The sequence below is a fragment of the Oenococcus kitaharae DSM 17330 genome (assembly GCF_000241055.1).
In the GTDB taxonomy this organism is placed as follows: domain Bacteria; phylum Bacillota; class Bacilli; order Lactobacillales; family Lactobacillaceae; genus Oenococcus; species Oenococcus kitaharae.
The window spans coordinates 576715-692057 of record NZ_CM001398.1; the positions used below are offsets into that span (position 1 = coordinate 576715).

A 115343-nucleotide genomic window follows, 5' to 3' on the forward strand; every position below is an offset into this window, starting at 1 on the left:
TTGGAGCGTTACCAGGAACTGACATTAAGTTTGGGGCACGAGAATCTTCTGGATGCCGACAAAGCAGCTGTTAATAAGACTGGCCAGGCCTTGACTGATGCTCTAGCGGCAGCAAACAACGAGATCAGCGATGCCGTGAAAAAAGAGACTGAAGATCTCTTGGATAAAGTGTTGTTCACTGTTTCGAATCTGATGACAAATAAATTTGCCCGCAGTGACAATTAAACTGCCGCATTTTATAGAATTCTTATTTCAGAGTAAAATTAAGTCGGAGCAATTTGCTTCGATTTTTTTGCCTAGGAGGTATTTTAATGAAACAAATAGAACTAGGACAATCCGCTTTAAAGGCCAGCCAGATCGCTTTAGGTGTAATGCGCATCAATGAGCGTGATGCCAAACAAGCCGTGGAAACAGTTTCGGCTGCGCTTGATGCAGGCATCAACTATTTTGATACAGCCGATATTTACGGTAACGGCCGATCATCAACAATTTTTGGTCAGGCACTCAAAGACGCTGGTGTTGACCGTGATAAGATCTTTATTCAGACCAAGGCCGGCATCATCTTAAAAGATGGTCAGATTAATGGTGATGGTTTTAAGGGCCTGCGTTATGACTTTTCTCGTGATCATTTGATTTCTGCTGTCGATATCGAATTACAGCGCCTTCAGACGGATCATGTCGATTTTCTGCTGCTGCATCGTCCAGATACATTAATGGAACCTAGTGAAATTGCCGAAGCTTTTAGTCAATTGGAAGCTTCTGGCAAAGTGCTGCATTTTGGTGTTTCCAACTTCACGCCTTACGATGTTGACCTGCTCCAGCAGGCATTGAGTCAACGCTTGGAGGTTAATCAATTGCAATTCGGCCTTGGCCATGCTGATATGATTGCTGAAAACATCCAGATGAATATCAATGGCAAAGCAGAATTTGATACGCACGTGCGCACTTTTGATGTGCTGACTTATTCGCGTCTGCACAAGATGACAATTCAGGCATGGTCGCCATTCCAGTATGGGATGTTTGCCGGTGTCTTTATTGATAATCCAAAATTCCAGCCTTTAAACGATGAACTTCAGACTTTGGCCGATAAATACGGTGTGACAAAAAATGGTATCGCAACTGCTTGGATTTTGAAGCACCCAGCCAGGATTCAAGCAATCCTCGGCAGTATGTCGCCTAATCACATTAAAGAGATGGCTGATGTTGACAAAGTGCATCTCACAAATCAGGAATGGTACGACTTGTATCAAACTGCTGGTTATCCGCTTCCATAATTTAAAAAAATATTTGAAAACTTCCTAGTTTCTGATTGGGAAGTTTTTTTATTAGTCTATTTTAGTTGGTATTATTACATAAAGATTACAAATGTCATATAAATGTAAATCTAAGCGCTTTACTAAACATTTAGTAAACAAATATTATGTAATTGCAGTTTTTAAAGGAGACACAGCATGATCACATTTGATGAGAGTACACAAGTTTTTCATTTACATAACCAGCAGATTTCCTATTTAATGTCGGTGGAAGAGGGCAATCTGTTAGCTCACCTTTACTTCGGGAAAGCCGTCAGCCATTACGCTGGGGAACGTGCTTATCCTCGCCGCGACCGAGGTTTTTCTGGCAACCTGCCCGATTCTTCAGAGCGGGATTATTCTAAAGATACGCTATTACAGGAATGGTCCGGCAACAATACGGGCGATTATCGCGTGCCGGCCGTGATTATCCGTGATGAAAATGGTGCACGCCAGACAGATTTCCGTTACCAATCCTATCGAATCGTCGCTGGAAAACCCGACCTGGAAAATTTGCCGCACAGTTATGTGGTTGACGATTCTGAGGCGCAGACCCTCATTATCACTTTGACTGATACAGCTTTGAATTGTGATCTGGCCTTAAGCTATACAATTTTTGATAATTGGGCCGTGATTGCGCGGGATGCCAAATTAATTAATCGCGGCAGCCATGTTCTACATATCGAAAAAATTGCCAGCATGCAGATAGATTTTCCCAAACAAGATTTTCAAGTGATTTCTCTACCAGGTGCTCACGCACGCGAACGACAAGTTGAGCGACAAGAAGTCGGCCACGGCGTCACACAGTTTGAAAGCCGCCGCGGTACTTCCAGCCATCATATGAATCCTTTTATTGCTTTGGTTCATCCGGACACGACTGAATTTGCTGGAGAAGCATTTGGCGTACAGCTTGTCTACTCCGGCAATCACCAAGAGACACTGGAGCGCGATTACATCGATCAGACGCGTGTGCTGGCTGGCATTAACGAGTACGATTTTGATTGGAAATTGTCGCCAAAAGATGTTTTTCAGACACCCGAAGCTTTACTGGTCTATTCTGACCAAGGCCTAAACGGCATGTCAAACACCTATCATCATCTTTTGCGCGAACGGGTGGCGCGCGGCAAGTATCAATATGCTAAACGCCCGATTGTGATTAACAACTGGGAAGCAACTTTCTTTGACTTTGATAGCAGCAAGATCCAGGAAATTTTGAATAACGCGGCTCCGTTGGGCATCGAAATGTTTGTCTTGGACGATGGCTGGTTTGGCCACCGTGATGATGATAATTCCAGTCTTGGTGATTGGTTTGAACATGCTCATAAATTGCAAGGCGGCTTAAAGGAAGTCAGCCGCCAGATTCACGACAAGAACATGCGCTTTGGTTTGTGGTTCGAGCCAGAAATGATCTCGACTGATTCGGATTTGTATCGTGCTCATCCAGACTACGCCTTGCAAGTGCCTGGACGCGGCAAGACTTTGTCACGAAATCAGTTAGTCTTGGATTTTTCGAGAAAAGAAGTTGTTGACAACATTTTTCATCAAATGGTCAAAATTCTAGATAATGTCAAAGTTGACTACATCAAGTGGGATATGAACCGTCATCTGACCGAAGTGTATTCGGCGGCTTTGCCAGCTGATCAGCAAGGTGAAGTCAGTCACCGTTATACGCTGGGTGTTTATGATTTGGCTGAAAGATTAATTGAAAGATATCCAGATATTCTTTTTGAAGGCTGTTCTGGCGGTGGCGGCCGTTTTGATGCCGGGATGCTGTACTATTTCCCTCAATCTTGGGCCTCTGACAACACGGATGCTGTCGCAAGATTAAAAATACAGACCGGTACTTCTCTGGCTTATCCGATGTCGAGTATGACCGCACATGTGTCCGTGTCGCCTAATCAGCAGACTGGACGTGCCACGAGTTTTGAGATGCGCGGGGATGTTGCTATGTCAGGCGTCTTTGGTTATGAATTGGATTTAGCCAAACTCACTGATGCTGAAAAAGAGATCGTTAAAAAACAGGTTGCTTTTTATAAAGAGCACCGTCAATTAATTCAATATGGCGACTTTATCCGGATTAAGTCGGCTTTTAAAGGCAATGATTTTGCCTGGGAATTTGTTTCCAAAGATAAATCCGAAGCGCTCCTATTCAGATTCAAGCTGATGTCTTTGGCTCAACCGGAATTTACACTGACAAAAATGGCTGGATTGGATCCGAAAATTGTTTATGAAGATGAAAAAGGTCATTCCTATGGCGGCGATGAGCTGATGTCGATTGGTTTTTACGATGTGCCGCTAGAAGCAGCTGATTGGACGAGCAAAGTGGATTACTTTGCAGCAAAGGAACGAGCATGAAAAATTTTAAATCTTCTTTCGCATATGGATTAGGTGCTTTTGGCCATGACGCTTTTTACGGCATGTTAAACGGCTACCTGATCATGTTTGTCACCAGTGTCTTATTTGCCGGCGGATCAAAAACCTATATGGCACAAATGATTGCCGCTGTGGCGCTGATTATTACCGTGGTGCGTATTGTGGAACTGTTCATGGATCCTCTGCTTGGCGGTATGATCGATTCCATCCATACCAAACACAGCAAATATGCGCCCTGGATCGCTGGTATGGCGACAATTTCAGCTGTCCTGTCCTTATTGGTTTTTTCAAACTTGTTTGGTCTGTCAACATCGAACGGACCGCTTTATCTGACAATTTTTGCGGTTATCTTCACGGTATTTTACATTTCGTATTCGATCAAAGACATTGCCTTTTGGGGGATGCTGCCAGCATTAAGTACCAGTTCCGATGGTCGCGGCGTGATTGCGACTTTCGCTAGAATTGGCTCAACTGTTGGTGGTAACGCTGTTGCTTTAATTTATGTTTACGTGCTCACGCTATTCTCAGGGTCATCGACATTTAATCAGCGAGGCTGGACTGGCTTTATCCTCTTAATTGCCGCAGTGCAATTAATTGGCGCATATGCAGCGGCCCTAATGACAAAAGAAGATAAAAGTGTTGTGAACCATCCTGCTGAACATATGAAAATCTCTGCGGTGTTCAAAACTTTGGCAAAAAATGACCAGCTTTTGTGGATGGCACTTTCATATTTGATCTTTGCCTTTGGCAACAATATTTTCAATAATTTAATGATTTACTTCTTCAGATACATCCTTAATGCACAGGATATGTGGAAATATGTTGGCCTGATTGGTATGGCCACAGGGTTTGTATCGATTGTGTCTTTCCCGTTAATTTCCAAGTTTTTAAAACGGCGTCAGATCATGATTACCGGTATTTTGGCGATTGCCTTATCTTTTATTGTCTTTCTCTTTGCAAGAAATTCACTTCTGGCGCTTGGCGCTTATGTGATCTTTGATCTCGCCAACCCTCTGGTCTTTATGATTGTTGTCCTCGTAATTTCCGATTCCGTTGAATATGGTCAGCTAAAGACTGGCAGCCGTTCAGAAGCAGCCACTTCCTCAATTCGTCCGATGGTTGATAAATTCGGCGGCGCTATTGGCGGTGTGGTAACTGGATTTGTGGCAACATCGTTAGGCATGACTGGTAATACAACAGCCAAAGACATCCCGGCTTCGGCTGATCTGACTTTTAGAGTGATTACCTTTGTTATTCCGGCTATCCTGGCAATTATTTTCTTGATTATTTACATGAGCAAGGTTAAATTAACCGAAGCCAAACACGATGAAATCGTCAAAGAATTGGCTGTCCAAGCTCAGCAAGGAGGCAAATAATGGATCGCGCGTTAGATAAAGATAATTTACAAATTAAGCCTGACTCTTTTGCTCAAGCAGCAGTGTCAGCTAATAAGCGTTTGAAAAAAGAAAACGATCTGCATTATTTAAAACATCAACTAAAACTGTATGTTGCCGCTGTTTATATGGCAGAGGACTTTAATCGGGCTGAAAGTGCCAGCAATAAAAAATTAAAACATGATCAAGTTAACCGCTTGCAGGAAAAACTGATTGAACGACGGCTGGATTGAAAATTCGGATTAGCAATACTTCTTTGATCGAGTAAAATTGGTGCAAGGAGATATATGGCCAGTATTCGTGATGTCGCTAAATTGGCCGGTTTTAGTCCGGCAACCGTTTCAAGAATTTTAAATCAAGATACAACATTATCTGTCAAACAATCGACCAAAGACAAAGTGCGTCTGTCGGCTAACCAGCTGGGATATATCGCTAAAGAAGCCGACCGTTCTCAGACCTATGAACGTTCTAAGCTGACAATCGCTGTTTTGGATACTGTCTCAGAGGCACAAGAGCTGGATGACCCTTATTTTGCCGATATTCGCCGTGGCATTGAGGAGCAGGCACAGCATGATTTATTTAAACTATCCCGCGTGATTTATAGTGGTGAAATCACACAAGATCTGCCTTCTTTTAAAAGTTTTGGCCGAGTTCTTGTAATCGGCACCTTTTCTGCGGACCTGCTAAAAAGAATTCAAACAGAAAATATCAACATGGTTGTTATTTCTGATGTTCCAACGGATCGCCAAATTGATACTATTCGACCGGATTTCGATATACAGACCGATGAGGTATTGGACCATCTGCATAAATTAGGGCATTCTAAAATTGCTTTCATTGGCGGCAGTGTCGATGCCGTGAATGCTGATGGCCAGGTACTGTACAAAAATGATGATCTGCGCTTGCTGGCGTATAAAAATTGGATGCAGCGTCATCATTTAGAGGATGATATGCAAATTTTGCTGACGGGCTGGAATACGATGAAAGCATATTTGGCAGTTAGTCAATTATTGAAAACATTCTCTTTGCCTGACCTGCCTACTGCTTTGGTAGCAGCTTCTGATCCAATTGCAGTTGGTACCTATCGGGCGATTTTAAATGCTGGCTATAAAATTCCGAAGGATTTTTCCGTGACTTCTTTTGATGATATTGAAGCCGCTCAATACCTAGTGCCTGCTTTATCAAGCGTGCATCCGGCGAGCAAAGAGATTGGGCGCGAGGCCGTGCGGCTGATTCGTCAGCGCATTTTTGAACAACGGACAGCCGCTTTGCAGGTGATTGTGCCATCGGAATTTATTGAACGCGAGTCGATTGACGGTGCGCGTCTGACAAATGTTTAATCGTTTAACAATTTTTCCTTTATAATAGTATGAGGGCCTGATTACGGGTACTATATCTAAAGTGGAGGGCTGATAATGCCTGTGCAAAACAAAGCAATGCTGATAACTTATGCCGATTCAATGGGTCGGAATATTAAAGAACTGCAAGAGGTACTGACAACTTATATCGGGGATGCCATCGGTGGTATCCATCTGCTGCCTTTCTTCCCTTCAACGGGTGACCGCGGCTTTGCGCCATCCGACTATACACGCGTTGATTCAGCCTTTGGCGACTGGCGAGATGTTCAGGCTTTGGGCAAAAAATACTATTTGATGTTTGATTTTATGATTAATCATATTTCGCGCGAATCAGTGATGTATCAGGATTTTAAAGCCAAAAAAGATGCTTCAGTGTATCGGGATTTCTTCATTCGCTGGGAAAAATTCTGGCCACAAGGACGCCCCACTCAAGCTGATATTGATTTAATTTATAAGCGTAAAGATCGGGCGCCGATTCAGGAAATCACTTTTGCAGACGGCAGCCAGGAACATCTTTGGAACACTTTTGGCGATGAGCAGATTGATATTAATGTTAATGCCGACAGCGCGAAAAAATTTATCAAAGAGACGTTGCTAGAGATGGTTCACCATGGCGCTGACTTGATTCGTTTGGATGCGTTTGCCTATGCAATCAAAAAAATCGATACGAATGATTTCTTTGTCGCACCGGAAATCTGGCAGCTGCTGGATTCAGTTCGTGACATTCTGACACCGCTGCAAGCTGAAATTCTGCCGGAAATTCATGAGCATTACACAATTCCGGCTAAGATTAACGCACACGGCTACTTTACGTATGACTTTGTTCTGCCTTTAGTCACACTTTATACGCTTTATTCCGGTAAGACAGCGCAATTGGCTAAATGGCTGAAGATGTCGCCCAAACGGCAATTTACGACTTTAGATACGCATGATGGTATCGGTGTCGTCGATGCTCGAGATATTTTGACTGATGACGAGATTGCATATACTTCTAGCGAACTTTACAAAGTCGGAGCCAACGTGAAAAAGACATATTCATCCGCGGTTTACAATAATTTGGATATTTACCAGATTAATTCCACCTATTATTCAGCCTTGGGCAATGATGACAAAGCTTATCTGTTGGCGAGGATTTTCCAGATTTTTGCCCCTGGTATCCCGCAGATTTATTATGTCGGCTTGCTGGCTGGTGCCAATGATTTGGATTTGTTAGAGAGGACTAAGGAAGGCCGCAATATTAACCGCCATTATTACAGTCAAGATGAAGTTGCCAAAGAGGTTCAGCGGCCGGTTGTTAAAAAACTGCTTGAGCTGCTCAGCTGGCGCAATCAATTCGCTGCTTTCGATTTAGACGGTGAGATCACAGTCCAGACTGAGGGCGAGCAGACAATTCGGGTCAAACGCACTTCTACTGACGGCCGAGATACGGCTATCTTGCAAGCTAATGCGGCTGACAAGACTTTCACGATTAAGGCTAATGACCAAATTATTTTTTCTGATGACGAAGCAGACAAAGTCCGATTGTAAAATAAAAAAAACAACCATTACAGGTTGTTTTTTTATGCTTTCGATTCATATTCAGCGATATATTCATCGACAAATTCATGCATGAAATGGTCACGCTTTTGGCCAATCTGTTTGGCAGCAGGGGTATTTAGCGAAGCCTGCAGCTTAAAAAGTTTTTCGTAGAAATGGTTAAGGGTTGTCTGCTTATCATTACGATATTCAGCTTTATTTTGTAAATCGCGCGGCAGAATGTTGGGGTCATAGTCGACCCGATTGTGTTTAAAACCGTATTTAAAAGCTCGAATCACTGCAACCGCGCCAATGGCATCCAAGCGATCGGCATCCTGAACAATCTGACCATTTAAATCAAGCGGTTTTGCTTGACCAAAAGTATTTGCCGACCAGGACATATTATCGATGATATAAAGAATCGGTTTCGGGTCAACTTGAATGCTGAGGAGAAAATCAGCTGTTCTTCGTTTGGCACTGGCTGGATTGGCAAACAATTTCTCATCGTAGGTATCGTGTAAAGTCGCGGCTGCCAAGACAACGAACTCATCAGCACCTTTTTCTTGTTTTAAAATTTTGCGGGCCATTGCGACAACGCGATCAATATGGCTGCTGTCATGACCTGATTGATCATGATCTAGCAGTGTTTTCATGAAGTTATGAATTTTGTCTAGTTGATTTAGCTGCAGTGGATTCAGTACCATATTTTCCATTCTACACCGAAGCCTTGGGAGCCTGACTTGAAGAAAGTGCTGGACTAAGATAACATAAAATACATACCGACCGTTCGGTATGTACCTCATGACGACCAAGGATAAAATTTTACAATCTGCGCTTAGGCTATTTTTGCTTCATGGTTATGAAGCGGTCTCAATTGCTGATATTGTCAAACAGGCAGCTGTGTCAAAGGGTGCTTTGTATAATTATTTTCCCAGCAAGGAAAACCTGTTCTTGCAAACGATGCAGCAGCTGTTTTCTGAGTTCGGGAAATCTATGCAAGCCGATTTTGGTCAGCAGGCTTTTGACAGTTTTCATGCTTTTTATCTGGCCTTTGCGGACCACTATGATCAAGTACTCAATGATCGCCAACCTAATCTGAGCGATCAATTGATCCTAATGACCAATGCTGCTAGGGCTTTCCCACAGTTAAAGCAGGTTGTGTCAGAGCAGGAAGCGGTTTTTGTCGCATTTTGGCGAAATAATATCCAGCGTGCAACGACCAGCGGTGAATTGCGAACAGGCCTGCCCGCAACGGAATTGAGTCATGTCTATCTTAATTTGGTACGCGGTGTTGTGATTGATCTCGTGATACAAGAACATAACAGTCGAATAACAAAAGGTCTTTTGAAAGAGAGATTTGATACCATATACATGCTGCTGAAAAAGGAGAACTAGATGGCATATCTGCAACTAAAAGACATTCATAAGTCTTATATATTGAATAAAAATGAAGAATTTCCCGTTTTGAAGGGCATTAGCCTAGATTTTGATAAGGGCGAATTTGTCAGTATTTTAGGTGAATCAGGCGGTGGCAAGTCGACTTTGATGAACATCATCGGCGGTCTTGATCACGATTATGAAGGGGATGTCATCTTGGATGGCCACTCTACTCGAGATTTTACGGAAAAACAAATGGATGCCTACCGTCGCCAGACAATCGGCTTTATTTTCCAAAGTTTTAACCTGATTTCGCATTTAACCGTTTTGGACAATGTTTTGGTCAGCTTGGACATGACAACTCTGAGTCATGCTGAAAAGGAACAGCGTGCTAAAGAATTGTTGGAGCAGGTTGGCCTGAGCCAGCATATTAAAAAACATCCTAATCAGCTTTCCGGTGGACAAAAACAGCGTGTCGCGATTGCGAGAGCTTTGGCCTCTGATCCGGATATCATTATTGCCGATGAGCCCACCGGCGCACTAGATTCCAAAAATACGGATGAAATTCTGGAAATCATGGAAGGCATCGCTAAATCCGGCAAGTTGGTCATTGCGGTCACGCATTCAGAAGAAGTCGCGCGTTTTGGCACGCGGATTGTTCACATGTCTGATGGCGTCATCGATAAAAATCGGCGAAACCGTGACAAATACGCACTGCCTGAGCCTGAATCAGATCAACGGCTCGTCTCAAAAAAACTGGGTGCTTTGGCTGCCTATAAGAATGCTTACAAACATACCATGTATTATTTCTGGCGTAATTTTTTGATCATGTTGGGAACCGGTATCGGTATCTTTGCCGTCCTGCTCTTTTCTGGTTTGGGAAACGGTATTTCAGCTTTCATCAGTGACCAGATTTCTTCGATGATTAATCCAACTTCGGTCTCTGTCATGAGAAATCCATCTGGTAAAAAAATGTCTCAAGCTGAATTCACGAGTTCATTACGACAATTTGCTTCTAACCCGTCTGCGCTGTTGATCAGTAAAGGTGATTTGAACAAGCTGCGATCTTTGAAAAATGTTAATGCTGTACAACCGGGTTATCAATTTGGTCAGTATACCTTGACCTTGCCTGGCCAAAAAACGCCGGTTTCAGCTAGTGGTTTACAAACTTGGACGCGCGCTTTTGCAAGCAGTACGGTTAAAAATGGCCGCAAACCTGGACAAAATGAGATTGTCATTGACCGAGCTCAGGCTCAGACTTTTCTTGGTACTAAAAAATATCGGCAGATGATCGGTAAGACAGTGACCTTAAGCTTTACTTGGATTAACCAAGCACAGCAGCCAGTGGTCGTGAGAAGAAATTTAAAGGTGTCCGGATTGGCTAATGGCGGCCAAGCAGGTGCTGTTACGGCAACGAATTACGGCACGATGCGTACAATGCTGAAGTCTGCCGGTGCCATAACAGATCCTAATTTTGTTTCAGTGAATGCCGACTCCATCGATGTGACGCGTTCTGTTGCCAAACAAGTCAATAATATTCGCAGCAAAGGTAAATACGCTTTTGGTGCAATCACGGTTGGTGATATCTTAAATACAGTCAGTTCATATGTTCGCTTAGCGACCAATGTTCTAGCAGCGATTGCAGCGATTTCGTTAGTTGTGTCGGCTTTAATGATTATTGTTTCGATGTATATGAGTGTTTCGGAAAGAACCAAAGAGATTGGTGTGTTACGGGCTCTAGGCGAAGGCAAACGCGATATCAGCCGTTTGTTCACAGGAGAATCAGTCTTAATCGGACTCTTTTCAGCGGTTCTGGCTTTGATTTTGGCCTTTGGTATCGGCGCGATTGCTAATAAAGCACTTTACGGCCTAGCTAAAGCCAACATGGTGATTATCACACCAGGAAATGTCATTTTTGCCTTTGTGATAGCGATTGTGATTTCGTTCTTGGCAGCACTTCTGCCAGCTAGGCGTGCGGCTAAACTTGATCCAATCGAGTCTTTGGCAGCCGAGTAATGGTCTAATAAAATATCAGATCATTTTAAGCAAACAAAAAAGCTCCCATCTGGGAGCTTTTATTTAGCGTTGGCAGTTTGTGTTGCGACTGTTTTTTTATTGTTGAAACGGCCCGCTGACAGCACCACAAAGGTGAATAACAGCATGCCGATAATGCCCATGGCCAGCCAAGCATAGACAGGCCGGGAAAAGTTTGCAATGCCTAGAAAGAGAAATTGTCCGACTGGTATGGATAGTGTGACGATAGAACTAAATAATCCGCTGATGGCAGCTAGCTGATGTTCTGGCACGACTCTCATCATCATTGCCCCAACTTTAGGATTAATCTTACCTAGCACATAAGAGGTGATAAACATGAGAATTAAAATCAGCCAGCGGTTTGGCATCAGGACAAAAGCAAACGAAGCCAAGGACAAACTTAGCGTCATCAAGGCCGCCAGATTTGTCAGCTTCATACGCCCAATAGCATCATTCATAAACAAAGAGCTGATGATGACGCCGACTGAGAAAACGGCACCGTAGATGGCAACTGTCTGTCCATAAGTTGGAAACCAAGGCGTGAAATAGAGGCCTTTAGCCGATAGGAGTGTCAAATTCAAGATGGCATCCGTCGATGATCCGATAAAGTTCACGGCAGTACCGAAGATAATCAGGAAGAGAATCATTGGCGAAGAAAAGATCAGATTGGCCAAGTTGCCAGAAACACTCTTCACTTTTTTATCATCTTTAATCTCAGCTGCCTTTTTAGATGCTTCAATGGCTAATTGTGATTCTTTTTCCGCCACGACCAGTTCTTTTCTAGAACTCAATAGAACGAAAAACGAAATGGCAAACATCAAAGCATTGATTAGGGCAAAGGCGTCGTATTGGTAATTCATGAAAACAATTAATGTGGCACCAACAATTTGTCCAATCACGCTGATCGTGCTGGAAATGGCTGTTTGTAATCCGTTGGCCACTTCTCGTTTTGCATCAGGGACGACGTGTTTGGTAATTGGCATCGAGACCATGTAAGAAAGGCCGCCAGTCAGATCGCTGAAGAAGTTGATCGCTAATAGAGGGACAAAGATTGCCCAGGATTTCAAATCGCCAAAGAAGAACAAACCGCCTTCTAAAATGTATAAGACCGTTTGAAACAAGCGCCGGTTCAGCATATAACGAATCGGTTTTTTAACACGTCCCGCGACGCTGCCTAACAGTGCCTGCAGCACGGTCGGAAAGATCGTGACTAGCGAAACAATCGAAATTGCCAAAGTCCGGTTGGGCAATTGAGCTGCGTAAATCAAAAAGACAATATTGAACAGGACGGCACCGATTGTCTCGAAAAGATTACTGATAGCCAAAGCTCGAAAAGCTTTGTTTTGAAATAAGAGTTCCCGCATGATGTATTTTCTCCTTTTGCTTGTCATTAATTTATAACACAATACTGTTTGTGTCAAGGTAATATGTGTTAAATAACAAATCGACCCTAAAATTAGTATGCAGCCAGTTGCCAAAAGCAGATCAAAGTGGGAATATATGACCATGAACAAAGCTAAAAGTGATTATGGTCCTTTATTTGGCAAAATTAGACAAGAAAAAAATCTGTCATTGACAGATTTGGAAGAAGAGGGGCTCTCGCGCTCTTTTATTGGCAAATTTGAAAAGGGCGAAACGAAAATCTCGGCTGATCGCTTTTTTCGCCTGCTGTCGAAAATTCAAGTCACGCCGGATGAATTTTTATCTCGACAGTATGGTGGTCAAACGCCTGATTATTTTAGCCGTTTGGCTGACCGAATCGAAAATAACGATGGCAAAGCTGGGCATATCCAAACAAACTTGCAACTGGAAAAAGAGATCAGCCAGGATTATGCGGCCGATCCCAGCAATCTGGCGGCCAAATATCTCGGTATCATGCTGCATTACATGAATGAAATCGCGATCTTGGTTCGGGACAATCGCATGGCAGACTATTACCGCGTGCGGGCTGCATTTGAAAAAGCCAGTGATGAGATATTGAATTATTTGTTCAATGTCGAGATTTGGGGAAAATTCGAGATTTATTTATATTCAAGTTTTTCAATGGCTTTTTCGCCTGAAACACGCATGCTCTTACTCAAATCAGCTTTGAAATCCAGTGATTACCTTCGTGACATTGCAAACGACGGAGATTTTGCCTTTGAAGATTACAAAATCCTGCTAACTGTTATGTCAAACCAAATTTACGATGATTTAACCAGTATGAAAAAGACTCTTGAGATGTTCAATGAGCGTTTGCAAGAAAGGCCGGATATCCGTTTTAAAGCTGAGTATTTATTTGAATTAGGTTTATACGAGATCGCGACCGGCAATCAAGCTAGAGGCGAGGCGCGAGCCAATAATGTGATTAAAGTCTTGACTTTGTTAGCGGATGAGGGAGAAGCAAAAGTCTTGGCTTATTTTTTGCAGCGTTTTAAAACTTATCTTAAAAAGAAAGAGGCTGGCAAAGACAAGCCTGATGACCGCACTATGCGTCTGTGGCTTTAATTGCGATGTTTAAGCCAGGAATAGCCGCCAAAAACGACTACCCAAATCGTAGTGCCGACAACGGCTGGCAAGGTATCGCTTTGAAAGCCCATCGAGACGAAAATAAATGCCATAAAGGCAATTGTCAGCGGATCTAAAATTTTAGGTTTCGGCATTAAAAAACCGTCCGGCAGATAATCGGATGATTGAATATATTTTCTGTGAGCGAGCAGAGTCAGAATATAAATCAAGAGATAGGCACCGGAACTGATGCTGGCGATGACCGAAAACGCATCATTAATTGTTGGGATCGAGTAGATAATCGGCGAAACGGCCACGACCAAAGCAGAAAACATAATGGCACGAGCCGGAACGCCTTTGTCACTGATGACTGCAAAAGTTTTCTTGAAATGACCCTTAGAATCTAAAGCCAGCTGGTACAGATGGCGTCCGGAAGAGTACAACACCGAATTTAGAGCACTGGCAGCTGCTGTTAGGACAACAAAATTAATCAAGCCGGCCGCCCAGCTAATGCCCAACAGCTTAAAGACCCAGACGAAGGGTGACTGTTTGGGATCCAAGGAACGCCAAGGATAGATGGCCATAATTGCCAGCAGGGCGCCGACGTAAAAAATCAAAATTCTGAAGATAATTTGATTGATAGCTCGCGGCAGTACTTGACGCGGGTTTTTCGTCTCACTGGTCGTGATACCGACGAATTCAATTCCTTGGTAGGCAAAGAAAACCATTGGAAACGCCATGACAAACTTCATCCAGCCATTAGGAAAAAGCTGAAAATGAGTCGTGATATTGACTAAACTGGCGTGGCCAACAGGCGTCTTGAAATTAACTGCAACCATAAAAATACCAGTCAGAATTAAAGCAACAATAGCCGAAATTTTGATCATGGCAAACCAGAATTCCGCCTCACCAAAGAATTTCACCGTGATTAAATTGATAGACATGATCATCAAAAGAAAAGCGATCTGTATCAGCCACATGGGAATTTTGGGAAACCAGAACTGGAAATAAATACCAACGGCCGTCAGCTCGCCCATCCCCATAAAAACAATTGACAGCCAATAGGTCCAGCCTGAGAAAAAACCAAAGGGTCGGCCTAGATACTTTGTAATAAAATTAATGAAAGTGTGCTGGCTGGGATCCATGTAAAGCATTTCACCCATGGCGCGCGTGAGCAGGAACATAAAAGTGCCGGCTAACAGATAGACCAGCATAATGGACGGCCCAGTAAAGGCAATCGAGCGCGAGGACCCTAAAAACAATCCTGTCCCAATCGTGCCGCCGATAGCAATGAGTTGTACGTGGCGGTTGGACAATTCGCGTTTCATGTGATTATGGCTGTCGTTAATTTTTTTCATTACTCTACATACTAAGGCATCCTTGCTTATAATAGAAACATGTATTTGAAAGGGGCTCATTTGCCATGACTGATAAAAAGAAATTTTACATAACCACACCGATCTACTATCCATCCGGGAAATTGCAATTAGGAAACACTTATACAACGGTGCTTGCCGATGCAACGGCACGTTTTCATCGTGCTTTAGGCGAGGATGTCTTTTTCCTGACCGGTACCGATGAACACGGCCTGAAGATTCAACAAAAGGCCGAAGCTTCCGGAAAAAGTGAAATGGCTTATCTGGATGAGATGGCTGCCGGCATTAAAAAATTGTGGAAACTGATGGACATTTCCTATGACAAATTCATTCGAACGACTGATGAGTATCATGAGAAGGCTGTTCAGCATATTTTCAAAAAATTTATGGATGAAGGCGATATCTATAAAGGCGAATATGTGGGTTGGTATTCTGTATCCGACGAAGAGTATTTTACCGAATCGCAGCTGGCTGAAGTTTACCGCGATGAGAATGGCAAAGTGACAGGCGGTAAAGCGCCATCCGGACACGAAGTGCAGCTGGTCAAAGAAGAGACTTATTTCTTCAAGATGAGCAAATATGCTGATTGGCTTTTGCAGTATTATTCTGATCACCCTGAATTTTTGCAGCCGGAAAGCCGCATGAATGAAATGATTACGAACTTCATTAAGCCCGGTCTTGAAGACTTGGCTGTGACACGCACCAGCTTCAATTGGGGCGTGCCGGTGCCTGGCGATGAAAGACATGTTATTTATGTCTGGATTGACGCCTTGTCCAACTATATTACGGCTTTAGGATATGATCCGGATTTGGGCGGCTTTGACCAGCAGCCGGACTTATTCAAAAAGTTCTGGCCGGCCGATGTCCAATTAGTTGGTAAAGAAATTGTCCGTTTTCACACCATTTACTGGCCGATTATGCTGCATGCTTTGGGATTGCCTTTGCCCGGCGAAGTCTTAGGCCACGGCTGGCTTGTCATGAAAAACGGGAAAATGTCTAAATCCAAGGGTAATGTTATTTATCCTGAGACACTAGAAAGCCGCTATGGTTTGGATGCGGTTCGTTACTACCTATTGCGCAGTATGCCATTTGGCAACGATGGTGTGTTCTCACCTGAAGATTTTGTTAACCGCGTCAATTTTGATCTTGCTAATGATTTGGGCAACTTGCTGAATCGTACGGTTTCGATGATTAACCGTTATGAAAATGGCCATATTCCAGCGCTGGGGCATGCAGCTGATTCGGACGCTGATTTAGAAGAAACAGCAGCACAAGCTATTGAAAACTTCAAAAGCGAGATGGCACAGATCCATACGGCGGATGCTTTGGAAGCTGTCTGGACGTTGATTCGCCGAACGAATAAATACATTGATGAGACGCAGCCCTGGGTGCTGGATAAAAATGGCGATCAAACAGCTTTGGATGACGTGATGGCCCATCTGGCTGCCTCGCTGCGTGTTGCCGGCAGCCTGCTGCAGCCGGTTCTGACACAATCGCCAGCTAAGATTTTCCAGCAATTAGGATTAAAGGACGTGCCTCCAATTGCCGGCCTGTCTCTTGCCGATCTGCCTGAAAATGCGACTGTTGCGGCCCAAGCGGTGCCTTTGTTTCCACGCTTGGATGTTAAAAAAGAAGTTGCCTTTATTTCTTCTCTTGTCCAAAAAGATACAAAGGGCAAAGGACGTGCCCATATGGAAGCAGCTAAAGAAAAGGCGCGTGAAGAAGAACAGCGGCCAGAAATTGTCTATGATGATTTTGCCAAACTGCGTTTGATCGCTGGGAAAATCAAATCGGGCGAGTTCTTAGCGAATTCCAAGAAATTGATTAAATGGCAAATTGATGATGGCAGCGAAAAGGGCCGTCAAATCTTATCGGGAATCCGTGAATGGTATCCGGATCCTTCTGTCCTAGTGGGCAAGACTGTTGTGATCGTTGCCAACTTGAAGGCAAGAAAAATGGCTGGTGAAATCAGCCAAGGTATGATTTTATGTGCGGAAAACAGTGATGGGAACGTGATGGTCACCCAGCTGCCTGATGAAATCGAAGCCGGAGCAGTGATTAATTAATCACTGTTTTTTATTTTTAAAGACAAAAAGTTTGGAAAAAACGTAATTTAAAATAATCGCTGCAACTTGAATGACCATCGACCAGATAAAAGTATTAGCGAGCACGGGCGACCCGATAAAGCTTTTGACCAGTGGCCAAGTTGTGATCCCGGATTGATAATTGAGGTGATTCAGCAAAAATAGTTTGATAAAGAAAGATCCGAATTTTTCGATGCACAGCCAGGTTACAAACAGATCTAAAAAGAACACGAAGAGACGGGCCGCGACGAATTTCATGAACTGACTGAGAAGAGAGCTCTTTTCGGCTTTCGTAAAGACCCATATTTTATTCGTAATAAAAGCGAATAGAATGGCTGAAACTTGTGCGATAATCACGGCCAAAAGTGCGTTTTGGCTAATATGCACAGTTAAAAAACGTGCAACGAAGTAGACGATGGTTGTTAAAACGCCAAAAATTAGATAGAGAATTAATTCCTTATGTTGTTCCCAAGAGCTTTTCATTGCTGACTTAACTATTTTAGCTTAATTTAGCGGAAAGCAAATTTTTGTTAATAATTATCAATTTCTAAAATTAGCTTTTGCCAAGTTCGTTATAATAAAGCAGAGAATGACGAAGTCGCAGAAACACTATTTACCCTTCAAAAGATTGATTGATATTGCCGGGAGTATTGTCGGCATTATTTTGTTGTCTTGGCTTTTTTTAATTCTGATTATTTTGCAAAAAATCAATGACCCTAAAGGCCCTGTCTTCTATCGGCATGACCGTGTCGGCAAACACCATAAGCATTTTAAGCTGATTAAATTCCGTTCCATGCGGACTGATGCTGACCAGTATTTTCAAAAACATCCTGATAGTTACCAGCTTTTTGTCGATAACGATTACAAATTCCCTGCTGGTGAAGATCCCCGTGTAACAAAATTTGGCCGGGTTTTAAGGCGGACTAGCCTAGATGAACTGCCGCAGCTCTTTAATATTTTGTTCGGTCAGATGTCGATTGTTGGGCCACGTCCCGTGACCGAGCCTGAATTGCGTTATTATGGCGATCACGTTGATCAATTCTTAAGTGTCCTTCCAGGTGCAATGGGCCTCTGGCAGGCAACAGGCCGTTCGGATATTAAGTATCCGGAACGTGCAGATCTTGATTTGGAATACGTCGATCATATTGGTTTTTGGTATGACTGGTATATTGTCTACCTGACGATGAAGGCTATTTTTAGCCGCGAAGGTGCCTATTGATGACAGCTAAGATTTACGTTGCTTCGCATAAAATTTATCCTATGCCAAAGGACCCGCTTTATCAGCCTATCTGGGTCGGGCATGCTGGATCGAAGAATCCGCTTGACATGCCGGCCGGATGGATCGGGGACGACACAGGCGACAATATCAGCGACAAAAATAGCTCTTTTAATGAGCTGACAGCCTTATATTGGGCCTGGAAGAATTCTGACGCTGATGTGATTGGCCTAGTTCATTATCGCCGCTATTTTTCCATGAATCACAAAAAAGGGCTGACCAATATTTTGACGCAAGCCCAATTAGATACACTGCTGAAGCAAGATCAAATTATTTTGCCCAAACAGCGCCATTACTACATAGAGACTAATTATTCCCACTATATCCATGCGCACCATGCTCAGCCGATTGATCTGGTTCGCACGCTTATTGGCAAGGACTTTCAGGCTAGTTATGATAAAATCATGCAGCGCCGCAGTCAACATTTATTCAATATGATGATCATGAGCCGTCAAGAGCTGAATGAGTATGCCGGCTGGCTGTTTCCGATTTTGTTCCAACTCGAGAAAGAAATTGACCGCAGCGATTATGATGCTTATGAAAAACGTGTTTTTGGTTTTGTTGGTGAGCGGCTGCTGGATATCTTTTTAGATGCCAAGGGCAAGAGTTTCACTGAAATACCGTTCGTTTTTGAAGAAAAACAGAACTGGATTAAAAAGGGCGGTCTTTTTCTAGCTAGAAAAGTCACAGGAGGAAGAAATGGCAAATAAATTCAACACGAAAAATTATGATTACTTGATTGTAGGTGCCGGTCCCTTTGGATCCATTTTTGCTTATAAGGCTGCTAAATTTGGTAAACGCTCATTGCTGATCGAAAAGCGTCCCTACATTGGCGGCAATATGCACACGCACACTGAGCATGGCATTACCGTCCATGATTTTGGTGCTCATATTTTCCATACTGATAACAAAGAGGTTTGGAACTTTGTTAACCATTTCGCTGATTTCAATAATTACCAGAATCAAGTCATCGCAAATTATAAGGGCGAACTCTATAACCTGCCATTTAATATGAATACTTTCTACGAGATGTGGGGCGTTAAGACGCCGGCCGAGGCCAAAGCCAAGATCGAAGAGCAGAAAAAGTCTGCTGGTATTGAAGGAGAGCCGCGTAATTTAGAGGAGCAGGCTATTTCTCTGATTGGCACGGACATCTACGAAAAATTGATTAAGGGCTATACGGAAAAACAGTGGGGAAGAAAAGCCACTGAATTACCAGCTTTTATCATCAAACGCTTGCCGGTCCGCTTCATTTTCGATAATAATTACTTCAACCATCGCTACCAAGGAATTCCGATCGGCGGTTATACCCAGCTTTTTGACAAGTGGCTGGCTTCTGATCTGATTGATGTGAAGATAGATGCGGATTTCTTTGCCCATAAGGAAGATTACATCCGCGAATTCCCACGGATTGTCTATACAGGGATGATTGACCGTTTCTTTGATTATCAGTTCGGCGAATTGGAATACCGCAGTTTGAAATTTGAATCCGAAACTTTGGACATGGATAACTATCAAGGAAATTCTGTGATTAATTATACGGATGCTCAGACGCCTTATACGCGTGTCATGGAGTGGCGTCACTTCGATGGTCTAGCTGACCCTGGCAAGACGATTGTCACACGGGAATACCCACAGAATTGGGATCGGACCAAGGAAGCTTATTATCCGGTCAATAACCAGAAGAACACTGAAATCTATAAAAAATACGCCAAATTAGCCCGCGAACATAAAAAGCAGTTCATCTTTGGCGGCCGTCTGGGCTTGTATCGTTATTTCGACATGGACCAAGTTATTAATGCGACCTTTAATACGGTCAAACAAGAATTTGGCCTTGCTGAAGATTATCGTTTTGACACAAATTATTAATGTTCACACAACCTCAGCATTAGTGTATTTTGCGGGGTTTTATTTTTCTGTATTTTAATTGAAATATTGTATAATGCATCGGTTGTGTAAAATGGAATGAAAGAGCTGAGCATTGGATTTACAGAAAAAATTTAAAAAAATAGTTAGCGGCATCAATGATTTTAAGTCTAAACAGAATCCCGCTATGTCAGCCAGTGCGCCTTTTCCGCGTTGGCTTTTTTATCCGCTCATTGTACTCATTTCATCGACCTTTGATATTTGGTTTGTTCAATTCCAAATTCAGGTCGGTATGAATCAAACACTTGTTGAGCGCGTCCAGGCAGCTACAAATTTTGTCGTCAATGCCTTCATTCCTGACAGCCAGAATCATCAATTTATTTTAAATCTGATTTTTGTGCTGGCTTTTTTTGGGTTAATTTTAGCGATTACGAACCGTTTTTGGCTAACCTTTATTTTAAATAATCTCATCTTTATTGTTTTTGCGATTGCAGATAATCAAAAGCTGATTTATCGAAATGAATCAATACTGCCTTCGGATCTGTCTCAATTGACTAATCCGCTTACGTTAGTAAATTTTATTGGTATTAGTGCAGGTAAGTTTGTGATGCTAGTGGTTCTTGCGATACTAGTCATTGTTATCTTATATTTTTTATTCCGTCGCTTTGATTCACGCATTAAATTTACTAAGTGGTTTGTCCGCGTACCTTTATTTGTCCTATCTGCGCTAATTATTTTTTCTGCACGCAATCTCTATACCAGTAACACACTGCCAGATAGGGTTGCTTCGCGGCTCAATGATTCGCCTATCCCTTGGGATGTTAATTATGATCAACGGTCTAATGGTGCCATATATTCATTCATGCGCTTTTTTGACAACAAGGTCATGAATATGCCACAAGGTTATTCACGTGCAGCTATGGCTAAAATTGATCGGAAATATAAAAAAGTTGCTAACCAAATCAATGCCAATCGGCCCAATTATTTAGATAAACAAACTGTTATTTATATCTTAAGTGAGAGTTTTTCTGACCCCTTGCGTGTGCCGGGTTTACATGTGAATCCAGATCCGATTCCAAAAATAAGAGCACTCAAGGATAGGACTACTTCAGGGTATATGCTAAGTTCAGGCTATGGTGGCGGAACAGCTAATTTGGAGTACCAGGCATTGACCGGTCTCTCGCTAACTAATTTTCTGCCCACAGTCACGTCACCGTATGTGCAGGTGGTTCCTTCATCCAATTATTTACCCAATATCAGTAATAACTGGGCTATTAAAAATGCCATTCATCCTTATTTACCTATGGTCTATGATAGATCCTCCGTTTATAAAAAATTTGGTTTTCAAAAATTTTATACGCTTTACAATCCAAAAATTAAATACCAAGATAGGATTGATAACAATCCTTACGTCAGTGACCGCGCTGCTTATCAAAATGTCTTATGGCAGTTGTCTAAAAATGCGAAACCCCAATTTATTCAGATGCCTACGATGCAGAATCACCTCGGCTATAGCAATTGGTACAAAAACTATACCTTTGATATCACTTCGACACTTCAACAGTCTAATTCTGAAGTTGATAATGTTAAGACCTATGTTCAAGGCGTCAACATGACAGATAATGCGACTGAATGGTTTTTGCAACAATTGGATCGGATTAATCGTCCCATTACCGTGGTCTGGTACGGCGACCATTTGCCGGGTATTTATGATAGTGAAATGAGCGATCCCAATAATTTGTTACCGCTCCATGAGACGGATTATTTTATTTACTCTAATAAAGCCAGTTCCTCGCATAATACTAAGTTGGAAGACCAAAATAATTTTACTTCACCCAATTATTTTCAGGCTCTGTCAGCTGAACACATGAATGTAAAAGTATCGCCATTTTTAGCTATGTTGACCGAGTTACGGCAGCAATTACCCGCGTCCTCCAATGCACTAGCAAAAAGTGGTTCTGATATATGGCAGACTGATAATCGAAAGAATATCTATTTAGATGATCAAGGTCAACAGCTTCAGAATAACCAATTTTCTCCTGCACAAAGATCTCTATTAAGGGATTACAGAATGATTCAATATGATATTGTTAAGGGCAGGCATTATATTAAAAATGATGGTTTTCTGAATAATCCCAAGTAAGGTCAGTGGTCTTGGATGTGTGGCATAAGTTGACCAAGCAACTTTTAAAAATAGGTTAAATTAAATATAGTATGAAGTGAGAGTTAATGGATAATTTAGCAATATTGATACCTGCATATAATGAAGCACAAACGATTGAGAAAGTTGTTTTAGATATCAAGGGCGTTATCGGTGAAATTCCGAAAGCTGTGGTATATGTATATGATAATAACTCTCAGGATAACACGGCTGAGCTCGCTCAAAATGCAGGTGCCGTTGTTAGACATGAGTATGTTCAAGGCAAAGGTGCCGTTATTCGGCGTATGTTTCGTGAGATTGATGCTCGAGCTTATATCATGATTGATGCCGATGATACCTATCCAGTGGAGGAGATTCCAGCAATGTATTGTAAAGTTCTGGAACGCAAAGTGGATATGGTGGTTGGAGACAGACTTTCTTCAACTTATTTTCAGGAAAATAAACGTCCTTTCCACAATGTGGGTAATGCTACTGTTAAATTTTTGATTAATCATCTTTTTGACACGAATATTAAAGACATTCTAACTGGTTATCGTGCGTTTTCGTACCGTTTTGTCAAAACCTTTCCTGTTCTTTCAAAGGGTTTTGAAATTGAGACAGAAATGAGCATTCATGCAGCTGAAAGCAATATGTTTGTCGAAAATCAAGTTGTAGAATATCGAGATCGCCCACAAGGCAGTGAGTCTAAGCTAAGCACTTACGGTGATGGGTTTAAAGTGATTCTGAAAATATGGAACTTATTTAGGATTTATCATCCCTTAGCTTTTTTTGGTTCTATATCGCTATTATTAGCTGCAATAAGTCTTCTAACATTTTGGTTCCGTGTCGTGGTACCGTATAGCCACACGGGAATCGTTGCTAACATGCCTACACTAGTTGTGACAATGATAGTGCTCCTAGCTGCGATTGTGTCATTATTTAGCGGTATGATTCTAGATGCGATCCAGTCACAGGAAAAAATGAATTTCGAATATAGGCTCATTGATGCGGAACGGCAAATTAACAATCAAATCAACTAAATTCAAACAAGTCGTTAGTAATAAATGGCTTTTAAGTCTGCTTGCAGCCACTGCTTTTTCTGTCAACTTTAATCCCGTTGATAATTTTTCGGCCTTCACAGTCATTCCTGAAAGATTTGCTGTTTCGAATTTGCCAATTGTGATGTTGGTATTCGCTTTTGTTTTCGTGTCTTTGTCTCAAGCGAAGAAAGAAAATCGTACAGTTGGGAATTCTTGGAAAATTATTGTTAGCTTATTACTCTCGTTACTTGCACTTTTAGGTGAGACGGTTTCCAAGACAACAACTTTAGATTTACTTTTTTCAAGCAAAATTACATTTTTGATTTCTTTGGTATATTGGGCTGGCTGTGCGGCTTTTATTTACTGTTTCATCAATTTTATAGTTTTCTTAGTTCATAAAATGCTGAGCACACAATTTGCGGTCAAAATTTCTAAATTACCCTTTCCAAACGCAGCATATCTTTTTCTTATACTGCTAATTTTGTGGATACCTCTAGGCGTTTACTTATTGCCTAGTACTATCGGATATGATGGTGCACGACAAATTAATGAGTTTTTTAATGTCTCAATCCCGGGATTGAATTTCACTTATTTCCCCACTAATCATCATCCTTGGTTTGCAACATTAGTCATGGGCGGCATTTTTAAACTAGGATTGTTTTTATTTCATAGCCACACCGCTGCTTTCTACACCCACAGCTTTTTTTTGGTTACTTTTTCTCTGTTTGCGTATTCGGGATTAATTTCTAGAATTAGAAGAATTGCTGGTTCGTATGTGGGCTGGCTCGTTCTGCTGTTTCTTGGCCTGGAGCCTCATTTTGTTGCTTATGCAGTCTGTTTTGATAAAACCGGATGGTTTCTAGCATCTAGTGCTTTATTTGTTACATATCTGTTGGACCTATTGATGCTGAGTGACAAAAAGGTCAGGAGTTCTGTCTTTCTTACTTTGGCAACACTACTGGTTTGCCTGTTCCGTAATAATGGTGTTTATGTTACCTTGGTTACTCTCTTGGTAGCCTTTATCTGCATGAAAGAAAGTCGGCGCTTTTTAGGCGCTGTGCTTATTGTATCTTTACTATTTTATGAAGGATGGACAAGGGTTTTTTTGACAGCTTTTAAGGTAATGCCTTCTTCTCCTGCTGAAATGCTGGTTGTTCCTATTCAACAAACTTCTTTTGTTGTAACGCGCTATCCAAATATTTTGACTAAGCAGGATAAAAAAGCGATAAATGATGTTATGTATTATCGTCAGATTCCTCGTACCTATCAACCGAGTTTTGGGGATTCTGCTAAGAATTTGTTTAGATATAATTCGTTTTTAATCACTGCCGAGAGTATTCAAGACTTTAAAAAAAATCCAAATTGGTGGAAAAATAATATATATAAACAACGCGTACATAAATATCTTCTTTCTTGGTTCGTTACTGGTTTGAAGCATCCTCTGTTATATTTGAATGCTACCTTAGATAATCAATTTTTATCTATTGATCCAATTCCGGTACGTTCTTTCAATACCGCGGATCCGTATGGATCGGCTTCAATTTATACTGGTATTCCATCTGATACGTACTTTGTAATTAATAGCAGCTATTTAGAGCATGTACAGCCGTTGGTGCCCAGCAAACAACGAATAGGATTAACGAACTATTTGAATATAATCATGTCAATTCCATTGCTTAATTTGTTTATGTCCACCGCTTTATGGAATTGGTTGGCAATCTCATTATTGATCTATTTCATTGCAACAAAAAATAAGATGGGCATCATATTCACAGTTCCCTCTTTGCTTACATTTTTGATCAACCTTGATGGTTCAGTTAATGGAGACCACCGATATGCAATACCGATAGAGATCATGCTTTTGGTCTCATTAGCCGTGATTAAAAGAAACGATCCAAAACAGTATCTTGAAAATGAATAAACTATCAATCATGCAAAAAACACAAAGAAAAAAAAGAATCACCTACATAGACGTTGCTCGCGGTATTGCCTTATTGCTGGTCATTGTCACTCACGCAGGTATTGGTTGGTGGGTAAATGATGGCTACGCACAGTGGATAACGAATTTCATTATGATTGGCAATTTGCCGATTTTCTTTTTTCTATCTGGTTTTTTGTTCCACGACTATAGCTGGAAAAAACGGATTATTAATACACTAAATAATCTGATTGTTCCTTACATATTTGGATCTTTGATGATTGTTGCCTTGGCCTGGTTATTGAATTGGCCAGTTAAAAGCACTTTAGCTGGTGCTATCTATGGTAATGGCGGACACGACCTTACTTTATTGGGCGATTTAGCACCAATTGGTGCCATTTGGTTTTTCTTAGCCATGGCAATCTCTGTTTTAACTTTTTCTTTGCTTGTGAAACTGGTTAATTTTACCAGGCTGCCAGAGTTTTCCAGACGCATCATTGTTCTCCTTACATCTCTGCTTATCTTTTTTATAATTGTACGGCACGAATTTGTGCCTTATCTATGGCCCTTTGACATACAGAGCGGCCTGTTGGGATCCACTTTTCTGGCTTTGGGCTACTTGTTCAAATATTTATTCGACGAGAGGACCCGACAATTTCATTTTATTCAGACGCCTTATTTTGCCCTCCTTTGTTTGGCTGTATGGGTATATATATCGAAGACAAATATCTTTTATTTTGTATCAGCTGTAATTAATGGAAATGCTTGGCAGACCCTGCTGGCGGCATTTGCATCGATTATTGTGATATTAGATTTGGCAATTTGGCTGGATAAAAAAATTCACGGCTGGATGGCTTGGATTGGACGGAATTCGGGAATGCTGATGGTGACGCACGACTGGGTCTTGATCTTCTTGCAAGTCCAATTGGTGAATAGATATCTTTACATACTGCACTTAAATAATTATTTAGGCTGGACCCTAGCGGCTTTGATCATTGCCTTTCTGACCTTTATAACTGCCTTTCTGATTAATCGCAGCCATTTCGTGCAAACGATCTTTTTTCAAAGAAACTGGCCGCTTAAAGTACAATAGCATTAGCTTCGTTATAATTAATTCTTGGATTGGAAAATATGAAAACATACTCTTTATTAGACTTATTAAAATTGCTCATTAAAAAATGGTGGATTTGGCTTTTAGCGGCGATTATTTTTGCCGGCTTTGGCTTTGCCTATTCTAGGATGGCTGCGTTTAGAACATACCACGCTAATGCGGTGCTGACAATTTCGCATAACTATAGCAATTTCGGTGATAACGACAAAAAGAATAGTGATGCCAATGCGCTTGATCTGACTCAGAGCGACATCCTTCTGCAGAATTCGATTCAAGCACTGATTAAGAATTCAGCGATTACAGATGACGCAAAAAAAACGGTTGCGTTTTCTTCGGGAGATGTGACAGTGACTTCGCCGGATAATAGCGTCTTAATGCATATCAGTGCGAGTGCTGCTAATAAGAGAAAAGCTGTCCGTATCGTGAACGCATTAGCTGCGTCGACAAAAAAAGTTCTTCCTCGGATCCTGCCCGCTGCCGGAAAAGTGATTGTTGCACAAAAGGCGACCAACACAGTCCGTGAGACAGGGCCTAGTACACGAAAGTTCACTTTGATAGGCGCTGCTTTGGGACTTGTTCTTTCTGGTGCTGTGCTTTTATGGAATGATATAAAGGATAAATTGAAGTAATGTCGGCTTGGCTGATATTTTTTTCTTTATTTGTAAAGCAATTTACAAATGTGATCCCGCAACCCTTCACGGTGTTGCCTTTTTTTGTTTTCTCGGCCTATCTCATTTTTAAGGTGACACTTCAACCAAAAGAATTGTTTCAGGAGAAAATCTTTCAAGGCAAGATTGTCCTATACTTTGTCCTGCTCACCGTCTCTGAAATTATTTTACTGATTTGGAATTATAGTAAGTTTGGGTCTGATTCCCAAGATTTCAATATTTTGGGCTCTTTTTTTGGCTTTCTCTCAACGATTCTATCTTTGTTGATTGTGTATCTGCTGTTATTTTGCAGTATTCGATTTGATGCAGATATGTACAGATATATCCGCGGTACGATTCTGACTTTAGCTGTTATGGGTATTTTAGTATTAGTTCCGCAATTGATCGTTGCTACTGGTAAGAATTGGACCTTGAGCTGGGTGAACTACATCGACCAATCAATTTTACCCAGATGGGGGATTGTTGGTGATTATGTGAAAGGTTCTTATGCGGCTACCATGCATCGCGCAAACGGACTAGAGATTGAACCGGCTTTTTTGGCCGGACAACTGGCAGTTGTATTTCTGCCATGGGTGCTATCAGCTGTCAAACACGGCTATTCCTTCATCAAAAATAAATTTGGTCAGTTTCCGACTGAAGCCTACGTACTACTATTCTTTATTGCCGCTGTCTTTGCATTGGCTAAGACCACGACCGGGTTGGTGGCAATTGGCTTGACAGGGCTGGTTTTGGTCTGGGATATGCGTGGCGGAACGCAAAAGTTTTTCATCACGATGGCAATACTAGGTCTTGCAGCAATCACGCTGGCCTATTTCACAATTAATTCAATTCACGGTTTTTTGGATGGCTATTTGTTTGCCAAAGGCGGCCAATCTGCCTCTAATCGAACAGGCGGCACAATAGGTTTGTTTCTGACTTTTTTGCACTATCCATTGTTCGGGGTTGGAAATGGTTATGTGAGTCATTACATTGTTCAGTTCGCACCACGAAACACAAAATTAAACGTTGAGTATCTTTGGGGATTCAGTCATCACTATGCGGTTTTGTCTGATTGGGGTGGTTTTCTGGCTCAGTATGGTTTGTTATTCTTCCTGCCGATCATACGTAAGGTAAGAGAACTATTCTATGATTTCCGCACCAAGATGCCGCAAGATAATTTAACAATTTTTGTCAAAGATGCCGCCAAATATACGATGATTATGTATGGCGTGTTAGCTCTATTCGACTTTAATTGGTTCAGCTATTATTCATTGATTTCTATTTTTGTTTTTGTCAGATTTGCTCAATATCGTATGAAGGAAACACAGGTGTTAAAATCATAAAGATGTCTAAATTATTTATTGAAAATACTGAGAACATAACCGTGAGCGCCGTGGTTGTTACGTATAATCGTTTGGATTTGCTAAAACAATCTATTGCCGCTTTGCAGAACCAGCATAGTGCGAGTCTGAAACACATTATTATTGTGAATGGCGCTTCAACAGACGGCACAAAAGATTGGGTCTTAGCAGAAGCAAAAAAAGACACCAAGATTTTTTTTGTTGATCTGCCAAAAAACGTGGGTGGCGCTGGCGGTTTTAATCAAGGCGTGCGTGCCTTTATTCAGCAGACCAATGATGATTTCGTCTGGCTGATGGATGATGACTCGCTGGTGACAGATGATGCCTTAGATCGGCTATTAGAAGTTTGGAAATTAGATCCCACAGCTGGTATGGCCGCCAGTCACGATATCTGGAAAGACGGGACTTGGGCTAATATGAACATGGCTGCACCCTTATTTTCCGATAAAATCAAGGTTTATTATGGGGATGCGCCTTTTGTCCGCATCAAACATTCGACTTTTGTCTCAACAATCATCTCTCGGATGGCGGTTCTCAAAGTTGGTTTGCCGCAAAAAGAATACTTTATTTGGGGGGATGACATTGAATATACCCAACGTGTAACGCACTTCTTCCCGGGTTTTTTTGTCCGCAATTCGATCGTGGTACATGCCAGCGGGAAGAATCCGTTGCCAGGAGATATTTCTGGTGAAAAGGTTAGAGCTCGTTTGCCTCGTTACCTGAATGAATTCAGAAATCGCCTTTGCACGTCCAAGCGCCGTCATTCACTACCGAAATACATAAAAACGCTGGGTCATAATGCCTATGATTTTGTCAAAGTGTTACTAACACCAGGCGTGAAGTTCCGTTTTGCGAAGTTGGGAATCATTATCAAAGGTACTTGGAATGGCTTCTTCTTTAATCCACCGATTGAGTATGGCGATCCTGAGTATGAGTATCGTGCCGAGGTGATGGAAAAAATATGGAAGTGAAATCCCACTGTTCCTTGGATCAACGTTAAGAAAATTAATGGATATTATAAAAAAACAATTACGTCACGGCATTTTTTTTACAGCTATTGGCCAATATGCCGGTGTTGTGTCCAATTTTTTTATCAGCATTGTTTTATCTAGGATTTTAGGACCCAGTGTCTATGGTGTGTTAAACATCATGCTGGTGCTGCTGCCATTTTTTCAGTTGATCACGAGTTTGGGAGTTGGACCAGCTATTGTCCAAAATAAAGAATTAAACGATCGAGATTATTCTTCTTTATTTAAGATTTTATTTGCGATTTCACTTGTGGCGTTTGTTCTTTTCGGGGCTTTAGGTATTCCCTTTGCTTTGATATATCGAAATCCGATCTATTATCAGCTGAGTTGGTTTTTGGCACCTTTAGTTTTGTTATCGATTGTTTCAATTGTGCCAGTGGCTATTCTGCAAAAAAGACAAGATTTTAAAAAACTGAATTTCACCGGTTTATTTGCCTATATCATTGGCGGTATTTTAGGAATTGCCGCTGCTTTTGGTGGATGGGGTATATATGCCTTGGTAATTTCTAACCTTTTGCCATCTTTGATCAATTTTATCTTTTATTTTTATTTTTCAGGTTTGAAATTGCTAAAGGGTTATGACAGGGGCTCCTTTACAAAAATCAGATCTTTTTCTGGATATCAGATGGTTTTTGGTATCTTTAATTATTTCGCCGGAAACATGGACAACTTGGTCATCGGTAAATTTTTTGGACAGAAAGATTTAGGAAATTATGGTAAATCCTTTCAACTCGTTGTTTATCCCAACAATATGTTTGCTGGGGTAATTGTGCCTGTCATGCAACCGGTTCTTAGCAATTTTGAGTCGGATATTGATACGATCAAGAAAATATACCATCGTGTCATTAACGTTCTAATGATTGCTGGAATCCCACTATCTGTGTATTTGTTTGCGAATGCCGATTTAATCATTGAGTTTTTATTCGGGCCGAAATGGTCTGGCGCTATTTTTCCATTCCGTATACTGGCTTTAACGACTTGGATACATATGACAACTTCCACTTTAGGAGCGATTTACCAAGCGAGGAATAAAACCAAAGAGTTAATGAATATAGGATTCTTTGAATTTGCAATTACGGCTATTTTCATTGTTTTTGGTGTTTTTACAAAATCAATCAATGGTATGGCTTTGATGATGACGATTCACTATTACATCATTTTTTGGGTGTCTTTTGGGTACCTGTCGCGAAGAGTTTTAGATGATAAATTAAGGTCTTATATCATAATGATTTTCAAGCCATTAGTGGCTTCTTTAATCGGCTACTTGAGTATATTGGTACCTCAGATATTTGGTCTTGATTTGCGTTCTGTATTCTGGCAGCTGCTTTTAAATTCAATGTTATTTTGGTTCTTTACGATTATCCCTTTATTTTTTATGGGTGAGATCAAAAATTTGTATCATTTGTTTAAATAATAGATTTTCTTTAATAATATGATTTTTTGCAATCCTATTCTCAGAGTTGTCTTAGTTAGTAATAGACTTGTAAGTGTTAAATAGTTTTTGAGGGATTTTATGCGTTTAAAAGAAGAAACAAGTTTATTCAAATCAGTTCCAAGATATTTAATCTCATTTGTTTTCTTTTTTTTGTTGATCTTGGTTCCTACTATTTTCGGTTTTGGCGCGTCAGCCGACACCAATGTCATCCCCAATACCTCTGTTACTCAAAGTGTTAAACAAGATAATCAAGCTGATAATACTGCAACCAGTAGCGACGCGACAAACAGCACTAGCACCTCTCCTGAAACCGCTGCAACTAGTCAGCCAAACGTATTAGGAAACACCGCAGATGCTAATTCTTCTGCGGCGTCTTCATCGGACAGTAGTGATTCATCGAGTACTCAGCAGAACGCCCCTCAGCCTGGCAATTTACCGTCTGACAATACAGCAAATAATTCAGATACCAACGAGACACCTGCAATTCCATCGAAATTCAAAGTGGGGGACATTGTTCAAATCAGCGCATCTGCTGTTTCAGAATCTAACGGTTATAACCTGATTCCGCACCGGAATTGGGTGGGCAAAGTTTTATCTATTTCCACAGTATCGAATGGCTCTGGCTATGAGTATATGGTTTCTTTCTATGATGGCGAACATAACGATCATGTGTTAGAACAGGATTTATCTGGTTATTCGGATCCGGTTTTTTCTGTGGGTGAAAAAGTTGAAATCGGGTCTTATGCGCAGAATGAATCTAATGGCTATGATTTAGTCCCACATCGTGGTTGGGTCGGAATTATCATCAGCCAACAGCCATTCAGCGGCTCACACTCTTTTTGGGAATACAAAATTAATTTCCAAAATGGTTATGAAAATGATTATGTGTTAGAACAGGATCTTGTCCCCGCCAGTTGGGAGCCGGCAGCTCCAACTATTAGCGGCAACGATTATCACGTAAATATGAGTCAGACAAACAGTGGCAGCCAAAATGATCAGTTGCTGCAAACTGCCCTTTATTATGCTTCCCAACATCCAGGTACAAATATTCAGTTACCGCAAGGAAATTATTCTATGGGCGCAGCAGGGCCACAGAACCTCTCCTCTACTGCTGGAAATATTATTTTATCTTCTAATACCACGATTAATGGTAACCAAACCAATCTAATTGTTGATGGCCAGTCAATTTGGGTAGGTTTGGCTACCGGTCTTAGAGCCATTGATGGTGTTTCAAATTTTACCATGTCAAATTTGAATGTGAAAGCTAAGGATTTGGTCAATGGCAATTTCTTCATCGTGATGGCTGATCATGGTAATAATTGGCAAGTTCATGACAATAGTTTTACGATGGTGAATACTGAAGGCGAACATATTTTTGATCTTGGCGGCATTCAAAATTCGACTTTTTCAAATAATAAATTTATTGGTTATGCACCAAATCTTAAAAAAGTAGCTAGGCTGGATATGAATGACGGCCATGATTATTATGCTGAGGCTATCCAATTGGATGCTTCTTCTAATAATCATGTCTGGGATGCTGATTATATTTCTAAAATTGATTCAGACAGCGCAGAGCATAATGCTCAGACGCAAGAATCAAATAACGTCACTATTTCCAATAACCAATTCCTGCCTTATTTAGATGATCATGGTAATGTTTTGGCTTATTCTACAGGGGTTGGTCAGCATTCCACGCCTGTTGGAAATATAACGGTCACAGGCAACCTGTTTGTTAACCCACTCGTTGATTGGGTAGAAACGGTTTGGCCTGGTCATCATCTGGCACCAATACATTTTTGGTCTGGATATAACAGTCTCAACATATCAAATAACACCGTTATTGGTGTATTTCCTATTCCTAATGCAAGCGCACAGTTGGTCAATAATCAAAGAGTGGTTACCGGTAGTGTTATTACTGCCGTTAAATATGGCATTCGATCTGACGGGAGTGATGATTGGTATATCGATCCCAACCTCAGGATTAGAGTAACGCAGGCCGGGAACTCGCTTACCATAGTTCCCAATTCAACTGGTAGATTTACATTTACCGTGCCAGTTTCTTGGGGCTGGGATGTGCCTAATATTTCCCTATATGCCTTTTCTAGTTCAGCCGATCCATTGAATAGTAGTGACATATGGCAAAGTTCTATGGAAAATCTTGCATTACCAGTTGCTACTGGTGCTAAGTTCCAAGTAGGACAGCAAGTGCAGATTCAAAGCTTTGCAGGTACCGAAACCAACGGTTATAGTTTGGTTCCCCGCCGTGGTTGGGTAGGGACCATTGTTAGCCGGCAACCAATCAATTATTCCCATTCTCAGTGGGAGTACCGGGTTACTTATGCCAACGGCAATAATAATTTCTATGTCGCCGAACAGGATCTGACGGCTTCTAATTGGCAGCCAAGCCAGCCAGCTGCTTTTCAAGTTGGCACTCAGGTACAAGTCCGTTCCTATGCCCAGACAGAATCTAATGGCTATAATCTGGTGCCACACCGTAACTGGGTGGGGAAGGTCACGGCTGTCAGAGCCATGAAGGACTCTAATTCTCAATACGAATACTCAGTTACTTATGCCAACGGCCAGCATAATGATCATGTCCTAGAACAAGACCTGCAGACTAGCCAGCTTCTTGTGGGTTCAGTAGGAGTTAGTTCAACACAGCAGCAGTGGCTTTATAGCATCGTTAATGATGCAGTTACAGCAGCAAATACCAATGATTTATATGCTTCGATCATGCTTGCTCAGGCAATTTTAGAGTCTGGTTGGGGAACGAGCGATCTAGCTTTGAGTCCGAACAATAATTTATTTGGCATCAAAGCAAACAAATCACAATTTGCCAACGGGTCTGTCAATCTACCAACAACTGAGTATGATGAAAACGGTCGTCCATATACAATAAATGCTGATTTCAATACCTACTCGAGTATTTTAAATTCATTTAACGACTATGTGGACAAAATGGTACATGGCCTGTCCGGCGAATCAAGCAATCGATATAGTAATGTGGCTCGGAGTATTGCCGGAAGTTACGCACAAGCGGCCATTAATATTCAGCAAGATGGTTACGCGACTGATCCATCTTATTCACATTTGTTGGTGTCGGTCATTGAAAATTACAATTTAAATGTTCTGGATGCTAATTAACTCCTTGCTGATATCTTTATGTTGGTTCGCTTATTTGAGATAATTAACAGAGACAGTCACAACCGCCTAATTGACGGGTATCATTTTTCACAGAAAGAGGTGTGCCATGTTTAAAAGAACGAGCGGAAAAATTATTATTTCGATTCTGGCTGTTATTGTGCTGGTCATAGCGGGATTCCTGCTGACCAGATCTCTAACCATCACGTCCAATCAGGATCAGAAAAAACAGGTCGGGACGTCTTCTTCAAAAAGCAGTCAGTCTCAAACACAATCATCAAGCGAATCCTCAGCTGCTAGCAGCTCATCTGCCTCATCAAGTACATCTTCATCATCTCAGACTCAGCAGATACAATGGCAGTCATTGGATCTTGTCCACCAAATCGCTATTTTGATTCAAGCGGCCTTTCCCAACCAAAACGCTAAACCTAACAATCAATTTGATTTTGCAAGCAATTATTGGGATATGACGGGGTCGATCAACAATGGCGAAATTCATCGTTATGTCCCGAATGCTGACAGCTTTGCGGGCATTTCCGATATTTTATCAGCGAAAATCCGTATCGTCAATAATCAAATTCAGGTGACCAGGCCGATTACGGCGCCTTTCTCTGTCTCGATTGATCAGGCCATGCGTAATTATTATCAGCAGAACGATGCCATAAGCTATACAAATAACCTCTCCGCCCGCGTCGTAACACCAGCCAGATTGGCAGAACTTCAAAGGAAATGATTAACCTCTGATGTTTATTAGCCCTGTTTAGCCATTTTTTGCTATTATAGACAAGGATTTGGCATGATATTTTATTTTCAAATGCCAGTTAGGACAATTTGATGAAAAAATGGATAATTGGATTTTGTTCACTGCTGCTGGCCGCTGTGTTAGTCGTCGTTGGTATCGGCGGTTACGCTTTATGGCGGACTAACGGTGCCATTCAAAAGATGCAGCAGCCGACTAAGACGATTAAAAAAGCCGACCGGGTAGAGACGCTGACTAAAGACAGCAAGCCGATTGCCATTCTGTTATTGGGCACCGATACCGGCGCTTTGGACCGGAACTATAAGGGCCGCACCGATTCCATGATGGTGGCTGTGATCAATCCGCAAAAGCAGCAGACCTTACTGATGAGCCTGCAGCGCGATACGCCGATTTATGTCAATGGCCAGATGGTCAAACTCAATGCGGCCTATGCGTATGGCTCAGCTGATTCCTCGATTCAGCAGGTTGAAAAGCTAACCGGCATCAAATTAAATGGTTATGCTTTGATCAACATGGGCGGCCTAGAGTCCATCGTGAATTCTCTGGGCGGTGTGTCTGTAACCTCGAATCTGACCTTTACCGAATTCGGCCATTCCTTTATTAATGGCACCACCTACAATATGCAAGGTGATCAGCTGTTAGCTTATGTGCGTGAACGCCATTTTGATCTGCCTAACGGCGACTACGGCCGCCAGATGCGCCAGCAACAGGTGATCAAGGCCATCTTAGCTAAAGCCGTTTCTAATCCGACAACCATTTTCAATCAGCGTTTTTTCAATACTGTCTCAGCTAATGTTCTGACGGACATGTCCTTTGGCGGCTTTAAGAACCTGGCTTTGAATTACCGCCATGCGCTCAACAATATTCAATCTGATCAGATGCGCGGGACTGGTGCTATGATCAATGGCCAATCCATGCAGCTTATGAGTCAGGCTGAAAAAGACCGTGTGCATAATGAATTGGAGAATGCCTTACAATGACAGACTATTTGCCTGAATACGATCAATTAAAACAAATGGCTGACGAAGAGCTGGACAGAGCCTATATTCCTTATAGCCATTTTCCAGTGGGTGCGGCGCTATTAACTAGCGATGGCCAGATTTTTCAAGGGTGCAACATTGAAAATGCGGCTTTCGGTTCTACAATGTGTGCTGAACGCACGGCCATTTTTTCAGCCGTTGCGGCTGGGCACCAGAAATTTGAAGCTTTGGTTGTTTCAGGCAAGACAAATGGCGCTATCGCACCTTGTGGAGCTTGTCGCCAAGTGATGGCAGAGTGGTTTGAGAAAGATATGCCGATTTTTTTGACGAACACACACGGAAAGGTTTTGCAGACTGATTTAGCCCATCTATTGCCTGACTCTTTTATCGAGCTGACCTAAGAAACCACCTACAAAACTACTATTAGCTGTTTTGCTTAGCTTGTGAGTCAGGCATTTTATTTTTAATAGCGTCAATTAGTTTGGCACAGGTAATGCTATCCCTGAGCGACATCACCGGGCTCTCATTAATATTGGATTTGATCGCACCTATACTTTCTTGGATTTCACCGTGAAAATCATCATGCTGATAAGGTAGATTAAACTCTTGGTTTTCTTCGATTGTTTGCAATTTGAAGGACTGGGGACGGTGGAAATTCTCAATCGTAATTATTCCCTTACTGCCAGTGAGGACCGCACTAGTTGGTGCATCGCGATCAAAAGCAGCTGTGACTTGGGCTGAAAAGTTATCGCCCAATAGTTGCGCCTGAGCATAAATTTCGATGCCGTTTTCATGCATTTTATAATCCACTTGGCCGATTGTCAGCGGCCCTTTGAAAAAATCTTCGACGAGGCTGATATCATAAATGCCCATGTCCAGTAAGGCACCACCCTGGATCGGCTGATAGTGATAAGTTGCTTGTGATTCTGGAAGGATACGGCAGAAGGCAGCTTGAATGTTAATTAGTTGACCGATTGCACCATCCTGAACCAATTCTTTAATTTTTTGGTAGGCTGGTGTAAAACGGTTTTTCATCGCTTCCATGAAAAAGAGCTGTTTTTCCCGGGCTTTATCAATGATATCTTGGGTCTGTTGTGCATTGATTCCGGCTGGTTTTTCACACAGCACAGCCTTGCCGGCATCCAGTGCTTTTAAGACCCACTCCCGGTGCAGGCCATGCGGCAAAGAAACATAGACGATTTGTACTTGTGGATTGTCTAAAAGTGCCTGGTAATGGTCGTAAATCAGTTCACTAGGATGCTGTTGCTGAAAAGCGCGAGCCTTATCCATGCTGCGAGCGGAAATGGCATAAAGCTCAGCATCCGGAAAATTCGCCAGACTTTGTGCAAAACGGTTGGCGATATGGCCAGCACCAATAATTCCAAATTTAATCATAAGCAACCTCTTTATTAGTAATATTTTTTGCCTGACAACGGGCCGATCTCCAAAATGCCGCGTTTACGTTTTAAATTGATCATATTCTGATTGTATTCACGCGCAAATAGGATTGAGAAGAGTGTATCCAATAAATATTCAAAGCTGATCTGAGACGAAAAGGTGGAAACTTTTAGAAAATCATACTCATCTTGAACAATAACTAGTGCCAAGCTGGCTGTTTCAATTATTTTAGATTTAGGGTTCCCAGTAATGACGATCGTTGGCACTTTTTGATCTGTTAGATAGTTCAGCATGCGCCCGTATTGCCGGACTTTACCACCGTAAGAAATAAAAAGCGCGCAATCTTTGGGTGTCATGTTGGCTGCAGTCCAGTCTTCGTCGGCATATTCTTCGCCGAGAATCAGAAATTTGTTGACTTTGACAAGCTTATTTTGGAAACTGCGTGCCCGAATTTGAGAATCGCCTTCCGCAAATAGAAAAATCCGTTCGGCCTTGGTTAACATATCGACAGCTTGAATTAATTGGTCCTCTGATAATTGGGCATAACTTCTTTTAATCGTATTCACAGTCAAATCAGCTAGTTTTTTGGCAATGATAAGCGGTGAATCAGTGGCCGTAAAGGGAAAATTGGTATCAACGTTTTCCAGATTATAGAGGCGCGCCTGGATCGTTTTCAATACGGCGATCCGGAATTCTTTGTAGCCGTCAAAGCCCATTTTTTTGGAAAAACGCACAATGGCCGAATGCGACGTGTAGCTTTGTTTGGCTAATTTCTCGATGCTCATTGATGAAATGTCGGTCAAATTTTCCAAAACAAAATCGGCAATCTTTTTTTCTGTCGCCGTGAGCTTGTCCTGATTTTTCAATCTATCGATTAGCAGCATGATTCACCTTCATTCTTAATTATATTTGTTCACTCGAAAACGCGCCTGTCTTCATAGGCCGAGAAGCTGAACAAAAGGGCCAAAGATAAAGAAAGCGCTTTCATTTATTGGTAATCCTGACCAGCTTGCCAAAACGCTATCAATTCACAAAATCCAGCCCGTACAATAATTTTGGAAGATAACTTTACACCAAATCAAGAAGTTATTTCAGGAGGTTTTATGAAATGCTGACCATTGCTTACATTGGAAACGGGAAAAGCGCAAATCGTTACCACTTGCCTTTTTCTTTGAAGCTGAAAGACAAGATCAAAGTTAAGACGATTTATTCAAGAAAGCCCGACAGCAGTTGGCCAAAAATTGATGGCATTAACTATACGAATGACATTCATGATATTTATGACGATCCGGAGATCCAGCTGGTCGTGATTTCCACACCCAGCAATACGCATTTTTCCTTGGCTAAAGATGTTTTGGAGCATGGCAAGGGCGCGCTGGTCGAAAAACCTTTCACAGAAACTTCGGCTCAGGCCAGAGAACTGTTCAGCTTAGCTAAAGAGAAAGGCTTGTTTGTTCAATGCTACCAGAACCGGCGTTATGATTCGGATTTTTTGACCACACAAAAAGTGATTAAAAGCGGCTTGCTCGGAGATTTGCTGGAAGTCGAAATGAGTTATGACTATTTCCGGCCCGAAGTACCAGAAAGTGTTAAGGAATTTTCTGTCTACAACAGTTACTTATATGGACATGCCTGCCATACTCTGGATCAGGTGATTTCCTTTTTCGGCAAACCGAGGGGCACACATTTTGAGGTTCGCCAGCTGCTGGGCAAGGGGCGTATGAATGATTATTTTGATCTGGATTTGTTCTACGACGGGCCTTTAAAAGTGTCGGTCAAGTCCAGTTATTTCAGGTTGAAAGCACGCCCTAGTTTTGTTGTTTATGGTAAAAAAGGTGTCTTTGTCAAACAGGAAAAAGATCGTCAAGAAGTGGATTTGAAACATTTTTACATGCCTGACCATGCTGACTTCGGGATTGACCGGCCCGAAGATTACGGCACTTTAACCTATCTCGATGATGCCGGCAAGTACCACGAAGAGAAAGTCGAATCTGAAATAGGCGACTACAGCCGAATGTACGCTGCTGTCTATGATGCGATTGTCAATGGCAAAGAAAAACCGGTCAAAGATGAAGAGACAGTGTTACAGCTTGAAATGTTGGAGACGGCGATCAAGCAGATTCAAGAATAGTTTCACGGAATTTTAGAGGTTTTAAAAATGGAAAAATTCATGCAATCTTTTCAAACGAGAATGTCCAAAATTGCCATTAAATTAGATGGAAATCGTTATCTCAGTGCGATTAAAAATGCCTTTATTGCAGCTATGCCCATCTTGATTGTTGGTTCTTTCTTCATTCTTCTGGCTAATTTGCCAATTCCCGCTTATGCCGGTTTTATGCGTGGCATTTTTGGTACTGGCTGGCAGCGCATTTTTAATATCCCTTATAACATTTCAATGAATTTGATGTCCATTTATATTGTTGTGGAAGTCGCTAATGAAATGGCGGGGTCATATCATTTAAATAAAATTAGTGCCATTTTTTCAGCCATGGCCGCATTCTTTGTCGTCACACCTATGTACACTTTTAAAAATGGGACTTTAGGTATCGGTATTCCCATGAACAATCTGAGTGCTTCAGGTCTGTTTGTTGCCATGATCGTATCGATTTTGGCCGTTGAAATACTGCATTTTGTCGATAAACACGGCTGGAAAATCAAGATGCCCGATGCTGTGCCGACAAATGTTTCGGAGTCATTTTCGTCCCTGATCCCATTGGCGCTTGTCGTGATCATTTTCAATCTGGTTAGAATTATTTTTGAGCAGACATCCTTTGGATCGATTCAAAGTTTTATCTTTACCAATTTGCAAACGCCTTTGACAATCTTGGGAAGTTCTTTACCAGCGACTATCTTGGTTCTTTTAATTGAAGGTCTCTTGTGGTCTTTTGGTATTCATGGTGCCAACGTCGTCGGCAGTGTCATGACGCCAATTTGGCTGGCCTTAACAGCTCAAAACGCGGCCGCCTTTGCAGCGGGTAAAGCGATTCCAAATATTGTGAATTATCAATTTTACAATAACTTTATTAAGATTGGCGGCTCTGGTGCAACTTTCGGCTTGTGCTTACTGCTGTTATTCTTTGCTCATTCTAAGCAATTCAAAGCGATTGGCAGACTGGCAATTGGGCCGGAAATCTTCACGATTAATGAACCGATTATCTTTGGCCTGCCAATTGTGCTAAACCCCTTGATGGTGATTCCTTTTATCTTGAACCCTATCATTATGGCTTTGGTCGCTTATATCTCCATGCGTATCGGATTGGTTCCTTTAACTAACGGAGTTAATATTCCTTGGACGACACCGCCGATCATCGCTGGATTCTTGGTCAGCGGCTGGCGTGGTGCCGTTCTGAATATTGTCCAGATTCTAATTTCTGTAGCTGTTTATCTGCCGTTCTTCAAGACGGCTGATAAATTAGCCGTCGATGCCGAGAACAAGAAAGCTGCTGAAGAGGCAGCCAAGCAGGAAGTTGTGGGCGAATTAAAATCAGCCGTCAATTAAGTTATTTCATCTATTAAACGAAAAGGAGAACTTTTATGAAATTAGCAATCCTAGGTGCTGGAAAAATTGTGAAAGATTTTCTCAGCATGGTCGGCCAATTGCCGGAAATTAATCTGCAGGCGATTTTCGGCCGCGAAGCTGATCTGGAAAATATGCAGGCCTTCCAAACGAGTTTCCGGATTCAGAAAATTTATACAGATGTGGACGCCTTGTTAGCAGATCCGGATGTTGACACGATCTACATCGGCCTGCCGAATAACTTGCACTTTGTTTACGCGAAAAAAGCTTTGACCGCTGGCAAACACGTCATACTAGAAAAGCCTTTTGTTCAGACAACAGCTGAATTTCACGAATTAAAACAGTTAGCTGTGAAGCGTCATCTGCATTTATATGAGGCAATCAGCAACCAGTATCTGGCCAACTTCCAGACACTGCAGGATTGGCTGCCTAAATTAGGCCCGATTCATTTAGCCGTTTTGAATTATTCACAATACTCTTCCCGTTACGATCAATTCAAAGCTGGTACGATTCTGCCAGCTTTCGATGTTAACCGCGGTGGTGGTGCCTTGCAGGATTTGAATGTTTACAATATTCATCTGGCTGTCGGATTATTTGGGCAGCCTCGGGCCATTCATTATGCGCCGAACATTGTGAATGGTGTTGATACCTCGGGCGTACTGTCCCTGTCCTATCCGGATCTCACTGTTGCTGCGATTGCAGGTAAGGATGTTTATTCATTGTTGCAAGGCGACAGTAGTGTGATGGAGGGCGAAAAAGGTTTCATTCGCGTCCAAAGCCCGACTAACCAATTAGCAGCGCTGTCCCTGCACACGGATGACGAAGATTTGACAACGGTGCCAGTCGATCAGCATCGTATGTATGACGAATTTAAGACCTTTAACCAGGCGATTGCTGATGATGATTGGGATTTGATGCTGAAAATGCTTGATCACAGTTATCAGGTCATCCGTATTTTGGAACAGGCGCGTACACAAATTGGGCCAAACCTGCATGTATCAGCTATTTAATAAAAATTAATTTCATGTTCTTGCATTTTTGTCAAAAGCGTGTATAGTGAATATCAAATTGATTATGACGCACTTACAGGCGACAAGTTCATTCCATTCTTTTAATATCGTTCGACGATAAAACAGTTTTCTGACACTTTTTTCTTGTGTAAGTTAACTGTTTTTTTGTACTCAAATTTAGGAGAATCTCATGAATATGACTGTTGCTTTGGTCGGCGTAACGGGTTATGCAGGCAGCGTACTGTATCAATTACTGCAAAGTCACCCCAATGTCGATAAAATTTTACTCTTTGGCAAGATTAACGCTGGAAAACACCTTTCTGACTTAATTGCTGGGCTTGTCCAATTCCACCAAGCTGACCCTGTGATCTCAGTTTTTGATGCTGATGTGATTATGGCAAAAACAGATCTCGTTTTTTTTGCTACGCCAGCCGGTGTCACAAAAGACATCGCGCTGCCTTTCATCCAAGCTGGCTTTCCAGTGATTGATTTGTCTGGTGATTTTCGTCTTCACGCTGCTGCTGCTTACGAAAAGTGGTATCACAAGCCCGCTGCCGATCATGATTATCTGGCTAAAGCCAGTTACGGCCTTGTGGAAACGCATCAGCATCCAGCTCATTACATCGCCAATCCTGGTTGTTATGCAACGGCTGTGCTCTTAGGGCTGATACCGCTAGTCAAAGAGCATTTGATTGATCTGTCATCGATCATTGTCGATGCCAAGTCTGGTGTTTCTGGTGCCGGCAAAAGTCCCAGCGCATCTAATCATTTTGTATCAGTCAACGATAATCTCAGCCTCTATAAAGTTAATCAGCATCAGCACATTCCAGAAATTATGCAGGAATTGCAGTTGTTTGACCCGCATTTAAAAGCCATTCAGATGACGACGACGCTGCTGCCGATCACGCGAGGCATTATGGCCAGCATTTACGCCAAGATTCCTGATGAGATTGGGGATGACGAGACGCAAATCGCAGAGAAAATTAGTCAGGCTTTTGAAAACAGTTATCAAAATGATCCTTTCATTAAATTGTGCGGCCCGGCATTTCCTTCTATCAAAGATGTTGTCGGAAGCAACCTGACTGCAATCGGCTGGCAGTACAACCCGGTGACAAGAATCTTATTCGTCGTGAGTGTTATCGATAATTTGTTAAAAGGTGCAGCCGGACAAGCTGTACAGAATTTGAATCAGCTGTTTGGATTTGATCCGTTGGCCGGCTTGCCGCTGATGCCAGCACTTGTATAGGAGAGTAGGAGAGAAAATGGAAATTTTGGATAAATTAATTTGGCCCAAAGGTTTTTCAAGCGATGGGCTGCATGCGAATTTACGGCATAATCCTGATAAACCAGATTTAGGCTGGATCGTCTCGGATGTTGCCGCCGATGCTGCTGGCGTTTTCACATTAAATCAGTTCCCAGCAGCACCAGTCGTCCTGACGCAAGCGACAGTTAAAAAATCCCAGAAGCTGCAGGCTGTGATCGTCAATTCAGCTAATGCCAATTCATTTACAGGACAGCAAGGATATGAAAACGCCCTAAGCGAGCAGGAAATTGTCGCCAAGAAACTAGGAATTAAACCGGATCTGGTCGCTGTCTCTTCGACAGGCATTATTGGTGAACAACTGCCGATGGCAAAAATGATGACCGGGATTGCCCAACTTCAAAAAAGTCAGGGTACCCAGATTGCCCAAGCCATTATGACGACTGATACAAAGGAAAAAGTGGCGGCATTACAGTTTGGCAAGGCCACGATGACTGGTATGGCGAAAGGCTCCGGCATGATTCATCCCAATATGGGAACGATGCTTTCCTTTATCTGTACGGATGCCAGTATTGACGGCCAGCTGCTGCAAAAACTGTTGCGAGAACTGACAGAAATCACTTTTAATCAGATCACGATTGATGGCGATACTTCGACAAATGACATGCTGCTCGTGCTGGCGAATGGTCAAAGCCAGGAAGCTGAAATTTTGGCCGGCAGCCCTGAATACGATGAATTTAAAGAAGCCTTGTATCTGTTGATGAAGGATCTGGCAATCAAAATTGCCGAGGATGGCGAAGGCGCTTCAAAACTCGTGACGGCTAATGTCAGCGGCAGTGGTGATAATTTGCAGGCCCGTATGATTGCTAAAAAAATTGTCGGTTCGAATTTGGTTAAAGCGGCGGCGTTTGGTGAAGATCCTAATTGGGGACGTGTGATTGATGCAATTGGCAATGCGGGTGTGGATTTGCAAGCTGGCCAGATTGCCTTGGCCATTAATCAAGTGCCAGTCATTGATCAAGGCGAGATTGTTGCAGAGAATCTACCGGCCTTAGAAGCAGCCGTGAAAAGCAAGAAAATTGTTTTCGATGTATCGGCAGGCCGAGGGCTAGGAAAAGGCCAGGCTTGGGGATCAGATCTGACTTACGATTACGTGAAAATTAACGCCATGTACAGGACATAAGGAGAAAAAATGACACATTTATTTCATACATACAGTAGATTTCCAATTGAATTGGTCGATGGCCACGATTTTCATCTGACTGATAAACAAGGCAAAGAATATGTAGATTTGGCCAGTGGTATTGGCGTGATGAGTTTTGGCTATCATAATCCGGCGATTGTGGATGCCGTTGACAAGCAGCTGCATAAAATTTGGCATGTTTCAAATCTCTATGAAAGCAGCCTTCAAGAAGAAGTGGCTGGTAAACTGACACAGCTTGCCGGCTCTGATTATTTAGCCTTTTTTGCTAATTCCGGGACTGAGGCCAATGAGGCCGCTTTAAAACTGGCGCATAAATTTACGGGTCGGAAAAAGGTTATGACCTTTACGGATTCTTTTCATGGCCGGACTTATGGTTCGTTGGCGGTAACCGACTACCCTGGTATTAAAAGCGGCTTTTTCGTTGATCAGACTAGTGTTGTGGTGGCACCTTATAACGATCCCTTCGCGCTGCACCTGCTGGATGATTCTTTTGCGGCTGTGATTGTCGAGATGATTCAAGGCGAAGGCGGCGTCAACATGATTGATCCAGATTGGCTGAAAAAGCTGGCCGATCAAGCTAAAGCTTGTGCTGCTTTACTGATTGTCGATGAAGTCCAGACCGGTATTGGCCGTACCGCAGCTGCTTTTGCGTTTCAGCATTATGGTCTGGAGCCTGACATTATTACCAGTGCTAAAGCTTTGGGAGCCGGTATTCCGATCGGCGCCATGATGGGCAAAAAAGTCTTGGGTTCTGCTTTCACACCTGGTTCACATGGCACAACTTTTGGCGGTAACTTACTAGCAATGGCCAGTGCCAATGCTGTTTTGTCTCAATTAACTGATAGCTTTTTAAAAGATGTTTCGCAAAAAGGCAGCTTTGTTTTCTCACTATTAAAAGAGAAGCTGCAGGATCTTCCGCAAGTCCAGGATATTCGCGGACAGGGCCTCATGATCGGTATTCAACTAGCTGGCACTTTGCCTGTGGCGTCCGTGATCAGTGATTTGCAGGCGGCGGGTTATTTGACACTCTCTTCCAAACACAATACACTGCGTTTGCTGCCGCCTTTGATTATTGACGAAGCGCATTTGGCCGCAGCTGTGGATGCGATTGCATCTGTGATTAAAAAACAAAGTGAGGTGACAGCATGACAATGAATATTTTTAAGGGACGTTCTTTTCTCAAAGAAGCCGATTTTACACCCGATGAATTTTATACACTGATTAAATTGGCCGAGTATTTCAAGGAGTTAAAGGAAAAACATATTCAGCATCATTATCTGGCTGGTAAAAATATCGCTTTGCTGTTTGAAAAAACCAGTACTCGGACGCGTTCTTCTTTTACGGTCGGCGCGCAGGATTTAGGTGCGAATGCCGAATTCCTCGGGGCACACGATATTCAGTTTGGCAAAAAAGAATCTTTGTCCGATACGGCTAAGGTGCTGGGAAGCATGTTCGATGCGATTGAATACCGTGGCTTTGAACAAAAAAATGTCGAGGATCTAGCCCTTTATTCTAAAGTACCTGTCTGGAATGGCCTGACAAACGACTGGCATCCAACTCAGATGCTGGCTGATTTTATGACAATTGATGAATTATTCGGACATATTAAAGGGATTAAATTAGCTTATTTAGGAGATGCACGCAATAATGTCGCTCGTTCACTCCTGTTAGCAGGATCGATGCTGGGTGCTGAAATTCATCTGGTCGGCCCGAAGAGCCTGCAGCCGGATGCAGAGGTGATTAATCTAGCCAGTCAATATTCGGACAACTTTCTTATCAGTGATGATCTGGATAAAGCAGTCGACGGTGTCGATGTGCTGTACACGGATGTCTGGGCCTCGATGGGCGAAGAGGATTTGTGGGAATCTCGGATTAAGCTGCTGCAGCCTTACCAGCTAAATGCGAAGACAGTTGCTAAAACGCATAATCCCAACACAGTCGTACTGCACGATCTGCCAGCTTTTCACGACCTGAATACAACAATGGGGCAGGAAATTTTTAAAAAATTCGGCCTCAAAGAGATGGAAATTACTGATGAGGTTTTCAACGCACCATATGCCCATCAGTTCCAGCAGGCAGCCAATCGGATGCACACGATTAAAGCTGTCATGGCCGCGACCTTAGGCGACTTATTTATTCCAAGGGCTTTAGAGTTATGAAACGGTATCTTGTTTTAGCAAACGGCTCTATTTACAGCGGTGAGGCTTTTGGTGCCGATGTCTCCGCCAGTGGTGAACTAGTCTTCAACACTGGCATGACCGGTTATCAAGAGACGTTGACCGATCCATCTTACCAAGGGCAGCTGATTGTTTTCAGTTATCCTTTGATCGGCAATTACGGTATTAACGTTGCTGACAATCAAAGCAGCAAAGCGCAGGCTGCCGCTGTCATCGTGCATGAAGCGGCAGTCACGCCCAGTCATTGGCGCAGTCAAATGTCTTTGGATGCTTGGGCAAAATCCGAACAACTGCCTGGCTTATCGGGCATCGACACACGAAAACTAGTCAAAGAATTACGGGATCAAGGTGTGATGGCGGCTAGCTTGGTGGATGAAGTAAGCGACAAGACGATTTCTAGCTCGCCGTCAGGGACGCATGTTTTACCGTCTTTGCCAGCACTCGCAGTGCATAAACATATAGCCGCACAAGGGGATGGCCCGCTGATTGCTGTGATGGATTTCGGGATTAAAGAATCCATTATTCAGGCTTTGGCAGAGCGCGGCTGTTCTGTGATTGTGTTTCCAGGCAGTGCGACCGCTCAAACAGTTCTCGCGATTCATCCGGACGGTATTCTGCTTTCTAACGGACCTGGCGACCCCAAGAACTGGCTTGATGTCCTGCCTGAAATTCGCCAGTTGCAGCAGGCTAAACCATTATTAGGTATTTGCCTGGGACATCAGCTGTTTGCTATGGCTAACGGCGCGAGAACTTTCAAAATGAAATTTGGTCATCGTGGTTTTAACCATGCGGTCAAATGTGACCGTGGCAAGGCATTTTTCACGGCACAGAATCATGGCTTTGCCGTTGATGCAGCTTCGATTCCAGGCACAAAACTGCAAGTTACATACCGAGAAATTAATGACGGGACAATTGAAGGGCTTCAGTCCACTCAGGACGCGGCCTTTTCAGTCCAGTTTCATCCAGACGCTGCACCTGGCCCGCATGATGGCCAGGCAATTTTCGATCAGTTCCTGCAGCTGATCGGTCAAACCAAACAACAACTCACATAAAAAAGGAGGACACATGTCACCAAAGCAAGCGATTAAAAAAATTCTCGTGATCGGTTCCGGTCCGATTATCATTGGTCAGGCCGCTGAATTTGATTATTCGGGCACACAAGCCAGTCTGGCTTTAAAAGAGTCCGGCTATGAAGTCGTGTTGATCAATTCGAATCCGGCCACGATCATGACAGATCCTAAGACGGCCGATCATGTTTACATCGAACCACTTACCTTGCCGGCTGTGAAGGATGTCGTTCGTAAAGAAATGCCGCAGGCAATTTTAGCGACTTTAGGCGGCCAGACAGCTTTGAATCTGGCTAAAGATCTAGCCGAAGACGGTATTTTAGATGAGCTGGGCATTGAGATGCTTGGGACAAAATTAGCTGCGATTGAGCAGGCTGAGGATCGAGAGAAGTTCAAAAACTTAATGGCACAGTTGGGCGAACCAACACCGCCTTCACAGATCGCGAGAAATTTGTCTCAGGCATTGGCTTTTGCTGATAGACAGGGCTATCCCTTAATCATCCGGCCAGCCTATACGCTAGGCGGCAGCGGTGGTGGGATTGCCAATAACGAAACTGAATTGCGGCAGATTGCCGCTCATGGTTTGGCCAAATCGCCTGTCACAGAGATTCTCGTTGAAGCCTCGATTAGCGGTTATAAGGAGATCGAATTTGAAGTCTTGCGTGATGCTGATGATCAGTGTTTGGTTGTTGCGTCCATGGAAAATTTTGATCCGGTCGGCATCCACACAGGTGATTCGATTGTCTTTTCTCCAGTGCAGACGCTGTCGGATCACGATTATCAGTCTCTGCGGGATGCAGCCTTTAAAATTATTCGGGCGCTGAAAATTCAGGGTGGTGCCAACGTTCAGCTGGCTTTGGATCCGCATAGCCAGTCTTATGACATCATTGAAGTCAATCCGCGTGTTTCCCGATCATCAGCTTTGGCCTCTAAAGCGACCGGTTATCCGATTGCAAAATTAGCTGCCAAACTAGCGGTCGGCTGGACTTTAGACCAGCTCCTTAACCCGGTTACCGGTCAGACCAAAGCGGCTTTTGAACCGGCGCTTGACTATGTCGTAGCTAAAATCCCGCGCTGGCCTTTTGATAAATTCACAACGGCCGACCGGCAATTAGGTACGCAGATGAAAGCCACCGGTGAAGTGATGGCAATTGGCCGCAACATCGAGACAGCTTTAATGAAAGCGATACGGTCCTTGGAAATTGGTGCTTTGGCTTTAGATGAGGTCCGTTTTCCAGATGAGACAAGTAACCAGTTATTAGCACGGCTCTTACCGGCAAGTGACCAGCGTTTATTCCAATTGGCCGAATTACTGCGCCGTGGTGTTGATGAAAAAACACTGCATGACAAGACCGGTATCGACAGCTTTTTCATCGAAAAAATTGCCCATTTGGTGCAGCTGGAGCAAACATTAAAGTCTCATCCTTTTGATGCAGATCTGTTAAAAAAAGCTAAAGAAACGGGTTTCCCTGACGCTGCGATTGCCCGTTATTGGCAGTCTTCAGCTGCAAAAATCCGTCAATTTCGGACTGGCCTAGATCTGCTGCCTACTTATAAAATGGTCGATACAGCAGCCGGCGAGTTCCAAGCACAGACACCTTATTATTATGCAGTTTACGAGCAGGAAAACGAATCTGCCCCTCTTCGCAATAGTGTGGTCGTCTTAGGATCCGGCCCGATCTGTATTGGCCAAGGGGTCGAATTTGATTATGCGACCGTTCAAGCTGTGCAGGCCATTCAAGCAGCTGGCTATAAAGCGATTGTGATCAATTCTAATCCAGAGACCGTTTCGACTGATTTTTCGATGTCTGACAAACTTTATTTCGAGCCTGTGACTTTAGAGGACGTCTTAAATGTCGTCGACCTAGAAAAACCGCTTGGCGTGATCGTCCAATTCGGTGGTCAGACTGCGATTAATTTAGCCGCACCTTTACAAAATGCTGGCGTGAAATTGTTGGGCAGCAGTCTGCAAACTATTCAGCAGGCTGAAGATCGAAAGGCCTTTTCCAAACTGGTCACGGATTTAAAACTGGCTGAACCGACTGGCCAGACTGTTTATAGTGCCCAACAAGCGCAAGCGGCCGCTGAACAAATTGGTTATCCGGTGCTGCTGCGTCCTTCTTATGTCCTGGGCGGCAGTGCCATGATTATTGCTCACGACGATCAGGAACTGGCCGATTATTTGTCAACGGCTGTTCTATCCTTGCAGCACCCATTGCTGATTGACGCTTATCTAGTCGGCCGTGAGGCAGAAGTTGACGTCTTAAGCGACGGCGAAACGGTTGTCGTGCCCGGCATTATGGAACAAGTCGAAGGTGCTGGCGTCCATTCTGGCGATTCGATATCACTCTATCCTTGCCAGAATCTCAGTCCGGCTGTTCAAGCACAAATGCTGCAAGCAGCTATCAAATTGGCTCACGGGCTGGGGACGGTTGGCCTCATGAATGTCCAATTCGTTGTGAAAGATGAACAGGTCTATATCATCGAAGCTAATCCAAGAGCGTCTCGAACCGTGCCTTTTATCTCAAAAGCGACGGCAACTCCTCTGGCTGATTTGGCGACTCAAGTCATTTTGGGCCGTAAGTTAAAAGATCTCGGTTTTCACACAGGATTGCTGCCAGTCGGGCCCTTAGTCTACGCCAAAGCACCTGTCTTTTCTTTTAGTAAACTGTCGGGTGTCGATGCCTTATTGGGACCAGAGATGAAGTCCACGGGTGAAGTTATGGGCGTGGCCGATACTGTGAACGGCGCATTAGACAAAGCTTTTGTGGCTGCGGGATACCCGTTATTGAGGCAGGGATCGTCAGTCTTATTAGTCGGTCAGACATTAAATCAGGACTTTTTGTCTCTAGTTGAAGACCTGACGAAATTGGGCTTGGCAGTCTGGGCCGACGCTAAAAGCTGTGAGTTTTTGCAGGCACATCATTTGTTAGTCGAACACTGGGATAACACGAAAAACAGTCTGTCAGCTTGTGGGATTAAACTGCTGTTAAGCTCGAAATCACAATCCGCCGCCATGAAAGATCTGCGTCACCAAGCAGTTGAACAAGCCGCGATTGTTATGACCTCATTTAAAACGGCGCAAGCCTATGTCTCCGTTTTAAAAACTCAGCAGCCACAGCCTAATGAGATGGTTGTTTACGAACAAGCAGCTGATAGAGAGGCGGTCGCACATGAGTGATTTAGTCGATCAAGCTTCGCAAAAACAGGCAGCGTTATTATTAGAAGCGCTGCCTTATATGCAGAAATATGCTGGTCGGACAATTGTCGTGAAATACGGCGGGAATGCAATGACGGACGACCAGCTGAAATTGTCGGTCATGCGCGACCTGTCTCTACTGCAGACTGTCGGCATCAAAATTGTACTTGTCCACGGCGGCGGCCCAGCGATTAATCGCGCTATGGAACAAGCCAACAGGGAAACGCATTTTATTGACGGCTTGAGATACACAGACGAAGCGGATTTACAGTTGATTAATGCTGTTCTATCTGGCGAAGTGAATAAAAGCCTGGTGGCCGGCCTGATTAAATCTGGTGCCAAGGCTGTCGGCTTTTCTGGCGTCGATGGCAGTTTGATTCAAGCCAAACAGCGTTCGGCCAAATTGGGTTATGTCGGGGATGTCATGAAAATCAATCCTGATCTGCTGACTTTGACTTTGGATCAGGGCTACATGCCTGTGATTGCTAGTATTGGTGTTGACAGTGACGGTCAGCTATACAATATCAACGCCGATACGGCTGCCGCTGAAATCGCCGCTGCACTAGGAGCACAATCCTTTGTTTTGATGACAAACGTCCGTGGTATTTTGCAAGACCCGACAGATCCAGATTCGTTGTATCGCGAACTGGCTGTGCCAGAATTACAGGCATTGATTGCTTCAGAAACGATCCAAGGCGGCATGATTCCCAAACTCAAAGCAATCATCCAAGCCATGCGCGCCGGTTTACATCAAGCTGTAATTTTGGATGGCCGTGTACCACATGCACTCTTGCTGGAACTTTTTTCTGATCGCGGTTATGGCAGCTTAATTAGTGATTAATGGTCAGCTTGTCTAGACCGTTGTCATCTTAGCTGACAATCTGAGCAGAAGCAGACACCAAGACCTTTATATTATTAACTTATGGATAAAGCAAATACTGTATTTCTAATTATCTCGAGTGTTTTGGTATTGTTTATGACACCGGGTCTGGCCTTCTTCTACGCGGGCCTCGGATCAAAAAAGAATGTCGTCAATACACTGACGTCCGTCTTTATTATGTGCGGTTTAGCCGTCTTATTATGGGTCGTCTTTGGTTACTCAATGTCCTTTATCGGCGATTTCTCCGGTATTGTCGGCGGCTTGCAGGGCTTTCTCTTACATGGCGTAAAACTGACAGCTCTGACTGCGACAAAAATTCCGACCAGTATCTATCTGATTTTTCAGATGATGTTTGCAGTGATTACACCCGCCCTGTTCGTTGGTGCGGTGGTCGGCCGCCTGCGTTTTAAGTTCTTGTTAGCTTTTACGACATTATGGTCAATTTTCATTTATTACCCCTTGGTCCATATGGTTTGGGCAAACGGCTTTCTGGCCAAACTCGGCGTGATTGATTTTGCTGGTGGGACGGTTGTTCATATCAATGCGGGCATTACAGCGCTAGTTTTGGCCTATGCTTTGGGCCAGCGCGACAGTTTCCGCAAGAATTTACAGGAAAAACACTATAACCTGTCCTGGGCTTTGCTGGGTACGACCGTCTTATGGATCGGCTGGTACGGTTTTAATGCCGGCTCTGCTTTAGGGGTTGATCAAATTGCAGTGCAGGCTTTTCTGACAACAACGGTTGCGACGGCTAGTTCAATGATGGCTTGGACGCTAATAGAAATGTCTTTGAAGGGCAAAGTATCGCTATCTGGTATCTGCAATGGGACTTTATGCGGTCTGGTCGGTATCACGCCGGCGACAGGTTATGTCACAGTGGCTGGTTCATTTTGGATCGGACTCGTCGCTGCGGCGGCCAGTTACTTCTTTGTCAACAAAATCAAGCAGCGTATTGGTTTGGATGACGCTTTAGACGCTTTTGGCTGTCATGGGGTCTGCGGGATCATTGGCAGTATTATGACTGGTTTATTTGCTAGCAAAGCTGTTAATCCATCGATTGCGTCGAACGGCTTGTTCTACGGCGGCGGCTTTAAACTCTTTGGCCTGCAGTTGTTTGGCACCTTCTTTACGATTGTCTTTGTGAGTGTCTTGAGCTTTGTCATCATCAGAGTTCTGAAACTCTTCATGAAGATGCGCGTTGATAGTGCTGAAGAAAAAGCCGGGCTTGATCAAGGCGAACATGGTGAAGTAGCTGACGAAAGTATTTCGGCCGTGACGATCACCGAATAAAAAACTGCCCTCAGGCAGTTTTTTAATTAATTGTTTTTTTACAAAAATTTTGTCATATAATGGCAGCAAGCAATTTAAAATATTTTAATTAATTTACCATATATGATAATGATGATGATGACGAGTTGCTTGTGGGAGGCCTCATGGCAAAAAAGAGTAAACAACAAAAATCTGGGTTAACCGCGCTATTCAAATATGCGGAAATCAAAAAATCTTTATTAATGACTGGCCTGATATTTTCCGTCCTTAGTGCCGCTTTGTCCTTGGTCTTTCCCTTATTCATTGCGAATTTGATTGATAGTTTCAGAAAACATTTTTCGCTTCCGCTTGTGTTGGCCGTAATTGTGACGCTGCTGTTTTCCACCTTGTTCAGTGTCTTGAACAGTTACACGATGGGCAAAGCCAGTCAGACTTTTATTGCCTCGATTCGGAAAAAAGCATCAGCTCGCTTGATGAATATCCCGATCAAATTCTTTACGGATAAACAATCCGGCGAAATTTCTAACCATATTGCCAACGACACCCAATCGATTGATCTCTTAATTCGCCAGAACATCTCTTCCTTTATTAGCGGTGTGATTTTGGTAATTGGCTCGATTGTAATCTTGTTTCTGATTAATTGGTCTTTGACGCTGATTGTCCTGCTGGCTCTGATTGCCGTGTTTTTAATTCTTTCACCAATTAGCAACATTCAAAATAAGACTTCGGCCAGTCTGCAAAACGAACTGGGCCATTTCTCCAGCCGCTTGAATCAAGTTGCATCTGAAATTCGCATGATTAAAAGTTTCAATGGCCAAGAATCGCAAAAAGAAAAGCTGAATGACAGTGTCGACCGTCTGTACCGTTTTAATATGAAGGTTCTAAAAATCAATTCATTACTGGACCCAATCGAGTACACGATCCTCTTTTCCAGCATTTTCTTTGTCCTGATTATCGGCGGCCTGATGGTCTCTTCAAGCGGCATGACGATCGGTGCTTTAGTTTCCTTCTTTATCTATTTCTTGCAAATCATGACTCCAATTAGCATCATCGCTCAGACGATTAATCAGTTTCAATCAGCCAATGGTGCTTCTAAATGGCTGGTCGCTCTGCTGCAAACAGGTGAAGAGACCGACAATCAGCAACTGGTTCCGGCAGGTACTTTTGCTTCGCCCTTAGTCTTTGACCAAGTCTCTTTCGCCTATAATCCGAAAGCTGATGTTTTGTCAAACCTAAATTTCAAAATTCCAGCTGGCAGCGTGACGGCTTTCGTCGGGCCTTCAGGCGGCGGCAAATCGACAATCATTTCGCTAATCGAAAAGTTCTATCTGCCCAGCAAGGGGGAATGTCCATGGCTGGAAAAAATATCCAAAATTTCGGCCTGCATTATTGGCGTGATCATGTTGCCTATGTGCCCCAGCAGGGTTCAGTGCTTGTTGGGACGCTGCGTGATAATCTGACGATTGGATTAAAAAAAGAAGTTTCTGACGAACAAATTAATCAAGCTTTGAAAGATGCTTCGGCTTTTGATTTCGTTGAAAAACTTCCTAAAAAATTAGACACTGATTTATCTGAGCGCGGTGCCAATCTTTCTGGCGGCCAGCTGCAGCGGATTATGATTGCCCGGGCCTTTTTAAAACAAGCTGATATTTATATTTTTGATGAAGCAACAGCCAGCTTGGACAGCCAATCTGAATTCTTCATCCAGCAAGCCATTGATAAGATCAAAGCCAAGGCCACGATTATTATGATCGCTCATCGGTTGGCAACTGTTAAAAATGCCGACCAGATTCTCTTTTTGGATCACGGTCAAATTACCGGCGAAGGTACACATGATGAGCTGTATAAAACCCACCCGCTTTACCGTAAATATGTTCAAGAACAGCTGCTCAAACAGGGTTGAAGTTATTCATTGGTTTGATCTCCCGTATTCATGGATGCACATTGTTTTTTAAACTTACCAGACACAGCCACAATGTGAATACGGCAACTAAAAATAAAATCAAAAAGTTAATTTCTAGCCCCTGTCGTGTTCCTAAGAGTACATTGCCTCGTTGTGCCTGCATAAAAGAAATGATCGATGATGAAATTGCGATTCCCACTGCGGCTGAATAGGATTGTGCCGTCATGTAAATTGCGTTGCCATCGTTTCTTAGATGAACTGCTAGCTGAGATAGGCTAAAGGTCATGATGTTGCTGTAGCTCAGACTGAGCCCTACCATAAAGAACATATAGATGACAATCAATCGGCTAATGTCTGGCGTAATCAGCACGGCATACAAGAAGGTCAGTCCAATGACTACACAGCCACTAATAATGGGTAAACGAGGTGTGGCCTTATCGTAAATCATACCGGCAGCGACCGATAGCAGGGCATCAATCACAGCCGCGGGAGCCACTAGAATGCCGGCCAAGCTGGGAGACTGATGGAAAAGTATTTGCAGAACATTGGGAATTAAGTAGGACATGCTAAGAGAACTGAATTGCAAAAGAAAAAAGGCACTGAGCAGTCTTACAAACTGTTTATTTTTAAAAAGACTTAATGCCAACAATTGATTGCTTTTATTTTTCTCGCTATGAAGGAAAATCATGCCGCTTAGGCAGGCTACGCCCAGCAAAGGCAGATTCCATTTCACAGAACTGCTATTGGCAGTTAAGTTGACCACAAACATCAAAGCAGTTGTCAGAAAAATTGCTAAGAAAAAGCCGCCGCGCGCATCAAAAGCAACATGACGGACTGGTGTAGTCTGTTTAATGCTAAGCTCGCCAACCACCCAAGCAGCAATAATAAAAGGTACCAAAATAATAAATAGAAAATGCCAATTCAATGTGTCCTGTATGATGCCGCCATAGATAGGCCCTACTGCTGGTGCAAAAGCAATCACAAGACTACCTATTCCCATAAATGTGCCCACTTTTTTCTGTGCCACTTGATTTAATATGGTGACGAACATTAAAGGCAAAGCGATGCCATCAGCGATTCCCTGACATAAACGACCAAGTAAAACCCATTGAAAGCTGTTGGCATAGCCTGCAATCAAGGTACCTGCTAAAAAGCTTAAGCAGGAAACTCTAAATAAGGTAATCACGCGAAAGCGTTTTAAAAAGAATGAACCAAATGGAATTAAGCTCGTTGATACTAGCATGTATCCAGTGGTCAACCATTGAATTTGGCTGATGGGAATAGCAAAAATCTTTGTTCATTGTGGAAAGGTGATGTTTAAAGCCGTTTCGACAACTATGCCTAAAAAGCTCAAAAAGCCAATCGAAATAATCGAGCCCAATAATCTTATGTTTTTCCCTCGATACAAAAAGCTGCCCCCTGGATGTGAGTTTTCTCGTTGTTTTCAGAAACATCTATGAACTATTGAAACTTCAAAAGCAGCTCTAAGTTTTGGGCTGTTTATGATTTTAATGACAATGCTTATTATGACTTAAATAAATTTTCAACGTCAGCCTTACTAATTCAAAATCGCAAACGGGCCACTAGGGCATATCTAATTGGTCTTTTTGATTGCGTGTTTTAATAGAAAAAAGTTGAAACGGCATTAGAAAAATGTTTCCTAGCTAATGCAGCAGACCGTTGGTAATAATATTTGGATTGCACTGGCACGGTGTATCGGGATTATGCTGGTGGCCTACATTTTTGCAGTGCGTGCTTACCAGCGGAAAACGGCTTAATATTTTTATGGTTTAATTTGTCATTGATATGGACAAAATCTTCTTATTTGAGGGCTGAATCGTCACAATGACGCTTTTCCACCATAAATGGTCAAATTGGAGGAACTTTCTAATTGACGCCGGTCCAAAATCGGCCCAGCTGCTTTGATTAAATTTCTAACAGCGGGCAATTTCAATGAATCATTATGGGCGGCTTCATTCTCCCAAACTTCATAAACATATACAGCATCAGGCTCATGTGGATCCATTCCGACAATATAACAAAAACAATTGCCAACTGGTTCTAATTCTTTCGATGCTTTTAATAAAAGTTTTAGCAGTTGATCACCGTTTCCCTTGGTGACCTGTAATTTACTAAACTTACAAAAATTTGTTCATCATAATGGGATGCCTCCTTTTTGTTCGTAGTGTAGACTTTGCCGCCAGGTTATTCAATGATGATGTTGCCAAATTTTATAACAAAACTCGGTGTCGCAACTGTCTTCTCAGTAGCTATTTGGCATCAAAGCAAGGATAATAGTTAATATGCCTGAATTACCAGACAATTGTTATACCTTTTCCGTTGCAGAACTCGCTGAGATTAAAGAGACTTATCAATTACTGTTAGCTGATAAGCAGCATATAATAGACAGTTTAAAAAACGAGAGAGACATTTCCGATGGAATCTGGTTGTTCTATTAGTTTCCTTTGTTCTCAGCCTCAGTCTTTGTTGGCTGACCATTCGTTTGTTGGGCTTTGTTTTCGGCATGCTGGCTCAAGGCATGGATTTAAGATCGATCTCCTCAACACTTGCTAGGTATCCCACCACAATTTTAATCATCATGAGCGGTCCGCTGGTGATGTTGCTGGTGATCATTGAATTTGTTTGGATCAAACACAAGAAGGATTTGGACCGATACCTGTTCAACCAATTCCCAACTTCTGCTGTCCGCTATAATCACACTCCTTATCTCAAACCTTTTCATATCCAACAAATGATTAAATTACCTGACCACTTGATTGTCTGGCCAGTAGCTAAAGAACGGTCTATTATTCCAACGTCTGACCATGTCTCTTGTTGGATTATTAGAAAAGCCGACCAGCCAACTATCTATGACAAGTTATCTACGACTTACTACAATAATCTATTAAAGAATCCGAAAGCTAGTCGCTGGGCCGATTACTGGCTAATCGATGGCACAAAGAAAGACGATTAATTAACTCGAAATATTGAAGAGCTATGAGACCCACTGCTATCAGCAGTGGGTTTTTGTGAGATTATAGGGTAGTTGTATATAAAGGGTATTATCTTTAATTTCAACTGTATTGATAGATTCAGCTGGCAGAACGACTGGCTGCATAGGTTGTGAACTCCTTAGTTGCAGAAAACCAAAAAATGAAATACAATGATGTAGTACGATGGTAAACATTTGGAGGCGAAATACAATGAGTACAAGCGTGATTAAAAATAAAACAGTTTCAACACGTGTGACTTTGGATATTGATCAAAGAGCCAAAAGCAATTTGGCCAAGCAGGGCCTCACTATTTCTGAGTATATTCGTTTATCTTTAGTTAAAGCGGCCAACAATGAAGTTCGTTTAGTCAGCTTTTTAGATTCCCCTGAAGCCTTAGAAGCAAAAAGAGAAGCTGAAACAGGACAAGTCAAAACGATTGGTTCCTTAGATGATTTCGATCACTGGGTTGATCAGTTAGATGCAAATTAAACAAACACCGTCATTTGAACGCCAACTAAAAAAATTAGCCAAGAAACATTTTCCTGTTTCAGTCTTAAAGGCTTGTTTAAAGGCTCTGGCCGAACAAGATCAGGCGATCTTAAAACGGATTAAGGATCACGCTTTAAAAGGAAAATGGCGGGGTTATCGCGAATTCCACCCTGCTAGGTATGGCAGCTATGGTCAAATTTACGATAGCTGGATTGTGATCTATCAGCTAAACGACGAAGAATTAGTTCTGTTATTAGTTGCAACTGGTTCCCATGAAATCTTAGATCAATGAAATCAATACGCAGGATGATCCCTATGTTACTGTCGACCAGTATACAGGTAACTTCCACGGTTAAAAGAAAGATTGAAATTAAAAGCCTCTCCATGATGTTCTCATGGCAGAGGCTTTTTTATATGTACCATCATTAAGAGGATAATAAATTTAATTCTAAGAAAAGGAGATAATCCGTGTTGCAAAACAATAACCAAAAAGCCGGTCAAGTTTTCCGTCGACTACGTAAAGATCATGGTTATTCAGCAAAAACAGTTACGGCCAATATTATGTCAGTTTCTCTGTTACGCAAATTTGAAGAGGGTAGTTGTGATATTGTCTCAACAAAATTGTTAGCCTTGTTACGGCGTTTACATATCAGCTATAACGAGTTCGCGTTTCTATTACAAGGACAACAAGAAGATGAATACACGGCTTTTTTAACCGAACTGTCTGATCACTATTACAAAAATGATTTCAAAAAACTGGAAACGATGTACCACTGCCAAGCTCAAAATTATCAACTGACTCAAGATCCATTTTATCTAGTGACTCAAGCCACGGCCGCTGTCTTGATTCAAGACTTAGAGCCATCTTTTGTGATTGATCATGCACTGGCCGATCACTTAAACAACTATCTTCTAGCCACGAATGATTGGGACAGCTTTCAGATTGCGACTTTAGGCAATTGCCTACCTATTATCAATTCCAAGATGATCATGCTGATCCTTCGTGAATTAGATGAAAAGGTTCACACTTTTGAAAAGGTCGCCGATAATTATGAACGCTACCTGTCTCTGTTGGCAAATACGATTGAAACTCTCATGAATCGTCGCTTGATTGACCAGGCCAAAAGCGTCTTGCATCACATGCAGCAATTAGCCATTCCGGAAACAATGTCACAAGCTAGGATCAAGACGACCTTCTTGGCCAACCTATTAGAAAACAACAGACAACAAGGTATCGATAAAAATCAGCATCTCTTAGAACTGCTCAGATTGTCTGGGCCCACTTTAGCTCAAAGCTACGAAGATTACATGACCAGTTTTTTGCAGCAATCCAGCTAAAAGTCACCATATCTTGTTACTTTGTTTCACAGTCCAAAACAACAGGTATACTAATGACAAATTATGGAGCGTTAATATGAATCAGATCTACTTCAAATTTGAAATGAACAAACTCTGGCAGCGAAAAACGACTTGGCTGTTTTCATTGACTTTAATTCTTTGTCTGTTTGTTGGCTTTGGTGGACAGTTCTACTTGCAAAGACAATTTGTCAGGCGGTACACAGCTCGATTGCAACAACATATCAAACGCAGCAAGCAACAAGAAAAAGTGGGCATCACTAGCCGTCGCTTCATGAACCCTTTTCAAACAGAAAAGCAGGCCTTAAAACAGCCGACGCGTTATTTTCGCGATTACTATCGTTTCTTGCAGCGAGCCAGAACCGCTGCCGACTCAAGCAAAGGTGACTTGTTCAGCCCGCTCATGGTGGGCTTTGACAGTTCTGGCAGTTCCGGTTTCGATCCTATGACGATTCAAGCCACTTACGACCAGCTCACGTTAATCAAACAACAGCATCTGCCAGCTATGTTTCCCACGCGCTTATTACTCAACGAAAATAGTCGTGCCAGCTATCAGGGCGACCTGACCAACTGGTCGGCTGATGCTGCCCTCTATGGGGCTCACTTTTATACTTATGGCTGGTATTTTCTCTGGTCGCTAGTGACTAACAATTATGTATCTTTTCTCTTATTTGTTGTGTTAGCCTTGTTGGCTTGCGCTTTTGTCAGCAGGGAATTGACTAAAAGCCACCCAGCTTATCAGCTGCTTTGGACTCAAGGAATTAAGCCGGGCAATTTTAAAGGAGTAAATACGTCCTGTTGTTAGCTTACTTTTTACTGAGTTGTTTGTTAGCTGTCGATGTCTTGTTGCTGGTGACTCTCTTAACTGGGCATTTAGGCAGCCTGGCCTATCCGGTTTTTCATTGGCAAACAGACGGTAGTTATGACTTTCGTCCTTTATCAAGTATGCTTGCTGCTGGTGGCTTGGTCTTCATCTTGGCTGCGGCTTTTGTTTTGGCTGTCAGTTTTTTCTTCTCAATTCTGATTAAAGAGTTTTGGGGTGCAAGCATCGCCACGATCTTTGTGATTGTTAGTGGAGCCTTCGTTAAGCAATTGTGGTTTTTGCCTGTCGGCTATTTGAATATCGGCCAGACAGTCGATGGCTATCCTTTTTTAAATCACTTCTCAAACAGCCTCTGGCTGCCTGCCGGTGTCCTGCTGAGTGATACCTTGCTGATAGCCCTAGCCGGCTGGTCCTTATTAAAATGGAAAAGAGGTCTCTAAGATGATTTTAGACATCCAACAACTTTCACTGTCCTTTAAGAAAAAAAGTATTTTTAAGCAAACGGCATTAAGCATTTCCCAGCCGGGTATCTATGGTTTGGTAGCACCTAACGGTTCTGGAAAAACCACGCTTTTAAATCTGATTGCTAATCTATTAGTCCCTGATGCAGGTTCGATTAGTTTGTTTGACAAGTCAGATAACCAGCAGCGTTTCTTTCAATCGGCGAGCTTTTTACAAGACAACACGGTCCTCTATGATTATCTGACGGCTTATGATCATTTAAAACTGATTTGCCAGCTGCGTCAGATTCCTGTAGCTCAGATTGCTAAAATTGCCCAGCTGTTAGACGTGGCTGACTACCTGACTCATAAAAAAGTTTCGGCCTATTCTTTAGGCATGAAACAACGCCTGCTCCTAGCCATGGCCTTGATTGCCGATACGCCGCTGGTCTTATTAGATGAACCGTTAAATGGGCTGGATCCAACTAGTCTGCAAATTATTAGAAAGACCTTGTTAGCTATGAAAGAACATGGCAAAACGCTGTTGATCTCTTCTCATAACTTAGATGAGCTGGATAAAGTCACTCACAAAATCTTTTTTATCAAGAATCAACAAATCTTTTATAAAGAGCTCTCGAGTAACGAATCCTCTGAAGCCGTCTATGAGAAGCTCTACATGAGTCAGCCATGAGAAACTTAATTGCTTTTGAATATTTAAAGACCCGCAAAAGCCTCAGCCGTTTAATTCCTTTAGGCTTCTTTTTGCTTCTGCCAATCGCGACCTTCTTTTATCAAACACAGCAGGTAACTCTTTATCACCGTTCCATGTCCGGACAGATCCAAACGACGCATGCCGCTATTAGCAATAGCTATTTAGCCGCCAGTGTGCAGCTAAAGAAGACAAGCAAGGGCTCACAAACTTACATAGGACTATCCAGACAGATGACTCAGCTGTCCCATTTAGGCCATTTAGCTAGCAAAGTTTCCAATGTTTTTGATAGCCAGCAAGGCCAGCAATTTTTAAGGGATACTCTGGCCTTACATCGACAGATGATTCAGTATACGACTGAACATCCTGAAGCTGATCTAGGTTTTTTCATTAGTGATCAGGAACTAGCACGGTATGCCTATCTATCTCGTTATCATCTGGCTCTAGAACAGCCGACTGTTTCAGCGGTTTTTCCTAATTTTCTCGTGATCTTAGCGAGTTATTTTTTTTCGCCTCTTGGAGTTTTCGCCACGGTCTTGGTCATTGCTATTGGTTTTTTAATTGACACGAAATCTCCGACTTATCGCTTGCTCTATACTAATTCACCTGATAGTGGTCGTTGGGTTCGTGCTTTTCAAGGCTATTTTGTCGGGCAGTACCTCATGGGAATGATCGTTTCGTTTGTTATTGCTATTGGGCTCTCACTATGTTTTGCAACGCCCTATCTACGAGGCGGCGATTATTCCTGGACACGGACTGTCTTTTTAGGCATGCAGCTGCCTCGGATCAGTTCGCGCTTTTTCTTACAATTAATAAACGGTTCCTTAGTTATTTTCTTTGCCTTGGCTCTCTTTCAAATCGTTGTTTTAGTCAATAAAAAAGAGCTCACGGCTCTGATCAGTTTTATTGTTTTACTGGTAATGGGTGAACTAACAGCCTTTTTCGGTCACAGTTCTTTTAATCCTCTGAACGCCTTGGCTTGGCCTGTGCAGATTGTGCAAGGCAGTCCGGTCACAGAGCACCCGCTTAGCCTCTTATTCTTGGTGCTTTTTACTGTTTGCCTGCTATGGCTGGCTGGTCGATTGCGGAATCGCGCATAAAAATATCAAGGTTATTCGTGAAGGGTTAATTTAAAAAGGCCGTTAGCGTATGACACATCAATAAAAAATACCTCATAAGTCTAAACAATTATGAAGTATTGAACATTTGAAACTTTTTATCAAGCAATTAGAAATTCACTGGTATAGAAGGCGATATATCTTTTAGTTGTTGCGTCATATTGATATGACGTCCCTGTTGAATAATTGCAACTATAATATCCTTGGTAGCGCGCTACCCAGACAATCTGCCCAGCGATTGAGATGGGGGAATTTTTGAACGTTAATTTCACTTGAGTTAATCTAGGTGGATTAAGATCTGTGGCTGCGTATGCAATATTATTATTTAACAAATTTATATTTGTCAAAAAACTGGAAGACAAAAATAGAGCAGACGTTGTGATTAATAAAAGTAAAAATCTAAAACTGTTTCTTTTCAACATAATCGATCTTCTCTTTAGACACCGGTTACGGAACCAATGCCTTGCTTTATTTATAAAATCTCTTCTGATGATTAAAAATAATTGACAAGATATTGTTTTTATGAAGCTACTAAACGTGGCCTGATACAGTCAATAGATAGATTCAATCGGATTTTGTACCGCAATGATCAATGGGTTGATTCATAGTTTTAAACCAACAGAATCTTTAGAAACAGTTAAAACATTCAGTTAGCCACTTGTCATTATTTCTCAGAGGGTCTATCTTAAAAGGCGAACATACGTTCGCCTTTTTGTTTCATGACTAGCGGCGTATGTTCATCATTCGTTTTTGAAAAGAGGATTTTTTATTATGGTAGATCAAATGGTTTTAGCCACGCAACAGTGGCTCAACAAGACTTATGGATCCGTCGCCAACTATACGCCCGTGACCGAAAACGGTCAGACAGGTTGGCAGACAATTTACGGCCTGATCCAAGGCCTGCAACACGAACTAGGCATTAGCCTACAAGCTGGCTTGCCGGCTTTTGGCCAAGCCACAGCCGCTGCTTTTGATGCGCAAGTGGTCCCTCGGTTAAAAAATGGCTATCAAAGTTCCTTTGTTTATTTGATTCAAGGTGCCTTTTGGGCTAAAGGAATTAATCCTGGCGAGTTTAATGGCGTCTATTCATCTGAGACGCAAGCGGCCATTATCACGCTTCAAACAGAAGCCGGCTTTACTAATCCGGATGGCGTCTTGACGGCACTCTGGGCCAAAGCTTTGTTTGACATGTCAGCTTTTGTGCTACTGGCTAATGGTGATGCCAAAATTCGCAGCATGCAACAATACTGAAATCTGCACTATAGCGAGCAAACAGGTATTTTACCAGCTGATGGTATCTACCAACGTGATACGAATACCGCCTTAATCTATGGCGTTCAAGTCGAATTAGGTCTGGCCGCGATTGCTAACGGCGTTTGGGGACCGGCCACACGTTCGGCTTATGCGACGGCTTATGCTAATGGACTCAGTGCGAGCCTGATTCGCCTTGTTCAGTTTGCTTTGTATGTCAATATGGCCCAATACATCACGGCTAATCAGTTGTCGACAGTTCCTTTTAATGGCCAGTTGGATACAACTACTCAGTCCTTGCTCTTTGCCTTTCAGCAGTTTATGCATCTCACACCCGTCACTGACGAGCAGCCTGATCCTGTGACGATGTATTCACTGATGGTCTCTAGCGGCAGTCCAAGCCGCAACTTCTGGGGGATTGATACTTCGATTCAATTAACACCGGCCATGATTCAAGCCTTGGTGAATTGGGAGGTCACTTATGTGGGGCGTTATTTGACTGGGTCGGTGGGCAGTGGCGCTTCACAAAGGCCGAAGAATCTCACGCGTTCTGAAGCTCAGGCCATTTTGAAGGCTAATTTGCATTTAATCCCGATTTATCAAGACAATAATCCCACGGCGGCTTATTTCACCAGACGGCAAGGACAAAAAGATGCCCGAGCAGCCATGGCTGCTGCGACAGAACTGGGGTTGCCAACGAACACCACGATTTATTTTGCCATTGATATGGATATGACTGATGATGAGATCACGGCTTATGCTGTCCCTTACTTTAACGGGATCACGTCTATTTTTAATAATGGTGAAGGTGCTAACTATTATGTGCCGGGAGTTTATGGGACGCGTAATGTTAGCACGCGTTTAGCACTCGAATCTGGATCTGTTTCTAGTTATGTCTCTAATATGTCGACAGGCTATTCTGGCAATCTCGGTTTTTCTCAGCCTTTAAATTGGGCCTTTGATTAATTCGCCGAAGATGATTCGGGTGCCAGCGGTGTGCCGGCGATTGATTATGTCAATGTCTCTCACGAAGATGAAGGTGTCCTAGCTTTAGACGCGCCCGTCAAATTAAGTTGGATCTTTGATACAGAGTTTACGCCTTTAAGATCAGCTTACCTTGGTGGTTCTTTGACTTGGAACGAACCAGAAATAACCTTGTACGATAATAAACTGTTAAAGCTCACGGCTCAATTAACGACTAGCGTGAGTTCAGGACCAGCTCAGTCGCAATTTAATATTTCAGCTGGTCAGTTAGAAAACGGTTTTGAGGCTTCACTATCTAATGTCTTCGGTTCTGACGTTTCTGCTAAACTTAGTGATCGGCTTGGAGATATTGCGGCTGGGATTGATACAGGGCTTTTAAAAATATCATGGCCTGGTTCAGGAACTGGAGTTGGCCTTTCTATTACTTTGATTAACAACAAAAGTGAAATTAATGGTGTGGAAACCAGTTCAGCCATTATACTAAAGGCAAGTATTCATTTGGTACCCCTTAGCCAGCAAGAAGCATCCAACGAATATCAAGAAGGAAATCAAAATATAGCACGTTTTGGACAGATGTCACCTCAAGAACAACGAGGTCTGGCAACGTTGCTTGTTTTTGGTTTAGCAGCAGCTGCTGTAGTGGTGACCGATGGCACTGGTTATCCGCTCATTCTAGCATTATTGGACTCTTTACTAGGCTAAAAATAGCGACTTGATATGACTGAAAATCCAGACAATTTTTATACCTTTTCTGCTGCAGAACTGACTGAGACAAAAGCGGACTATAGTCAATTGTTAGCCGACAAGCATATGCATAATCGACAGTTTAAAAAGCGAGACCGCTTCTTTTCAGGAGCATTAATTGTGGGGGTTATTGCCATTCTGCTCGATCTGCCTGACTCCTGGATAGCCCTGCAGGTCATGTGGTCAGTTTTAAAGCTCCTAATCAAAGGGATGGATCTGTCTCCTTTATCCGTGTCTATCCGGCGTATCGGGTTAGCTACTTTTATTTATGGCATGTGTTCGCCCCTGATAGTGGTCTTGATTGTGGCCATCATGGCTCTATTGAAACGCTTAAAGCATTTCGATCAGTTTTTGTTGGCTCGTTTCCCCACCAAAACTAGCCACTTTGATTCAATGCCTGCGGCTAACAGCGCATTAGATGATTTAAAGATCCGACAAATGATCAAATTACCTAGCTACTTGATTGTCTGGCTGGCAGCTAAAGAAGCTCATACCATCGCTTCTTGCTGGATCATTAGAAAAGCCGACCAGCCAGGTCTCTATGAAAAACTGCCTACGACTTATTACAATCATCTGCTTAAGAATCCTAGAACTCGTCGTTGGGCTGATTACTGGCTAATCGATGGGACGCAGAAAGACGATTAATTAACTTCAAGTATTGAAGAGCTATCGGACCCACTGCTATCAGCAGTGGGTTTTTGTTAGACTAAAGGGGCAGCCGTTAATAGCTGCACCCTTTTCAAAAACGAAGGATGGAAGACCTGTTGAAAGACAGGTCTTTTTTGCTGTGCTGACAATGGCCAAACTTATGCCTGTGTGGCTGTTTCTTTAATATCCAGCATTTAATCTTTAATCCCACTGTTGGATTTTTTTAACTAAGTTTAATTGTGATACTGTTTCAAAGGTTAAAGAAAAAGCACTGCTCTAGTAGCGCTTTTTTCTTAATTAATTGCGCAGCCTGGATTGGCCGTTTGGGCTCACAAGATAAATGCCGACTGTCCCACTGCCACCGTTAGCTGCCAGTGATTTAGAAGCCACGACGACTTGATAATCACCATTCGCAGCCGCACTGCCTTCATAGACAAAGTCACTTTTATCTATACCTTGTGCTTGTAAAAGCTGTCTTTGCAGGTCCGCAACTTCTTGGGCATTATGCACACGAATCGTCCGGTCTGGCTTATCTGTTGGGGCATTGGGTGCCACTTTTTTATATCGATCGAATTTAGCGGCATCTGCAGGTACCTGATTTTCTGGCCGGACTTGGCCGTTGGCATAAACCAGATAATTCCCAGTCTGATTCAAGTTATCAGCCGTATTCGGAGCTGATACAGAGCATTCATAAATCCCATCTGTATAAGCCAAATAGCTGTAGGTCAGAGCAGGATTATTAATAGCAGTTCTTAAAGCCTGCAGTGCTTGGTCAGAATTGCTAACCGTCTTGGCGCTGGCTTGACTAGATGAGGTACTGCTTGATGAAGAGGACTCTGAAGAACCGGCACTGGCCTCGGCTTTTGATTGGCTGCGGCTAGATTTAGACCTTTGAGAAACAAGATCAGTGGGTGACTGGTTGTTTTTGCGGTTGGTGAACTGAAAAAACAACAAGACTAGGATTAATAGGGCAATGACGCTTGTTGTTGCGATGATAAGCTTTCTTTTCATGTATGCTCCCTTATTGGTTACGAAAGCATTTTATCATAGGATATTTTTTGATCCGTTTTATCACGCGACGACGCTGCATGCCTATCCAAAATATTTATTTCGGCTGCTGGATTTTTTCGTAAACACGACCATCATCGGTACGCTTGAAGAAAGCAAAATCGACCAAGTCCCGCCGTACAGAAACATAATCTGGGAAACTAATAACCCTTTGGATCTGAGCATTGATGTCTGTCTCACTGAGTTCGCCAGCAGGAATTTTGTCTGCGATATAAGCTAGGACTTCGGTCAAACGATTCCTTTTCTTCGGCAGCATAAAAATCAAGTCGTCATTCATGTAGTTTTTAACAATTGTTTCGCTATTATTCATCTTTAATCTTTCGTGGGGATAGTAGATATATCTCAGTTGCCATAAATCATAAGTCGGTCTTTCACCATCTAATTTCTAATCTGCAACTGGCCGTTAGCCAACTCCAAAACCTGGTCATAATCCTCGTACCAAGCTTGTGGTACCTGGTGTTCAACGTCAATCAAGGTCATTGGCAATTGCATCATACTTTCATGCAGTAATTTCGCAGTTGCCGCATCGAGAGACCCCAGACCCTCGTCAACAATCAGCCAGTTGCGTTTGTGAAGCAGAGCCCTAGCCATTTCAACTCGCCGTCGTTGTCCGCCGGATAATTTGTCTCCTTTGGGCCCGATCACAAAATCCAGGCCGCGCTGTTCTAATATAGAAGCTAATTGGCTCTCGAGCAAGGACTTTTCAATTTCTGCATCTGTAAAATCCTGAAAAAGGGTTAAATTATCGCGTAAACTGAGATCAAATAAGTTAGCATCCTGTTGCACATAGGCAAATTGGCTGGTATCAACAGTTAACCCGGCCTGATCGTTAACTAAGACTTGGCCTTGACTCGGTGTTAGTTCACCCATCAATGTCTTTAAAAGAGTTGTCTTGCCGGCGCCGGATTCACCGATCAGTAAAATTTTCTGGCCAGCTGTCACGGCTAAATTAAGATGGGCAAAAATCGACCGCTGATTCTGCTTGATTGTTACATCCTGCAGGCTGAGTTTGGTCATTTGTGGCAGCGAAGGCTGTGCTGATAGTGTTGGATCAGATTCATTAGTTGTTTGCTGGATTAAATGCTCGATGATTGGCTCAGTTGATTTAATCTGGTTATAGTAGCTAAAGTAGCTAATCGCATTCATTAAAGGCGAGGTGATACTGCCGGCAGCCATAAAAGCGGCTAATAAACTACCGACTGACAGCTGGCCATTTAACACGAGCAGGCCGCCTAGGAATACCGGCAGCAGATTGGCAAAAATCATGAATAAGTCCGCGCAGATATTAACTGAAACGCGATCAAAATTATAGTGATAATAATATTTTTCTGTGCGGTCCACCAAAGTCTTGATAAATCTCAAAAAAGCTTTCTCGGCTTGATAGCTGACAATGGTTTCAGCACCATGAACGGCATCGGTGACCTGTTCAGTCGTCTGCTGATTGGATTGAGACCATCTTTTGGTGTTGCTTTGTAATTTTTTGGCAAACAGTTTTGGCACAAACAAGGGCAGCAGTGATGTCAGCACAAACACAGCACCAACCTGCCAATTCAAATAGAAAACATAGCTACTGGCAGCTAAAAACAGAAAAATGCAGTTGACCAGATTAATTGAAGCTGAGACAGCGCCATTTTCAATTTGTTTAACATCATTTAACAGAAAGGAAATTTCAGAGGCTGCACTTTCTTTCATCTGACCCACGGGGCTTTGGTAAAAATGAGTCAGCAGAGCCAGCTTGGTTTTCGTGTTGGTCTGCCAGATTGTGCGGTACATATATTTTTGCCAGAAGAAACCAACTAGCTCGACAAAATACTGGCCTAAAAGCCCTCACAAAACAGCGAGTATTAACAAGTGCAACGATCGTTTGAACAAACCGTCTGTCAGCATGCGCGTCATCTGTGGCATCACGAAAGCATCAACACTGATCAGCAGTGCAAAAATTATCGAAAGAAAGTAATCCTTTTTATTCACAAATCTTTTCAGAAAAACAATCATGCCATTTTTAGTAATTGTTTGATCGCGAGCCGTTGTTCAGATTTTTCCTTTAATAAAGTATACGACTGCCATAAAAATAGTTGCTCCCAGATTTAAAAAATGACAGATTTCTGTCATTTTTTAATTTGTGATCTATAAACTGGACCCAATTTTTTAATAATTAATCTGCTTCGACATAGGCGGCTTGTTCTTTCCAGGCGGCTGTTAGTGTCTGGCCTAGTTCTTGGATGCCGCGTTCGATATTGGCAATTGATTCACCTGTGAAGTTGATGCGAGCGCCGTTTTGAATTGTGCCGGAAGGGAATAGATTCGTAGAAGGTGTGAAACGCACGCCTGTCTGCGGAACCAGTTGTTTGTCTAAAAAGTCTGCCATATTAAAGTCTTCGGGCATTGTCAGCCAGACGAAGAAGCCGCCTTCAGGTTTGGTGTAGCGCGCTTGACTAGGCAGATACTTAGCCATCGCATCGAGCATGGCATTTTTCTTCTCACGGTAGTTATCGCAAACGATCTGAATATGTTTTTGCAAGTCGTTTTCATCCAAATAAGCATTCAGAATCGACATCATCAAATTGCTGGATTCGATATCGGCACCACTTTTCAAAGCCAGAATATCGCGATACAGATTGTCGTCAGCTGTCAGCCAGCCCATACGCAAGCCCGGTGCAATAATTTTAGAGAAACTGCTGACGTAAATCACACGACTTTGTGTGTCCAGCGATTTCACCGTTGGCAGATTTTCACCATCGTAACGCAAATCACGATAGGTGCCGTCTTCTAGAATAATCACATCGTAACGGTTGGCTAAATCGATCAAACGCTGCCGTTTCTCCAGAGACATAACCACGCCAGTCGGATTCTGGAAATCAGGGACGGTGTAAATCATTTTCACAGCATGTTCTTTTAGTACTGCTTCCAGATTATCCATGTCCATGCCATCTTCTGCCATTGGTATCTCATAGAAGGTCGGTTCGTAAGCCTGAAAAGCAGCTAAAGCACCAATGTAAGTCGGGCCTTCGACAACTAGGCCGTCATCCTTGTTCAACATAAGACGGGCTGTTAAATCAATTGCCTGCTGAGCGCCTTGTGTCAGCATGATATGATCAGTATCTGTATGAATGCCGTCTTTTTGGGCCATCTTGTCAGCCAATTTCTGCCTTAAAGCTGGTAATCCAGCAGCTGTATTGTATTGCAATAATTTATCTTGGCCTTGTGAAAAGACATGCTGCGTTGCGCGGTCCAAAGCGTCTTTTGGAAAAAGGGCGGGATCAGGATAACCGGCTGAGAAGATGATTTGATTAGGCTGCGCCGGCGCAAAGAGTTTGTCCAAGCCGCTATGTGATGTTCTTTCGATTCTGCTTGCTAATTGATCCATGTGATTCACCTCAAAATTTTTAAAAGTAACCGGCTATTTGGGTCTTGTACTTTTCCTCTCTAATGTTATCCTCAGGTTATGGATAAGTAAAATTCAAGTTTTTCATAAATAGATGAAATAAATTCACTATAAGGAGTTTTCATGGCTAATTTTTCTTACGAAGTCTTTGCAGCAGTAGTCGAAAAGGGCAGCTTCTTCCATGCCGCCCAGTCTTTGAATGTGACACCAAGCGCCGTCAGCCACTCGATCAATCAGTTAGAGACAGATCTAGGATTTGCCTTGTTTTTGCGTAATCGCAGCGGTGTTGAGCTGACTAATGACGGTAAAACAGTGCTACCCGTCATTCAGTCGATTTTAAATACAGAAGAAGAACTGCGCCAGGTTGCTGATAATATTAAGGGTTTAAACAGTGGCAGAATTCGCATCGGTGCTTTTAGCAGTGTTTGTATTAATTGGCTGCCGACCATTTTGCGGCGTTTTAAAAGCGAATATCCTCAGATTGAGGTGACGATTTTTCAAGGCGATTTCAATCAGATTGTCGCCGGTGTCCGTGAAGGGACGATTGATATCGGCTTTAGTTCGCTGCCGATCGAAGACAATCTTTTGGTTCAGCCCTTGATCAAGGATCCGATTTATTGTGTCGCGCCGACAGATTTTGTGCCACAGGACGGCAAGGCCGTGACGAAAAAAGACATTGGCAAACGGCGTTTTATTCTGCAGCAGATCGATTATGACCGTGATACGAAAAACGCTTTGGATCGCTACAACGTGACACCGAATTCATTAACTTATTCCATTGATGACCAGTCGATTTTATCTATGGTCGAAAGCGGTTTGGGACTTGGTATTCTGCCGAAATTGGCCTTGAAAAAACTGACTGGGGATGTCCATATTTATCCTTTTGATAGAGAATTTGCCCGGACAATTTGTTTGGTTATGAATAAGACACAAGCACAGGCGCCTTCGACCAAGCGCATGACCAGCGAGATCAATCGTTTCCTAAAAGAAAGCTATCCTGATCGCTTATTCGCCTAAATAAAAAACGAAGAAATAAATTCTCCGTTTTGAATACTGAATACTGATCTTTAAGCCAATGACTTTGAGCTGGCTTTGTCTTTTAGATAAGCAACCAATTCCTGGATTGTGATAAATGGTAGATGAAACTTTTCAGCCATTTCTGCTAGATAATCTTGACGTGCCATGTGGCCGTCGGGCAGTACAATTTCGCAAATAGCACCTACTGCTGGTTCGCCAGCCAACTTAGCCAAGTCAACTGCTGCTTCAGTATGCCCCTGGCGTTCCAGTGTACCGCCTGCTGCTGCGACCAAGGGGAAAGAATGGCCGGGATGAACAAAATCACTGGCTTTGGCATCGCTTTTAGCCAGCTGCATGATCGTAGCCGAACGATCGAAGGCCGAGATACCGGTTGTAACACCAGTCGCTTCATGGCTGCCGTCCAAAGAGATCGTAAAAGCCGTTGCATTGATTTCTGTGTTGTGTTCGACCATTGGCTTAAGTGCTAATTTGTCGGCAATTTCAGCCGAAATTGGTGTGCAAAGTAATCCGCGTGCCTGCGTAATCATGAAGTTGACGTTTTGCGGTGTCATTTGAGAACCGATGCCCAAAAGATCACCTTCGTTTTCACGTCTTTCATCATCCGAAATAATAATCAAACCGCCTGCTTTTAACTGCTTAACTGCTTCATCAATCGTCGAATAACTCATTTTCCGTCCGCCCATTTTATTTTTTTGTGAAACACCGTCAGTGTACTGCGCCATTATTTCGAAAATGTAACTGGAAGATTGTTTTAATGTTATTTGCTGACTGATAGGTGAATCGAACTTTTGATTTGCAATTAATACTAATTTTGTTTATAACTAAATTTGATTACACCAAAATAATTACTAAGGAGAAATACTTATCGAGTACAAGAAAAATGATTCAGAATTCAATCACATGATTCATGGCGAGCTTTATCACCAGGACGAAGAGCTGTTTGAGCTAAATATGCAGGCGAGGGATAAGCTCTATGAATATAATCATTTGAAGTATCGAGATTTAGATAAGAGAAAAGAAATTCTAGACAGACTGTTTGGCGATGTCGGCGAAAATGCATTCGTGGAGCTTCCGCTACAGGTTGATTACGGTTTCAACATTCACATTGGGGATAATTTTTTTGGTAATAATAATTTGACACTAGCTGATGCTGCTCAAGTCAGCATTGGTGATAATGTCCTAATCGGCCCCTATACAGGCATTTATACAGGCGGGCACAGCATTGATCCAGAGTTGCGTACAAAGGCTGGTGCTGAATATGCCTTTCCAGTTACGATTGGTGATAACGTCTGGATTGGGGCTAACGTCACGATTACGCCAGGCACTAAGATTGGTAAGAACAGTGTTATCGGTGCCGGTAGTGTTGTTACTAAAGACGTTCCGGAAAACGTCGTTGCTTATGGTAATCCAGCTAAAGTCGCACGGCAAATCAATGATAAAGATCGTGAGTTCTACTTTAAAGATCGTAAAACGCCACAGCGTTTCTTTGATCAACTGGCCAGCGATGAAGTCTTCCATCGTTAACTTAAAAAACATCTGCTAAATGGCAGGTGTTTTTTTTATTTCTTCTGAAAACTGCGTATAAAGAAGCATAGGAATTCGAAGGAGGAAATGAAATGATCACAATGATGGAAACTTATAGGAACGAGCTGGCTTTGAAATATCAGCGGTTAATCGAGAACCGCTGGTTTTGGGTGTTCTTTGGTTTGCTGATATTGGTAAGTGTAATTGCATATGCCTTTTACTGTACTGCCAGAGGTTACAATTTCTCGGGCAATATTAAGCTGCACTGGCCACATTTTTGGGAAATGGGAGTCGGTTGTAAACGATGATACGGATTATTTAGGGAAAGTCGCATGCTTAGGATTGATTGTTTAACCAAGAGTTATCAAGGAAGATCTGTTATTGACGATTTGACGATGGCTTTCGACAAAAAAGGCATGACTGTGATTGTAGGTGCTAACGGCAGCGGCAAGACAACCTTTTTTAATGCAATTTGCAGTTTGATTGATATTGATAGCGGCGAAATCACAATTGATGATATGCCCTCAGGGTCGGAAATTTTCAAACAGCAACTGTTTTATTTACCGTCAGATTTTTATTTACCAGAATTTATGACTGCGTTAGAGTATGGCCATTTTGTTCTAAGCCGTTATCCAAAAGGGAACATGACACAGTTTAAGGTCTTGCTGCAAATTTTTGATTTGTCTGGACAGAAGGATCACCTCATTGGTGGTTTTTCCTTTGGCATGAAGAAAAAATTACAAATTGCGGCTGCTGCAGCATCGGGTGCACAGTATATTTTGGCTGATGAAATTTTCAGTGGTCTGGATTTTCAGAGCGTTTTACTGCTGCAGGAGGTGTTCGATCATTTATCTAAAAAACAGCAAATCGTATTAGTCTCTCACGAAAGCAATTGCTTATTGCGTTTTCCAGACAATATTTGGATCATGCAACAGGGGAGACTGACACAGTTCACGGGTACAATCACGGAATTGACCCAGACTATCAAACAGGAAAAAGAAGTCCATGACAAACTTGCCCAAATTGAAGAACATTTCAACGTTAACTAAATTTTTATACCAAGATGCTTTTCATGGTCTGTTTAAAAGGCCTTTTTTCCAGAAAAAACGTAACCGCTATTTGCTATTGGCTGGATTGATTTTGTTGTATTTTGTATATTTTTATGTCAATATGGTTGCTTTTGTTCGGTTATCTGAAGGAGCAGCAAACGCTCAACCGGATGCTTTTGCTTTAGCTGCAAGAACAACCCTAAGCAGCTCTTACAATTTATTTTTAATTATCTCGTGTTTAGTTTTTATTTTGGTCAATGCAAATTTTAATCTTAGCCGCAATTCTTTATTCTTTATTAAGACACTGCCTTTCAAACGAAAAGAGATTCTGTCAAGTCTTAGTATTTTCAGATTCAGTCTTGGAATGGCGATATTTGAATTATTTTTAATTATTGCAGCACCAATGTTCAAACTGTTGAGATTATCTTTATTGGAATCATTCTTAGTTCTAGTGACTTTACATCTATTATTTTTTTCTATTTTTCAACTACTGGAATTGATATATGCGGCGGTTTCTCGATTAAAGAGTAAATGGACTAAATATTTTCCTTTATTTTTAGATGGCATTCTCATGTTTCTGATTGGTATTTATTATTTTCACACACGTTTGTCAGTGGACAATTATTGGGCCGCGCAGCGGATATCTTTATTAATGATGACGATTTATCTGTTGACTGTGCTTTTGATTATCACAACAATGACATTATTGATTCGTTGGCGCTTGCCCTCTGAAATTGAAGGCAGAATTAAATCGTCCTTTATCCATATATTACCCAAATCGCTATTTTTAAAATTGATTGGCATGCCATGGATTGCCGTTTTGCGTTTTAAGATCACGAGTTATTACGCTTTGATTTCTGTCGGATTAGTCGCCATTTCGGTTTATTTCTCCGATTGGAACGAAATGTTGCAGAACATGCTTTTTATTCTCCCGTTAATCGGCGTTGTGTGGATATTTTATGCGGATGCTTTGTTAAATTTCCGACCGCTATTCAATCTATATCGAATAAGTATTTATGCTGAATTATGCGCGATTTTATTAGCTGTGGCATTTATTCTGCTGCCGTCATTACTAGTAGGCCTGATGGTTCAGGTAACTGCGGATCCATTTTTCTTTGGATTAGGAATCTCACTTGCTTCTCTAATCGCTGGTTTTCTGTTCCCAAAATCACAAGGAAATATGAACGAAAGCTTATCTGCCTTCTTGAGCATCATCATGATGATGCTGTTGGCTTCTCTGATAAGTATTCCTTCGGCTTTATACATCGTAGACGGTCTGCTAGTGCTGTTGGTTGGATACATTTTAAATAAAGAAAAGGAAGTTAAATCATGAAAAAATATATAAAACAACTCAGTATTGCTTCAAGCTGTTGGATGATTATTTTTGCTATCGATCTTGTCATTGAGCTTTTTCAAATCAATGAAAGCGGGGTTGTGACAACTTTGACCGGTCTCCGAATTGAAACACACATAACGCCAGATGAATTGAACTCGTTGTTCTCACTCACTTGGCAGGTTGTGGGCTTATATGCATTGTTCCTTGTAATTTGGTTTGCGGTTTACCACATGTTTCAAATTAAGAAAAAAGCATGATTTGGTCAATACTAACCCTATTAGTCATCTATGGTTTGGCTTGTTTTCTTCTGGTGTCCTTGCATGAAAGTATTCATTTTATAACGGCCAGGTTATTTCATTTGCGGCCAGTCTTCAAAATAAATCTATTTTTATTGCCAGTGATCAGCTACAAGAATCCAGGGCGGGATGCACAAAATTTGGTGGTCGCTCTATCAGCACCGGTTGGTTTGATTATTTTGGGGATGCTGATTAATTCAGAAATACCGTATTTTGGACTTGCCAAAATCCTGTGCCTGACTAATGTTGCTAATTTATTGCCCATTACAACAGATGGCGAAGTGATTTTTCTGTCTGTTTATAACTTGATCAAGGAGAATAAAACATAATGAAACGAATGAGTCTTATTATATTGTCACTATGTTTGTTAGGAGCTGGTTTTTATGCAACTTATGTTCTAGCAGTCAGACAAACTCAGACAAAAACACCAGTTTATCAAGATAAAAGCCCACGCTTTATTCACGATGCACCTGCAAAAACATTGGCGGCCATGACCAGAGAGGCTAAACCAGGCATCTATTACTTTGGTTATCCAAATTGTCCTTGGTGTGTCGAACTGCTGCCGGTATTCGATCGTGAACTAAAACGTCAGCATAAGCAGGCACAAGTGGTGAATACGCGTGCAGATAACTATCGAAGTGTCGATAACATTGTGTTAGAAAAGTTTTTCATCAAGCATACTTTTGAAAAACGCTTGTCCGTACCCTTTATCGTCGTGATTCAAAAGGATGGCAAAGTGAAAACACACATTGGTACAGTCAAGGGCCATAACGCACCACTTGCATCCATGACGAGAGAACAACAATCACAACTAGAAAAACAGCTAAGGGAATTGATAAAGGAGTAACCTACTTTATGCCTTATAACTTGATATATGAGCTCAGGCAAGTAACTCACCGCATTCAGAAAAGTAGTTACTTTAGCTGTGTTAAACTGACTGCTTCTCTATTTTTGACACTTTTGAGTTTGACATTGTTGTCAAACACCACCATATCAAACAGGATTATCTTATGGATTGAATCTCTTGATAAGCCGCTAGAGTCATTATTGGCGAGCCTTTCCTTGCAAATATATTTTGAGCGATACCTGGCCATTTTACTGATATTTTTCTTTTTGATTAGTTTATTTTACTTGATACTTTATTTTTTTCGGAAACCAGTAAATCAGCAGCATCTTTGTTCCAGATTTCAAGCAAAAAAAATGTACACATTGGATCGAACAGGTCGCTTTGATAGCACAAGCCTTCAGCCGTTTTCATCGGCAATGGCAAGGAAGACTTTTGTCTGCGCGTTGAGCGCTGTTTTTCTGGTGATAATCGTGTTGCTGTATCTGCATCAGCCTATTGTATTTTCTGAGTTTGCAATCGTTGGTTTTCTAGGAACTATCCTCATGCGTCTTGCCATATTTGGGCAATATCAAAAGCAATCTGATTTATCTAATCAAATTTCTAACCATCGCTTATTGGACAAATGGTCCGTTCATGCTTTCTCAAAGCACACTACTCATTTAGACATCGTGCGGTTATTGTGCCTTTCGCTAGTGGTCTTATGTCTGTTGGCCGGTTCTCGCATTTCTTTTTGGTTTTTTGTGAAAGAGTTGGTGCTGATTGCTATGCTGGCAACGACGGATATCTCTATTGCCCAGATGTTCATGAATTTGTGTGTTTCGGATAGTGGTAATAGGAACACGATGGCTATAGTTGGGCTTTTACTAACCGGTCTGACAATTATGTTAGTCACGATGAGTATGATGGTGCTAAGTCTGTTGATTGAGTTTACCAATCTGACCGCCATTTATGTTTTGGCAGGCCAATTATTGGGATTAGGTTCGGTGCTGTTCCTCACTCGATGTATTGCGCGTCAATTTGAAAGTAATTGGTTCAAATTGACAACACCAAAATAGCGGCAGTACTCGTTAATGAGATTATTCATCCAAAGAATTCACCCGATCAATTAATTTTTGCTGTACTTTGGGAAAAGCGTGCTGAATAAAATCCTCTTTGCTAAAGAAACGGCCTGGAAAAAGGCTTAAGTCGTTTTCAGTCGTCAGGTCAGCAGACAAAAGTGTCATGAGCCATTTGCGATGGGTGAAAATATGCGTGACTTTCTTGACGGGCAAGAACTGAAAGGCCAGAGTTAGCCCATATTGCTGGGCAAAATAATCCGTCATGGCTGTCAGCGCATCTTCGTCTTCTGCAAATTCGTCTTGTCCGCTAAAGGCCAGCAGATCTTCTTTGGCCACGAGAGGAAAAGTCCAAAAATCAGCTAGGATGCCGCTATCTGGTCGTTTTTCCATCAAAATGCCAGCCGATGAACGAATAACCAAAGCAAAATAGTCGACTTCGATAGGGCGGGGCTTTTTATTTTTCACAGGGTAGTTCAGTTCAACGCCGTCAATGTAGGCTTGATTAAAGGCCTTAACAGGCGAGTGGTCTGAATCTGGATTGGCTGCAGTCATATAGCTGGAACCTAAATCCATAATGGCTTGGTTGAAATCGCCAGGGCGTTCTTGAGAGATAATTTTGCTGATAACTTGTTCGAAAATTTTGCGTGTTTGCGGCTTGCTGATTTCATCATCAATTTCTAACAAGCGCGAGAAAACGCGAAAAGCATTGCCATCGACTGCTGGGACTGGCTGATTAAAAGCGATACTCGCGATGGCACCAGCCGTATAAGGCCCGATGCCGGCCAACTTTTGCAACTCAGCAATATCACGCGGCCAGACATTGTCATAATCCTGGACAATTTGCCTAGCCGCTTTCTGCAAGTTTCGGGCACGTGAATAATAGCCTAGTCCCTCCCAGGCTTTCATTAATCTGCCTTCATCTGCGTTGGCTAAATCAGCCACACTCGGAAATTCACCCATAAAACGCTCGTAATAAGGAATGACCGTATGGACTTGCGTCTGCTGGAGCATGATTTCTGAAATCCAGACATGATAGGGGTCATGGTCCCGCCGCCAGGGCAGATCGCGTTTGTTATGATCGTACCAATCTAATAATGTTTTTTGAAAAGCATGAATTTTGCTTTCTGGCCACTCAATCATGTACTATTGCTGCTCCTATCTCACTCAGACTATATTGTAACGCCCGAAGATTTTTAAAAATTGATATAAAAAAACTGGACTTGCCATTTTTGGCAGATCCAGTTTTTGAAATCACAGTCGTTTCAAATAACGCTGCAAAAATTCTTGCGTCCGCGGATTCTTCGGAGAAGAAAAAATCTGTTCGGCGCTGCCTTGTTCAGCGATCACGCCTTGGTCCATGAAGACGACATGGTCAGAAATATCACGGGCAAAGCCCATTTCATGCGTAACGAGAATCATTGTTAGTCCGGTATGTGCTAGATCTTTCATGATATCAAGAATCCCGTCAACCATTTCTGGATCTAGGGCACTAGTCGGCTCATCAAACAAAATCATATCAGGCGACATTGCCAGTGTTCGTGCGATTGCGACACGTTGTTTTTGCCCACCAGATAGTTGTGCTGGTTTAGCTTTGACATACGGGCCCATACCAACTTTTTCTAATTGAGCCAGTGCATTCTTCTCAGCCTCAGCAGGACTCTTTTTCAAAACGGTTGTTTGAGCCACAACACAATTTTCCAAAGCATTTAAGTTATTGAAGAGGTTGAACTGTTGGAAGACCATACCGACTTTAGCACGATACTGAATACGGTTGAAATTCGGGTCAAGAATATTTTGGCCGTTATAGAGAATTTCACCAGCCGTGGCATCATCCAGCAAATTCAAGCATCTCAGTAATGTTGATTTACCGGATCCGGAAGATCCGATGATGGTCATGACCTCACCGCGTTGCACCTGCAAATCAATGTCTTTTAAAACTTCGTGCTGTCCGAAAGATTTTTTCAAATGTTGAATCGTTAGAATGTTATCTTTTTCCATTTTCGCTCACTTTCCGGCAATTTTCGGTGTTGCAATTTGGAAATCATTGGTCATTAAATCATAGTTTTTCGGACCATTTAATTTCTTTTCAATCAATCTGAAGATTCGTGTAATCGTGAAGGTCATGATCAGATAGATGAGAGAAATGGTCAGATAAGTGTGGAAGAACTGGAAGTTCTGTCCGGCAATTGTTGAACCGGTGAAGAACAGTTCTGACACAGAGATGATGCTTAGCACCGATGTGTCTTTGATGTTCACAATAAATTCATTGGTCACGGCCGGGATACTGTTGCGGACAGCTTGCGGCAGGACAATTTTATTCATTTGCTGAAAATGCGTCATCCCCAAAGCAGTCGCAGCTTCGAATTGGCCTTGGTCAATTGAGATAATACCGCCACGGATAATTTCGGCCAGATATGCACCTGTATTAATAGAAACAATAATCAATGCCGAGGTGGTTCGATCCAAGTTAATGCCGAAGGCTTGAGCGGCGCCGTAATAGAAAACTGCCGCTTGAACGATCATGGGCGTGCCTCTAAAGACTTCAATATAGACAGACAGCAGCCAGTTAACGAAATTAATCAGATAACGCTGCAAGCGCTTTTTGGGTGCTGGGATGGTTCTCACAATACCTATCAGCAGCCCGATAATAAAGCCGACAGCCGTTCCGACAATTGCCAGCAGCAGCGTCATACCAATACCGCGTAGCAGCATGCCACCGTATTGCTGCCAAATATCAATAAACCAGTTACCCTGAGAACTTGTCTGCGGCTGCTCTTTAACGGCCTGCTGCATCAGACGTGATTGCTCGCTATTGGGCAATTTGGATAAGACAGAATTGATCGTTGCTTTATTCGGATCATTTTTACGCAGGCCGATGGCTTCCTGTGATTCGGTCTTGTCCAGCACAAATCCGCCTTTGCTTGATAAATTAATGTAAGTGGCATTAGGGTCAGCCACGGCCATACTATATCCTTCCGGTAGTTCGGCTACGTAGCCATCAATCGTGTTGGATTGCAGGGCAACACGCATCGATGAAAAATCACGCATGGCTGGTTCTCTGATAGCACCCTTAATCTGTTTGATCAGGTCATATTGAACAGTGCTTAGTTGCCCAGTCAGCTTAGCACCTTTGAAATCCTTTAAAGTTTTTGCTTTGGCATATTTGCTGTTTTTATTGACAACAATAATCTGTTTGGAGTTGTAATATGCCCGAGTAAAATCAATCGTTTTCTCTCTTTCTGGTGTCGGCGTCATACCAGCGATAATCGCATCGATTTTTCCAGAAGTCAAAGCTGGCAGCAGGCCATCCCATTCAGTCTTGGCAACTTCGACAGGTCGTCCCAGACGTTTGGCAATGCGCTTGGAAACTTGCACATCATAGCCGTTAGCATAAAGATTGGATCCTTGAATTGGCACGGCACCATTGCTGGCATCCTGCTGCGTCCAGTTGAAAGGCGGATAGTTGGCCTCCATACCAACTAAAAAGACTTTCTTTGATTTCTTTGCGGCTTGTGCTTGGCTGCTAGGAAAAGTTCCTGCAGCTATCACGAATACGGCAAAGAGCAGACCGATTATAGACAGCCAACTTCTTTTCTGTTTCAAATACATTTTCTCTCCTTCATCAAACCTGCAACGACAAAAAACCTCTATTAATAACAGAGATTAATAGAGGTAAAAGGTATTTTAAATTAAGAAGATAAGATTCCCAATTAATAGCACCCCCTAGGTGATCCTAGGACAGTCCATGCAGTCTTTCCACATGGCCCAACAAAGATCAAATGACAGGTTCAATCTTGTTTCGGCGGCGATCCTTACAATTGCATCAACGCTTTTGTCTGCTCAGCAATTTTCGTGATAACCGCGCCTCTATTTTATTGCGGTTACTAGATTCCTATGCAGTATATTATGGAAACCAACACAAGTCAAATTTGTCAGTTGATACAGTCTGCTTAAAGTTGCAGAAAGTTGCCAAAAACGTTTGACCTTTCCTGACTATTGTTTATCATATGAGTTGTAAGAGGTGAACAAAATGGCATTAGAAGAAGCCGAAGCAGAAAAACTGAACATTGAAGGTTTGTCCGTTATGTTAGCCAAGAATATTGACGCATTCAATGCGGATGAAGACAAAAATGTGGAAAGGTACTTGCTTAAGTCAATTTATGATAATACAGGTGTTCATAAGTCTGAAAAGATTGACGAATATCCTAAAGTTGACATGAAAAAGGTTGCTAGCCGGATTGATGAGCTGGCCAGAGATGAATCACAGGATCCTAAGAAAACATTTGATGATTTGCGGACTTGGGCAAAGGTTAAATAATTTAAAAAAATATGATAAAAAGAGCATCAGTTAAAGGTGCTCTTTTTATTTATCATATTTATCTAATGAAAACAATCGCCAAAAAATAATGGCAGCAGCCCAAGTGCAGGCAAACAGCAGTACTAAGGCGATACCCATTTTATTGAAATCTAGTTGGCTGATCCAACTGGCCGTTGCATTGTGCCAGTGGAAGACCACACTGATAGATTGATAAAGGTCAATCAGCCCGATTGTCAGGGCTGAAATTACTGAGATAGTTGTGATGACGAGGTTGTAATACAGTTTTCTAAAAGGTGATGAAAAAACCCAGCTATAGGCTGTGCTCATAAAGAGACCGTCGCAGGTATCCATTAAACACATACCAGCTGTGAACATGACTGGAATCGACATAATTGCCATCCAAGGAAGGCCTTTATCAGCGGCGGCAACTGAAGTAGCCAGCACAGCAACTTGTGTAGCCGAATCAAAGCCCAATCCGAAAATAAAACCCACAATCATTACCTGCCAATTATGATTAATAAGACTGAGTGACTTTGTAAAAAGATGATAGATGGGGCCTTCAGTGCCGCGTTTTTTGTTTTCTTCCGAGCTGTGTTTAAAATTCAGCCAAATGGATCTGATAATAAACATATTGACAACAGCCAAAACGATCAGCATTGTACCAGCAAGAAAGGTGCCGACAGCTGCACCGAATTGGTTAAGGTCCGGCATTCTCTTTTTGGCCCATTCCACTAACAATACCGTGATAATGGTCATCATTATCACTACGAGTGAGTGACCAAAAGAAAAGCTGAAGCCGACACCATGTGCATTCTTTTTGTCATTTAATAATTTCCGCGTCATATTATCGATAGCGGCAATATGATCAATGTCAAAAGCATGTCGCAAACCAAAAGTGAAAGCCAAAATTGCCAAGGCTAAAATAGATGGATACTTGAATGCGTGCGTTAACAGCAAGCCGATGCCCAAGGAAAAAATGAGTAAAACATATAAGCCATAACGAATAAAGTCATGGATAATTGAGTGATTGATTGTTTTTTTCAACGGAAACTCCAAAAAAAGAAAATAAAAAACAAAACAATTGAAACAGTTATTGCTTTGTTTCGGGATACTAATGTTAACGAAGCAGTTTGCTCCAAATAACCACCTTGTGCTGCTGCAATGATTTTGGTACATCGATGATGCGCTGATTAGCACTGCCGCGGAATTGCAGGGTCAGGTCCTTTTGAGATTCGAGAAAACGGCCATCGATCAGCATATCCAAGTAACTTAAGAGCTCTAATTTATCGTCTGATTCCTGCATCAGTTCGTCCCATTTGTAACCGGTCCAAGACCAGATATCTCTGTCATGGCCGAATTCTTTCCGAATCCGTTTGCAAAGCTTAATCGTGACGCCTGTATTTAAGAAAGGTTCGCCACCCAGTAACGTCAGGCCTTGGACATAAGGCTGGGACATATCTTTAACGATCTGATCTTCTAATTCTTGTGTGTAGGGATGGCCGTAATGGAAGTTTTGTGCGACGGCATTGTAACAACCAGGGCAGTTGAACAGACAGCCTGAGACATACAAACTGCAGCGAACACCTTCCCCGTCAACCATATTAAAGGGTTTGTAAGAAGCGATGTAGCCTAGGCTATGATCCTTTGAGAGCCATTCTTTAGGTTTTGGATTCTTCGGACCGACTGTCATTTAATCAAGGCTCCCTAAAGTCATATTCTTAACACGGGATGCGATTTCCTTATGGCGGCCGTGAACCATTGGCCGTTTTTGCGGATTGCCCAGATAGCCGCAGGTTCTTTTAACAACATCACAAGTGTCTGGGTCGCGGTTCCCGCAGACTGGGCATTCAAAGCCCTTAGCGGTTGGCTTGAATTCACCATCAAAACCGCATTTGTAGCAATGATCGATGGAAGTGTTGGTGCCTAAATAACCGACTTGGTCGTAAGCCCAATCCCACACGGCTTCCAGTGCTTTAGGATTTTGTTTTAAATTCGGATATTCGCAGTAATGGATAAAGCCGCCAGAAGCGTAGACTGGATAATCCTTTTCGAAAGTTAACTTTTCAAATGGTGTTGGGTTCTTGCGGACATCATAGTGGAAACTGTTCGTATAATATTCCTTCTCTGTGATATCTGGGATTTTGCCAAAACGATCTTCGTCAAGCTGGCAGAAAGTATCAGTCAGCGACTCGGCTGGTGTTGAATAAAGGCTGAAATGGTAATCGTATTCCTTTTCCCAAGCAACGCAGTAATCATGCATCCGTTTAACGATTTCGACTGTGAAATCGTGGGCTGTCTGATTGTGTTCCCATTTTGGCCCGAAGAAAACTGTTCCGACTTCATATAGGCCGATGTAACCAAGCGAAATAGTCGCGCGGCGATGGGTAAACAGCTGATCGACTGACTCGTTATCCTTCAGTCGTTTCCCAAAAGCACCAGACTGGTATAAAATCGGGGCGTTTTGCGGCTTGGCCATTTTGGCATGTTCAATTTTATTTAGGAGGGCTTTTTTGGCAATTGCGGCGCGCTCATTGAAGATTTCCCAAAAAATGGCCATGTTGCCCTTGGATTCAATCGCGATTCTTGGCAGATTAATCGTAACAACGCCCAAGTTCATACGCCCAGCATTGACTTCTTTGCCATTTTCGTCTTTCCAGCCTTGCAGAAAACTGCGGCAGCCCATCGGTGATTTGAAACTGCCTGTCAGTTCGATGATCTTGTCATACATCAAGATGTCCGGGTACATTCTTTTTGTCGAACATTCAATGGCGAGTTCCTTGACATCATAATTAGGGTCACTGGGCTTTAAGTTCAAGCCGCGTTTCAAAGTGAAAATTAATTTAGGAAAAATGGCTGTACGATGTTGTTTACCCATACCTTCGATACGAATCTGCAGGATGGCTTTTTGAATTTCACGCTCAATCCAAGAAGTGCCTAAGCCGAATCCGACCGTCGTGAAGGGCGTCTGGCCTTGAGAAGAAAGTAGTGTGTTGATACCGTATTCCAAAGCCTGCATGGCATCATAAATGTCTTTTTTCGTCCGCGATTTGGCAAATGCTTCACGCTGATCAGGTTCAACCCATTTTGCCGCTTCAGCCAAATGCTTCTTATAATTCATCTCGGCATAAGGTGCCAGCAGTTCATCAGTACGATCCGATGAACATCCGCCATATTGGCTGGAAGCAACGTTAGCAAAAATCTGTACCATTAAAGCTGTGGCCGTCTCGATAGAATGCGGCGGTGTGACATCGGTATTGCCGATTTCAAAACCATGTGCCAGCATCTCTTTAAAGTCGACCAAACAGCAGTTGGTCATTTCAGTCATTGGCGAATAATCCAAATCATGGTAATGAATGTCGCCACGCAAATGAGCTTTAGCAACTGTTTCCGGCATCATTTTTAGTCCCAAAGATTTGCCGACCATACCGGCTGTCAGGTCGCGTTGGGTACTAAAAACATTGCTGTCTTTATTAGCGTTTTCGTGGACAATATTATCTTTTTTGCTTAAAAGTTGTTCAAGTTTGATTCTTGGGTCAACAGCTTCCTCAAATTTTTTTATATCCTGTTGTCGGTAGGCTATGTACTTTTCTGCGGCCTGGTCTAAACCAAGATCACGCAAACTTGTGATCATAAATGTGCGGATATCGTCCGTTGAGATTTCATTTCTGCCCTCGCAAAAAGCCAGCAGTTTGGCGATAATTTCGTCTGCAGTATCTGACTGTTCATCGGACAAAATCTGGTCCAATACAAGTCCTATTTTATATAAGTGGAACTTCGTCTTCTCGCCGTCATTTTTAATGACAGCTAGCTTATCCAGCAAGTATTTATCTGTCTCTAAGTCAGTTTTTGTTTCTGCCATCATAACTCCTTTGATCGATTTGGTAAGGACTATCGTAAGAGATATCAGGGCAAAAAGCAACAGAAAAATTGTTACGAAAACAGCTGTAAAAACCACGTAAAGTGACTTCACAAGTATGTGCGACTAACAGTTTGCAATGACTGCCGGCCAAAATACCAATCAAAAAAATTAATCAATTTTTAACATTGCCCAACAAAAAATAATCGTGTTAGTGTGAGTTAATTATCATAGTCCTAAGGAGCAGAATCGCATGGATAAATTGGAAATAAAAAACCTGCATGTTTGCATTGAAAATGAAGAGACAAAACAGCGAGACGAGATTCTCAAAGGTGTCAATCTGCTTTTGAGGACTGGTGAAACGCATGCCATCATGGGGCCAAACGGCACTGGCAAATCCACCTTATCCGAGACGATTATGGGGAATCCTAAATATCAGGTCACTGAAGGGGAGATTTTACTGAACGGCCATAATATTTTACAAGATTCGGTCGATCAGCGAGCACGCCTGGGACTCTTTTTAGCCATGCAGTATCCAGTCGAAATAAAGGGTATTACGAATGCAGAATTTATGCGTGCGGCGATTAATGCCCGGCGACCGGAAAAATCGCCGATGTCAATCCGTGAATTTTTGTCAGATTTAGATCAGAATTTGGCTTTGTTGAATATGCCGGAAAGCATGGCCGACCGTTATTTAAATGAAGGATTTTCCGGCGGTGAAAAAAAACGCAATGAAATTCTTCAGCTGATGATGATCCGTCCTAAATTTGCGATTTTAGACGAAATCGATTCTGGCCTGGATATTGATGCTCTAAAAGTTGTCGCTAAGGGTGTTAATACGATGGCAAGTCCAGATTTCGGTACTTTGATGATTACGCACTATCAGCGTTTGCTGAACTATATCCACCCTGATCAGGTTCACGTGATGATGGACGGCCGGATTGTCAAAACAGGTGATGCTTCTTTGGCGGAAAAATTAGAGGCCGAAGGTTATGCTGGTTTGCGCGACGAGCTGGGTATTCAAGTGGATTTAGTTGACGATGATCAAATACCAATCAGGGAGGCCAAGCATCGTGACGACGCTTGCTCAGTCAATTGAAATGCACACTGATTGGCCTGCACGGCTTTTACCTCAGGCACCAAAATGGCTGGCTGAATTTCGTGCGGATAGCTGGCAGCAGGCACTGAATCAGCAGCCGCGGCGTTTTCCAAAAATTGATTATCGTGATTGGCCTTTATTTGATTTAAAAGCGATACCGCCGCACATTGATGTGCCTGGTAATTTGGTCCGAAAGGCACAGGCGGTTGTGATTCTTGGTCGGAAAACGATCAAAATTGATTTGCCAGCAGATTTGATTGCGCAGGGTGTGGTTGTTTGCGATTTAGAAGAGGCCATGACGACACGGGCTGCCTTATTTGAAAAATATTTTCGAAAATGTTTTTCCAATAAGGCTCAGGACGGTTTAGCTTTGTGGCAGGCTGCTTTAGTCAATAGCGGTTTGTTCATTTATATTCCGAAAAATGTTCATCTGTCTTCAGCACTGAAGATTTTGCAGCTGCAGGATAGCCGTCAAGAAGAGAATTTCATCAATTTGATGATCATTGTTTTGGAGACTGGTGCCCAAGCAGAAATTTCTCAGGAAGTCTCTACCTTGGGTGATTGTGCTAATGCAGCAGATTTGCGCACTGTTATTTTTGCCGACGCCGACAGTACTTTGACTTATACGGTTTTAGACACACTATCTGCTAAGACGAGCGCGCACATTTACCGAAAATCGCAACTGGACCAAGATGCCAGGGTTCAGTCGACTTTTGTTGAAATGAATCAGGGTAATGTCGTCAGCGAATTTTATTCTGATCTTCTCGGCAGCGGATCCAACGCCGAGACAAAAGTCGTGGCGATCACTGCTGGCAAACAGACACAGGGTATTAATACCAAAATTACGAATTATGCACGTCATAGCGTGGGCAACATTGTCCAGCACGGCGTCCTGCTGGATGAATCCAAACTTGTCTTTAACGGCATTGGCCGGATTATCAAAGGGGCTCACGCTGCTTATTCCCAGCAGGAAAATCGTCTGCTGATGTTGTCTGAATTTGTACAGGGCGATGCCAATCCGATTTTATTAATTGATGAAAATGATGTTATAGCCGGGCACGCAGCCAGTATTGGACAGGTTGATCGCCAGCAGTTGTATTATCTGCTCAGCCGCGGCCTGACAAAATCCAAAGCCCAGTCTTTATTAGTCAAGGGTTTTTTGGCTGAATCTTTGAGTGAAATTTCCGATAAAGCGATTGCCGACTACGCGATTTCCTTGATTGAAAGGAGCCTTTTTAATGGATAATGGATTGAACAATTCCAGAAATGATTTCGAGTTTTTCCAACAGCTGATTAATGGCGAAAAACTGGATTATTTAGATAGTGCCGCAACTGCTCAAAGGCCAGTATCTGTCTTAAAAGCCGTCAGTGACTTTTATCGGCATGATAATGCCAATGTCCATCGTAGTATCAATACTTTAAGCAGCCGCGCCACAGATAGCTATGAAGCGGCACGCGACAAGGTGGCGGGATTTATTCACGCAGCTGACAGCCAGTCGATTGTTTTCACGCGCTCGACGACTGAAAGCCTGAATTTAGTTGCTCGCAGTTTTGGTGATTTGGTCGTGACTGCCGGTGATGAGATTTTGATTTCCGAGATGGAGCATCACAGCAACTTGATTCCTTGGCAGCAATTAGCTCAGCGCAAACAGGCCAAACTTGTTTACATAGGCTTACAAGCAGATGGCGAACTAAATATGACTGATTTAAAACGCAAACTGACTTCACGGACTAAAATTGTCGCCATTGCACAAGTCTCCAATGTATTAGGCACGATTAACCCGATTAAGGAAATCGCGCGTTTGGCACATGAGCAAGGTGCTTATATGGTCGTTGACGGTGCACAAGCGGCGCCGCATTTTGCTGTCGATGTGCAGGATTTGGATGCTGATTTCTATGCCTTTTCCGGACATAAAATGCTGGCACCAGCAGGGATTGGCGTTTTATATGGTAAGAAGGCATTATTAGATCAGATGCCGCCAGTCCAATTCGGTGGTGAAATGATTGACCGTGTGGATGAACAATCGGCGACTTGGGCGGCCGCCCCTTTGAAGTTTGAAGCGGGTACGCCCAATATTGGCGGTGCGATCGGTTTGGCTGCAGCGATCGATTATCTGCAGGCCTTGGGTATGGATAAGATCGAGGCTTACGAGCAGGATTTAATGGCGATTGTTTTGAAAGGTCTGTCGCAGATTGATGGTCTGACAATTTATGGACCTTTGGATGCTGCAAAACATGCGTCAGTCCTTGCTTTTAATCTTGGCAAACTGCATGCACACGATGTGGCCACGGCCTTGGATCTGCAAGGCATTGAAGTCCGTGCTGGCGACCACTGTGCCCAACCTTTGATGCATTATTTAGGTATCAGTGCAGCTGTTCGTGCGAGTTTTTATTTTTACAATACGCGTGATGATGTCGACCGTCTGATCAGCGGGTTGCAGCGGACAAAGGAGTTCTTTTCTAATGCAGCTAGATAAATTAAATCTTTTATACCGTCAGCTGATTTTAGAAAACGCAGCCCATCCCCAGCATTATGGCCATTTGGCAAATTCCAGCTATCATTTGATGCTGCGCAATCCGACTTGCGGCGATACGATTAATGTTGAAATGGTTTTCCAGGCAGAGAAGGTGGCCGAGATCGCGTTTACAGGTCAAGGCTGTACAATTTCTCAAGCCTCGGCTAGCATGATGACAAGCGTTTTGCTGGGTCAAAATTTGGTCGATGCTAAAAAATTAATCGCTTCTTTTAGCCGCTTGATCATGGGCGAGCCTATTTCTGATCAAGAAAATCAGGCTCTCGGGGATGCTGCAGTTTTAGCTTCTGTCGCAGAATTTCCAACGCGTATTAGATGCGCAACGCTGGCTTGGCATGCAGCGGATAATTTGTTAGACCAGTATTTGGAGAAAAAGCATGAGTAAAGTGTCGGATGTTGTCCAAGATAGCAGTTATGAATTTGGGTTTCACGATAATGTGGCACCTGTTTTTTCGACCGGCCGCGGCTTAAATGAAGATATTATTCGACAAATATCCCAAGAAAAAGAAGAGCCGAAATGGATGCTTGATTATCGACTGCATGCCTATCAAATCTATCAATCTTTGCCGATGCCGAATTTTGGCCCGGATTTATCCAAAATGGATTTGTCGCAGATGCTTTACTATCAAAAACCGACTGATAGAAAATATCGGGATTGGGATCAGGTACCGGATAAAATCAAGCAGACGTTTGACCGCTTGGGTGTTCCTGAAGCAGAAAGAAAGTATCTGGCTGGTTCTTCGGCCCAATATGAATCCGAGGCTGTCTACGGCAATATGCGCGACTCATTTGCAAAACTAGGTATTATCTTCACGGATACGGATTCGGCCTTAAAAGAATATCCGGAATTGTTTAAAAAATGGTTTGGCAAACTGGTCAAATCAGACAACAATAAATTTGCTGCTTTAAATTCAGCTGTTTGGTCGGGCGGCAGTTTTATTTATGTGCCTAAAGGTGTTAAGACGACTGTACCGATCCAGTCTTATTTTCGTTTGAACGCTGAAAATTCCGGCCAGTTCGAACGTACTTTAATCATTGTTGATGAAGGTGCCAGCATCAATTATGTCGAAGGATGTACGGCACCGAACTATCAATCGGATAGTCTGCACGCCGCAGTCGTCGAAGTTAATGTGCTGCCGCATGCTTATTGTCGTTACACAACGATCCAAAATTGGTCAAAAAACGTCTACAGTCTAGAAACTAAGCGTGCTCAAGCTCAAGAAGGTGCCATCATGGAATGGGTTGACGGCAACCTGGGCGCCAAGGCCACGATGAAATACCCGTCGGTGTATTTGAATGGCGAAGGTGCGCGCGGTACGATGCTGTCGATTGCTGTTGCCGGCAGCGGCATGGATTCAGACACAGGTGCACAAATGATTCACAATGCAAAAAATACATCTTCGTCGATTATTTCCAAATCCATTTCAAAAGATGGCGGCCGCGTTGATTACCGTGGCAAGGTGCGTTTTGGCGAACATTCGGACGGCTCTTTTTCGCATGTCGAGTGCGACACGATTATCATGGACGACAAATCTTCCAGCGACACGATTCCTTATAATGAGATTTATAACGGCAATGTCTCAATGGAACATGAAGCTAAAGTGTCCAAGATTTCCGAAGAACAGCTTTACTACTTGATGAGCCGCGGTATTTCCGAACAGAAAGCCACAGAAATGATTATTATGGGTTTTGTCGAGCCCTTTACCAAGGAATTGCCAATGGAATATGCGGTCGAGTTGAATCGCTTGATCAGCTTTGAGATGGCAGGATCGATTGGTTAAACATTGTTCATGACTCAGACTGATGGACAAAAAAACGCTTTTGAAACAAAAGCGTTAGCATCGTTATCTAAAATTATCGATCCGGAATTAGGCGTCGACATCGTTAATCTCGGATTGATTTACGGTATCTCTCTATCGGCCGATGCCTGCTGCACAGTCACAATGACTTTGACGATTATGGGCTGCCCTTTATCGGATTATCTGAATCGGTCTATTCAAGAACAGTTAGAGGAATTACCGGAAGTCAAGACGGTGGCCATTAATTTGGTCTGGGAACCAGCCTGGTCAATTGATAAGATGTCGCGCGAGGCCAAGATGGATCTGGGCATTCATTAATTACCGGATGGCAGCGGGAAACTTTCTGTATCTGCGACAGCGTCTTCTTGACGATCGGCTGCTTTAAATTCTCCTGTCTGGAAATAATGATCAACATAATCGATCACCGATTGGTTGCCGCTAAAACGAGCAAAGGCCTGAGCTTGCTGCAGTAAGCTCTTAACCTGCTCAGAATCGGCTTCGGTCTGAGCCAGTGCATACGCTCTAGCATAAAGCAGCTGTTCTAGATATGAAAAGACTTTTGTCTCTTTAATAATGTCCAAGCCTGCTTGACTAGCCTTGAGGCTCTTCTTGAACTGCTTGTTCGATGCGTAAAAATTAGCTAAATTAGCCAGCAAATGAACTGATATTTGATTATCCGGGAATTTCTTATCTTCGACAATCACTTGATTAATCTGGTCAAGATAGTAAGCAGCTAAATCAGACTTGTTCTTTTCAAAGTAAATAATGCCCAAACCTTTGAGTGCAAAGAGTTGTTCATAACTGATTTGGTCATTTGCCGTATGCTCCAATATCCAATTAAAGAAAAATTGTGCTTCGTCAAAATCCTTTTTCCAATTTAGTGCAAGATTGCCTTTGAGATAATACAATACATTGAGCAGGCCCTTGTCCCGAGCTTGATTTTCTTTAATCGAGTCCAGCAATTTGGCAGCTTTCTCAAAATGGTAGCTCGAAGTTAGCTGAAAAACCTGATCTATTTTATTTTGCAGTGCTTCTTTAACTTCGTCGTTAAAATCTGAAAATACATCATTTAAAGTCAAGTTCAAGCGCTTGCAGATTCTTACAAGAATATCTGGCGATGGTGCCAAACCTTGGCTCTCTAATTTGCTAATGGTGGCCTGTGTGCAAATGCCTGCAGCCAGCTTTATCTGAGATATTTTCATTTCTTTTCTACGCGCGACTATGATTTTATTTAAAAACATCATGTTCTCCTAGAAACGTTTATTCGTTTATTGTGAAAATTGACTTAACAATAATCCCTATTCTTAAATCATATCATTATTCATGAAATAAAAAAAGATAGATAGGCAATCAAACAATGTGATTAATAAAAAATCAAGGACCGGTTATAAAAAACAGTCATTTTATTAAATGCCGTTTGATCAGAATCCAGTCATTTTGAATTGTCAATCCTTTGGCAATAATCGCGATATCACGCTGATTTGAGGTTTTTTCACACAGAAAAATCTGCTTGTTAAATGGATTTTGTATGGAATTTCATGATTCGAAAATTTCAGAATTGTTAACATTCCGATTTTAGTTAATAATATTTATAAAATAATTATTATAGTCTGGCTCCGGTATAGCAGACACTATAGCGATTAACTCCGCAATCTAATCAAATCACAGAGAAAAATAGTTCCAGTTTAATTGACATAACTTCATTTCGAAAATGTTTTTAATATTTTTCCAGAACCTGTGTCGATTTTCTCCAAAGTGACGAATCTATCATTGCTGCTTAAAGTAAGAAGATAGACTTCTGGCATGTTCATAGATTGCCAATCTTTAAAAGAAAACTGCCCAGCGGTTAAATGGTTGAGCAACACGCTGAGAGCCGTGCCATGACTGCAGATGATCATATTATTGTCAGCTGAGCGAATCGCTTCTGCAAAAAAAGCGACCATTCTTTTTTGGACTTGGGCCATACTCTCTTCATTAGGAAATTGACATTGAAAGTCTGCCCATAAAGATTGCAAATGTTGCTGCCAGTTCGTTTGCCAACTGCTTTGGCGTTCCCTGAGCATCTCGGACTGTGTAATCGGCAGCTGCAAGCTTTTTGCCGTGGGTTGGATCGTCTCCAAGGCACGAAGATATGGCGATGAATAGATAGACTGGATCTGCTTGTCTTGAAAATAACTGCTTAAGGCATCTGCTAATTTTTTGCCTTGCTGAGTGAGTGGCGCTTTCCGGTCATTTTTAATTCGGTTATCTCGAATACTGTGGCGAACAAAATAAATTCTTTTCATAGGTCTCCTGATTTTCCTTATTTGATTAGTGTTGTTTGCCTGAGATCAAATTCATTTTTGCAAATTCATCGGAATCGTTGTTGGCGGCTACTCGTTCAATTGAGATTGCATTTATCAATGTCGAGAAGCACAAATCCTGGATTTTGATGCCAGCTATTATCTTATCTGTATTGCCCTGATTAACTTTGGCAATTGTGATATGCGGCTGAAAAGGAATATCCCTACGCAAGAAAGGTGCAAAAACCGGATCGCTATACAGTTGATCGTGTAGTTTCGTAAATGTATCCCTGCCTTGATCTGCTTCTAGCCAGATATAGCCATTATCATCGTGACCTAATCTGGTACAGGCCGCTGGAAAAGCTGAGGTTCCAGATATAATTTGCGTGACTTTCTCGATAAGTATCGTATCAGGCATTTCCGATTGGAATGGGAAAACTAATGAGATATGAGGGCGGATATGAGACACTAAGGGATCAAAATGTTCTCTGACATGTTGTATTGCAATAGCGGTGGAAATTTTAGGGAAAATCAGTATGGAACGCCATGGCATGGACATCTTCTCGATTTTTCTTCTTTTGTTATGTATGACATTGGTTAATAATCTCATAATCAGTGATTCGTTATGAAAAAAAATTGCAATTTCGTCAATCTTTCCTTTTCTAAAGCGCTATCACAAGTGTTTTTTATTATGCTTAGGTTATGAAAAACGGTACGCATATTTTAACTCTACCAAACGGCTACCATCTATGGTCTCACACGGAAAATGCCGGTCAGTCCGACAAAATGATCGCTGTTCATGGCGGCCCGGGTGACACGCACGAGTCTTTTGAAAGCTTTCCTGCGGAAATTCCTGGTGCCGAGATCACTTGTTATGATCAGCTGGGATCTTGGTATTCGGATCAACCGGATTTTTCCGATCCGAAAGTCGCTGAGAGAACTTTGAAAATTGATTATTTTGTCGATGAGTTAGAACAGGTTCGCCGACAGTTAGGCTACGAGCAATTTACACTACTGGGTTATTCTTGGGGCGGCATGATTGCTTTGGAATATGCTTTGAAGCATCCCGAACATTTGACTAAATTAATTATTGTCGGTATGGCTGACCGTGACGCAGATTTCACAGATCGCATGAAAGAAGAAGTTGACAAGGTTTTGACAAAAGATGAAGCTGAGTATGTCTTCTTGGAGGCAAAAAAAGGCGAATTTGACGATGCGCTTTTCAATCAATTTATGGGGAAATTCTACCGTGATTATTACACGCGTTTTTCTCAAAGCCAGACCAAGCACGCTGTTGACACGACTAATTATCAGTTGGCTGATTTGATGATGGGGAGAAATCCTTTCCAGACCAGTGGCGTGATGGCCGGCTGGACTGTCGAAAAACGTGTTTCTGAAATTCACACACCGACTTTAATTCTGATTGGTGATCAGGATATGATTCCGGTCAAACGCGCGCAGGCGATGGTTAAACAGCTGCCGCATGGCAAACTAGCTATTATTCCGGATGCTACCCATGTCTCAATTCGCGACAATCCAGAATTCTTTTTTGAACAGGTGAACAACTTTTTGACTGAGAGTGATACTAACATTCAGAATTGATCTGTTAAAGGTATTGGAGGACAATATGCCGACGATGAAAGATGTAGCAAAATTAGCCCAAGTCAGCTTAGGCACTGTCTCTCGTGTGATTAATCACGCGAGTGGTGTCAAAGCCGATACCGTTTTGAAGGTTCAAGAGGCTATCCAAAAACTTGATTACGTGCGTAATGATTATGCGCGTGGTTTTAAAATCAATTCTTCCAGGACGATTGCTTTGATTCTGCCGACAATCTGGCATCCCTTTTTTTCGGAATTTGCTTATTTCGTTGAACAAAAATTATACAAATTGCAGTACAAGGTGCTGCTATGCAATTCCGAAGCTGATGCTGATAAGGAATATGAGTACATTCAAATGGTCATGCAAAATAAAGTTGATGGAATTATTGGAATTACTTATAGCGCCATTGACCAATACGTGTCGTCAAAATTGCCCTTTGTCAGTATTGACCGTTATTTTACAGAAAAGGTTTCCTATGTAACTTCTGATAATGTACAGGGTGGACGGTTGGCGGCACAAGAATTATTAAACCGCGGCCTGCATCATTTGGCTTTTATTGGCAGCTATTCCGAATATAAAAACGACACGACTAAACGACACGATTCTTTTATGAACTATGCGGCTGAACAAGGCTTTCCACCGGTTGAAATTTATGTTCCTGGGCCGATCCATCATTTAGAGGATCTGGTTTACGAGCTTTTTAATCAGCATCCAGACATTGATGGTATTTTTTGTGTGAATGATACTGAGTTATTGGAAATAGTCAATATATTGAGAAAACAAGGTGTGTCGGTACCGGACGATGTTCAAATAATTGGTTATGACGGTGTTAGCGTGACAAATGAGGTATCCATGTATGTCTCGACGATTGCCCAGCCAATTCATTTGATGGCTAATACGGCGGTGGATATTTTATTACGGAAGATCAAAGATCCGGATCACGCCCAGGAAATTTCAGTATTGCCGGTTTCTTTTCGTTCGGGCTACACAACAATCAATCATTAAATTGTGTTACAAAATTAAAACGTTTCAAAAATATGTTGACAGTAAGCGCTTACAATTATACTATTTAGCTGTAATGAAACGTTACAAAAAAGCTTTAGCTTTTGAGGAGGATTGATTTTCATGAAAAAAGGGAGATTAATTGCAGTTATTGCGGCGGCATTGGTCATCGTTGTACTGCTTGTTGTGTACTTTAATAATGGGAGCGGCTCGTCAGCTAGTTCCAAGAAGCAAGTCACAATGTGGGTTCATTTTTCCAAAACGGACCCTGAAGGCAAGGCGATGCAAAAAAACATTACTGCCTTCAATAAAGATAATAAATCCGGCTATCAAGCGACAGTTCAATACATTCCACGCAGTGGCGCAGGCGGCGGATATGAAGACAAGATTAACGCCGCGCTCAATTCAAATAGTCTGCCAGATGTTTTGACGTTGGATGGACCCAACACAGCGGCGTATGCTAAGTCAAAAATTATCCAGCCGGTTGGTAAGTATATTACAAATAAAAGTGATATTTTGCCAAGTATTATTTCTCAAGGCACTTATCAGGGCAAATTATACGCAGTTGGTTATTCCGAGTCAGGTGTTGGTATTTTCTACAATAAGAAAATGTTTAAAGAAGCGGGCATTCCCGATTCCGAACCACCCACTTTGACAAAGACTTGGAATTGGGATCAGTTTACATCTATCGCAAGAAGGCTCCATGAGCACTTTAAGCAGCCAGCTATCGATATGCAGCTAGCTGACCACTCAGAGTGGGCCATTTATTCCTTCTCGCCATTCCTTTGGTCAGCGGGAGGCAACATTACTAACCCATCAGGAACAAAAGCGACCGGGATTTTCGATTCCAAAGCCAATGAATCTGCTTTCGCCTTTCTACAGAATCTAGTAAAGAATGGTTATACGACAATCAGCCCGATTAAAGCTGGTTTTCAAACTGGTAAATATCCAATGATGATGTCCGGCTCGTGGACAATTCAAGAATTAAACAGTTCCTACAAGAATATTGATTATGGTATCCTGCCATATCCAGTATCACCTAAAACAAATAAATTAGTTTCACCAACTGGTAGTTGGCAGTATGCAATGAGTGCCAGCACGAAGAAGACTGCCGCAGCTGGTGCCCTGGTCAACTTCTTGACACAAACCAATCAAATGTACCGTACCTCGATGGCCAACACTGTTTTGCCAGCACGTAAAAGTGTTTCCCGCCGGATGCTGCCTCAAGTAACGGCTCCGATGAGGTTCCTCATTCAGCAGAATCTGAAGAGTGGCCATTCCCGTCCGGTGCTGGTTAATTACCCACAAGTATCACGGACATTTGCAGACACAGTTACAAAAAGCACCTACTATCGCCAGAATCCTAATATTGCTTCACTGCTTAGAAGCGAAGCAAAAACGATTCAAAGCTATCTGAAGTAATGAATATCGTCATAGCTGCCGGCAGTTGTCGCGAGACGGCTCAGCAGCTATTTTGATTAAGGAGACAAATATATGAACAATATATTGGCAAAAAGGAATAATCAGGCTTGGTGGTATATTTTTCCGGCGCTGCTGCTGCTAGCCTTGTTTCTCTTCATCCCGGCGCTGCTTTCGATTTATTATTCGCTGACTAATTATTATATGCTAGCACCCCAGGATCGCCAATTTATTGGTCTGCTGAATTATATTAATTTGTTAAAGGATCCGGTCTTTTGGACCAGCGTGAAAAACATTGGTCAATTCGTTTTGTTCGTCATGCCGATTCAAGTCGGAACAGCATTAGGATTGGCCTTGATTGTGAACAGAAAAAGGCCTTGGAACACATTTTTCAAAGTTTCTTTTTTCGCACCAGTGGTCGTCTCGCTAGCTGTCACATCAGTTCTTTGGCTGTACATTTTAAATCCAGATCAAGGACTGCTGAACAATCTATTAGTTAAACTAGGTCTGCATGCACAACCACTGTTAACCAGCCCGAAACAAGCGATGTTTGCGATTATCGGCCTCTCTGCCTGGCAGGGAGCGGGTTATCAAATGTTGATTTTCTTAGCTGGATTGCAAAACATTCCCACAGAATTATATGAAGCTGCTCGAATTGATGGTGCCAGCAAATGGGAGCGTTTTCTGCACATTACATTACCGTTGCTGAAGCCAACCTCATTGATGATTCTGACAACAACCTTTATCGATGCTTTTAAGCTGATTATCCAGCCAATGGTTATGACCCAAGGCGGGCCGCTGAATTCGACGATTACGCCCGTTTACTATATTTATCGAACCGGATTTACAGATAGGCAATTAGGCTATGCCAGTGCTATGAGTGTCATTTATGGTTTTGCAATCATTCTTTTTACCTTGATTCAAAGGAAGATTACTGGAGCGGGAGGCGATCAGAATGCGTAATCCAAGAAAATTTGCTTACACAATTATTACGACCATTTTAATTACATTGATTGCCTTGCTGTTTTTGTTCCCGCTAGTCTGGATGATTGCCTCATCTTTGAAACCGGAAGCACAAATTTATAATAATATGGACAACATCAAGGCTTTCTTGCCATCATTTCACATTAACCAGTGGGGTACGGCCTATCAAAGCTTGTTAGCACGATTTAATATATTGGGATTTATCATTAATAGTTTGATTTATGCCTTTGGTGTCACGGCTGGATCGATTATTGTGAATTCCTTGGCTGGGTATGGCTTTTCTAAATTTACTTTTAAAGGACAAAAATTTGTTTTCGGTTTGCTAATCGCGACTTTAGTCATTCCTGGCGAAACAATCATTATTCAAAAATTTCAGATTGTGAAACTTCTGGGCATCATTAACACGCCTTGGGCAGTTATTTTTCCTTCTATTGCTGCACCCTTCTATATCTATATGTTCAAAAATTTCTTCGATGCCATTTCCAGCGATGTCATTGAATCGGCTGAGATGGAAGGTGCCGGGACATTTACAATTTATTGGAAAATCATGATGCCAATGGCTAAACCTGCTATGGCAACAGTCGGGACACTTTCATTTATCGGTAGCTGGAACGATTATATCTGGCCGCTAATGGTCTTGACCGATTCTAATAAATTTCCGCTGCAAGTTGCCATTACGAACATTAATAGTACGGCACCTGTTTACATGAACCAAGTCATGGCAATTTTAACAATTTCGACAATTCCGCTCATTATTGTTTATCTTTTCTTTCAGAGGTATTTGGTACAAGGATTGGGCGTTGCAGGAAATGGTGACAAATGACGGAAACAAAATTATTGCAGGCAAACAATTTTATTAGCAAACAGCTTTTGGATCGCGCTGACTGGCGTAAACCCCTCTACCATTTTTCAGCCCCCGTTGGCTGGATAAACGACCCTAATGGCCTCATATTTTTTCAAAACAAATGCCATTTATTTTATCAGTACAATCCTTATTCGACTCAATGGGACGACATGCACTGGGGACATGCTGTCAGCGATGATTTGCTGCATTGGGAAAATCTGCCGGTAGCTTTAGCCCCGGATCATGATTATGACAAATCCGGCGTGTTTTCGGGTTCAGCCATTGAAAAAGATGGTCGTTTATATCTGATGTATACAGGCCACGTCGTAGACCAAGGAACCGTGACCGAGACTCAAAATATTGCTTATTCTGATGATGGTATCCATTTTCAAAAATATGCGGGTAACCCTGTTATCGATGCTCGGCAACTGCCGACTGGATCGCTTACTTCTGATTTTCGTGATCCAAAATTATTTGCTTATAACGATCGCTATTATGCCGTTGTGGCTTCGGCTAAAGATGGACACGGGCAGATTTTACTTTTTCAATCCGAAGATTTACTCCAATGGCGCTTTACCAGTACTTTGTTAGATTCCCGCCCTGAGCTCGGTATCATGGCCGAATGCCCGGACTTATTTCAGACCTCGTATGGGCATTGGGGGCTCGTATTTAGTGCCATTATCGGCGATGGGCAGCCAAATGTCGTTCATCTTGCCAGCGGTGATATTAATTGGGAAACAGCCACGTTTGATCTAGCCAAGATATCCGTATTGGATCAAGGACCGGATTTCTATGCCCCTCAGTCATTTGCTTATCATGGCAAAAGGATTCTGATTCCGTGGTTGAGAAATGATCGCTTGCTGGATTTTTTGGGGAAACAAGGCCACACATGGAATGGCCAGATGGGTATCCCGCGGCAGTTATCAATCGTTAATGACGTCTTGTATCAAGAACCTTTCCTGGATCTACCAGCTTCTTATGATAATCAATCCTTTGTGATTGATACTAAAAAGCCTGTTGCCTTTGCTGGGCACATAATTATCAGCTCGAATTCTGGTTTGCTAACGGGTGATGAATTGATATTTGATAATGGCTCTGGTGATTTGATTCAGCTCAAGCGGCAATCATTAACGCGGTATGAGCTTAATCTGCATCTAGCTACCTTCACCAATCAGCAAGAGATGACAATTGCAGATCCTGTACGTATTCAAAAACTTGATATATTGATTGACAACTCGTCGTTAGAAATTTTTATTAATCAGCAAGTTGCAGCCAGTTTTGTCATTTACCCCAAAAGTGCTCTTCAGAGAATGTCTTATCAAGGCAGCAGCTGTTTTATCGGTCGGAAATTCAAACTATAATTTTTATTTTTTAATCATCTTGGCTAACACCCGATTCAAGCCATGCCTCTTTACGATAAACACGATGAAAAATAAGTCAGTCGCCGATACTGCTGATAGACGATTGAAATGATCCTATATTTGGTAATCAAAATTTAGATACAGTATACAAGCTGCATCTAAATTTTGTTTTGATATTCTGTCGCAAGAATGTCAGACATTTCTTCAGGGCTCAAGTCGCAATTGTGGTCTAGCCATTTTTTGATGATGGCCGTGATGCCTGCTCTAAAAAACTCCTTATGGTAGTCCAGGTTTCGATTATCGAATAGTCTTTGAGCGAGGTGAATATCGTAGTCGCTAATGTTCACTAAGGTATCTAATTTTAATTTAAAGTAGGTTGTGTAAAATGGCTGGTTCTGTTGGATATGGCGAAATAATTTGGTAAAGTCGTTAGAATTATGCTGGCCCTGGCTCTCTTCCTGATATAGTCCCTTAAAGTCGGCTAACATACGGCTTTGCAGCTGATCGATCAAATCGTAGATATCAAGGAAATTAGCATAAAACGTGGATCGGTTCAGATGCGCTTCCTGACAGATATCGATGATAGAAATTTGATGCAAGTCGTGTTCTTGCAGCAGAGTAACGAGCGCCTTTTCAATTTTTAAGATGGATGTCCGTCTTTTTTTATTATTCTGAACGTTGGCCATATCATGTATCCTCGGCAAACTTTATTAAACCAACAAATGTCGTGATATTGATGATTTTTTTTCATTCTAGCACACGTTACACTCAATGTATCAAAGAAGAAAAGGACACTAAAATGATGGCAAAATCAAAACTCATTCAAGCAAATCAAAAAGTTGCAAAATCCGTTGTCGAAGCTCATGAAAAAATAACGGATAAAGTCGTGGGTGCTTACACCAAGATCGAAGATAAATTTGTTGATCAGTATTTAACGCATGATGGCGAAAGCATTGCAGATGCCAAAGCAAGGTTAAAATTAGCAAACGAAGAAAGGCAGGCAAAGCTGAAAGATGAAAAAAAGTAGTTATATCACACTTCTTTTGAGTACTTTAGGCTTTCTTTTCCTAGGCTTGGGTATGTCGATGTCTTTGCTCCCTACCTGGCATTTATTTCAAACTGGTATTGTTTTGGGCATCATCGGACTGATTATTTTATTCATTACTTGGTTGGTTTATCGCAGGATGACTAATAAACCAAGACTCAATCTCAATAAACGAACCATCGGTATTAGCTGCTTGACCTTTCTCGGCGTGATGGTCTTCGGGCTTGGTATGAACTTGACAATGGTTTACCATCAAGAGATTCTTGGTATCGTTATCGGGACAATTGGTATTTTTCTGCTGCTGGCCCTGATTCCAGTGACAGTGGGACTGAAAAAATAAAGCAGGCAATGCCGCGATTTCGACTTACTGTAAAACAGGGTTACGAAAAATCCACTGTTTCATAAGGGTGGATTTAAAAAAGCAGGTTAATATTGATTAATCATTATCATGCAAATATATATCTTTTTGCTGCTGCCAGTATGCATGATCCTCTGGAGTGATTTCTCTTAAGACGTGGCATGGATTTCCGACCGCTACGACATTATCCGGCACATTTTTTGTTACCACAGAACCAGATCCAATGACGACATTGCTGCCAATGGTGACACCTGGATTGATAACTGTGTTTCCGCCAATCCAGACGCTGTTGCCTATCGTGATCGGCTTACCATATTCGAGTTCTTCGTTTCGGATTGTGGCATCAATAGGATGCCCAGCCGTATACAAACTGACTCTCGGCCCCAAAAAGACATCGTTGCCAATTGTGATAGGGGCAACGTCAATAAAAATGCAATCATAGTTGGCATAAAAATGATTGCCAATCGTTGTATAACGGCCATAATCAATTCTAAAGGGCGGCTCAATATAGCTATTGGTTCCGATGCGACCCAATAATTCCTTTAGCAGGTCGTTTTTTTGGTTCACATCTAAATCAATCATTTGATTAAAACGATGAGTCATTTTTTTGGCCCGCATACGCAGTGCCACAGCTTCAGGACTGCCAGCAAAATATAATTTGCTTGTCAACATTTTTTTAATTTCATTTTTAGCCATAGAAAGATTCCCTGCCCTTTGAGTTTAAAATGTATGCGCTTTCGTCAAGTATTTTAGCATAGCTAAGTTGATTGATGACATGAAAATGTTCGATCAATGAGTGATCAACTTGTTAGTGTGTTTTATTGGTTAAACAAATCTTTGCATTCATTTGATATTAGGGCCGATAGGATATAAGCTGGAAATAGAAGAAAGAAGGACAAGCTTATTACATTTGGCATATACGATATCAAACACAACTGGTTTATCAACGAAAAGAAACAGAGTCCGGAGGCGTCAATCAAATTGTTCGATAGTATCGAACAAGCTTCGGACTTTGCGAATAAATACTATCTGAACAGTCGGCAGACTGCCATGTACAGTATTTATGAGATTAAAGATTGATTGGATATCCGAGAAACGCCCCAATAATGTCGGCGTTTTTTTGTTGCTTTTTTAGAAAACCATCGCGTTCTTCGTAATATTCAATATGGCTGTTTTCCGGAATAGGTTTTCGCAAGTTTTTTTAATTAAAAAGAAACCTTTACTGACTGTGTGTACAGTTTTTGCTGCTAGCTTTGTGGTAACTGCGATCCTATTAACACTATTTTTAAACTACCAGCATGCTGCCACGAATTTACCAATTGATTTAAAAAGCCAGATTAAAGATTTTACTTTTGTTCAAATCCTATTTAAGAATTTAATCGTGGCCTTAATCTTAGTATCGGGATTCTTCCTGATTAAAATTCCGACGATTCTTGTGCTAATTGCGAATGCTGCGGTATTAGCTTTCATCCTGACAGCCAATATTTATACGACTGGCGCCTGGCTTTACTTTATTCTGTTAGTGAGCATCCATGGGGTGGCTGAACTGACGGCTTTGTTTATTGCGGCTAATATTGGTTTTCAGAAAATCAATCTTGCCAAGAAGCAGCAGCGAAAACAACTATTGAATAGGATGCTGCTGGTAGCTGCTTTGCTGGCTTTAGCAGCTTTTCTAGAAACTTGCGTGACCCCACTATTTTGGAGATGACTGATGATCATTGCTTTTGTTAGTTCTTTAAGAGCGGCTTATGCGAATCTTCCCTTCGTTAAAAAGATAACCGCGAGAAAACTTCTATTATATTGTTTTTGCGCATATACAGCTTCTGTTTTCGGCCTCTTTTTTTCTGCATGGGCTTCGTTGAGGCTATCTCCATCATTGCTTCGATGGATCGCCCAACAATATCCTTTGCTAAAAAACGTTTTTACCGAGCCGGTGATTGCTGTTTTTCTCGTTATGCTGGTCAATTTCGTTGTCTTTGTGCCGGATATGCGATCAGTTGCGGCTGCTACTCAAAAGCAGCCATTACTCGCTATGCTGGCCCGTGATAGTTCTTATCGTTGGCGAGTGGCTGCTGGTTTTTTCGCTCAGACCTTTTTTAAGATTATTCGAATACCAATTGTCATGACAAGCTTAGTTTTGTTCTTGACTAGCGGATTCATGATTCGCCTAGCTGCGATTACCATGTTGATTATCACTGCGACTGCAGCCTTATCTATTTTTCTGCAACGTATTGAATCAAAACGCCGCCCACTGTTATGGCTGAATCCACTAGCTTTTGTCACAGCTTTTCTCATAGCCATTCCGATGAAAGATTGCATTCAGGAAGCGTTGTCTGAATTGCTCATAAAAAAATCTATTGGAACTATACACTTTCATTTGAATGCCTTTCTTTTAGATTGGCACAGTGGATTGTTATTTGGTTTATCTTGCCTGATGTTTTTTCTGCCAGCATGTTTAGCTAAACCCGCTCGGCATTTTTCTTACATGAAAGATTTTAAAAGCAGCATCGCGAAAAAGTCTTTGTCAGATGCGTTCACAGCTGCAACGCCTATTTTCTATTTATTGTCAGGATTTGGATTGTCCACACTTGGTCAGATTACTGAAATGAAAGTTGCTCTTGGCATTGCTTTTATGCTGCTGATATATCCAGCTGTTTTCTTAATGCCCAGCATCCTGCAGCGTTTCCCGGAATTTTTTGAAATCAAATACCATTTGGATTTCTTCATTTGGCGAAAAAATTATGCCTTACTGATTCAAAATATGCTGGTCGCGATCTCTCTCTATTTGGCCCTGCGTTTAGCGCCGTTTTATCTGCTCATCATATGCCTAGCTGCTTTGGGCGGCTGGCTGGCTGCTGCCATGCCGCTAGTATTACTGACCTTTTCGCTGCTGCTTTTATTGACGATGGCTCTCCAACTAGCTGGGCTAACTAGCTGCTCTGTGGGCATCCACAGTGCTTTTGATATTCAACGACAGAAAACGGTCTTAGCTGTCCGCAACATGATTGAAGCCATTATGTGGATTGTCTGGCTGCCTTTGTCATCACTGCCGATAGTTGCTTTTATGTACTATGATGTCTCTTTTCTGACGTATTCTGGTCTGTCGACTCTGTTTATCGTTATCAATGCAGCAGCTATGAGTTTCATGATCGCCATCAGCATCCGGCAAAGCCAAGAAAGGAAAAGTGTTTTATATGCCTAATATTTGTATTCAAAATATGTCTTTTGCCTATGAGGATGCGGCGGTTATTAAAAACTTGGATCTAAATTTTGATTATGGCCAAGCTTATCGTGTCGCCGGTCCCAACGGTGTTGGGAAAACCACTTTATTAAAATTGATTCATGAAGATTTACACCCTGATAGCGGGTCGGTAAAGATACAAAGTCACGCAAATGACAACCTTTTTTTGAGTGATCAGAATACGCTTGATCCCCATTTATCTTTTAATGACCATCTATCTTTTTTGAAGTCTGTCAAGCAGTTGAGATGTCATGAAGCTTTTTTGACTCAACTGATTGAGCAATTGCATATGCTGCCATACCTGGGCACTGTGACTGCCGATCTATCTCTGGGAACGAAAAAGAAACTCTTGTTTATGCTGTCCTTGGCCCAAAAACCGAGAACTTTAATTCTGGATGAATTTTTCTCTGGCATTGACTCAGCTGGTATGCAAGTCATTTGCGGCTATTTAAATGCTTTTGTTGAGGAAGACAATACTTTGTTATTCGTGACGCATGCCAATGAAAAACTGGGACGTTTACACTACAAGACAATATCTTTTTAGCGACAAAAAATATCAGAATAGATACATTTTATTTAATTAATTTTTTTATAAAATCTTGTCTTAACATAATGTGTTAAAATACACAAAAGCCTTGGATCTTTGACTGATCTGATGTTATTGTGTCAGGAGACCCAAATGTTAGGGAAGTTTTTATCTTTTTCAAAGAAATATTCACTGTTATTACTATTTTTAATTCCGATTGCTTCTTTTGTAGAAATATCTGTCGCTTCGATTCTGTAATTATTGACAGATGCTGCTAACGGCAGGGCACATATCACTTATGGTTTATTGGTTCTGCTGGTATTGGCTTATATCGTTGTCGATGCACTCTTTTATTTTTTTAGTTCTTATTTCAGGGAGAAATGGTTGAATTTGACCGCTGCTGCTGTCAGAGCTAGTCTTATGCACAAATATTTATCTGAGCAGCAAGCGCTGGCTTCAAGTCGTGATGACAATAAATCCAGTTCTTTTAATCAATTAACTAATAATATGGCTGTGCTGCAAGACGATTATTTGCGTGCAACTGTGTCCATCTATGCTGAACTGTGTCAATTTATCATTGCCATGGTCATTTCACTTTTTATCCAGCCCATGCTCTGTTTGGTCGTCCTGGTGTTGTGCTTGCCCGGCCTATTTATTCCGCTTTTAAATCAAAAATTGTTGAAAGCTTCGAAAAAAGATGTCCTTGCTTCCTCGGAAAAATACACACAGATTTTGCGGAATATCTTAGATGGCTTAAGAACGATTCAGCTTTTTAATGTCGATCGCATTATGCGTCATCTTTTTGACCGCCAGAATCAAGATTGGTTGACCAAACAAAATAAAGATCAGAAAAATCGAAAACTAATTGGCAGTTTATCGCAGCTGCTTGATAATTTTCTCTATCTCGGTACTTGGGTTGGCGGGATTTATTTCGTCATGAATAAATCAATCTCATTGGGTCAGTTAGTGGCTTTTTCGCAGTTGATGATTTTTATCGCTGAACCGCTGCAGTCGGCATCGGGGCTCATGGCTGACTATGTGGGAGGTCAAGAAGCAGCCAAAAAGATTCAAGCTAATTTAGCCTTGCAGCAAAAAAATCCAGTCGGTCAAACAATTAATAAATTAAAGTCAATCGCCTATCAAGATATTGTTTATACAAAGAAGGATCAGACAATTCTTCGTCACATTAATTTCAAATTTGAGACTGACAAGCATTACTTGATTGTCGGCAAGACGGGTTCCGGCAAGACAAGCTTCATGAATCTGCCTTTGCTGGATAAAAACGGCTATACAGGTAAAATTCTGATTAATGGCCATGACCAAAAAAATATTGATCTGGCAAGTCTGCGTGCTCGCTTAGGTGTCGCTGAACAAAGTGGTGCAATTTTCTCGGCCAGTTTTCAAGATAATCTCAGTCTATTCAGGCAAAAATTTTCAAAGAGTCAGCTTCAATCAGCCCTAGCGCAAGCTCAATTAAGCAATTATGCCAATGGCGAAGCCTTCGCCAAACAGTTATCTAGTTCTGGACACGAATTATCCGGTGGTGAAGCTAAACGTTTATTTATTGCCCGAACGCTGTTGGGTCATTTTGACTATCTTCTTTTCGACGAACCTGCTAGCGGATTGGACCCGCATACAGCACAGGCGATTGAAGAGATGCTCATGCAGCTGGATTCAGGCTGGACCGTCATTACGCATCACTACAATGAGGCCTTATTTACCTTTGCCGATCAGATTTTAGTCATGGCCGATGGCGAAATTGCTGCTAACGGACCGTTACAGGATCCGACGATTCAAGCATCTTTGATGAAACTGAATTTGTTAAAACCCTAAAGCATCTGTATGCATCTGACGTCATGCGAATTGTGACAAAATTAGTCAAATTTCACATTGTTTACTTTGTAACAAAGTCCGAGTAAAATATTTTGTGGATACGGAGGTATTTAATATGACAGATCGTTTGAAAGACAAAGTCGCGATTGTGACTGGCGGAACGCTAGGCATCGGCTTATCGATTGTTGACTTGTATTTGAAGGAAGGTGCCAAAGTGGTCTTTACCGGCCGCAGGCAAGCTGTTGGCGAGAAGGCTTTAGCTTCCTTGGATAATTCGGCTAATGCTAAGTTCGTGGTGCATGATGCTTCTGATGAAGAAGGCTGGAAGAAATTATTTGCCGACACAATTGCCGAATTTGGTAAGGTAGATATTCTGGTAAACAATGCTGGTATTGGCGTTCCTGGAAACGTTGAAAACACAGATTATGCACAGTGGCGCCAGACCATGGCAGTCAATCTGGACGGTGTCTACCTTGGTACGCATTATGGCGTGATTAATATGAAGCACCCTAAAAGCGGGGATGCAGTTATTTTGAATGTTTCGAGTATTGAAGGTTTGATCGGTGATCCTGATTTGTTCGCCTATAATGCGACGAAGGGTGCTTTGCGGATTATGAGTAAATCAGCTGCTTTGTATTGCGCGAAAAATGATTATAACCTACGTGTGAATACAATCCATCCGGGTTATATTAAGACACCTTTGGTGGACAATATGCCTGGCGCTGAAGCAGCTATGAGCGATCGCACCAAGACGCCGATGGGACATATTGGTGTCCCGGATGATATCGGCTGGTTGGCTGTTTATCTGGGTTCTGAAGAAGCCAAATTTGCGACTGGTTCTGAATTTACAGTTGATGGCGGCTACACAGCTCAATAATGTTGCTGCATCAATATATAGAAAAACCGTCCACTAATTATGGACGGTTTTTATTTTATGGATGTATTGAACCAAGAAAGTGTATTATAAAAAAATCATGTCTTTATTATTGAAGGAGACCAATCATGACGGATGATTCTTTTAACATCGTTTTTATTTTAATACTCGCTTTGACTATTTATGTCAGCAATAGGACACAGGATACCTCATTAATGCAAAAATTGCGGTCTTACCGCAGCTACTCGCTTCTTGCCATTGGTGTATTATTATTTTTGGCTCTAGCCCTGCATCACTACTTTAGCTTTTTGCCACAAGGCCAAGTTGTCTTCGTGTGGCCTGTCATCTTGATTCTGCTAGGATTCTTTTATCTGAAAACTGATAAATTAAAGCGTTAAAAAGATTTAAAAAGATGAATGTGTTCACTACTTGTTGTGCATAGCGAGCACATTTGTCTTAGAGAAGTCCAAAAAATAAAACCGTCCACTAATTATGGACGGTCTTTCATCTGCTGAGCTGATTTTTTAAAATCCGGCAAACAGCTGATCGATTGTCTTGAATTCCTTGTCGCTGATATCAATTGACAAAGCAGCAGCGTTGCTTTTGACTTGCTCGGCCTTGCGGGCACCGGGGATCACAACACTGACATCGGGATCGGCCATGTACCAAGCGATCATGACTTGAGCGACAGTTGCTTGTTTTTTATCAGCAATTTGACGAACTTGATCTAAAGCCTTGATGATTCGGTCAAATTGTTCGGCAGAAAACTGATCAAATTTACCGGCATCGGCAGCTGTATATTTACCTGTCAGCAAACCTGAAGCCAATGGGAAATAAGGAACAAAGGAAATACCATTAGCTTTGAGATACGGCAGCAGATCTTTTTCAGCGCCACGATGCAGCAGGCTGTAATTATCTTCGACGATATCTACTTGGCCGTCGACGTTCGCTTCTTTGACTTGGTCAAGAGAAAAATTGGAAACGCCAACTGCACGAATCTTGCCGGCTTTTTTCTCGTCTGCCAAAGCCGCAACAGCTTCGGCTTTGTCTGTCTGATCATCTGGGAAATGGATGTAAAAAATATCAATATAATCCGTCTTCAAACGTTTTAACGCATCGTCAACAGCTTGTTTCAAAAAGGCGGGCTTGTTGTTCAGCTTCAGATTATCTTTCGGGTCCTGCGCTGCTTTGCTGGCAACAATGACTTTTTGACGGTCATTTTTCTGCAACACGTCGCCAATAATTTCTTCTGATTTGCCTAAACCGTAAACATAGGCTGTATCCAACAAGGAAATGCCGTCTGATAGGGCTTCTTGAACTAGATCGTAACCATCTTCGTCTTCTAGACCAGGAAATAAATTGTGGCCGCCGACTTTGTTCGTACCAAGGCCTAATTTAATTGATGCCACGTCGCTGTGACCAATTTTTATAGTTTGTACCATTGATTTGCCTCCATTTATTGATAAGTGTATAGCCTTATTATAGGCTTGATGTAAATCGACTTGGCTGCTAAGAAAAGAAAGCGCTTTTTGATTTTGCCCGCCAGCGGGTTTAAACTGATCATATCTTTAATGTTGAGCAGTGAAGACTCAAATGAAGATTCCAAATATAGAGGTAAACAAATATGTCAAACTGGTTGATTACGGGCTGTTCAAGCGGCCTGGGCTATAATCTGGCTTTAAGTGCTTTGAAAGCTGGCAATAATGTGACGGTCACTGCCCGCCACACGGAAAAAATTCAAGAAATTGTCAATCAATACCCTGACCACGCGATTGCATTAGCATTAGACGTGACGGACCCCGAACAGATTAAGTCGGCAGTTGCTGCTTCCAAAGATCGTTTCGGTGCGATTGATGTTTTGGTTAATAATGCCGGACACGGTTATCGAGCTGCCGTTGAGGAAGGCGGCACAGCCGACGTGGATGAGCTGTTTGAAACGAATTTCTTTGGTCCCGTACGGCTGATCAAGGCTGTTTTGCCTGATATGCGTTCCAAAAAACAAGGTGCTATTGTCAATATTTCTTCGATTGCGGCCAAGAACTCCTTAGCGGGATCGGGCTATTATGCGGCGACTAAAAATGCTTTGGAAGCTATGTCTAAGAGTTTGCGCCGAGAGGTATCACCTTTGGGTATTAAGGTTATGGTTGTCGAGCCAGGTGCCTTTCGGACTGATTTTGCCGGCCGTTCGATTAAAGAGTCGGCTGCTGTGATTGATGATTACGCCCAGACTGCTGGCCTGCGCCGCAAAGACAATGACCATAGCAGCGGCACACAACCGGGTGATCCAAAGAAAGCCGGTGACTTACTTGTTGAAGCCGTGCAATCTGATCACACACCTGACATGCTGCTGTTAGGCAGTGATGCGATTAAGGTGGTCAACCATGAGTTGCAGGCTGACATTAATGGCTTGAAAGCTTGGGAAGGCAAAAGCAAAGAAACTGATTTTTAGATAATAAAAAGGCTGCCTACTGACAACCTTTTTATTATGCCAATCAGGCAATTTTTTTTGTAATTTCATCCAAAGTTCCCTGAAAACCAAAGATTGGCCCATCAGCTTGGACTTTAAAGCTTTCAGATAAGGATCCTGCATCGTAAGGCTGAAAACCAATTTCTGAAATCAAGTCAGTAGCGATTTTTTTAACTTCGCCATTGCCAGCGACGGTCATAACGATCCGATCAGGTGTACCGGCCGCTTTGGCTAGGCTACCTAAATTTGTGACGCCGAAAGTATTGAATGCTTTTGCAACCTCGCTACTATGAAAGTGATTGGCGACCAATTGCGAGCTGGCAATTTTATGTGTGAGTAAGTCCGTGTTTTGCCCATCCCGTTGCGGAAAATAATTGCTGGCATCGATGACTTTTTTGCCTTTTAGCAGATTGCTATCAATATTTTTGATTTGGTTAAAGGGCACAGCCAGCACAATTAAGTCCTGGCCGTCTGCAATATCAGCTAAATCAGCTGCTTTGGCTTGAGGACCAAGTCCGGCGACAATTTCTTTTAAGCTGTCAGCACCGTGGCGATTAGTTAAAGTCACTTCATGGCCGGCTTTAATGGCTAATTTAGCTAGAGCCTGTCCGACATGTCCACTACCGATGAATGCGATTTTCATATGTGTTTCTCCAATCGAATCTGTCCCCATGCCAATTATACTCGCACCTATAATAGACCATCGCTGGTGATCTATAAAAAAGTGCGGGGGGCCATTTATGAAAAACTAAGCCAACGTAATTAATTGATCAATTTCTGGCCGAATTTCTTCATGTAATTGATGAGTAACAAAAATAACAGTCATATCTTGCAAGCTTAAGAATTGCTTTTCTACTTGAATAGCACTTTCGCTTTTCAAACTGTTGGTGCCTTCATCGACTAGCAGAATTTGTGGATTCCGTAATAAACCCCGGGCCAGCGCTAAACGCTGTCGCTGGCCACCAGAGAAGAGCTGACCTTTTTCGCCGACTGAACTATCCAAGCCTTGTTTTTGAGCCATAACGAAGTCAAATAGGTCGCTGCGTTTGAGTGCCTGGAAAATGGCATCATCAGAGAATTTTTCGCCAAGGGTCAAGTTATCACGGATGGTGCCGTTGAAAATATAGGGAATCTGATCAACATAAGTAATGGTTTTTCGCAGCTGTTCTGAGGAGAGATCCTTTAATTCCTGGCCGGCAATTTTGACACTACCACTATAATTCAGCAGTTTACCAGCTAGAATATTCAGCAGAGTCGATTTACCAGCGCCAGATTCACCTGTAATAATGACTTTGCTATTCAAAGGAAGCTTGATCGAAACCGGCTTCAAAGCTATTTTATCCTGATAGCGGTAGCTCAGATTTGTCAGATTGATAGTGGCGTCTGCTAGAGACTTAGTGCTTTGATTGCTGGTATTGAGGCTGGTATCGACACCCAGATGATATTTAGCAAACAAGGGATTCAGGGATTTGACAGAAGTCAGCGTTGGACCTAAGTTAGCTAAGCCGTTAAAGACGTTTGAGGCCAAGGCACCGGTTGATAGAATTGATCCGATCGGCGTCAGACGTGCTAGTGCTAAGGCACCAGTCCAGGCAATTGTAATCAGTTGACTACCGGCGTTTGCCAAGACGCCAATTGACGTGGCAGCTGCTTGTGTACGTCCCAGTTGAACTTTTTTGGTCTGCGGCAACCGGCCGCTTTTATCGACGTGATTGATAATTCGCTGCGTCAGGTTATATGCAAACAGTGTGTCAAAGCCATGCAGCGTGTCGTTGACCGAGGCTGCAAAATTTTCGTTGGCCTGCGAAGTTTCGACGCTGGCTTTCTTCAATTTTTTCTGCATCAATTGTGGGGCAAAAATAGTGACGACCGACAGCAGCAATGTTAAGACGACCAGTGACCAATGGAAAGACAGCAGGGCGATGATTGAGAAGATGGCATCCAGAGAAACAGAAATAATATCGAAGAAAACACTAAAACCGCCGTTTTCGATCATTGTCACGTCGTTCATCAGCCAAGATGAGTAATCGTCTGAATTTTTGGCATGAAAACGGCTGTATGGCAGACCAGAAATTTGCTGGCTGATATCATGCCGCAAAGACAGGCTCATCTTTTGTACCAGTCTTGCCCGCAGACTATACACGACATAGATCAAAAAAGCGAAAATTACCCAGGTCAAGATCGCCAGGCCTACCAACAGCAGAAATCGGTTTCGTTGGAAACTGATCAAGCTGTTCAGCAAATAGGTATTAATTAAAGCCGCCGCTACTTTGCTACCGGACATCAAGGCAATCAGGAAAACACAAAACAGTGTCCAAGCCCATTGTTCTTTTAAATATTTGCTCATAACGTCATTCCCCGGATTTCATTTTTTTATCTAATAATATGATATGTACGTATCGAGATAATTGTTTATTATATTAACACAGACGCGAATGAATGAACAGGATAATTTTAAATTGTGAGATTGTTTGGACTGATTAAATTGAAAATCGCGGGTGCTTATGAGAGAATAGCCCAAACGGTATTGGCAAAGGACGGAACATGTTTAAGTTTTTGGTTCACACACCAGCAAGTTTGTTATTTCTTTAAGAAAACTATTTTCTAAATTAAATAACAATAAGGTGGGTAACACTCATGAATTTAACTCAGTATTTACGTGAGTTCTCCAAACAGAACGGTTTTTTGTCTGCGTTTCTGGTTCTCCGAGATTTTGTTCTCATGCTGGCAGGTCTAGCTTCGGCTAACGCTCTAACAGCCTTGGTCCATCTGCATTTGCAATCTTTTCTGATCTGGATGCTGTTGGAAATAGCCGCTTATACTTTTTACTGTTTCAGCCTCTACATTCAGGATTACTATTCTTCTAAAATTATCCAGCGCATGGATACGGCTATCCGTCGTGATATTGCTAAACGCATTTCGCAAAGCAGTTATCAGGATTATCATGCTAGAAACGACGCTGTTTATACCTCTTGGATGACCAATGATATCAACACGATTAATCAAAATGGTTTTAATAATTTTTACGATCTTGTTGATAACACGGCCAATATTGTTTTTGGTGCGGCAGCCCTGCTTTTTTATCACTACTCTTTTATTGTGACTGTGGCAATGCTGTCGGTGGCGACTTTGCTGGCGCCCAATGTTTTCAAAAAGAGACTGGACCGGACTTCTTTAGAAATGACACAGGGATCAGAAAAATTGACCGATCAACTGACCGACACATTAGAAGGCTTTAATCCTTTATATATGATGAACCTCACGCGCAGGATTGTCGCCAAGGTCTTGACAGCTTCTGATCATTTAGCCGACAAAAATAACCACTATGCAAAAATTTATGGCACGATGTCGGCTTCGGTGAATGGCATTAGTGTGGCCAGTCAGCTGATTGTCGTGATTCAAACGGGTATTTTGGTCTTTTTGAAGTTAATCCCAATTGGTTCAATTGTCGCTACGGAAAATTTTGCCGGTAGTGTGTTTTCCGGCATTACCGGTAACAGCCAAACGCTGATTGCCATGAAAGCAACCAGGCCGATCTTTGACAAATTCAGACAGCTGCCTGTCCAGCAACAGCAGTCTAGTAGGTCGGCCGCAACTTTGCAGCAAAGCATCCAATTAAAAGATGTTAGTTTTTCTTATAAAAATCAGCCCATTCTCAAGCAGGCTAATCTTGTTTTAGAAAAAGGTCATAAATACGCGCTCATCGGACCCAGCGGTGCTGGTAAATCAACGCTGCTGAATTTGCTGAACACAAAGCTGACGGACTATCAAGGCAGTCTCTTATTCGATCATGATAATTATCAGAATCTAAGCTCAGCGTCGATTCGCGAACAAATTTATTATCTGGATCAGGATCCTTATATTTTT

General features: G+C 42.3%; 105 protein-coding genes, 4 pseudogenes and 1 riboswitch (2 of these 110 only partly in view). Of the genes and pseudogenes, 81 read left to right on the forward strand and 28 right to left on the reverse strand.

Annotated elements, in window-relative coordinates:
- The 7 genes from OKIT_RS02900 to gtfA form a co-directional block, all read left to right on the forward strand.
- Positions 1-225 carry the 3' portion of a C69 family dipeptidase gene (locus OKIT_RS02900; RefSeq protein ID WP_007745170.1) on the forward strand. The gene continues 1206 nt to the left of window position 1, outside the view, so 225 of the gene's 1431 nt are visible here — the last part of the coding sequence; the start codon falls outside the window, past its left edge; it ends in the stop codon at positions 223-225.
- Positions 226-311: 86 nt separating this feature from the next.
- The gene (locus OKIT_RS02905) at positions 312-1274 is read left to right on the forward strand and encodes an aldo/keto reductase (RefSeq protein ID WP_007745171.1); all 963 of its coding nucleotides are present in this window, start codon (positions 312-314) and stop codon (positions 1272-1274) included.
- Positions 1275-1451: 177 nt separating this feature from the next.
- Positions 1452-3647 (forward strand): alpha-galactosidase, encoded by a 2196-nt coding sequence (locus OKIT_RS02910; RefSeq protein WP_007745172.1) that lies wholly within the window; start codon positions 1452-1454, stop codon positions 3645-3647.
- Entirely contained in the window at positions 3644-5041 is a 1398-nt protein-coding gene (locus OKIT_RS02915) for a glycoside-pentoside-hexuronide (GPH):cation symporter (RefSeq protein ID WP_007745173.1), read from the forward strand. The genes OKIT_RS02910 and OKIT_RS02915 overlap by 4 nt, the downstream gene beginning before the upstream one ends.
- Complete coding sequence (locus OKIT_RS02920; protein WP_007745174.1) at positions 5041-5292, forward strand: hypothetical protein; 252 nt, start codon at positions 5041-5043, stop codon at positions 5290-5292. Before OKIT_RS02915 ends, OKIT_RS02920 begins: the two co-directional genes overlap by 1 nt.
- Positions 5293-5346: 54 nt before the next feature.
- On the forward strand, positions 5347-6399 hold the full coding sequence (locus OKIT_RS02925) for a LacI family DNA-binding transcriptional regulator (RefSeq protein WP_007745175.1): 1053 nt from the start codon (positions 5347-5349) through the stop codon (positions 6397-6399).
- 75 nt (positions 6400-6474) lie between these two features.
- Entirely contained in the window at positions 6475-7944 is a 1470-nt protein-coding gene (gtfA, locus tag OKIT_RS02930; RefSeq protein WP_007745177.1) for a sucrose phosphorylase, read from the forward strand.
- Between the two features lie 32 nt (positions 7945-7976).
- On the opposite strand, the gene OKIT_RS02935 is transcribed toward gtfA, so the two are convergent.
- A complete protein-coding gene (locus OKIT_RS02935; protein ID WP_007745178.1) occupies positions 7977-8645 on the reverse strand; it encodes an HD domain-containing protein in 669 nt (222 codons plus the stop codon).
- 88 nt (positions 8646-8733) lie between these two features.
- Here OKIT_RS02935 and OKIT_RS09355 point away from each other — a divergent pair, with 88 nt between their 5' ends.
- On the forward strand, positions 8734-9327 hold the full coding sequence (locus OKIT_RS09355) for a TetR/AcrR family transcriptional regulator (protein ID WP_162141371.1): 594 nt from the start codon (positions 8734-8736) through the stop codon (positions 9325-9327).
- Entirely contained in the window at positions 9328-11325 is a 1998-nt protein-coding gene (locus OKIT_RS02945; RefSeq protein ID WP_007745185.1) for an ABC transporter ATP-binding protein/permease, read from the forward strand. It abuts the gene before it with no gap.
- Between the two features lie 59 nt (positions 11326-11384).
- Here the strand turns inward: OKIT_RS02945 and OKIT_RS02950 are convergent, their stop codons facing one another.
- Entirely contained in the window at positions 11385-12707 is a 1323-nt protein-coding gene (locus OKIT_RS02950) for an MFS transporter (RefSeq protein ID WP_007745186.1), read from the reverse strand.
- Between the two features lie 142 nt (positions 12708-12849).
- Between OKIT_RS02950 and OKIT_RS02955 the strand changes: the two genes are divergently transcribed.
- On the forward strand, positions 12850-13830 hold the full coding sequence (locus OKIT_RS02955) for a helix-turn-helix domain-containing protein (RefSeq protein ID WP_028291861.1): 981 nt from the start codon (positions 12850-12852) through the stop codon (positions 13828-13830).
- On the opposite strand, the gene OKIT_RS02960 is transcribed toward OKIT_RS02955, so the two are convergent.
- The gene (locus OKIT_RS02960; protein WP_007745189.1) at positions 13827-15188 is read right to left on the reverse strand and encodes an amino acid permease; all 1362 of its coding nucleotides are present in this window, start codon (positions 15186-15188) and stop codon (positions 13827-13829) included. The genes OKIT_RS02955 and OKIT_RS02960 overlap by 4 nt on opposite strands.
- Before the next feature lie 53 nt (positions 15189-15241).
- Here OKIT_RS02960 and metG point away from each other — a divergent pair.
- Positions 15242-17272 (forward strand): annotated as a pseudogene (gene metG, locus OKIT_RS02965) (methionine--tRNA ligase); the annotation flags it as partial.
- Here the strand turns inward: metG and OKIT_RS02970 are convergent.
- Positions 17273-17773 carry a GtrA family protein gene (locus OKIT_RS02970; RefSeq protein ID WP_007745191.1) on the reverse strand — a complete coding sequence of 167 codons (501 nt, stop codon included), beginning with the start codon at positions 17771-17773 and terminating at the stop codon, positions 17273-17275. It abuts the pseudogene before it with no gap.
- Positions 17774-17879: 106 nt separating this feature from the next.
- Between OKIT_RS02970 and OKIT_RS02975 the strand changes: the two genes are divergently transcribed.
- From OKIT_RS02975 to cdd, 15 genes are all read left to right on the forward strand, one after another.
- On the forward strand, positions 17880-18509 hold the full coding sequence (locus OKIT_RS02975; protein WP_007745196.1) for a sugar transferase: 630 nt from the start codon (positions 17880-17882) through the stop codon (positions 18507-18509).
- Positions 18509-19276: a DUF4422 domain-containing protein gene (locus OKIT_RS02980; protein WP_007745198.1), complete on the forward strand. Its 768-nt coding sequence runs from the start codon at positions 18509-18511 to the stop codon at positions 19274-19276. Before OKIT_RS02975 ends, OKIT_RS02980 begins: the two co-directional genes overlap by 1 nt.
- Complete coding sequence (gene glf / locus OKIT_RS02985) at positions 19266-20435, forward strand: UDP-galactopyranose mutase (protein ID WP_007745199.1); 1170 nt, start codon at positions 19266-19268, stop codon at positions 20433-20435. The genes OKIT_RS02980 and glf overlap by 11 nt, the downstream gene beginning before the upstream one ends.
- A gap of 112 nt (positions 20436-20547) precedes the next feature.
- Entirely contained in the window at positions 20548-22575 is a 2028-nt protein-coding gene (locus tag OKIT_RS02990) for a sulfatase-like hydrolase/transferase (RefSeq protein WP_007745200.1), read from the forward strand.
- Between the two features lie 86 nt (positions 22576-22661).
- Positions 22662-23612: a glycosyltransferase family 2 protein gene (locus OKIT_RS02995; protein WP_007745201.1), complete on the forward strand. Its 951-nt coding sequence runs from the start codon at positions 22662-22664 to the stop codon at positions 23610-23612.
- On the forward strand, positions 23578-25533 hold the full coding sequence (locus OKIT_RS03000; protein WP_007745202.1) for a DUF6020 family protein: 1956 nt from the start codon (positions 23578-23580) through the stop codon (positions 25531-25533). Before OKIT_RS02995 ends, OKIT_RS03000 begins: the two co-directional genes overlap by 35 nt.
- A gap of 10 nt (positions 25534-25543) precedes the next feature.
- Positions 25544-26623: an acyltransferase family protein gene (locus OKIT_RS03005; protein WP_007745203.1), complete on the forward strand. Its 1080-nt coding sequence runs from the start codon at positions 25544-25546 to the stop codon at positions 26621-26623.
- Positions 26624-26661: 38 nt separating this feature from the next.
- Positions 26662-27270 (forward strand): Wzz/FepE/Etk N-terminal domain-containing protein, encoded by a 609-nt coding sequence (locus OKIT_RS03010; RefSeq protein ID WP_007745204.1) that lies wholly within the window; start codon positions 26662-26664, stop codon positions 27268-27270.
- A 113-nt stretch (positions 27271-27383) separates the two neighbouring features.
- Positions 27384-28631 carry a hypothetical protein gene (locus OKIT_RS03015; RefSeq protein WP_241778162.1) on the forward strand — a complete coding sequence of 416 codons (1248 nt, stop codon included), beginning with the start codon at positions 27384-27386 and terminating at the stop codon, positions 28629-28631.
- A gap of 2 nt (positions 28632-28633) precedes the next feature.
- Positions 28634-29620 (forward strand): glycosyltransferase family 2 protein, encoded by a 987-nt coding sequence (locus tag OKIT_RS03020; protein ID WP_028291864.1) that lies wholly within the window; start codon positions 28634-28636, stop codon positions 29618-29620.
- A 37-nt stretch (positions 29621-29657) separates the two neighbouring features.
- Positions 29658-31091, forward strand: coding sequence for a lipopolysaccharide biosynthesis protein (locus tag OKIT_RS03025; protein WP_007745209.1), 1434 nt, complete (start codon positions 29658-29660; stop codon positions 31089-31091).
- Between the two features lie 99 nt (positions 31092-31190).
- Positions 31191-34256, forward strand: a complete 3066-nt coding sequence (locus OKIT_RS09360) for a glycoside hydrolase family 73 protein (RefSeq protein ID WP_007745210.1) — start codon at positions 31191-31193, stop codon at positions 34254-34256.
- A 106-nt stretch (positions 34257-34362) separates the two neighbouring features.
- The gene (locus OKIT_RS03040) at positions 34363-34986 is read left to right on the forward strand and encodes a hypothetical protein (RefSeq protein WP_007745211.1); all 624 of its coding nucleotides are present in this window, start codon (positions 34363-34365) and stop codon (positions 34984-34986) included.
- Between the two features lie 101 nt (positions 34987-35087).
- On the forward strand, positions 35088-35993 hold the full coding sequence (locus OKIT_RS03045) for an LCP family protein (protein WP_007745212.1): 906 nt from the start codon (positions 35088-35090) through the stop codon (positions 35991-35993).
- Positions 35990-36394 carry a cytidine deaminase gene (cdd, locus tag OKIT_RS03050; RefSeq protein WP_007745213.1) on the forward strand — a complete coding sequence of 135 codons (405 nt, stop codon included), beginning with the start codon at positions 35990-35992 and terminating at the stop codon, positions 36392-36394. The genes OKIT_RS03045 and cdd overlap by 4 nt, the downstream gene beginning before the upstream one ends.
- A gap of 22 nt (positions 36395-36416) precedes the next feature.
- Here the strand turns inward: cdd and OKIT_RS03055 are convergent, their stop codons facing one another.
- Both OKIT_RS03055 and OKIT_RS03060 read right to left on the reverse strand, forming a co-directional pair.
- Entirely contained in the window at positions 36417-37388 is a 972-nt protein-coding gene (locus OKIT_RS03055) for a Gfo/Idh/MocA family protein (protein ID WP_007745214.1), read from the reverse strand.
- Positions 37389-37402: 14 nt separating this feature from the next.
- Complete coding sequence (locus tag OKIT_RS03060; RefSeq protein WP_007745219.1) at positions 37403-38275, reverse strand: MurR/RpiR family transcriptional regulator; 873 nt, start codon at positions 38273-38275, stop codon at positions 37403-37405.
- Positions 38276-38499: 224 nt separating this feature from the next.
- Here OKIT_RS03060 and OKIT_RS03065 point away from each other — a divergent pair, with 224 nt between their 5' ends.
- The 12 genes and pseudogenes from OKIT_RS03065 (at position 38500) to OKIT_RS03120 (ending at position 54878) form a co-directional block, all read left to right on the forward strand.
- Positions 38500-39522, forward strand: coding sequence for a Gfo/Idh/MocA family oxidoreductase (locus tag OKIT_RS03065; protein WP_007745221.1), 1023 nt, complete (start codon positions 38500-38502; stop codon positions 39520-39522).
- Between the two features lie 27 nt (positions 39523-39549).
- Positions 39550-40890: a PTS sugar transporter subunit IIC gene (locus tag OKIT_RS03070; RefSeq protein WP_007745222.1), complete on the forward strand. Its 1341-nt coding sequence runs from the start codon at positions 39550-39552 to the stop codon at positions 40888-40890.
- Positions 40891-40925: 35 nt separating this feature from the next.
- A complete protein-coding gene (locus tag OKIT_RS03075; protein WP_007745226.1) occupies positions 40926-41918 on the forward strand; it encodes a Gfo/Idh/MocA family protein in 993 nt (330 codons plus the stop codon).
- A gap of 196 nt (positions 41919-42114) precedes the next feature.
- Complete coding sequence (gene argC / locus OKIT_RS03080; protein ID WP_028291865.1) at positions 42115-43164, forward strand: N-acetyl-gamma-glutamyl-phosphate reductase; 1050 nt, start codon at positions 42115-42117, stop codon at positions 43162-43164.
- A 16-nt stretch (positions 43165-43180) separates the two neighbouring features.
- Positions 43181-44362 carry a bifunctional glutamate N-acetyltransferase/amino-acid acetyltransferase ArgJ gene (argJ, locus tag OKIT_RS03085; RefSeq protein WP_007745228.1) on the forward strand — a complete coding sequence of 394 codons (1182 nt, stop codon included), beginning with the start codon at positions 43181-43183 and terminating at the stop codon, positions 44360-44362.
- A 9-nt stretch (positions 44363-44371) separates the two neighbouring features.
- Positions 44372-45532 carry an acetylornithine transaminase gene (locus tag OKIT_RS03090; RefSeq protein WP_007745229.1) on the forward strand — a complete coding sequence of 387 codons (1161 nt, stop codon included), beginning with the start codon at positions 44372-44374 and terminating at the stop codon, positions 45530-45532.
- Positions 45529-46542: an ornithine carbamoyltransferase gene (gene argF / locus OKIT_RS03095; protein ID WP_007745230.1), complete on the forward strand. Its 1014-nt coding sequence runs from the start codon at positions 45529-45531 to the stop codon at positions 46540-46542. The genes OKIT_RS03090 and argF overlap by 4 nt, the downstream gene beginning before the upstream one ends.
- Complete coding sequence (locus OKIT_RS03100) at positions 46539-47612, forward strand: carbamoyl phosphate synthase small subunit (RefSeq protein WP_007745232.1); 1074 nt, start codon at positions 46539-46541, stop codon at positions 47610-47612. Before argF ends, OKIT_RS03100 begins: the two co-directional genes overlap by 4 nt.
- 13 nt (positions 47613-47625) lie before the next feature.
- Positions 47626-50808 (forward strand): carbamoyl-phosphate synthase large subunit, encoded by a 3183-nt coding sequence (gene carB, locus OKIT_RS03105; protein ID WP_007745233.1) that lies wholly within the window; start codon positions 47626-47628, stop codon positions 50806-50808.
- Entirely contained in the window at positions 50801-51667 is an 867-nt protein-coding gene (gene argB, locus OKIT_RS03110) for an acetylglutamate kinase (RefSeq protein WP_007745234.1), read from the forward strand. Before carB ends, argB begins: the two co-directional genes overlap by 8 nt.
- 81 nt (positions 51668-51748) lie before the next feature.
- Positions 51749-52996, forward strand: a complete 1248-nt coding sequence (locus OKIT_RS03115; protein WP_007745235.1) for an ammonium transporter — start codon at positions 51749-51751, stop codon at positions 52994-52996.
- A gap of 221 nt (positions 52997-53217) precedes the next feature.
- A pseudogene (locus OKIT_RS03120) lies at positions 53218-54878 on the forward strand (ABC transporter ATP-binding protein).
- A gap of 28 nt (positions 54879-54906) precedes the next feature.
- Here OKIT_RS03120 and OKIT_RS03130 read toward each other — a convergent pair.
- Both OKIT_RS03130 and OKIT_RS03135 read right to left on the reverse strand, forming a co-directional pair.
- Positions 54907-56169 carry an MFS transporter gene (locus tag OKIT_RS03130; protein ID WP_338417517.1) on the reverse strand — a complete coding sequence of 421 codons (1263 nt, stop codon included), beginning with the start codon at positions 56167-56169 and terminating at the stop codon, positions 54907-54909.
- 549 nt (positions 56170-56718) lie between these two features.
- Positions 56719-56997, reverse strand: a pseudogene (locus tag OKIT_RS03135) (putative quinol monooxygenase); the annotation flags it as partial.
- A 387-nt stretch (positions 56998-57384) separates the two neighbouring features.
- Between OKIT_RS03135 and OKIT_RS03140 the strand changes: the two are divergent.
- From OKIT_RS03140 to OKIT_RS03195, 12 genes are all read left to right on the forward strand, one after another.
- Positions 57385-57852 (forward strand): hypothetical protein, encoded by a 468-nt coding sequence (locus OKIT_RS03140; protein ID WP_148127731.1) that lies wholly within the window; start codon positions 57385-57387, stop codon positions 57850-57852.
- Between the two features lie 229 nt (positions 57853-58081).
- Positions 58082-58360, forward strand: coding sequence for a type II toxin-antitoxin system RelB/DinJ family antitoxin (locus OKIT_RS03145; RefSeq protein WP_007745251.1), 279 nt, complete (start codon positions 58082-58084; stop codon positions 58358-58360).
- Positions 58350-58652, forward strand: coding sequence for a type II toxin-antitoxin system YafQ family toxin (locus OKIT_RS03150; protein ID WP_007745252.1), 303 nt, complete (start codon positions 58350-58352; stop codon positions 58650-58652). The genes OKIT_RS03145 and OKIT_RS03150 overlap by 11 nt, the downstream gene beginning before the upstream one ends.
- A 179-nt stretch (positions 58653-58831) precedes the next feature.
- Complete coding sequence (locus OKIT_RS03155) at positions 58832-59698, forward strand: Rgg family transcriptional regulator (RefSeq protein WP_148126045.1); 867 nt, start codon at positions 58832-58834, stop codon at positions 59696-59698.
- A 76-nt stretch (positions 59699-59774) separates the two neighbouring features.
- Positions 59775-60521 carry a hypothetical protein gene (locus tag OKIT_RS03160; RefSeq protein WP_007745255.1) on the forward strand — a complete coding sequence of 249 codons (747 nt, stop codon included), beginning with the start codon at positions 59775-59777 and terminating at the stop codon, positions 60519-60521.
- Positions 60522-60541: 20 nt separating this feature from the next.
- The gene (locus OKIT_RS03165; RefSeq protein WP_148126046.1) at positions 60542-60979 is read left to right on the forward strand and encodes a hypothetical protein; all 438 of its coding nucleotides are present in this window, start codon (positions 60542-60544) and stop codon (positions 60977-60979) included.
- 1 nt (position 60980) lies between these two features.
- Positions 60981-61670 carry an ABC transporter ATP-binding protein gene (locus OKIT_RS03170; protein ID WP_007745260.1) on the forward strand — a complete coding sequence of 230 codons (690 nt, stop codon included), beginning with the start codon at positions 60981-60983 and terminating at the stop codon, positions 61668-61670.
- A complete protein-coding gene (locus OKIT_RS03175) occupies positions 61667-62788 on the forward strand; it encodes an ABC transporter permease (RefSeq protein ID WP_007745264.1) in 1122 nt (373 codons plus the stop codon). Before OKIT_RS03170 ends, OKIT_RS03175 begins: the two co-directional genes overlap by 4 nt.
- Before the next feature lie 789 nt (positions 62789-63577).
- Entirely contained in the window at positions 63578-64057 is a 480-nt protein-coding gene (locus OKIT_RS03185; protein ID WP_007745266.1) for a peptidoglycan-binding protein, read from the forward strand.
- A 222-nt stretch (positions 64058-64279) separates the two neighbouring features.
- On the forward strand, positions 64280-65023 hold the full coding sequence (locus OKIT_RS03190; protein ID WP_007745268.1) for a glycoside hydrolase domain-containing protein: 744 nt from the start codon (positions 64280-64282) through the stop codon (positions 65021-65023).
- 30 nt (positions 65024-65053) lie between these two features.
- A complete protein-coding gene (locus tag OKIT_RS09365) occupies positions 65054-65743 on the forward strand; it encodes a hypothetical protein (RefSeq protein WP_007745270.1) in 690 nt (229 codons plus the stop codon).
- 15 nt (positions 65744-65758) lie between these two features.
- Positions 65759-66430, forward strand: coding sequence for a hypothetical protein (locus tag OKIT_RS03195; RefSeq protein WP_007745271.1), 672 nt, complete (start codon positions 65759-65761; stop codon positions 66428-66430).
- 300 nt (positions 66431-66730) lie between these two features.
- On the opposite strand, the gene OKIT_RS03200 is transcribed toward OKIT_RS03195, so the two are convergent.
- The 5 genes and pseudogenes from OKIT_RS03200 to OKIT_RS03215 form a co-directional block, all read right to left on the reverse strand.
- Entirely contained in the window at positions 66731-67444 is a 714-nt protein-coding gene (locus tag OKIT_RS03200; protein WP_007745272.1) for a hypothetical protein, read from the reverse strand.
- Between the two features lie 94 nt (positions 67445-67538).
- Positions 67539-67811 carry a DUF2087 domain-containing protein gene (locus OKIT_RS03205; protein WP_007745273.1) on the reverse strand — a complete coding sequence of 91 codons (273 nt, stop codon included), beginning with the start codon at positions 67809-67811 and terminating at the stop codon, positions 67539-67541.
- Positions 67812-67879: 68 nt separating this feature from the next.
- Positions 67880-68677: an ATP-binding cassette domain-containing protein gene (locus OKIT_RS09795; protein ID WP_338417537.1), complete on the reverse strand. Its 798-nt coding sequence runs from the start codon at positions 68675-68677 to the stop codon at positions 67880-67882.
- A pseudogene (locus OKIT_RS09800) lies at positions 68669-69301 on the reverse strand (ABC transporter transmembrane domain-containing protein); the annotation flags it as partial. The gene OKIT_RS09795 and the pseudogene OKIT_RS09800, both read right to left, overlap by 9 nt.
- Before the next feature lie 355 nt (positions 69302-69656).
- Positions 69657-70868 (reverse strand): aminotransferase-like domain-containing protein, encoded by a 1212-nt coding sequence (locus tag OKIT_RS03215; protein WP_007745278.1) that lies wholly within the window; start codon positions 70866-70868, stop codon positions 69657-69659.
- A gap of 141 nt (positions 70869-71009) precedes the next feature.
- Between OKIT_RS03215 and OKIT_RS03220 the strand changes: the two genes are divergently transcribed.
- Positions 71010-71903 (forward strand): LysR family transcriptional regulator, encoded by an 894-nt coding sequence (locus tag OKIT_RS03220; RefSeq protein WP_007745279.1) that lies wholly within the window; start codon positions 71010-71012, stop codon positions 71901-71903.
- A 50-nt stretch (positions 71904-71953) separates the two neighbouring features.
- Here OKIT_RS03220 and ribB read toward each other — a convergent pair whose 3' ends face one another.
- Entirely contained in the window at positions 71954-72646 is a 693-nt protein-coding gene (gene ribB / locus OKIT_RS03225) for a 3,4-dihydroxy-2-butanone-4-phosphate synthase (RefSeq protein ID WP_007745280.1), read from the reverse strand.
- Positions 72647-72824: 178 nt separating this feature from the next.
- On the opposite strand from ribB, the gene OKIT_RS03230 reads away from it, so the two are divergent.
- The 7 genes from OKIT_RS03230 to OKIT_RS03265 all read left to right on the forward strand — a co-directional run bounded on the left by OKIT_RS03230 (position 72825) and on the right by OKIT_RS03265 (position 78031).
- On the forward strand, positions 72825-73448 hold the full coding sequence (locus OKIT_RS03230; protein WP_007745282.1) for a sugar O-acetyltransferase: 624 nt from the start codon (positions 72825-72827) through the stop codon (positions 73446-73448).
- Positions 73449-73780: 332 nt separating this feature from the next.
- On the forward strand, positions 73781-74497 hold the full coding sequence (locus tag OKIT_RS03240) for an ATP-binding cassette domain-containing protein (RefSeq protein WP_028291872.1): 717 nt from the start codon (positions 73781-73783) through the stop codon (positions 74495-74497).
- Positions 74498-74861: 364 nt separating this feature from the next.
- Positions 74862-75830 (forward strand): hypothetical protein, encoded by a 969-nt coding sequence (locus OKIT_RS03245; protein WP_148126047.1) that lies wholly within the window; start codon positions 74862-74864, stop codon positions 75828-75830.
- A complete protein-coding gene (locus OKIT_RS03250) occupies positions 75827-76090 on the forward strand; it encodes a hypothetical protein (RefSeq protein ID WP_007745286.1) in 264 nt (87 codons plus the stop codon). The genes OKIT_RS03245 and OKIT_RS03250 overlap by 4 nt, the downstream gene beginning before the upstream one ends.
- Entirely contained in the window at positions 76087-76458 is a 372-nt protein-coding gene (locus OKIT_RS03255; protein WP_050804047.1) for a hypothetical protein, read from the forward strand. Before OKIT_RS03250 ends, OKIT_RS03255 begins: the two co-directional genes overlap by 4 nt.
- An 8-nt stretch (positions 76459-76466) precedes the next feature.
- The gene (locus OKIT_RS03260) at positions 76467-76976 is read left to right on the forward strand and encodes a thioredoxin family protein (protein ID WP_148126048.1); all 510 of its coding nucleotides are present in this window, start codon (positions 76467-76469) and stop codon (positions 76974-76976) included.
- Between the two features lie 8 nt (positions 76977-76984).
- A complete protein-coding gene (locus tag OKIT_RS03265; protein WP_007745291.1) occupies positions 76985-78031 on the forward strand; it encodes a hypothetical protein in 1047 nt (348 codons plus the stop codon).
- A gap of 21 nt (positions 78032-78052) precedes the next feature.
- Here OKIT_RS03265 and mutY read toward each other — a convergent pair whose 3' ends face one another.
- From mutY to OKIT_RS03280, 3 genes are all read right to left on the reverse strand, one after another.
- A complete protein-coding gene (gene mutY / locus OKIT_RS03270; RefSeq protein ID WP_007745292.1) occupies positions 78053-79174 on the reverse strand; it encodes an A/G-specific adenine glycosylase in 1122 nt (373 codons plus the stop codon).
- Between the two features lie 111 nt (positions 79175-79285).
- The gene (locus tag OKIT_RS03275; RefSeq protein WP_007745294.1) at positions 79286-80032 is read right to left on the reverse strand and encodes an amino acid ABC transporter ATP-binding protein; all 747 of its coding nucleotides are present in this window, start codon (positions 80030-80032) and stop codon (positions 79286-79288) included.
- A gap of 6 nt (positions 80033-80038) precedes the next feature.
- Complete coding sequence (locus tag OKIT_RS03280) at positions 80039-81643, reverse strand: ABC transporter substrate-binding protein/permease (protein ID WP_007745295.1); 1605 nt, start codon at positions 81641-81643, stop codon at positions 80039-80041.
- A gap of 97 nt (positions 81644-81740) precedes the next feature.
- Positions 81741-81912, reverse strand: a riboswitch (Lysine riboswitch).
- 152 nt (positions 81913-82064) lie between these two features.
- Here OKIT_RS03280 and OKIT_RS03285 point away from each other — a divergent pair.
- Positions 82065-82352 carry a hypothetical protein gene (locus tag OKIT_RS03285; protein ID WP_007745296.1) on the forward strand — a complete coding sequence of 96 codons (288 nt, stop codon included), beginning with the start codon at positions 82065-82067 and terminating at the stop codon, positions 82350-82352.
- Between the two features lie 45 nt (positions 82353-82397).
- Here the strand turns inward: OKIT_RS03285 and OKIT_RS03290 are convergent, their stop codons facing one another.
- The 3 genes from OKIT_RS03290 to nrdD all read right to left on the reverse strand — a co-directional run bounded on the left by OKIT_RS03290 (position 82398) and on the right by nrdD (position 86211).
- Positions 82398-83396 carry a HoxN/HupN/NixA family nickel/cobalt transporter gene (locus OKIT_RS03290; protein ID WP_007745297.1) on the reverse strand — a complete coding sequence of 333 codons (999 nt, stop codon included), beginning with the start codon at positions 83394-83396 and terminating at the stop codon, positions 82398-82400.
- 73 nt (positions 83397-83469) lie between these two features.
- On the reverse strand, positions 83470-84042 hold the full coding sequence (gene nrdG, locus OKIT_RS03295; RefSeq protein ID WP_007745298.1) for an anaerobic ribonucleoside-triphosphate reductase activating protein: 573 nt from the start codon (positions 84040-84042) through the stop codon (positions 83470-83472).
- Positions 84043-86211, reverse strand: a complete 2169-nt coding sequence (gene nrdD / locus OKIT_RS03300) for an anaerobic ribonucleoside-triphosphate reductase (protein WP_007745300.1) — start codon at positions 86209-86211, stop codon at positions 84043-84045.
- A 250-nt stretch (positions 86212-86461) separates the two neighbouring features.
- Between nrdD and sufC the strand changes: the two genes are divergently transcribed.
- The 6 genes from sufC to OKIT_RS03330 are packed head-to-tail and all read left to right on the forward strand — an operon-like array spanning position 86462 to position 91958.
- Positions 86462-87307: a Fe-S cluster assembly ATPase SufC gene (sufC, locus tag OKIT_RS03305; protein ID WP_007745301.1), complete on the forward strand. Its 846-nt coding sequence runs from the start codon at positions 86462-86464 to the stop codon at positions 87305-87307.
- Positions 87282-88553: a SufB/SufD family protein gene (locus OKIT_RS03310; RefSeq protein WP_007745302.1), complete on the forward strand. Its 1272-nt coding sequence runs from the start codon at positions 87282-87284 to the stop codon at positions 88551-88553. The genes sufC and OKIT_RS03310 overlap by 26 nt, the downstream gene beginning before the upstream one ends.
- A complete protein-coding gene (locus OKIT_RS03315; protein ID WP_007745303.1) occupies positions 88546-89784 on the forward strand; it encodes a cysteine desulfurase in 1239 nt (412 codons plus the stop codon). Before OKIT_RS03310 ends, OKIT_RS03315 begins: the two co-directional genes overlap by 8 nt.
- The gene (gene sufU, locus OKIT_RS03320; protein WP_007745305.1) at positions 89771-90226 is read left to right on the forward strand and encodes a Fe-S cluster assembly sulfur transfer protein SufU; all 456 of its coding nucleotides are present in this window, start codon (positions 89771-89773) and stop codon (positions 90224-90226) included. The genes OKIT_RS03315 and sufU overlap by 14 nt, the downstream gene beginning before the upstream one ends.
- Entirely contained in the window at positions 90219-91622 is a 1404-nt protein-coding gene (gene sufB, locus OKIT_RS03325) for a Fe-S cluster assembly protein SufB (RefSeq protein WP_007745307.1), read from the forward strand. The genes sufU and sufB overlap by 8 nt, the downstream gene beginning before the upstream one ends.
- A 9-nt stretch (positions 91623-91631) precedes the next feature.
- A complete protein-coding gene (locus tag OKIT_RS03330) occupies positions 91632-91958 on the forward strand; it encodes a metal-sulfur cluster assembly factor (protein ID WP_007745308.1) in 327 nt (108 codons plus the stop codon).
- Here OKIT_RS03330 and OKIT_RS03335 read toward each other — a convergent pair.
- The 3 genes from OKIT_RS03335 to OKIT_RS03345 form a co-directional block, all read right to left on the reverse strand.
- Complete coding sequence (locus tag OKIT_RS03335; RefSeq protein ID WP_007745311.1) at positions 91955-92881, reverse strand: helix-turn-helix domain-containing protein; 927 nt, start codon at positions 92879-92881, stop codon at positions 91955-91957. The genes OKIT_RS03330 and OKIT_RS03335 overlap by 4 nt on opposite strands.
- 459 nt (positions 92882-93340) lie before the next feature.
- A complete protein-coding gene (locus tag OKIT_RS03340) occupies positions 93341-93925 on the reverse strand; it encodes a histidine phosphatase family protein (RefSeq protein WP_007745317.1) in 585 nt (194 codons plus the stop codon).
- Positions 93926-93950: 25 nt separating this feature from the next.
- A complete protein-coding gene (locus OKIT_RS03345; protein WP_081466743.1) occupies positions 93951-94532 on the reverse strand; it encodes a 2'-5' RNA ligase family protein in 582 nt (193 codons plus the stop codon).
- Between the two features lie 92 nt (positions 94533-94624).
- Here OKIT_RS03345 and OKIT_RS03350 point away from each other — a divergent pair, with 92 nt between their 5' ends.
- The 6 genes from OKIT_RS03350 (at position 94625) to OKIT_RS03375 (ending at position 101132) form a co-directional block, all read left to right on the forward strand.
- Positions 94625-95524: a proline iminopeptidase-family hydrolase gene (locus OKIT_RS03350; protein WP_007745320.1), complete on the forward strand. Its 900-nt coding sequence runs from the start codon at positions 94625-94627 to the stop codon at positions 95522-95524.
- Positions 95525-95549: 25 nt separating this feature from the next.
- Entirely contained in the window at positions 95550-96527 is a 978-nt protein-coding gene (locus tag OKIT_RS03355) for a LacI family DNA-binding transcriptional regulator (protein ID WP_007745321.1), read from the forward strand.
- A gap of 120 nt (positions 96528-96647) precedes the next feature.
- Complete coding sequence (locus tag OKIT_RS03360; RefSeq protein ID WP_007745322.1) at positions 96648-97946, forward strand: ABC transporter substrate-binding protein; 1299 nt, start codon at positions 96648-96650, stop codon at positions 97944-97946.
- Positions 97947-98018: 72 nt separating this feature from the next.
- The gene (locus OKIT_RS03365) at positions 98019-98906 is read left to right on the forward strand and encodes a carbohydrate ABC transporter permease (protein WP_007745323.1); all 888 of its coding nucleotides are present in this window, start codon (positions 98019-98021) and stop codon (positions 98904-98906) included.
- Complete coding sequence (locus OKIT_RS03370) at positions 98899-99750, forward strand: carbohydrate ABC transporter permease (protein WP_007745328.1); 852 nt, start codon at positions 98899-98901, stop codon at positions 99748-99750. The genes OKIT_RS03365 and OKIT_RS03370 overlap by 8 nt, the downstream gene beginning before the upstream one ends.
- Entirely contained in the window at positions 99747-101132 is a 1386-nt protein-coding gene (locus OKIT_RS03375) for a glycoside hydrolase family 32 protein (RefSeq protein WP_007745331.1), read from the forward strand. The genes OKIT_RS03370 and OKIT_RS03375 overlap by 4 nt, the downstream gene beginning before the upstream one ends.
- 158 nt (positions 101133-101290) lie before the next feature.
- Here the strand turns inward: OKIT_RS03375 and OKIT_RS03380 are convergent, their stop codons facing one another.
- A complete protein-coding gene (locus OKIT_RS03380; protein ID WP_007745333.1) occupies positions 101291-101818 on the reverse strand; it encodes a TetR/AcrR family transcriptional regulator in 528 nt (175 codons plus the stop codon).
- A 116-nt stretch (positions 101819-101934) separates the two neighbouring features.
- Here OKIT_RS03380 and OKIT_RS03385 point away from each other — a divergent pair, with 116 nt between their 5' ends.
- Together OKIT_RS03385 and OKIT_RS03390 are read left to right on the forward strand one after the other, a co-directional pair.
- Positions 101935-102159, forward strand: a complete 225-nt coding sequence (locus OKIT_RS03385; protein WP_036594022.1) for a hypothetical protein — start codon at positions 101935-101937, stop codon at positions 102157-102159.
- Complete coding sequence (locus tag OKIT_RS03390; RefSeq protein ID WP_007745336.1) at positions 102146-102517, forward strand: hypothetical protein; 372 nt, start codon at positions 102146-102148, stop codon at positions 102515-102517. Before OKIT_RS03385 ends, OKIT_RS03390 begins: the two co-directional genes overlap by 14 nt.
- A 96-nt stretch (positions 102518-102613) precedes the next feature.
- Here the strand turns inward: OKIT_RS03390 and OKIT_RS03395 are convergent, their stop codons facing one another.
- The gene (locus OKIT_RS03395) at positions 102614-103231 is read right to left on the reverse strand and encodes a sugar O-acetyltransferase (protein ID WP_007745337.1); all 618 of its coding nucleotides are present in this window, start codon (positions 103229-103231) and stop codon (positions 102614-102616) included.
- Positions 103232-103790: 559 nt separating this feature from the next.
- On the opposite strand from OKIT_RS03395, the gene OKIT_RS03400 reads away from it, so the two are divergent.
- The 6 genes from OKIT_RS03400 to OKIT_RS03425 all read left to right on the forward strand — a co-directional run bounded on the left by OKIT_RS03400 (position 103791) and on the right by OKIT_RS03425 (position 109407).
- Positions 103791-104243, forward strand: coding sequence for a stage II sporulation protein M (locus tag OKIT_RS03400; RefSeq protein ID WP_241778176.1), 453 nt, complete (start codon positions 103791-103793; stop codon positions 104241-104243).
- 150 nt (positions 104244-104393) lie between these two features.
- Complete coding sequence (locus tag OKIT_RS03405; RefSeq protein ID WP_148127730.1) at positions 104394-105737, forward strand: hypothetical protein; 1344 nt, start codon at positions 104394-104396, stop codon at positions 105735-105737.
- Positions 105730-106320, forward strand: coding sequence for an ABC transporter ATP-binding protein (locus OKIT_RS03410; RefSeq protein ID WP_007745343.1), 591 nt, complete (start codon positions 105730-105732; stop codon positions 106318-106320). The genes OKIT_RS03405 and OKIT_RS03410 overlap by 8 nt, the downstream gene beginning before the upstream one ends.
- Before the next feature lie 243 nt (positions 106321-106563).
- Complete coding sequence (locus OKIT_RS03415) at positions 106564-108135, forward strand: ABC transporter transmembrane domain-containing protein (RefSeq protein ID WP_007745344.1); 1572 nt, start codon at positions 106564-106566, stop codon at positions 108133-108135.
- 115 nt (positions 108136-108250) lie between these two features.
- Positions 108251-109012: an NADP-dependent (R)-specific alcohol dehydrogenase gene (locus OKIT_RS03420; RefSeq protein WP_007745349.1), complete on the forward strand. Its 762-nt coding sequence runs from the start codon at positions 108251-108253 to the stop codon at positions 109010-109012.
- A 125-nt stretch (positions 109013-109137) separates the two neighbouring features.
- The gene (locus OKIT_RS03425; protein WP_007745350.1) at positions 109138-109407 is read left to right on the forward strand and encodes a hypothetical protein; all 270 of its coding nucleotides are present in this window, start codon (positions 109138-109140) and stop codon (positions 109405-109407) included.
- 126 nt (positions 109408-109533) lie between these two features.
- Here the strand turns inward: OKIT_RS03425 and OKIT_RS03430 are convergent, their stop codons facing one another.
- Positions 109534-110451 (reverse strand): aldo/keto reductase, encoded by a 918-nt coding sequence (locus tag OKIT_RS03430; protein ID WP_007745351.1) that lies wholly within the window; start codon positions 110449-110451, stop codon positions 109534-109536.
- A gap of 182 nt (positions 110452-110633) precedes the next feature.
- Between OKIT_RS03430 and OKIT_RS03435 the strand changes: the two genes are divergently transcribed.
- A complete protein-coding gene (locus OKIT_RS03435) occupies positions 110634-111458 on the forward strand; it encodes an oxidoreductase (protein ID WP_007745353.1) in 825 nt (274 codons plus the stop codon).
- A 43-nt stretch (positions 111459-111501) separates the two neighbouring features.
- Here OKIT_RS03435 and OKIT_RS03440 read toward each other — a convergent pair whose 3' ends face one another.
- Both OKIT_RS03440 and OKIT_RS03445 read right to left on the reverse strand, forming a co-directional pair.
- Positions 111502-112149: an NADPH-dependent F420 reductase gene (locus tag OKIT_RS03440; RefSeq protein WP_422385582.1), complete on the reverse strand. Its 648-nt coding sequence runs from the start codon at positions 112147-112149 to the stop codon at positions 111502-111504.
- Between the two features lie 75 nt (positions 112150-112224).
- Complete coding sequence (locus tag OKIT_RS03445) at positions 112225-113823, reverse strand: ATP-binding cassette domain-containing protein (protein WP_007745357.1); 1599 nt, start codon at positions 113821-113823, stop codon at positions 112225-112227.
- A gap of 290 nt (positions 113824-114113) precedes the next feature.
- Between OKIT_RS03445 and OKIT_RS03450 the strand changes: the two genes are divergently transcribed.
- A protein-coding gene (locus OKIT_RS03450) for an ATP-binding cassette domain-containing protein (protein ID WP_007745359.1) crosses the window boundary here: on the forward strand, positions 114114-115343 show its 5' portion. 396 nt of this gene lie beyond the right edge of the window; only the first 1230 of its 1626 coding nucleotides appear in the window; its start codon is at positions 114114-114116; the stop codon falls past the right edge of the window.

Excerpts from the sequence above, each read along its gene's own strand:
- OKIT_RS03440 (WP_422385582.1), bottom strand. The coding sequence starts at position 112,149 with ATGGGGACAGATTCGATTGGAGAAACACATATGAAAATCGCATTCATC.
- OKIT_RS02905 (WP_007745171.1), top strand. The coding sequence starts at position 312 with ATGAAACAAATAGAACTAGGACAATCCGCTTTAAAGGCCAGCCAGATC.
- sufB (WP_007745307.1), top strand. The coding sequence starts at position 90,219 with ATGAGTAAAGTGTCGGATGTTGTCCAAGATAGCAGTTATGAATTTGGG.
- OKIT_RS03340 (WP_007745317.1), bottom strand. The coding sequence starts at position 93,925 with ATGAAAAGAATTTATTTTGTTCGCCACAGTATTCGAGATAACCGAATT.
- gtfA (WP_007745177.1), top strand. The coding sequence starts at position 6,475 with ATGCCTGTGCAAAACAAAGCAATGCTGATAACTTATGCCGATTCAATG.
- OKIT_RS02920 (WP_007745174.1), top strand. The coding sequence starts at position 5,041 with ATGGATCGCGCGTTAGATAAAGATAATTTACAAATTAAGCCTGACTCT.
- OKIT_RS02925 (WP_007745175.1), top strand. The coding sequence starts at position 5,347 with ATGGCCAGTATTCGTGATGTCGCTAAATTGGCCGGTTTTAGTCCGGCA.
- sufC (WP_007745301.1), top strand. The coding sequence starts at position 86,462 with ATGGATAAATTGGAAATAAAAAACCTGCATGTTTGCATTGAAAATGAA.
- OKIT_RS03410 (WP_007745343.1), top strand. The coding sequence starts at position 105,730 with ATGCCTAATATTTGTATTCAAAATATGTCTTTTGCCTATGAGGATGCG.
- OKIT_RS09360 (WP_007745210.1), top strand. The coding sequence starts at position 31,191 with ATGCGTTTAAAAGAAGAAACAAGTTTATTCAAATCAGTTCCAAGATAT.
- OKIT_RS03275 (WP_007745294.1), bottom strand. The coding sequence starts at position 80,032 with ATGGAAAAAGATAACATTCTAACGATTCAACATTTGAAAAAATCTTTC.
- OKIT_RS03005 (WP_007745203.1), top strand. The coding sequence starts at position 25,544 with ATGCAAAAAACACAAAGAAAAAAAAGAATCACCTACATAGACGTTGCT.
- OKIT_RS03435 (WP_007745353.1), top strand. The coding sequence starts at position 110,634 with ATGTCAAACTGGTTGATTACGGGCTGTTCAAGCGGCCTGGGCTATAAT.
- OKIT_RS03000 (WP_007745202.1), top strand. The coding sequence starts at position 23,578 with ATGCGGAACGGCAAATTAACAATCAAATCAACTAAATTCAAACAAGTC.
- OKIT_RS02975 (WP_007745196.1), top strand. The coding sequence starts at position 17,880 with ATGACGAAGTCGCAGAAACACTATTTACCCTTCAAAAGATTGATTGAT.
- OKIT_RS03055 (WP_007745214.1), bottom strand. The coding sequence starts at position 37,388 with ATGATTAAATTTGGAATTATTGGTGCTGGCCATATCGCCAACCGTTTT.
- OKIT_RS03065 (WP_007745221.1), top strand. The coding sequence starts at position 38,500 with ATGCTGACCATTGCTTACATTGGAAACGGGAAAAGCGCAAATCGTTAC.
- OKIT_RS03425 (WP_007745350.1), top strand. The coding sequence starts at position 109,138 with ATGACGGATGATTCTTTTAACATCGTTTTTATTTTAATACTCGCTTTG.
- OKIT_RS09795 (WP_338417537.1), bottom strand. The coding sequence starts at position 68,677 with ATGGCTGCCGGCAGTATCACCTCGCCTTTAATGAATGCGATTAGCTAC.
- OKIT_RS03145 (WP_007745251.1), top strand. The coding sequence starts at position 58,082 with ATGAGTACAAGCGTGATTAAAAATAAAACAGTTTCAACACGTGTGACT.
- OKIT_RS03245 (WP_148126047.1), top strand. The coding sequence starts at position 74,862 with ATGGCGATATTTGAATTATTTTTAATTATTGCAGCACCAATGTTCAAA.
- OKIT_RS03315 (WP_007745303.1), top strand. The coding sequence starts at position 88,546 with ATGGATAATGGATTGAACAATTCCAGAAATGATTTCGAGTTTTTCCAA.
- OKIT_RS03370 (WP_007745328.1), top strand. The coding sequence starts at position 98,899 with ATGCGTAATCCAAGAAAATTTGCTTACACAATTATTACGACCATTTTA.
- OKIT_RS02980 (WP_007745198.1), top strand. The coding sequence starts at position 18,509 with ATGACAGCTAAGATTTACGTTGCTTCGCATAAAATTTATCCTATGCCA.
- OKIT_RS03285 (WP_007745296.1), top strand. The coding sequence starts at position 82,065 with ATGGCATTAGAAGAAGCCGAAGCAGAAAAACTGAACATTGAAGGTTTG.
- OKIT_RS03355 (WP_007745321.1), top strand. The coding sequence starts at position 95,550 with ATGCCGACGATGAAAGATGTAGCAAAATTAGCCCAAGTCAGCTTAGGC.
- sufU (WP_007745305.1), top strand. The coding sequence starts at position 89,771 with ATGCAGCTAGATAAATTAAATCTTTTATACCGTCAGCTGATTTTAGAA.
- OKIT_RS03205 (WP_007745273.1), bottom strand. The coding sequence starts at position 67,811 with ATGAATAATAGCGAAACAATTGTTAAAAACTACATGAATGACGACTTG.
- OKIT_RS03060 (WP_007745219.1), bottom strand. The coding sequence starts at position 38,275 with ATGCTGCTAATCGATAGATTGAAAAATCAGGACAAGCTCACGGCGACA.
- OKIT_RS09355 (WP_162141371.1), top strand. The coding sequence starts at position 8,734 with ATGACGACCAAGGATAAAATTTTACAATCTGCGCTTAGGCTATTTTTG.
- OKIT_RS02935 (WP_007745178.1), bottom strand. The coding sequence starts at position 8,645 with ATGGAAAATATGGTACTGAATCCACTGCAGCTAAATCAACTAGACAAA.
- OKIT_RS03150 (WP_007745252.1), top strand. The coding sequence starts at position 58,350 with ATGCAAATTAAACAAACACCGTCATTTGAACGCCAACTAAAAAAATTA.
- glf (WP_007745199.1), top strand. The coding sequence starts at position 19,266 with ATGGCAAATAAATTCAACACGAAAAATTATGATTACTTGATTGTAGGT.
- argJ (WP_007745228.1), top strand. The coding sequence starts at position 43,181 with ATGGAAATTTTGGATAAATTAATTTGGCCCAAAGGTTTTTCAAGCGAT.
- OKIT_RS03170 (WP_007745260.1), top strand. The coding sequence starts at position 60,981 with ATGATTTTAGACATCCAACAACTTTCACTGTCCTTTAAGAAAAAAAGT.
- OKIT_RS02960 (WP_007745189.1), bottom strand. The coding sequence starts at position 15,188 with ATGAAAAAAATTAACGACAGCCATAATCACATGAAACGCGAATTGTCC.
- cdd (WP_007745213.1), top strand. The coding sequence starts at position 35,990 with ATGACAGACTATTTGCCTGAATACGATCAATTAAAACAAATGGCTGAC.
- OKIT_RS03190 (WP_007745268.1), top strand. The coding sequence starts at position 64,280 with ATGGCCCAATACATCACGGCTAATCAGTTGTCGACAGTTCCTTTTAAT.
- OKIT_RS03360 (WP_007745322.1), top strand. The coding sequence starts at position 96,648 with ATGAAAAAAGGGAGATTAATTGCAGTTATTGCGGCGGCATTGGTCATC.
- OKIT_RS03215 (WP_007745278.1), bottom strand. The coding sequence starts at position 70,868 with ATGGATCAATTAGCAAGCAGAATCGAAAGAACATCACATAGCGGCTTG.
- OKIT_RS03250 (WP_007745286.1), top strand. The coding sequence starts at position 75,827 with ATGAAAAAATATATAAAACAACTCAGTATTGCTTCAAGCTGTTGGATG.
- OKIT_RS03255 (WP_050804047.1), top strand. The coding sequence starts at position 76,087 with ATGATTTGGTCAATACTAACCCTATTAGTCATCTATGGTTTGGCTTGT.
- OKIT_RS03385 (WP_036594022.1), top strand. The coding sequence starts at position 101,935 with ATGGCAAAATCAAAACTCATTCAAGCAAATCAAAAAGTTGCAAAATCC.
- OKIT_RS03345 (WP_081466743.1), bottom strand. The coding sequence starts at position 94,532 with ATGAGATTATTAACCAATGTCATACATAACAAAAGAAGAAAAATCGAG.
- OKIT_RS03200 (WP_007745272.1), bottom strand. The coding sequence starts at position 67,444 with ATGAAAAGAAAGCTTATCATCGCAACAACAAGCGTCATTGCCCTATTA.
- OKIT_RS02970 (WP_007745191.1), bottom strand. The coding sequence starts at position 17,773 with ATGAAAAGCTCTTGGGAACAACATAAGGAATTAATTCTCTATCTAATT.
- OKIT_RS03100 (WP_007745232.1), top strand. The coding sequence starts at position 46,539 with ATGAAACGGTATCTTGTTTTAGCAAACGGCTCTATTTACAGCGGTGAG.
- OKIT_RS03445 (WP_007745357.1), bottom strand. The coding sequence starts at position 113,823 with ATGAGCAAATATTTAAAAGAACAATGGGCTTGGACACTGTTTTGTGTT.
- nrdD (WP_007745300.1), bottom strand. The coding sequence starts at position 86,211 with ATGGCAGAAACAAAAACTGACTTAGAGACAGATAAATACTTGCTGGAT.
- OKIT_RS03220 (WP_007745279.1), top strand. The coding sequence starts at position 71,010 with ATGGCTAATTTTTCTTACGAAGTCTTTGCAGCAGTAGTCGAAAAGGGC.
- OKIT_RS03010 (WP_007745204.1), top strand. The coding sequence starts at position 26,662 with ATGAAAACATACTCTTTATTAGACTTATTAAAATTGCTCATTAAAAAA.
- OKIT_RS02955 (WP_028291861.1), top strand. The coding sequence starts at position 12,850 with ATGAACAAAGCTAAAAGTGATTATGGTCCTTTATTTGGCAAAATTAGA.
- OKIT_RS03420 (WP_007745349.1), top strand. The coding sequence starts at position 108,251 with ATGACAGATCGTTTGAAAGACAAAGTCGCGATTGTGACTGGCGGAACG.
- OKIT_RS03040 (WP_007745211.1), top strand. The coding sequence starts at position 34,363 with ATGTTTAAAAGAACGAGCGGAAAAATTATTATTTCGATTCTGGCTGTT.
- OKIT_RS03395 (WP_007745337.1), bottom strand. The coding sequence starts at position 103,231 with ATGGCTAAAAATGAAATTAAAAAAATGTTGACAAGCAAATTATATTTT.
- OKIT_RS03430 (WP_007745351.1), bottom strand. The coding sequence starts at position 110,451 with ATGGTACAAACTATAAAAATTGGTCACAGCGACGTGGCATCAATTAAA.
- OKIT_RS03075 (WP_007745226.1), top strand. The coding sequence starts at position 40,926 with ATGAAATTAGCAATCCTAGGTGCTGGAAAAATTGTGAAAGATTTTCTC.
- OKIT_RS03070 (WP_007745222.1), top strand. The coding sequence starts at position 39,550 with ATGGAAAAATTCATGCAATCTTTTCAAACGAGAATGTCCAAAATTGCC.
- OKIT_RS03195 (WP_007745271.1), top strand. The coding sequence starts at position 65,759 with ATGACTGAAAATCCAGACAATTTTTATACCTTTTCTGCTGCAGAACTG.
- OKIT_RS03175 (WP_007745264.1), top strand. The coding sequence starts at position 61,667 with ATGAGAAACTTAATTGCTTTTGAATATTTAAAGACCCGCAAAAGCCTC.
- OKIT_RS03185 (WP_007745266.1), top strand. The coding sequence starts at position 63,578 with ATGGTAGATCAAATGGTTTTAGCCACGCAACAGTGGCTCAACAAGACT.
- OKIT_RS03375 (WP_007745331.1), top strand. The coding sequence starts at position 99,747 with ATGACGGAAACAAAATTATTGCAGGCAAACAATTTTATTAGCAAACAG.
- argC (WP_028291865.1), top strand. The coding sequence starts at position 42,115 with ATGACTGTTGCTTTGGTCGGCGTAACGGGTTATGCAGGCAGCGTACTG.
- nrdG (WP_007745298.1), bottom strand. The coding sequence starts at position 84,042 with ATGACAGTCGGTCCGAAGAATCCAAAACCTAAAGAATGGCTCTCAAAG.
- OKIT_RS03335 (WP_007745311.1), bottom strand. The coding sequence starts at position 92,881 with ATGTTTTTAAATAAAATCATAGTCGCGCGTAGAAAAGAAATGAAAATA.
- OKIT_RS03230 (WP_007745282.1), top strand. The coding sequence starts at position 72,825 with ATGATTCATGGCGAGCTTTATCACCAGGACGAAGAGCTGTTTGAGCTA.
- ribB (WP_007745280.1), bottom strand. The coding sequence starts at position 72,646 with ATGGCGCAGTACACTGACGGTGTTTCACAAAAAAATAAAATGGGCGGA.
- OKIT_RS03020 (WP_028291864.1), top strand. The coding sequence starts at position 28,634 with ATGTCTAAATTATTTATTGAAAATACTGAGAACATAACCGTGAGCGCC.
- OKIT_RS02945 (WP_007745185.1), top strand. The coding sequence starts at position 9,328 with ATGGCATATCTGCAACTAAAAGACATTCATAAGTCTTATATATTGAAT.
- OKIT_RS02915 (WP_007745173.1), top strand. The coding sequence starts at position 3,644 with ATGAAAAATTTTAAATCTTCTTTCGCATATGGATTAGGTGCTTTTGGC.
- OKIT_RS03390 (WP_007745336.1), top strand. The coding sequence starts at position 102,146 with ATGAAAAAAAGTAGTTATATCACACTTCTTTTGAGTACTTTAGGCTTT.
- carB (WP_007745233.1), top strand. The coding sequence starts at position 47,626 with ATGTCACCAAAGCAAGCGATTAAAAAAATTCTCGTGATCGGTTCCGGT.
- mutY (WP_007745292.1), bottom strand. The coding sequence starts at position 79,174 with ATGATTGAGTGGCCAGAAAGCAAAATTCATGCTTTTCAAAAAACATTA.
- OKIT_RS03240 (WP_028291872.1), top strand. The coding sequence starts at position 73,781 with ATGCTTAGGATTGATTGTTTAACCAAGAGTTATCAAGGAAGATCTGTT.
- OKIT_RS02950 (WP_007745186.1), bottom strand. The coding sequence starts at position 12,707 with ATGCGGGAACTCTTATTTCAAAACAAAGCTTTTCGAGCTTTGGCTATC.
- OKIT_RS03115 (WP_007745235.1), top strand. The coding sequence starts at position 51,749 with ATGGATAAAGCAAATACTGTATTTCTAATTATCTCGAGTGTTTTGGTA.
- OKIT_RS03365 (WP_007745323.1), top strand. The coding sequence starts at position 98,019 with ATGAACAATATATTGGCAAAAAGGAATAATCAGGCTTGGTGGTATATT.
- OKIT_RS03045 (WP_007745212.1), top strand. The coding sequence starts at position 35,088 with ATGAAAAAATGGATAATTGGATTTTGTTCACTGCTGCTGGCCGCTGTG.
- argB (WP_007745234.1), top strand. The coding sequence starts at position 50,801 with ATGAGTGATTTAGTCGATCAAGCTTCGCAAAAACAGGCAGCGTTATTA.
- OKIT_RS03265 (WP_007745291.1), top strand. The coding sequence starts at position 76,985 with ATGCCTTATAACTTGATATATGAGCTCAGGCAAGTAACTCACCGCATT.
- OKIT_RS03025 (WP_007745209.1), top strand. The coding sequence starts at position 29,658 with ATGGATATTATAAAAAAACAATTACGTCACGGCATTTTTTTTACAGCT.
- OKIT_RS02910 (WP_007745172.1), top strand. The coding sequence starts at position 1,452 with ATGATCACATTTGATGAGAGTACACAAGTTTTTCATTTACATAACCAG.
- OKIT_RS03330 (WP_007745308.1), top strand. The coding sequence starts at position 91,632 with ATGACTCAGACTGATGGACAAAAAAACGCTTTTGAAACAAAAGCGTTA.
- OKIT_RS03380 (WP_007745333.1), bottom strand. The coding sequence starts at position 101,818 with ATGGCCAACGTTCAGAATAATAAAAAAAGACGGACATCCATCTTAAAA.
- OKIT_RS02995 (WP_007745201.1), top strand. The coding sequence starts at position 22,662 with ATGGATAATTTAGCAATATTGATACCTGCATATAATGAAGCACAAACG.
- OKIT_RS03260 (WP_148126048.1), top strand. The coding sequence starts at position 76,467 with ATGAGTCTTATTATATTGTCACTATGTTTGTTAGGAGCTGGTTTTTAT.
- OKIT_RS03350 (WP_007745320.1), top strand. The coding sequence starts at position 94,625 with ATGAAAAACGGTACGCATATTTTAACTCTACCAAACGGCTACCATCTA.
- argF (WP_007745230.1), top strand. The coding sequence starts at position 45,529 with ATGACAATGAATATTTTTAAGGGACGTTCTTTTCTCAAAGAAGCCGAT.
- OKIT_RS03280 (WP_007745295.1), bottom strand. The coding sequence starts at position 81,643 with ATGTATTTGAAACAGAAAAGAAGTTGGCTGTCTATAATCGGTCTGCTC.
- OKIT_RS03160 (WP_007745255.1), top strand. The coding sequence starts at position 59,775 with ATGAATCAGATCTACTTCAAATTTGAAATGAACAAACTCTGGCAGCGA.
- OKIT_RS03090 (WP_007745229.1), top strand. The coding sequence starts at position 44,372 with ATGACACATTTATTTCATACATACAGTAGATTTCCAATTGAATTGGTC.